Origin of the sequence: Synechococcus sp. PROS-9-1 (assembly GCF_014279775.1) — a bacterium.
Classification (GTDB): Bacteria; Cyanobacteriota; Cyanobacteriia; order PCC-6307; family Cyanobiaceae; genus Synechococcus_C.
In genome coordinates this window covers 1732507-1843581 of sequence record NZ_CP047961.1, presented here as the reverse complement: position 1 = coordinate 1843581, position 111075 = coordinate 1732507, and the positions used below count along the sequence as shown (strand labels likewise).

General features: G+C 54.1%; 121 protein-coding genes, 1 tRNA gene and 1 pseudogene (2 of these 123 cut by a window edge). 62 read left to right on the top strand and 61 right to left on the bottom strand.

Features of this window, described 5'->3' with window-relative positions:
- The 3 genes from SynPROS91_RS09970 to SynPROS91_RS09960 form a co-directional block, all read right to left on the bottom strand.
- Positions 1–1391, bottom strand: partial view of a hypothetical protein gene (locus SynPROS91_RS09970; RefSeq protein WP_186516462.1) — the 5' portion only. Its footprint begins 799 nt before the window's first position; 1391 of the gene's 2190 nt are visible here — the first part of the coding sequence; it begins with the start codon at positions 1389–1391; the stop codon falls past the left edge of the window.
- Positions 1392–2316: 925 nt separating this feature from the next.
- The gene (locus SynPROS91_RS09965; protein ID WP_186516461.1) at positions 2317–2529 is read right to left on the bottom strand and encodes a hypothetical protein; all 213 of its coding nucleotides are present in this window, start codon (positions 2527–2529) and stop codon (positions 2317–2319) included.
- 545 nt (positions 2530–3074) lie between these two features.
- Positions 3075–3245: a hypothetical protein gene (locus SynPROS91_RS09960; protein WP_186516459.1), complete on the bottom strand. Its 171-nt coding sequence runs from the start codon at positions 3243–3245 to the stop codon at positions 3075–3077.
- A 314-nt stretch (positions 3246–3559) separates the two neighbouring features.
- Here SynPROS91_RS09960 and SynPROS91_RS09955 point away from each other — a divergent pair, with 314 nt between their 5' ends.
- The 4 genes from SynPROS91_RS09955 (at position 3560) to SynPROS91_RS09940 (ending at position 5148) form a co-directional block, all read left to right on the top strand.
- On the top strand, positions 3560–3883 hold the full coding sequence (locus SynPROS91_RS09955; protein ID WP_186516457.1) for a hypothetical protein: 324 nt from the start codon (positions 3560–3562) through the stop codon (positions 3881–3883).
- Positions 3884–3986: 103 nt separating this feature from the next.
- Positions 3987–4496: a hypothetical protein gene (locus SynPROS91_RS09950; RefSeq protein WP_186516455.1), complete on the top strand. Its 510-nt coding sequence runs from the start codon at positions 3987–3989 to the stop codon at positions 4494–4496.
- Positions 4497–4543: 47 nt separating this feature from the next.
- Positions 4544–4921 carry a hypothetical protein gene (locus tag SynPROS91_RS09945; protein WP_222929391.1) on the top strand — a complete coding sequence of 126 codons (378 nt, stop codon included), beginning with the start codon at positions 4544–4546 and terminating at the stop codon, positions 4919–4921.
- Between the two features lie 5 nt (positions 4922–4926).
- Entirely contained in the window at positions 4927–5148 is a 222-nt protein-coding gene (locus SynPROS91_RS09940) for a hypothetical protein (protein WP_186516451.1), read from the top strand.
- A 261-nt stretch (positions 5149–5409) separates the two neighbouring features.
- On the opposite strand, the gene SynPROS91_RS09935 is transcribed toward SynPROS91_RS09940, so the two are convergent.
- Positions 5410–5796 carry a hypothetical protein gene (locus SynPROS91_RS09935; protein ID WP_186516449.1) on the bottom strand — a complete coding sequence of 129 codons (387 nt, stop codon included), beginning with the start codon at positions 5794–5796 and terminating at the stop codon, positions 5410–5412.
- A 91-nt stretch (positions 5797–5887) separates the two neighbouring features.
- On the opposite strand from SynPROS91_RS09935, the gene SynPROS91_RS12265 reads away from it, so the two are divergent.
- The 3 genes from SynPROS91_RS12265 (at position 5888) to SynPROS91_RS09920 (ending at position 6936) form a co-directional block, all read left to right on the top strand.
- Positions 5888–6154 (top strand): tyrosine-type recombinase/integrase, encoded by a 267-nt coding sequence (locus SynPROS91_RS12265; RefSeq protein ID WP_255439741.1) that lies wholly within the window; start codon positions 5888–5890, stop codon positions 6152–6154.
- The gene (locus SynPROS91_RS09925; RefSeq protein ID WP_255439739.1) at positions 6102–6353 is read left to right on the top strand and encodes a hypothetical protein; all 252 of its coding nucleotides are present in this window, start codon (positions 6102–6104) and stop codon (positions 6351–6353) included. Before SynPROS91_RS12265 ends, SynPROS91_RS09925 begins: the two co-directional genes overlap by 53 nt.
- Positions 6354–6759: 406 nt before the next feature.
- Complete coding sequence (locus tag SynPROS91_RS09920; protein WP_186516445.1) at positions 6760–6936, top strand: DUF4278 domain-containing protein; 177 nt, start codon at positions 6760–6762, stop codon at positions 6934–6936.
- Between the two features lie 223 nt (positions 6937–7159).
- Here the strand turns inward: SynPROS91_RS09920 and SynPROS91_RS09915 are convergent, their stop codons facing one another.
- Together SynPROS91_RS09915 and SynPROS91_RS09910 are read right to left on the bottom strand one after the other, a co-directional pair.
- Positions 7160–7588 (bottom strand): DUF3750 domain-containing protein, encoded by a 429-nt coding sequence (locus SynPROS91_RS09915; protein WP_186516443.1) that lies wholly within the window; start codon positions 7586–7588, stop codon positions 7160–7162.
- A gap of 503 nt (positions 7589–8091) precedes the next feature.
- Positions 8092–8346 carry a hypothetical protein gene (locus SynPROS91_RS09910; RefSeq protein WP_255439738.1) on the bottom strand — a complete coding sequence of 85 codons (255 nt, stop codon included), beginning with the start codon at positions 8344–8346 and terminating at the stop codon, positions 8092–8094.
- Between the two features lie 382 nt (positions 8347–8728).
- On the opposite strand from SynPROS91_RS09910, the gene SynPROS91_RS09905 reads away from it, so the two are divergent.
- Both SynPROS91_RS09905 and SynPROS91_RS09900 read left to right on the top strand, forming a co-directional pair.
- Positions 8729–9007 carry a hypothetical protein gene (locus tag SynPROS91_RS09905; RefSeq protein ID WP_186516439.1) on the top strand — a complete coding sequence of 93 codons (279 nt, stop codon included), beginning with the start codon at positions 8729–8731 and terminating at the stop codon, positions 9005–9007.
- Positions 9008–9338: 331 nt separating this feature from the next.
- Positions 9339–9593, top strand: a complete 255-nt coding sequence (locus SynPROS91_RS09900; protein WP_255439737.1) for a hypothetical protein — start codon at positions 9339–9341, stop codon at positions 9591–9593.
- Between the two features lie 254 nt (positions 9594–9847).
- On the opposite strand, the gene SynPROS91_RS12260 is transcribed toward SynPROS91_RS09900, so the two are convergent.
- From SynPROS91_RS12260 to SynPROS91_RS09890, 3 genes are all read right to left on the bottom strand, one after another.
- Positions 9848–9979 (bottom strand): hypothetical protein, encoded by a 132-nt coding sequence (locus SynPROS91_RS12260; RefSeq protein ID WP_255439736.1) that lies wholly within the window; start codon positions 9977–9979, stop codon positions 9848–9850.
- 476 nt (positions 9980–10455) lie between these two features.
- Positions 10456–10773 carry a DUF3303 domain-containing protein gene (locus SynPROS91_RS09895; RefSeq protein WP_186516437.1) on the bottom strand — a complete coding sequence of 106 codons (318 nt, stop codon included), beginning with the start codon at positions 10771–10773 and terminating at the stop codon, positions 10456–10458.
- A gap of 646 nt (positions 10774–11419) precedes the next feature.
- Positions 11420–11734 carry a hypothetical protein gene (locus SynPROS91_RS09890; RefSeq protein ID WP_186516435.1) on the bottom strand — a complete coding sequence of 105 codons (315 nt, stop codon included), beginning with the start codon at positions 11732–11734 and terminating at the stop codon, positions 11420–11422.
- Positions 11735–11788: 54 nt separating this feature from the next.
- On the opposite strand from SynPROS91_RS09890, the gene SynPROS91_RS09885 reads away from it, so the two are divergent.
- The 3 genes from SynPROS91_RS09885 (at position 11789) to SynPROS91_RS09875 (ending at position 13122) form a co-directional block, all read left to right on the top strand.
- Positions 11789–12217: a cupin domain-containing protein gene (locus tag SynPROS91_RS09885; RefSeq protein WP_186516433.1), complete on the top strand. Its 429-nt coding sequence runs from the start codon at positions 11789–11791 to the stop codon at positions 12215–12217.
- Positions 12218–12526: 309 nt separating this feature from the next.
- On the top strand, positions 12527–12769 hold the full coding sequence (locus SynPROS91_RS09880; RefSeq protein ID WP_186516430.1) for a hypothetical protein: 243 nt from the start codon (positions 12527–12529) through the stop codon (positions 12767–12769).
- Positions 12770–12876: 107 nt separating this feature from the next.
- Entirely contained in the window at positions 12877–13122 is a 246-nt protein-coding gene (locus tag SynPROS91_RS09875) for a sulfiredoxin (protein ID WP_370586764.1), read from the top strand.
- Positions 13123–13305: 183 nt separating this feature from the next.
- Here the strand turns inward: SynPROS91_RS09875 and SynPROS91_RS09870 are convergent, their stop codons facing one another.
- Positions 13306–13701 (bottom strand): hypothetical protein, encoded by a 396-nt coding sequence (locus SynPROS91_RS09870; RefSeq protein ID WP_186519702.1) that lies wholly within the window; start codon positions 13699–13701, stop codon positions 13306–13308.
- A gap of 201 nt (positions 13702–13902) precedes the next feature.
- Here SynPROS91_RS09870 and SynPROS91_RS09865 point away from each other — a divergent pair, with 201 nt between their 5' ends.
- On the top strand, positions 13903–14118 hold the full coding sequence (locus tag SynPROS91_RS09865; RefSeq protein ID WP_186519832.1) for a hypothetical protein: 216 nt from the start codon (positions 13903–13905) through the stop codon (positions 14116–14118).
- 436 nt (positions 14119–14554) lie between these two features.
- Here SynPROS91_RS09865 and SynPROS91_RS09860 read toward each other — a convergent pair whose 3' ends face one another.
- The gene (locus SynPROS91_RS09860; RefSeq protein ID WP_186516426.1) at positions 14555–14755 is read right to left on the bottom strand and encodes a hypothetical protein; all 201 of its coding nucleotides are present in this window, start codon (positions 14753–14755) and stop codon (positions 14555–14557) included.
- A 223-nt stretch (positions 14756–14978) separates the two neighbouring features.
- Between SynPROS91_RS09860 and SynPROS91_RS09855 the strand changes: the two genes are divergently transcribed.
- Positions 14979–15251 carry a DUF1651 domain-containing protein gene (locus tag SynPROS91_RS09855; RefSeq protein WP_186516424.1) on the top strand — a complete coding sequence of 91 codons (273 nt, stop codon included), beginning with the start codon at positions 14979–14981 and terminating at the stop codon, positions 15249–15251.
- 1001 nt (positions 15252–16252) lie between these two features.
- On the opposite strand, the gene SynPROS91_RS09850 is transcribed toward SynPROS91_RS09855, so the two are convergent.
- Both SynPROS91_RS09850 and SynPROS91_RS09845 read right to left on the bottom strand, forming a co-directional pair.
- Positions 16253–17899, bottom strand: a complete 1647-nt coding sequence (locus SynPROS91_RS09850; RefSeq protein WP_186516423.1) for a SulP family inorganic anion transporter — start codon at positions 17897–17899, stop codon at positions 16253–16255.
- 3 nt (positions 17900–17902) lie between these two features.
- Positions 17903–18271: a hypothetical protein gene (locus SynPROS91_RS09845; protein ID WP_186516421.1), complete on the bottom strand. Its 369-nt coding sequence runs from the start codon at positions 18269–18271 to the stop codon at positions 17903–17905.
- Between the two features lie 115 nt (positions 18272–18386).
- Between SynPROS91_RS09845 and SynPROS91_RS09840 the strand changes: the two genes are divergently transcribed.
- The 4 genes from SynPROS91_RS09840 to SynPROS91_RS09825 all read left to right on the top strand — a co-directional run bounded on the left by SynPROS91_RS09840 (position 18387) and on the right by SynPROS91_RS09825 (position 23337).
- Positions 18387–19367 (top strand): DnaJ C-terminal domain-containing protein, encoded by a 981-nt coding sequence (locus SynPROS91_RS09840; protein ID WP_186516419.1) that lies wholly within the window; start codon positions 18387–18389, stop codon positions 19365–19367.
- A gap of 42 nt (positions 19368–19409) precedes the next feature.
- The gene (gene hemB / locus SynPROS91_RS09835) at positions 19410–20411 is read left to right on the top strand and encodes a porphobilinogen synthase (protein ID WP_186516415.1); all 1002 of its coding nucleotides are present in this window, start codon (positions 19410–19412) and stop codon (positions 20409–20411) included.
- Positions 20412–20518: 107 nt separating this feature from the next.
- A complete protein-coding gene (locus SynPROS91_RS09830) occupies positions 20519–20920 on the top strand; it encodes a VOC family protein (protein ID WP_186516414.1) in 402 nt (133 codons plus the stop codon).
- Positions 20920–23337: an endonuclease MutS2 gene (locus SynPROS91_RS09825; RefSeq protein WP_186516413.1), complete on the top strand. Its 2418-nt coding sequence runs from the start codon at positions 20920–20922 to the stop codon at positions 23335–23337. The genes SynPROS91_RS09830 and SynPROS91_RS09825 overlap by 1 nt, the downstream gene beginning before the upstream one ends.
- A 9-nt stretch (positions 23338–23346) precedes the next feature.
- Here the strand turns inward: SynPROS91_RS09825 and SynPROS91_RS09820 are convergent, their stop codons facing one another.
- Complete coding sequence (locus SynPROS91_RS09820; RefSeq protein ID WP_186519700.1) at positions 23347–24579, bottom strand: ABC transporter ATP-binding protein; 1233 nt, start codon at positions 24577–24579, stop codon at positions 23347–23349.
- A 60-nt stretch (positions 24580–24639) separates the two neighbouring features.
- Between SynPROS91_RS09820 and cgtA the strand changes: the two genes are divergently transcribed.
- Positions 24640–25629 carry an Obg family GTPase CgtA gene (gene cgtA, locus SynPROS91_RS09815; protein ID WP_186516411.1) on the top strand — a complete coding sequence of 330 codons (990 nt, stop codon included), beginning with the start codon at positions 24640–24642 and terminating at the stop codon, positions 25627–25629.
- A gap of 77 nt (positions 25630–25706) precedes the next feature.
- Here the strand turns inward: cgtA and SynPROS91_RS09810 are convergent, their stop codons facing one another.
- From SynPROS91_RS09810 to SynPROS91_RS09795, 4 genes are all read right to left on the bottom strand, one after another.
- The gene (locus SynPROS91_RS09810) at positions 25707–25925 is read right to left on the bottom strand and encodes a CP12 domain-containing protein (protein ID WP_186516410.1); all 219 of its coding nucleotides are present in this window, start codon (positions 25923–25925) and stop codon (positions 25707–25709) included.
- Positions 25926–26081: 156 nt separating this feature from the next.
- Positions 26082–28001, bottom strand: a complete 1920-nt coding sequence (locus tag SynPROS91_RS09805; protein ID WP_186516409.1) for an ABC-F family ATP-binding cassette domain-containing protein — start codon at positions 27999–28001, stop codon at positions 26082–26084.
- Positions 27998–28660, bottom strand: coding sequence for a DUF2301 domain-containing membrane protein (locus tag SynPROS91_RS09800; protein WP_186516408.1), 663 nt, complete (start codon positions 28658–28660; stop codon positions 27998–28000). The genes SynPROS91_RS09805 and SynPROS91_RS09800 overlap by 4 nt, the downstream gene beginning before the upstream one ends.
- The gene (locus SynPROS91_RS09795; RefSeq protein WP_186516407.1) at positions 28657–29649 is read right to left on the bottom strand and encodes a glutathione S-transferase C-terminal domain-containing protein; all 993 of its coding nucleotides are present in this window, start codon (positions 29647–29649) and stop codon (positions 28657–28659) included. Before SynPROS91_RS09795 ends, SynPROS91_RS09800 begins: the two co-directional genes overlap by 4 nt.
- Positions 29650–29704: 55 nt before the next feature.
- Here SynPROS91_RS09795 and SynPROS91_RS09790 point away from each other — a divergent pair, with 55 nt between their 5' ends.
- Complete coding sequence (locus SynPROS91_RS09790) at positions 29705–30643, top strand: aspartoacylase (RefSeq protein ID WP_186516406.1); 939 nt, start codon at positions 29705–29707, stop codon at positions 30641–30643.
- Here SynPROS91_RS09790 and SynPROS91_RS09785 read toward each other — a convergent pair.
- From SynPROS91_RS09785 to SynPROS91_RS09770, 4 genes are all read right to left on the bottom strand, one after another.
- Positions 30632–31000 (bottom strand): hypothetical protein, encoded by a 369-nt coding sequence (locus tag SynPROS91_RS09785; RefSeq protein WP_186519698.1) that lies wholly within the window; start codon positions 30998–31000, stop codon positions 30632–30634. The two genes, SynPROS91_RS09790 and SynPROS91_RS09785, sit on opposite strands and share 12 nt — an antisense overlap.
- Positions 31001–31065: 65 nt before the next feature.
- Positions 31066–31434 (bottom strand): hypothetical protein, encoded by a 369-nt coding sequence (locus SynPROS91_RS09780; RefSeq protein WP_186516405.1) that lies wholly within the window; start codon positions 31432–31434, stop codon positions 31066–31068.
- Between the two features lie 89 nt (positions 31435–31523).
- Complete coding sequence (locus SynPROS91_RS09775; protein WP_186516404.1) at positions 31524–31874, bottom strand: hypothetical protein; 351 nt, start codon at positions 31872–31874, stop codon at positions 31524–31526.
- Positions 31875–31906: 32 nt separating this feature from the next.
- Positions 31907–32047: a hypothetical protein gene (locus SynPROS91_RS09770; RefSeq protein WP_186516402.1), complete on the bottom strand. Its 141-nt coding sequence runs from the start codon at positions 32045–32047 to the stop codon at positions 31907–31909.
- Between the two features lie 199 nt (positions 32048–32246).
- On the opposite strand from SynPROS91_RS09770, the gene psbA reads away from it, so the two are divergent.
- Together psbA and SynPROS91_RS09760 are read left to right on the top strand one after the other, a co-directional pair.
- Complete coding sequence (psbA, locus tag SynPROS91_RS09765; protein WP_006854385.1) at positions 32247–33326, top strand: photosystem II q(b) protein; 1080 nt, start codon at positions 32247–32249, stop codon at positions 33324–33326.
- A 154-nt stretch (positions 33327–33480) separates the two neighbouring features.
- Positions 33481–34002: an HIT family protein gene (locus SynPROS91_RS09760; RefSeq protein WP_255439731.1), complete on the top strand. Its 522-nt coding sequence runs from the start codon at positions 33481–33483 to the stop codon at positions 34000–34002.
- Here SynPROS91_RS09760 and SynPROS91_RS09755 read toward each other — a convergent pair.
- Together SynPROS91_RS09755 and SynPROS91_RS09750 are read right to left on the bottom strand one after the other, a co-directional pair.
- The gene (locus tag SynPROS91_RS09755; protein ID WP_186516400.1) at positions 33999–35246 is read right to left on the bottom strand and encodes a DUF389 domain-containing protein; all 1248 of its coding nucleotides are present in this window, start codon (positions 35244–35246) and stop codon (positions 33999–34001) included. The two genes, SynPROS91_RS09760 and SynPROS91_RS09755, sit on opposite strands and share 4 nt — an antisense overlap.
- Positions 35247–35481: 235 nt before the next feature.
- Positions 35482–35554: transfer RNA gene (locus SynPROS91_RS09750), tRNA-Thr, on the bottom strand.
- A gap of 41 nt (positions 35555–35595) precedes the next feature.
- Here SynPROS91_RS09750 and SynPROS91_RS09745 point away from each other — a divergent pair.
- Positions 35596–35853, top strand: coding sequence for a DUF3493 domain-containing protein (locus SynPROS91_RS09745; protein WP_370586763.1), 258 nt, complete (start codon positions 35596–35598; stop codon positions 35851–35853).
- Positions 35854–36039: 186 nt separating this feature from the next.
- Here SynPROS91_RS09745 and SynPROS91_RS12250 read toward each other — a convergent pair.
- From SynPROS91_RS12250 to SynPROS91_RS09720, 6 genes and pseudogenes are all read right to left on the bottom strand, one after another.
- A pseudogene (locus tag SynPROS91_RS12250) lies at positions 36040–36600 on the bottom strand (low-complexity tail membrane protein); the annotation flags it as partial.
- Positions 36600–40001: a translation initiation factor IF-2 gene (gene infB, locus SynPROS91_RS09740; protein ID WP_186516398.1), complete on the bottom strand. Its 3402-nt coding sequence runs from the start codon at positions 39999–40001 to the stop codon at positions 36600–36602. The gene infB and the pseudogene SynPROS91_RS12250, both read right to left, overlap by 1 nt.
- A 62-nt stretch (positions 40002–40063) precedes the next feature.
- On the bottom strand, positions 40064–40345 hold the full coding sequence (locus SynPROS91_RS09735; protein WP_186516396.1) for a YlxR family protein: 282 nt from the start codon (positions 40343–40345) through the stop codon (positions 40064–40066).
- Positions 40342–41835, bottom strand: a complete 1494-nt coding sequence (gene nusA / locus SynPROS91_RS09730) for a transcription termination factor NusA (RefSeq protein ID WP_186516394.1) — start codon at positions 41833–41835, stop codon at positions 40342–40344. The genes SynPROS91_RS09735 and nusA overlap by 4 nt, the downstream gene beginning before the upstream one ends.
- A gap of 56 nt (positions 41836–41891) precedes the next feature.
- Positions 41892–42359, bottom strand: a complete 468-nt coding sequence (gene rimP / locus SynPROS91_RS09725; RefSeq protein WP_186516392.1) for a ribosome maturation factor RimP — start codon at positions 42357–42359, stop codon at positions 41892–41894.
- Between the two features lie 243 nt (positions 42360–42602).
- Positions 42603–42875: a hypothetical protein gene (locus SynPROS91_RS09720; RefSeq protein ID WP_186516390.1), complete on the bottom strand. Its 273-nt coding sequence runs from the start codon at positions 42873–42875 to the stop codon at positions 42603–42605.
- Between the two features lie 141 nt (positions 42876–43016).
- Here SynPROS91_RS09720 and SynPROS91_RS09715 point away from each other — a divergent pair, with 141 nt between their 5' ends.
- Positions 43017–44147: a trypsin-like peptidase domain-containing protein gene (locus tag SynPROS91_RS09715; RefSeq protein WP_186519692.1), complete on the top strand. Its 1131-nt coding sequence runs from the start codon at positions 43017–43019 to the stop codon at positions 44145–44147.
- Between the two features lie 37 nt (positions 44148–44184).
- Entirely contained in the window at positions 44185–44901 is a 717-nt protein-coding gene (gene rpiA, locus SynPROS91_RS09710; protein ID WP_186516388.1) for a ribose-5-phosphate isomerase RpiA, read from the top strand.
- A 6-nt stretch (positions 44902–44907) separates the two neighbouring features.
- Here rpiA and hisD read toward each other — a convergent pair whose 3' ends face one another.
- The gene (gene hisD / locus SynPROS91_RS09705) at positions 44908–46230 is read right to left on the bottom strand and encodes a histidinol dehydrogenase (RefSeq protein ID WP_186519690.1); all 1323 of its coding nucleotides are present in this window, start codon (positions 46228–46230) and stop codon (positions 44908–44910) included.
- A gap of 108 nt (positions 46231–46338) precedes the next feature.
- Between hisD and rpsT the strand changes: the two genes are divergently transcribed.
- From rpsT to SynPROS91_RS09640, 14 genes are all read left to right on the top strand, one after another.
- The gene (rpsT, locus tag SynPROS91_RS09700) at positions 46339–46638 is read left to right on the top strand and encodes a 30S ribosomal protein S20 (RefSeq protein ID WP_186519688.1); all 300 of its coding nucleotides are present in this window, start codon (positions 46339–46341) and stop codon (positions 46636–46638) included.
- Positions 46639–46688: 50 nt separating this feature from the next.
- Positions 46689–47474: a TatD family hydrolase gene (locus SynPROS91_RS09695; protein ID WP_186516387.1), complete on the top strand. Its 786-nt coding sequence runs from the start codon at positions 46689–46691 to the stop codon at positions 47472–47474.
- Positions 47475–47747: 273 nt separating this feature from the next.
- Positions 47748–51041: a DNA-directed RNA polymerase subunit beta gene (rpoB, locus tag SynPROS91_RS09690; protein WP_186516386.1), complete on the top strand. Its 3294-nt coding sequence runs from the start codon at positions 47748–47750 to the stop codon at positions 51039–51041.
- Between the two features lie 47 nt (positions 51042–51088).
- The gene (locus tag SynPROS91_RS09685; protein ID WP_186516385.1) at positions 51089–52993 is read left to right on the top strand and encodes a DNA-directed RNA polymerase subunit gamma; all 1905 of its coding nucleotides are present in this window, start codon (positions 51089–51091) and stop codon (positions 52991–52993) included.
- A 47-nt stretch (positions 52994–53040) separates the two neighbouring features.
- A complete protein-coding gene (locus SynPROS91_RS09680; RefSeq protein WP_186516384.1) occupies positions 53041–57138 on the top strand; it encodes a DNA-directed RNA polymerase subunit beta' in 4098 nt (1365 codons plus the stop codon).
- A 67-nt stretch (positions 57139–57205) separates the two neighbouring features.
- Positions 57206–57358, top strand: a complete 153-nt coding sequence (locus tag SynPROS91_RS09675; protein WP_186516383.1) for a high light inducible protein — start codon at positions 57206–57208, stop codon at positions 57356–57358.
- On the top strand, positions 57355–58395 hold the full coding sequence (gene rlmN / locus SynPROS91_RS09670; RefSeq protein ID WP_186516382.1) for a 23S rRNA (adenine(2503)-C(2))-methyltransferase RlmN: 1041 nt from the start codon (positions 57355–57357) through the stop codon (positions 58393–58395). Before SynPROS91_RS09675 ends, rlmN begins: the two co-directional genes overlap by 4 nt.
- Positions 58396–58428: 33 nt before the next feature.
- Positions 58429–60192 (top strand): sodium:solute symporter family protein, encoded by a 1764-nt coding sequence (locus SynPROS91_RS09665; protein WP_186516381.1) that lies wholly within the window; start codon positions 58429–58431, stop codon positions 60190–60192.
- A gap of 32 nt (positions 60193–60224) precedes the next feature.
- On the top strand, positions 60225–60350 hold the full coding sequence (locus tag SynPROS91_RS12245; RefSeq protein WP_255321986.1) for a hypothetical protein: 126 nt from the start codon (positions 60225–60227) through the stop codon (positions 60348–60350).
- A 24-nt stretch (positions 60351–60374) separates the two neighbouring features.
- Positions 60375–61184 carry a HEAT repeat domain-containing protein gene (locus SynPROS91_RS09660; RefSeq protein WP_186516379.1) on the top strand — a complete coding sequence of 270 codons (810 nt, stop codon included), beginning with the start codon at positions 60375–60377 and terminating at the stop codon, positions 61182–61184.
- A 75-nt stretch (positions 61185–61259) separates the two neighbouring features.
- A complete protein-coding gene (locus SynPROS91_RS09655; RefSeq protein WP_186516377.1) occupies positions 61260–61463 on the top strand; it encodes a DUF2997 domain-containing protein in 204 nt (67 codons plus the stop codon).
- Positions 61463–61855, top strand: a complete 393-nt coding sequence (locus SynPROS91_RS09650) for a DUF1257 domain-containing protein (RefSeq protein WP_186516375.1) — start codon at positions 61463–61465, stop codon at positions 61853–61855. Before SynPROS91_RS09655 ends, SynPROS91_RS09650 begins: the two co-directional genes overlap by 1 nt.
- Entirely contained in the window at positions 61848–62285 is a 438-nt protein-coding gene (locus SynPROS91_RS09645) for a ferredoxin (protein ID WP_186516373.1), read from the top strand. The genes SynPROS91_RS09650 and SynPROS91_RS09645 overlap by 8 nt, the downstream gene beginning before the upstream one ends.
- Before the next feature lie 6 nt (positions 62286–62291).
- On the top strand, positions 62292–63509 hold the full coding sequence (locus SynPROS91_RS09640) for an aldo/keto reductase (protein WP_186516371.1): 1218 nt from the start codon (positions 62292–62294) through the stop codon (positions 63507–63509).
- Here SynPROS91_RS09640 and rsmG read toward each other — a convergent pair.
- Positions 63485–64249 carry a 16S rRNA (guanine(527)-N(7))-methyltransferase RsmG gene (gene rsmG, locus SynPROS91_RS09635; protein WP_186516366.1) on the bottom strand — a complete coding sequence of 255 codons (765 nt, stop codon included), beginning with the start codon at positions 64247–64249 and terminating at the stop codon, positions 63485–63487. The two genes, SynPROS91_RS09640 and rsmG, sit on opposite strands and share 25 nt — an antisense overlap.
- A 62-nt stretch (positions 64250–64311) precedes the next feature.
- On the opposite strand from rsmG, the gene SynPROS91_RS09630 reads away from it, so the two are divergent.
- Both SynPROS91_RS09630 and SynPROS91_RS09625 read left to right on the top strand, forming a co-directional pair.
- On the top strand, positions 64312–64842 hold the full coding sequence (locus SynPROS91_RS09630) for a J domain-containing protein (RefSeq protein WP_186516365.1): 531 nt from the start codon (positions 64312–64314) through the stop codon (positions 64840–64842).
- Positions 64814–65050, top strand: a complete 237-nt coding sequence (locus SynPROS91_RS09625; RefSeq protein ID WP_370586762.1) for a DUF3143 domain-containing protein — start codon at positions 64814–64816, stop codon at positions 65048–65050. Before SynPROS91_RS09630 ends, SynPROS91_RS09625 begins: the two co-directional genes overlap by 29 nt.
- 4 nt (positions 65051–65054) lie before the next feature.
- On the opposite strand, the gene bioA is transcribed toward SynPROS91_RS09625, so the two are convergent.
- Genes bioA through SynPROS91_RS09595 form a run of 6 tightly spaced genes read right to left on the bottom strand, consistent with a single transcriptional unit; the run spans position 65055 to position 69850 of the window.
- On the bottom strand, positions 65055–66347 hold the full coding sequence (gene bioA, locus SynPROS91_RS09620) for an adenosylmethionine--8-amino-7-oxononanoate transaminase (RefSeq protein WP_186516362.1): 1293 nt from the start codon (positions 66345–66347) through the stop codon (positions 65055–65057).
- A gap of 44 nt (positions 66348–66391) precedes the next feature.
- Positions 66392–66547 carry a hypothetical protein gene (locus SynPROS91_RS09615; protein ID WP_186516360.1) on the bottom strand — a complete coding sequence of 52 codons (156 nt, stop codon included), beginning with the start codon at positions 66545–66547 and terminating at the stop codon, positions 66392–66394.
- On the bottom strand, positions 66544–67209 hold the full coding sequence (gene bioD, locus SynPROS91_RS09610) for a dethiobiotin synthase (protein WP_186516358.1): 666 nt from the start codon (positions 67207–67209) through the stop codon (positions 66544–66546). The genes SynPROS91_RS09615 and bioD overlap by 4 nt, the downstream gene beginning before the upstream one ends.
- Positions 67206–67961 (bottom strand): methyltransferase domain-containing protein, encoded by a 756-nt coding sequence (locus tag SynPROS91_RS09605; RefSeq protein WP_186516356.1) that lies wholly within the window; start codon positions 67959–67961, stop codon positions 67206–67208. The genes bioD and SynPROS91_RS09605 overlap by 4 nt, the downstream gene beginning before the upstream one ends.
- Complete coding sequence (locus SynPROS91_RS09600; RefSeq protein ID WP_186516354.1) at positions 67958–68683, bottom strand: alpha/beta hydrolase; 726 nt, start codon at positions 68681–68683, stop codon at positions 67958–67960. The genes SynPROS91_RS09605 and SynPROS91_RS09600 overlap by 4 nt, the downstream gene beginning before the upstream one ends.
- A gap of 6 nt (positions 68684–68689) precedes the next feature.
- Positions 68690–69850, bottom strand: a complete 1161-nt coding sequence (locus tag SynPROS91_RS09595) for an aminotransferase class I/II-fold pyridoxal phosphate-dependent enzyme (protein ID WP_186516352.1) — start codon at positions 69848–69850, stop codon at positions 68690–68692.
- Positions 69851–69898: 48 nt separating this feature from the next.
- On the opposite strand from SynPROS91_RS09595, the gene SynPROS91_RS09590 reads away from it, so the two are divergent.
- Positions 69899–72634, top strand: coding sequence for an RNA helicase (locus SynPROS91_RS09590; RefSeq protein WP_186516347.1), 2736 nt, complete (start codon positions 69899–69901; stop codon positions 72632–72634).
- Between the two features lie 5 nt (positions 72635–72639).
- On the opposite strand, the gene fumC is transcribed toward SynPROS91_RS09590, so the two are convergent.
- From fumC to SynPROS91_RS09570, 4 genes are all read right to left on the bottom strand, one after another.
- On the bottom strand, positions 72640–74031 hold the full coding sequence (gene fumC, locus SynPROS91_RS09585) for a class II fumarate hydratase (RefSeq protein WP_186516342.1): 1392 nt from the start codon (positions 74029–74031) through the stop codon (positions 72640–72642).
- Entirely contained in the window at positions 74028–74129 is a 102-nt protein-coding gene (locus tag SynPROS91_RS09580; protein ID WP_186516340.1) for an adenylosuccinate lyase, read from the bottom strand. Before SynPROS91_RS09580 ends, fumC begins: the two co-directional genes overlap by 4 nt.
- Positions 74130–74133: 4 nt before the next feature.
- Positions 74134–75429 carry an adenylosuccinate lyase gene (gene purB / locus SynPROS91_RS09575; RefSeq protein ID WP_186516337.1) on the bottom strand — a complete coding sequence of 432 codons (1296 nt, stop codon included), beginning with the start codon at positions 75427–75429 and terminating at the stop codon, positions 74134–74136.
- A gap of 65 nt (positions 75430–75494) precedes the next feature.
- Entirely contained in the window at positions 75495–75758 is a 264-nt protein-coding gene (locus SynPROS91_RS09570; RefSeq protein ID WP_186519830.1) for a hypothetical protein, read from the bottom strand.
- Between the two features lie 97 nt (positions 75759–75855).
- Here SynPROS91_RS09570 and SynPROS91_RS09565 point away from each other — a divergent pair, with 97 nt between their 5' ends.
- Positions 75856–76674, top strand: a complete 819-nt coding sequence (locus tag SynPROS91_RS09565; RefSeq protein WP_186516335.1) for a TlyA family RNA methyltransferase — start codon at positions 75856–75858, stop codon at positions 76672–76674.
- Here the strand turns inward: SynPROS91_RS09565 and SynPROS91_RS09560 are convergent.
- Together SynPROS91_RS09560 and SynPROS91_RS09555 are read right to left on the bottom strand one after the other, a co-directional pair.
- On the bottom strand, positions 76663–77001 hold the full coding sequence (locus SynPROS91_RS09560; protein WP_186516333.1) for a P-II family nitrogen regulator: 339 nt from the start codon (positions 76999–77001) through the stop codon (positions 76663–76665). The genes SynPROS91_RS09565 and SynPROS91_RS09560 overlap by 12 nt on opposite strands.
- Positions 77002–77032: 31 nt before the next feature.
- Positions 77033–77260: a hypothetical protein gene (locus tag SynPROS91_RS09555; RefSeq protein WP_186516332.1), complete on the bottom strand. Its 228-nt coding sequence runs from the start codon at positions 77258–77260 to the stop codon at positions 77033–77035.
- Between the two features lie 150 nt (positions 77261–77410).
- Here SynPROS91_RS09555 and queF point away from each other — a divergent pair, with 150 nt between their 5' ends.
- Positions 77411–77821, top strand: a complete 411-nt coding sequence (queF, locus tag SynPROS91_RS09550; protein ID WP_186516331.1) for a preQ(1) synthase — start codon at positions 77411–77413, stop codon at positions 77819–77821.
- On the opposite strand, the gene SynPROS91_RS09545 is transcribed toward queF, so the two are convergent.
- From SynPROS91_RS09545 to SynPROS91_RS09515, 7 genes are all read right to left on the bottom strand, one after another.
- The gene (locus SynPROS91_RS09545) at positions 77793–79100 is read right to left on the bottom strand and encodes a cytochrome c biogenesis protein ResB (protein ID WP_186516330.1); all 1308 of its coding nucleotides are present in this window, start codon (positions 79098–79100) and stop codon (positions 77793–77795) included. The two genes, queF and SynPROS91_RS09545, sit on opposite strands and share 29 nt — an antisense overlap.
- A gap of 4 nt (positions 79101–79104) precedes the next feature.
- Positions 79105–79773: a cytochrome c biogenesis CcdA family protein gene (locus tag SynPROS91_RS09540; RefSeq protein ID WP_186519687.1), complete on the bottom strand. Its 669-nt coding sequence runs from the start codon at positions 79771–79773 to the stop codon at positions 79105–79107.
- Positions 79774–79862: 89 nt separating this feature from the next.
- A complete protein-coding gene (locus tag SynPROS91_RS09535) occupies positions 79863–81107 on the bottom strand; it encodes an FtsW/RodA/SpoVE family cell cycle protein (RefSeq protein ID WP_186516320.1) in 1245 nt (414 codons plus the stop codon).
- 121 nt (positions 81108–81228) lie between these two features.
- Positions 81229–81429, bottom strand: coding sequence for a phycobilisome linker polypeptide (locus tag SynPROS91_RS09530; protein ID WP_006854332.1), 201 nt, complete (start codon positions 81427–81429; stop codon positions 81229–81231).
- Positions 81429–81917 (bottom strand): allophycocyanin subunit beta, encoded by a 489-nt coding sequence (gene apcB / locus SynPROS91_RS09525; protein ID WP_011620232.1) that lies wholly within the window; start codon positions 81915–81917, stop codon positions 81429–81431. Before apcB ends, SynPROS91_RS09530 begins: the two co-directional genes overlap by 1 nt.
- Positions 81918–81959: 42 nt before the next feature.
- The gene (locus SynPROS91_RS09520; RefSeq protein WP_186516318.1) at positions 81960–82445 is read right to left on the bottom strand and encodes an allophycocyanin; all 486 of its coding nucleotides are present in this window, start codon (positions 82443–82445) and stop codon (positions 81960–81962) included.
- 603 nt (positions 82446–83048) lie between these two features.
- Positions 83049–86621 (bottom strand): phycobilisome rod-core linker polypeptide, encoded by a 3573-nt coding sequence (locus tag SynPROS91_RS09515; protein ID WP_370586761.1) that lies wholly within the window; start codon positions 86619–86621, stop codon positions 83049–83051.
- Between the two features lie 157 nt (positions 86622–86778).
- On the opposite strand from SynPROS91_RS09515, the gene SynPROS91_RS09510 reads away from it, so the two are divergent.
- The 14 genes from SynPROS91_RS09510 (at position 86779) to SynPROS91_RS09445 (ending at position 96595) form a co-directional block, all read left to right on the top strand.
- Complete coding sequence (locus tag SynPROS91_RS09510) at positions 86779–87999, top strand: bifunctional 2-polyprenyl-6-hydroxyphenol methylase/3-demethylubiquinol 3-O-methyltransferase UbiG (protein WP_186516316.1); 1221 nt, start codon at positions 86779–86781, stop codon at positions 87997–87999.
- A gap of 86 nt (positions 88000–88085) precedes the next feature.
- Positions 88086–88421 (top strand): hypothetical protein, encoded by a 336-nt coding sequence (locus SynPROS91_RS09505; RefSeq protein ID WP_186516313.1) that lies wholly within the window; start codon positions 88086–88088, stop codon positions 88419–88421.
- A gap of 25 nt (positions 88422–88446) precedes the next feature.
- Positions 88447–89172, top strand: coding sequence for a F0F1 ATP synthase subunit A (gene atpB / locus SynPROS91_RS09500; RefSeq protein WP_186516310.1), 726 nt, complete (start codon positions 88447–88449; stop codon positions 89170–89172).
- Between the two features lie 167 nt (positions 89173–89339).
- Complete coding sequence (atpE, locus tag SynPROS91_RS09495; RefSeq protein ID WP_006854325.1) at positions 89340–89585, top strand: ATP synthase F0 subunit C; 246 nt, start codon at positions 89340–89342, stop codon at positions 89583–89585.
- Between the two features lie 89 nt (positions 89586–89674).
- Entirely contained in the window at positions 89675–90139 is a 465-nt protein-coding gene (locus tag SynPROS91_RS09490; RefSeq protein WP_186516307.1) for a F0F1 ATP synthase subunit B', read from the top strand.
- Complete coding sequence (locus tag SynPROS91_RS09485; RefSeq protein ID WP_186516304.1) at positions 90139–90660, top strand: F0F1 ATP synthase subunit B; 522 nt, start codon at positions 90139–90141, stop codon at positions 90658–90660. Before SynPROS91_RS09490 ends, SynPROS91_RS09485 begins: the two co-directional genes overlap by 1 nt.
- On the top strand, positions 90660–91208 hold the full coding sequence (atpH, locus tag SynPROS91_RS09480) for an ATP synthase F1 subunit delta (RefSeq protein WP_186516301.1): 549 nt from the start codon (positions 90660–90662) through the stop codon (positions 91206–91208). Before SynPROS91_RS09485 ends, atpH begins: the two co-directional genes overlap by 1 nt.
- 59 nt (positions 91209–91267) lie before the next feature.
- The gene (atpA, locus tag SynPROS91_RS09475; protein ID WP_186516300.1) at positions 91268–92788 is read left to right on the top strand and encodes a F0F1 ATP synthase subunit alpha; all 1521 of its coding nucleotides are present in this window, start codon (positions 91268–91270) and stop codon (positions 92786–92788) included.
- Between the two features lie 11 nt (positions 92789–92799).
- A complete protein-coding gene (locus tag SynPROS91_RS09470; protein WP_186516297.1) occupies positions 92800–93753 on the top strand; it encodes a F0F1 ATP synthase subunit gamma in 954 nt (317 codons plus the stop codon).
- Positions 93754–93810: 57 nt separating this feature from the next.
- Positions 93811–94518, top strand: a complete 708-nt coding sequence (locus SynPROS91_RS09465; protein ID WP_186516294.1) for a putative 2OG-Fe(II) oxygenase — start codon at positions 93811–93813, stop codon at positions 94516–94518.
- A 46-nt stretch (positions 94519–94564) separates the two neighbouring features.
- Positions 94565–94906, top strand: a complete 342-nt coding sequence (locus SynPROS91_RS09460; protein WP_186516292.1) for a 2Fe-2S iron-sulfur cluster-binding protein — start codon at positions 94565–94567, stop codon at positions 94904–94906.
- The gene (locus SynPROS91_RS09455) at positions 94903–95091 is read left to right on the top strand and encodes a hypothetical protein (RefSeq protein ID WP_186516289.1); all 189 of its coding nucleotides are present in this window, start codon (positions 94903–94905) and stop codon (positions 95089–95091) included. Before SynPROS91_RS09460 ends, SynPROS91_RS09455 begins: the two co-directional genes overlap by 4 nt.
- A gap of 38 nt (positions 95092–95129) precedes the next feature.
- Positions 95130–96158 (top strand): DUF3326 domain-containing protein, encoded by a 1029-nt coding sequence (locus SynPROS91_RS09450; protein ID WP_186519685.1) that lies wholly within the window; start codon positions 95130–95132, stop codon positions 96156–96158.
- Positions 96158–96595, top strand: coding sequence for a YchJ family protein (locus SynPROS91_RS09445; protein ID WP_186516287.1), 438 nt, complete (start codon positions 96158–96160; stop codon positions 96593–96595). Before SynPROS91_RS09450 ends, SynPROS91_RS09445 begins: the two co-directional genes overlap by 1 nt.
- A 465-nt stretch (positions 96596–97060) precedes the next feature.
- Here the strand turns inward: SynPROS91_RS09445 and SynPROS91_RS09440 are convergent, their stop codons facing one another.
- The 7 genes from SynPROS91_RS09440 to SynPROS91_RS09410 form a co-directional block, all read right to left on the bottom strand.
- A complete protein-coding gene (locus SynPROS91_RS09440; protein ID WP_186516284.1) occupies positions 97061–97198 on the bottom strand; it encodes a high light inducible protein in 138 nt (45 codons plus the stop codon).
- A 388-nt stretch (positions 97199–97586) separates the two neighbouring features.
- Positions 97587–99050 (bottom strand): SagB family peptide dehydrogenase, encoded by a 1464-nt coding sequence (locus tag SynPROS91_RS09435; protein WP_186516281.1) that lies wholly within the window; start codon positions 99048–99050, stop codon positions 97587–97589.
- A gap of 160 nt (positions 99051–99210) precedes the next feature.
- Positions 99211–100350, bottom strand: a complete 1140-nt coding sequence (ald, locus tag SynPROS91_RS09430; RefSeq protein ID WP_186516271.1) for an alanine dehydrogenase — start codon at positions 100348–100350, stop codon at positions 99211–99213.
- Positions 100351–100420: 70 nt separating this feature from the next.
- Entirely contained in the window at positions 100421–102142 is a 1722-nt protein-coding gene (locus SynPROS91_RS09425; protein WP_186516269.1) for an NAD+ synthase, read from the bottom strand.
- Between the two features lie 6 nt (positions 102143–102148).
- Positions 102149–102727 (bottom strand): nicotinate-nucleotide adenylyltransferase, encoded by a 579-nt coding sequence (locus tag SynPROS91_RS09420; RefSeq protein ID WP_186516267.1) that lies wholly within the window; start codon positions 102725–102727, stop codon positions 102149–102151.
- The gene (locus SynPROS91_RS09415; protein WP_186516265.1) at positions 102724–104073 is read right to left on the bottom strand and encodes a GTP-binding protein; all 1350 of its coding nucleotides are present in this window, start codon (positions 104071–104073) and stop codon (positions 102724–102726) included. Before SynPROS91_RS09415 ends, SynPROS91_RS09420 begins: the two co-directional genes overlap by 4 nt.
- Positions 104070–105083: a CNNM domain-containing protein gene (locus tag SynPROS91_RS09410; RefSeq protein ID WP_186516263.1), complete on the bottom strand. Its 1014-nt coding sequence runs from the start codon at positions 105081–105083 to the stop codon at positions 104070–104072. The genes SynPROS91_RS09415 and SynPROS91_RS09410 overlap by 4 nt, the downstream gene beginning before the upstream one ends.
- Positions 105084–105136: 53 nt before the next feature.
- On the opposite strand from SynPROS91_RS09410, the gene SynPROS91_RS09405 reads away from it, so the two are divergent.
- Positions 105137–106474 carry an aminopeptidase P N-terminal domain-containing protein gene (locus SynPROS91_RS09405; protein WP_186516253.1) on the top strand — a complete coding sequence of 446 codons (1338 nt, stop codon included), beginning with the start codon at positions 105137–105139 and terminating at the stop codon, positions 106472–106474.
- Positions 106475–106572: 98 nt separating this feature from the next.
- Here the strand turns inward: SynPROS91_RS09405 and SynPROS91_RS09400 are convergent, their stop codons facing one another.
- On the bottom strand, positions 106573–107361 hold the full coding sequence (locus tag SynPROS91_RS09400) for a TIGR01548 family HAD-type hydrolase (RefSeq protein WP_370586803.1): 789 nt from the start codon (positions 107359–107361) through the stop codon (positions 106573–106575).
- A 96-nt stretch (positions 107362–107457) separates the two neighbouring features.
- Between SynPROS91_RS09400 and SynPROS91_RS09395 the strand changes: the two genes are divergently transcribed.
- Positions 107458–108018 (top strand): 30S ribosomal protein PSRP-3, encoded by a 561-nt coding sequence (locus tag SynPROS91_RS09395; RefSeq protein ID WP_186516247.1) that lies wholly within the window; start codon positions 107458–107460, stop codon positions 108016–108018.
- Positions 108019–108215: 197 nt separating this feature from the next.
- Here the strand turns inward: SynPROS91_RS09395 and atpC are convergent, their stop codons facing one another.
- Together atpC and atpD are read right to left on the bottom strand one after the other, a co-directional pair.
- Positions 108216–108623: an ATP synthase F1 subunit epsilon gene (atpC, locus tag SynPROS91_RS09390; RefSeq protein ID WP_186516244.1), complete on the bottom strand. Its 408-nt coding sequence runs from the start codon at positions 108621–108623 to the stop codon at positions 108216–108218.
- Between the two features lie 71 nt (positions 108624–108694).
- Positions 108695–110158, bottom strand: coding sequence for a F0F1 ATP synthase subunit beta (atpD, locus tag SynPROS91_RS09385; protein WP_186516242.1), 1464 nt, complete (start codon positions 110156–110158; stop codon positions 108695–108697).
- 221 nt (positions 110159–110379) lie between these two features.
- Between atpD and groES the strand changes: the two genes are divergently transcribed.
- Both groES and groL read left to right on the top strand, forming a co-directional pair.
- Complete coding sequence (gene groES, locus SynPROS91_RS09380; RefSeq protein WP_011620192.1) at positions 110380–110691, top strand: co-chaperone GroES; 312 nt, start codon at positions 110380–110382, stop codon at positions 110689–110691.
- Positions 110692–110761: 70 nt separating this feature from the next.
- A protein-coding gene (gene groL, locus SynPROS91_RS09375) for a chaperonin GroEL (RefSeq protein WP_186516239.1) crosses the window boundary here: on the top strand, positions 110762–111075 show its 5' portion. Its footprint extends 1318 nt past the window's final position; only the first 314 of its 1632 coding nucleotides appear in the window; its start codon is at positions 110762–110764; its stop codon lies off the right edge, out of view.

The following is a 111075-nucleotide window of genomic DNA, read 5'->3' as shown; positions in this document are numbered from 1 at the left end:
GTTGAAACCGAAAGACTTCCCCCTGCCTCGTAAGGGGTTTCAGTTTTTGGATCACTATCTGTATCACTATTCATAAGGTCCCCTTCACCATTCGAACTTCCATGAATTCCAATCGAGGAATCCATAGCAGTTTTAGCCTCTGCGGTTCCTCGATCACTATATGAAATTGAATTCAAGTCTGCTCCAGAGACTCCCCTAATATCAAGATCATCACCAGACAGTGCTGCGGAATCTTCAAGGCCACTTACTTTGCTCACTTCAACAATGGCTCTGGCTCTTCCCTCGGTACTCATGGCACCAGCATCAGCTCCAAGGCGCACATCAGCAGACATCTGTACATCACCGCCGCCAATCATATCCATGTTGGCAATACCAAAACCTCCATTCGCAGGATTTAGCAAAAGACCCTCTCCACCATCCATCGGCAGCTTGATGCCTACGCGAGTATGTGCATCCGCATCAACGAGTACTTCTGGCAAATCCGATTTTGTATCAGCAAACGATGAAAGAGCTGAAGAAACAGTTACAACAGCATTCAGATCAGAAGCAGCATTGAATGTAATGTTTTCAGACTCAGGAGCTTCAATATTGTTACCAAAAATACCGCCAAAGCTAGTGCCTTCTGTAATGGCAACACTATTATTTGTAACACCTGATGCTGCTGACGAAACGGCACCGTCTACAGGTGAATACACATTCAAGCTTCCCCCAACATCAACCTCAGTCTCACTAATGCCAACAGCTTGTCCAACGCCATAGGACTGCGCTGATGAGGTGTTAATCGTCAGGGCGATATCCTTAAGATTATCTGCGATAGATTGGGAAGAGCTAAGATTAAACCCAAAAAGATCGGCAGAGTTTTCATTAGTCTCAAAATATTCAGAGTCGGCTATGGTTTTGCCTTCTGCGCTGGGAGAGAACCTAAACTTTAAATCGTTCAATGGTGACAAATTATCTGCTTCACCTTCTCGGGTATCTTCGCCATCAAAACTCAGTTGCTTGGTATTTACGCTGTCAACAATATCGTAATTCCAATATGATGAGGAACCTCCAATCTGGATGGAATTACCTTGCTGAACATCACTCCATTCCGTATCAATACTATCCTCAATATTCCATTGCAAAAAACCATTCTCTGCAGGGACAAAACCAAGATATTCGCTATTTGTACCTTCCAGTAATTGCCCAGTTACAACGCTGGCATGCTCAAAATCCGAGAATGTTAATTCTTCAACATCTTTAAGATTTTGCTGATCGATAGAAGCAGCATCTAAAAGATCCGAAACCTGAAAAGTAGAAGAAATGGATATTTCTCTACTTTGGGTATTCGTAGTGGAGGAGGAGGAGCCCATGGTCATGCCATCTGCAACACAGATGTTGTTTGCATTCACTCCATTCTCTGCTCAGAATCCCTACGTGTCTATCGCTACCGGTATGGACAGCCCTGAACAGAGCAGCAATACACTCCTTCATTAATGGTCCCTAGCCCCCCAAATCAGCAATACGTATAGACGAAATTAAGCCCCTAGGGATATACAATTGACCTAGATTAAGCTTTTAATTGAATAGAACTAGAATAAACTAACCCAACACCACACAAGCGTGAGCAATACCGGTGGTCGGGTTGACCCTTAAATCAGCATTGCTAATGCCATTGAATCCATACCATGCTTCAGTCCAATTAATCCCTTTTGAGCCACAGCCAAGACGAATCCTGGAGCAGTAGTTGCTTGCATCAAACAACTCGATTGGATGACAGGGCTTGGGATCAACTCAACATCAGGAAGCAGCGCTCAGCGCAGACGTTGAAGCTGTATGAGTAGTCAGTGAATAGATGCGTTGTTGGGCCTTGTACACAAAAGCAATTCTCCCACTTTTTACTGTTGCGGGCATTTGTGGCTTAGCGCCAAATACGAGCAATAACCCAGGCAAACATGCCACAAGTGATAGCGAAGCCGATAATTGCAAACGTCCCCATCAATGGGGGTTCTGCCCAACTTGGAACTAAGTAAGACCGATCCCACAGCACATTGCGAAGAGCGCCGCTGCCTAGGCACCAAACAGGCAACCAGTACATGGCTGGAACAAAGATCGCCGAAAGGACTGTCGAAGTGACGATTCGCTGGGTTCTGTTCATGCAGTCATTTTGGGGCAATGTCCCACATGGCGAATTTCGTATTGAACCGCTTTTCGCAAGTGAGGTTGCGACTGATTAAGTAAAATTTCTGTAACCCCGGCTTACAGATGAAACCACTGTTCCTTATGTAGTTAGAAGATATAAAAAGAGCGATAGCTCATACCTGAACTTGTTTTGATTTATCCAATCCCCATCATTGGGGCCATCCATTCCGCATGAATTGCTGCAAGCATAGACATGTCAAAGGCGTGAACAGCTGGATTGGTTTTATCGGCAACCCACAAGACTCCAAACGGAGCATTTATAGCAAGTTGCAGCTTCCAGCGCCAAGTCACGATTTTCCAAATCTTGTGGAGCAACGGCTTTGTCTCAACAGATGGATCTTTCATCATCGTCACCAAATGGATTCCTAATATGGCGCACCTACAGCTGAGTTGTGTGTCCGCCAGATGAGAGGCGAGTTACAAACCACTTTCTACCTCGATGGGACCTTGATTTGTTCGGACGAACCCACAAAGAGATTCTCGTCGCTTAAATACCGATGAAGGGGAAGTGTTGTGAATCTTGGCTAATTCTGAGATCAAGCCCCGAGGCCATCGATGAGGATGGTGAATATTTGCTTCGAGGATTGCCTCATCAAGTTGCAGCTTTGATTTTGATAATTTTCTATTCATTATCGAAAATTCAAGAAAGCATTAAAAGTTTTCAACCTGATTCAAGAATTGCTGTGATCAGATGAGGTCTATTTCGCAAGTCTTCATTTGTTTCAATTGCTAAGTCCTGAGCATTCTTAGCATCGAGGGCATAGACCTTTGCCTCGTGTATTTCTCCTTTCAGGTCCTTAAACCTGACTTGGTAGTGATGACCAGAGGCAGACGTTTTCAAGTGTAAGTTGAATCGATGGAAGCCCCACAGCTGTAGGGCTTCGTGTAAGTGATTAGCCAGCTACAGCTGAAATGCTGTAGGGAGCTTCAGGGGAGCTTGTGGGCATAGGGTCGAGCTTGCCTAATGCCAACGCTTTGGCGCGGACATACATCTCACTTGATGTGGCACCAGCAGCTTCCATTGCTTTGGCGACGACATCCCAGTTGCGAATTTCAGTAGACATTTGAGTCTGTTTTGAAGATGAGACAATCATCGCTAGCCAAGTGGCTTGGTTGTGACGGTGAAATCCGCCTAGGAACCGAACACGCGAATCGAGTCGTTTCTCGATAAGCCCCGCCTGGGGCTGCATGTCTCATCAGGGATTCACCACCATCAAATGGTGTGGCGTTCTCTCTGATGGCTATCAGTCTTGGATGGCACGTGGCATTGAGCAGCTTTGAAGGGATGTAGCGGGTGAGGTCGAGACTGAGAGTTGCAGCTGCTCAACGAGATGGTGCAAGCTCTGACGTAGCGCTTAACGCAAGAAGGAGCAAAAAGATGAAGTTCGACCTGGAGCCATATCTGAAGAGCCATCGATTAAACGGCTTGGTCGAGATTGAAGATCTCGCTGCGTACTGCACCCATCACAAAATCCAGGTGGAATACATTTCCAAACAAGAGCTAGATGCATCCATCGACCCAGCGACCACAACTGCCCAATGTGTTCTGGAATCTGAAGGTGGGGTGTGCATCAGTTTCACCGCTCACACTGGAGAAGTCATAACCATTCGAATGTCGGAATATCTGGTAGACCTTTATCGCTCAAGAGCCGCTGCGAACCAAAAGCTCTCAGACCATTCAAAATCATTGCTTCTGGATTGATTCCCAGCCTCTCCGTCGGCTGAAAGATCTTCGCCAACAGTTGGAAGCACTTCACGTTGAAGATGCAGGGCGTCTTTGTGTATTGCGTAGGTAGCCTCGTCAGATGGCAGACCCGACCACTCTCGTCAGCACCCTCATCAATGAGCTGAAAGGTCAGCTTGCTCAGTCAGCGAGAGAGCTAAAGATGAGAGCTGGCTGGGACTTGGGATGTCCAGTGATGGTTATCGACACTCGGAAAGACCCAAAGCGAGTTATTGCTACGACTATTCGTGGAGTGACGGGAGTCATCACCACTTCACGTGTTGTCGACCATCCTTTGATGAGGGCGTTTATGGCAAGACGCAAGGATGTTGCGGCAGAGGAAGCGGTCACTGAGCTCATCAATGGTCCTGACGGTGAGGAGTTCGCTGAGGTGTGGGACTCCTACGTGAAAGAAAGAGACGAGACAGGACTGGCTTGTTGGTCCCATGACGACGCTGCAAAGTTCGCCAGTAAGTCGAGGGAAGCTTTTGAAGATGGTTGTTTGGCTTGTGTCGCCATCACAGAGGGAGATGAGGGAGACGACGTTGGGGTTTTGACGTTTCAGGTTAAGTCTGAGTGGCTTACGAAGTAAACAGAACCACTAGTTCTTCTGGGGGACCAGCAACGGCACCACACTGAATGATCGAACTGGTGCAACCAGATTTGACGCAATGCGTGTTGCGACGGTTGAGAGACAATGGCCCTAACCCTGGCTTCCAGATGAAACGACTTTCCCTTCTTGCTCTGCCAGCTCTGCTTGCGAGTACTCCAGCCTTGGCACAAGTAGATCCCATTGAAATAGAGTCGTTTGCAGTACAGCAAGCTCCGATACAGCAAGTTTATCTTTTACTTATGACGCAGTCTAATGTCCGCGGGGTGAAATCCTCGGCTCACTCAACCTTCCCAATGCCAGATATCAATCAATGCGAGAAGGAAGGTAAGCGATGGAAGGCAACAGCGATAGACGGAATCAATGACAACGATAAAAGCTACTATTGCGTCAAAGGTTCTAAGTAAAGGCAATGACTACCTACATAATCATCCTCAATAAAACAAATGGAGAGACACAAACCCAATGGTCTTCTGAATCTCAAGAGGAGATCATGAAACTATGGGAGGAGGAGAAGATCGAACAGGATAAGTTTAGCAAGATTGACATGGAGTTAGTTCTTTATAAGGATGATGAAGTGTTAGATGACTATGAGATAATAGATGCTCAACGGGAGTGGATAGTCATTGGCTAACATAGAAACCTACTATGTCGGCTATGAGGATGGTCAGGAAATGGTTATTGAGTATTATGACTATATCTTTGAAGCATTGGCGAGTTACTATGAAGCAATCAACGAAGGGCCAGAAGAGTTCAACTTGGTTGAAGTGGAGGTTGGTAGATGCGATTCAAGAATGTTGAACATGGAACCAATGGAATACTATTTATTCAGTGATTCGACTAGACACATAACAGCATAATGAATGCTTCTAGTATTGGCTAGAGACTTGTCGAGTCAGATGACACGGCAGTCATTCATGCTCAGAAACATTCCAAATGGAGCCCAGGAGATTTCGAGTTTTCCTCCTACTTGCACCCTGCTGTCTTCTCTTAGTTCAAGTATTTTATTCAGGTCTTGATCGCTATATTTACAGAATAGACGCCCAAGTTCACTATTCCCTTCAATAATTACATGTTCATTGTCGACCTTGTCGACTCTTCCAAATACAATTGCATTTTTATTGTGGTAGAGCTTTTTGGCTGCTAATTCGTTTTCACTATAAAGATCATGAATTGCATTTACGTTGTATATTCTGATCTGCGCGAGTGCTTTTGGGGCAAAAAGTCCTATCGCGAGTAGTAGCGGTAAGCCAGTTTTTTCAAGCATTCTGAACGATGCCATTTACCAGCAAGAACCTCGAATACTCATAGTACCGGTGTCTGCAGGAAAGAAATGGGGGAGATCCGCTGGATTCCATGTTCACTAAGATCAGTTGAGGCATACCCATGCAATGCAGGCGATTCGCTGCGGGGTGGATGTGTTCATGTTGCAGGTAACGCTCGGCCACTCATCAAGTGCAACTACGGGGCATTACGTGGCTGCTAACCCTCGGGAGAGCAGTTCTCTGAGTCTTGCTTATTGCACTGAACTCTTGACTGCTCTTGACAGCAACGCTTTATTAGGGCTGTTATTTCAGCTCTCTGATTGTGCTCAACGCTCTTGGTTCGTTGTTGAAGTGGCTGTTCTTCAAAAAGCCTGATCAGTCGAAGGAGCTAACGCTTAAAGAGCGGACTCATCAGACGGTTCAGGCCGATCAAGAGTCCGAGATTCATAGAGGCCCAAAAGGTGGCTTGTATCGAATCGATGCCAAGGGGAAGAAGGTTTACCTCAAGGCATCTGAGCAGCCAAAGCAAGGCAAGCCACGTAGAGCGAAACGGCGTGATTCCAAAGCGGCATAAACAGCATTACGTCGCTAGAAACCCTCGGGACAGCAGTTCTCTGCATCTTGGTTACTGCAGTTTGATCTGAAAAAGCAGTCTCGATCAGAAGTGCTTTTTTAGATCGGGACTGTCAACACAGCAAAGCCCTCGCCCCGTCTGAAGGCTAAAAAAATGACCCCTCCTAAATGCCCGTTTAGGGGGGGGGGGGGCTTGCATAGTTTTGTATAAAGGTTACACAAAACAAAGCATTCTTTGTATCAACATTGAACATGCTCTGTATCCATAGGAACCCCATATGTGTTGACGCTTTAGCTATAACGTTTAAGTAGATCTTTTCTACTCATAACGTTCACCTTGCATCACTTGTGCGAGGCGCATAAATAACTGGCCACGGAACGGGGACCAGTGTTTTTCGGAGAACATCATGACTACTCTTCTTTACAGAGGTCAGGCTTACGTAATGCGTAAGCCTTCTGAAGATCAGCCACGTATTCAATTAACTTATCGCAATCAGCACTACATCACATCCCGTGAGCTTGTTAGAGCTGAGATGCAAGAGCATCAGACATTGGTTTATCGTGGCGTTTCCTACGCCAAGTGAACTAGAGAGCTCATATCAAAGCCCTCGATTCGACGGGGGCTTTTTATTTGTTCAATCACTGCCTAATGACGCCTAAATGCCATCCGATACCTGGCGCTAATCAATCATTAGCCTCGTCATAAGCTGGTTTCCTCAAAGATTTTGATCATCTGTGATGAGCTAATTGGCAGGTGATGATGCCAGCCATTTCAGAGAAGCTGAAAATTAGAGGTTCATTGCATTGTTATCCGGACATTTCTGGCACAAGAAAGCTTTTGCCAATCGCTCGAACACCTAATTCTATTTTATCTCTAACGATCCATTGAGCAAAAGTGTTGCTGTTTGGGCCTGGCCAGTATCTGTATTTTCTAATGAATGGATAGGTGCTTGGGGATGATTCAATCTTTTCAACCATTAACAAAGCATCATTCCCCTCCCAGTGCTGTATTAATTGAGATTGTCCATTGCCCACTCCCTGATAGGGATCCAAAAGATTCTTATGGAGGTGCCCCCAGCAAGAACCATTCTGGTGAGGATGTTGCCATATTTCCCAACGGTCACAAGTCTGGTAGTGCCTTCCCTCGATACCACGAAGAACAAGCAGCCAATAATGATCTGCAACGATGCCGGTCAATCCAGGAATCTTGGCAGCCCGTAGCTCAACCTTGTGCATTATTCGCGTTATATAGAGCTAAAGGCGATGGCACAGAAATGTCTCTGATTGACGAATTGGTCTTCAATAAAAACCCGCTATGGGCTGAAGCTTAGATGTTCATCTAACTGGTTCAATGCCATCTGCATGATGCCTAGATCAACTAGCCATAGACGCAAGAGATGCCGGTATGGATCGCTTGACGCTTGAGATCAGAGAAAGAATGCCCCGATTAACAAGCCAATGATTAGACCCTTAGCCCATACAAGAGCTGCCATCTGATAGTTGCCTAGTCCAAGCTTACTTTGAATCCAATAGTAAGCATCTCTATCCGCGAAGATAGTGGCACGGATGGGCTTAATAATCCAGTTCTTTATATGCTTGTTCACTGAACCTCAATTGATATCAATAGGTGAATTATCCTCAATCCATAACCAATGTCAATGCAATTGAATCAAAGCTTCTTGCCTCTCATCCAAGTCCCTCAACCTGCAGATCACATTCCTTGACCCGCACCATGCATGTCACTCTTCTGATTCTTCATCACCGCTCACTAAGAAAGGCTCACTAGCGCCTGGCTGATCGTTATCCAGCACAAAAGCACGAGTTACATCATCGCTTTCAAAAGCCATAAGCCCTTGATCTGGATCAACGGACCTCATTTCGGGATGGTCGTTAACCAAGAGCTTGTTGTTTCTCCACCTTTTCCTAAAGCCGAGCACTTTTTCCGTTAAGTGGACGAGCAGTGCAATGTTGACGAGCGCAAGGGCTAGGAACATCAATGCCTGCATCGATAGCTAGATAACTATCTCTATCTTAGTAATGCTTCAGGGTCTTGCATGTATCAATGACGGCGATAACCCATTCAACCCCGCTCACTTAATGCTGCCCTCCTTTGCTCCTGTCTTCTGCTCCTGTTGTTTACGCTTCAACAAACAACACGCTTTGTGGCAGGGCTGGTTAATGTTTTACCGAGAAGCGGATCGCGACAGCAATGCGCTCTCTGGTAATTTCAATGGGGCTTTGTCTTCAGGGGTATTGAGCCCAGAAGTATGCTGCACTACCAATGCCGAGTCTTAGGCATATATACTGGCTGTTTTTGTAAAATCTCAAACAATTGACAATCGACAGCTCGCTTTAATAAGGGAAATTCATAAAACCATGTCCTCCTCGTATCCCGATGCGTATCGACGCGCTCTTGATCTGTTTACTGAATCAGTCATCAAACCAGACCATGAGTTAAGAACAAATGCAGCCTTTGGGAATTGTTATGCAGAGCTTATGGAGGTTCGTCAACACTGCCTTGCATACTTAAATACTCTTAAGGAGATTCATCAAATTGAGTTCGCAGACGAAAGCGATGAAATTGAAGTGAATAAAACATTGATCACTAAAAAACAATCGATGCGTATGGCTTTCTCTCATGGCGAAATGATGTAGCAAACCATTTGCAATCTAGGGTTAAGAGCTAAAATCTAGTCGGCATTATTTGCTTTACACATAGTTTATGCAGATGGCTATGTATTGATCCCGTTCCTGGCAGCAGGCATCTGAAAAAGCGTGTCCTCGGTCTAATGCCCTCAGGGCATCCCAGCGAATAGTTGATGGACTCCTTTGCGCCCTACCATTAGCGTCCCATTGTCATTATTAGCTCCAGATGCAGAGCTAACGTCATCTGAGTTTCGACGTTCAGGAATGCTGTGATGTTAAACATCGGAATTGACAGGGAAGATCAGGACGAAATGCTGGCATTCAGCGATGAGGAGGACTGATGCCTGAAGCAAAGGCCGACAAGCTTTGGTTGGAAACCACAGACGTGATGCTGCTGATGCGCCATGTTCATGCCCTTGGCTTCCATCCTGATGGCTGTACATGGCAGCTGACCAAACAGCGTGGTGATAGAGCGATCCGAGGCATGGGATCTAAAAAGTTTGCTGAGGCTGTTCAGGAGCTGGTTTCTCTCGGCTATGGGGAAGTGAAGATCGAAAAGCCCCTCACCTATCGCTCTCTGAAGGAGATGGCATAAAAAAGGTCTCCTTCCACAGAGACCTTGGTCTTGAAATAGAGCCTCTTCCCAGAGGATTTGATTCGCGGATCCCGTCCAAGGAACGCTTTGCATACCGTAACATTTCTGTAACGGCTTGTAAAGATCAGCGTTGTGGCTGTTGGTTCAATTTGTAGATGTTGAGAGCGAAGCAGGCGGTCCCGAAGCTCACGAGCAGAACGAGAAGATCTTGTGTGGTCATGGTTTGAACCGGTAAGAGTGTTTCTGGCTGAGACTCAGCTTTGAGCTGCTTTTGCTTTTTTTACGACTGGCAGGTCGGAAGGCTGGGCAAGGATGTAGACGACAGCAGCGGAGACAACTCCGGTGAAGGCGATCAAACCAAAGATGGCGGTGGAGTAGTCGGTCATCAGTAACGCTTGTGAACTTATGTAACAGACTCTAGGGGATCTAGTGACGGTTTGTAAAGCAGGCTGGGCGTGTGCCTGCTTCTGGCTTGAGTGACCAGGCATAAAAAAAGAAGGCGACGAAGCCTTCTTTGGGGGTGTGAGGAGCCAAACCTTGTGAGGAGTTGGCTAAGCACATGCTGAGCAGGTTGCGTAGGTCAGTCAACCAACTGATACGTCGGGACTTGCTCAGTGGGATTTCTGAGCCAAGATTCATTTGTGAGGAGGGCTTCTTCACGGAGTGGAAACAAGGCAACACGCCCAAAGAGAAGCCGAGAAACCCTGCCTTTGGCGGGGTTTTCTTTTGGCTTTTTGCCAGCAGCACTAAAAAGCCCCGCTCGGGGCTGGGCTAAACGCACTCACTCAAATGGATGGAAGCCGTGATCCTTTCGGTTAGCTGGGATCCTCCAGATGGAAACGTTGATTGACTCGTCAGAATGTCAGTCTGCGGCGGCGGCAGCTTGAACTCCAGGCCACATGGCTGCGAACTCTTTATCAGAGACAACCGGGGTGACTTCGAACTGGAGTCCAAAGCCCTTGATCCAAGGGGCGAGATGAGCCCACACCTTGCCGATGTCGCTGGCAACAGCAATCGCCATACCTGTTCCACCAATTGGCTCACAGACTCGATATTTCAGTTCAAAGCCTTCAAAACAATCTCCAGGCCCACCAGCATTGATGTATTCAGCAAATGGAGTGCAGGCTTCCCAAGACCCTTCAACGGTTGGGAAACTCCAGACAATCAGATAATGCTGCATGGAGGTTCAATAAAATCTAGTTCTACCAGATACTCAAATGACTGAATGTTGTTGATCAGACTGAAAGATCTAAAGGCTTCCCCCTAGTTGCCTAGCCATAAGCCTTTCCCTCTCCACTTCCAGCAAGAGGAGCACCATCGTTGTCTTGGTCAGCCAGGAAGTGTTTTTCGAAAAGCCTGAAATCCTGCCCGATGTAGCGGTTCTAGGGGGATCACGGTTTTTTGTATTCGGATTGGGACGTTCCTATCCGCCACGCCCAAAGTGTTGATATGCCAGCGCCAAATGCCATAAGGACCAAGACCAGCTGTTCGGTATCCATTGATCGCCTGTACGCCAATTGAGACCAGTGATAGCTACTGAGAGCCGAGTGGCGCTTGCGATACTTTTTGCGAAAAACAGTAGTTATTCGCACCATGGTTGGTTACCCCAGGCCAACCTCTAGTCCATGTGGAGAAATCTTGTCCTGATGGAAATCCACACAGCCGATGGCGAACCCATTGGCTCCATCAGAGAAATATGTTCGGGACTAACCGACAAAACACCTGAATTCCTCGAGAGTGCTACTAGCGGCTAAGAAAATGATGTCCAGAAGCACTTGGCTGAAAACGCCCACTCGGTGCTCGGCAGCCTCTACTTGGCGGTCCTCTCACCAGCCTGCCATAGAGGTGCTGACATCACCTTCTGAGATCGCTTCCACAGAGTCCTCATCTGTTCCCAGGGTTATCTCATCATCTCCGATGTAATTCAGTAGCAAGTTGTTGACAACCTTTGTACACCACATTGCGAAAGGGTCTGTGAACACTGACCACCAGTTCTCCCGCAATGTTTTTGGCTCATCAAGTCCAACCTGCTTACGGTAAAACACCTTCAATTTAGACGGAAATTTGCAAAGCCTGATCCAGATGTTGGCTGATACAGCTTTTAAGTGGTCATTATCAAAAAAGTCCGTCAGCCACCGCATCAAAACACCTCTTGCTCTATATCTAGGAGTGATTCACTCATTTGTAGAAAGATCATGGTCTCGAAGGCTTTTGCAATTGCCGCTGCGACCGTACTGCTTTGTTCTGGCCATGCACTGGCATCACCCAAGCCAGTTGTAGAAGAACTTTTCACGGCGAATCGAACCCTCGGAGGGAGAGTTGTTGTGTATCCCGAAGGAACCCCAGAGATGCGGGTTTATCGGATCACTCTTCCTGTTGGGGCCAAGATTCCATTGCATATCCATCCTTCGCCAGTTGTGGTGATGGTTGAGCAGGGAACGCTACGCAATGTAAGGATCGTCGATGGTGTTGAGGTGACTGACACTATTAAGGCAGGAGACGGCTTTCTTGAAGGTCACCCAGGTGAGCCGCACTATGTGATCAACACAGGAACTGAACCAGCCATAAGCTTTGTCACTTTTGCCAGTGTGGAGGGAATGCCAAACATGGTTCGTGTTGAGTGATCAAGTTTCGTGCTGACTCCCATAACTTGCATTACATGTCTATCGGCTCCCGGCCTATTCCACGCTGCATAGAGAGTACCGATGTTGAACGGTTTTAGGATGTTATTGATGGATCTAAGAGCGTCAATCTTGGGTTAGAGGCAATGATAAAGATCTGCAAAACAATTAATGTATAGCTTTCGGGAAATACCCCCTATTCAAACGATCTACTCCGCGGATAGGCGATTGAATTCGATCTAAAGAAGCGTCTCGAATACCTTGTCGCTCCATTGACGTTCTGGCAGAACGGAGTCAGATCAGGAGTAGAAAATGTCTTCCGCTCGCAACCGCTCTCAGTCAGAACACAGTCCTCAGGTCAAGCAGCGCATCCTTCAGCATGATCTGGAAGGTGCTGGGGAAGCCCTAACCGCCTTCGATGGGTTCAAATCCTCAGGACCAGTGCTGCAGGCCATGGTGTTGAAACGACCAAGGGGACCTCAACAGGACAGCCTTCTGCAGCAGTTGCTGAAACAGGCCCGCAACCTGTTCGTATCGGTTCGATCGTGGCGGTGATGGACGCTAAAGATGACGACTCCAGTCTCCTGGCTGGAGTCCTTTCCCAATGCGTCAAGGATCTCTTCATTCCAACAAAAGGCTGATTTATGAAAAGGCGAGTGCCTGTGCCGATTGAGTCCATTAATCGCCCTCACGAGAGCGTGATCGATCAAGGCAAAGTGGATGATCTGATGAAAAGTATCAGTGAGATTGGGCTTCAGGAACCTGTTGATCTCATTGAGTTTGAGGGTAAGTTCTATGGATTTAATGGCTGCCATCGATATACAGCACATAAACGTCTGGGTCGGAAAACGATTGAGGCCAATATCCGCCATGTTGATCGGGCTACGTTCCGTCTCCATTTGATGTGATCCACGGGTGTGGGAGGAGTGTTGGTGAGAAATCTCCCAAGACTGGTATGCCTTTATGAGTTAAATTCTTTATTGCTTCGAAAGAAATAAAACAACATTTGTATAGGTTCGATCTTTAATGGTTATCGCGTAAATCTAACCATACTCGTTCTAGGTAGAGAGTTGGTTTTGAATTGATATTTTTTACTTTGCTGCTCTGCATCTCGGGCACTCGGAGACGTTGTTTTTATGATCATTGGGAAGTGTTAGAAAATATGGGTCTACGTCGAATTCATAGCCACAATCGCAAACGACATGGTATCTAAGTTTCTTTGATTTTACGAGTCTTGTGAGCAGGGTGATCTTTCCATACTTCTGTCCTGACTTGAATCGTTCGAGTTTCTTCTCTCCAATAGAAGCTCGATTAACCCGTGCTTTGGCTAAGCAATTCCTTACCGAATTTTCGCTGCCTTTCCCAATGACTTTGGCGATTTGAGAAAAGGTTCTGCCTTCCTCAACATAAAGGCGCTTGATCTCTTCAAATTCGCTTTGAGTGAAGCCAGATTTTCCTGCCACTAGAGGGACTCCCGCCTTCAACACCAAGTATCTCAGGGCTCAGCTTGCGGTCCACAAATGTTGTGTGCTCCCTATGGACCTTGCCGCCGCTGCTTTTAATCCACGACGAGCTCCCTGGGGTGTGTTTTGGGGTTCCGAACCCTGTGTTGTGAAGATGGATCGGTTCTTACGCCATCGAATGTTCGGTTCATTACTTTCATATTCGCGTCTTGTCCCTTATATTCAATGCACGTTGGTCCCCAAAAGGGGACGCAGTTCGATCTCAAACAAGCAACGGGGTTTGAGGCGCTGTCGGTCGTTCCCATGAACACCCTCCTCCTGATCAAAGAGAAAGAGCTAAAGGCACAACGCCTACAAGATGCTCAGCGTTGTTTTGCTGCCCATTCAGAGGGCATTGATTACACCTCTGCACATCTTTCGCCAGCCAAGCTTGCTTCCTAAAGAAGTTTAGTTCGCTTCGATCGATGAGTTACACCCCGCTTTCAGTGGGGTTTTTTATTGTTGAACGGGTGAGGAGAATGCTTCGCAGGCTGAGCCCTTGAAAAAAACTCCGCTTCCTCGGGCTCGTAAACGTGATCTTTAGAGAACGAGGGCGTCGATGAGAAACCCTCTCGTTGTGCTTAAGGCGTTAGACCCTTTTTCCGTTATTGGCCGCTTATCTCTTTTTACCGATGCGGACAACGCGGGGATTCAGGGGGCAAGCTAAGGCGTGGAAGGGTGTATGCGTTCCGTCGTGGATCAGGCTTCCCATTGGATGGGCGTTTGCACTATCGAGCTTCATTGCGGGTGAAAGATCACCTCATTGTTCTAATGAGCCGAGTATCCCTTAGGCGATAGGCATAACTGCCCATTTTTGATCCATCAACAGCGATGCATGTCATTCAGCTGGCATGAGCCATACCAGGGGCATCCCTTGCAAATCTTCCTTCGTTGGTTTGTAGCTCTGCAGCTTCTTTGGGCTGTCAATTGAGATAAAAAGTCTAAAACTTTTCACCTGACTCAATGCATCTGGCCAAGACTCTTTTAAATGTGTTTTTGACGGCTTCTGTTGGCTGCATTGCCCAAGCTGCTGCTGCAAGTTAGGGCTTTATCAGAATGCTAAACACGGACGTGATTGAGGTCTTTGATCAGGTTGAGGTGGGCACTCCTGTTGTGATTCGATGTGGAGGTTTGCTACTCGGAATGCTTTGGTTTTGTGATGGCTTTAGCGGGGTACGGTTGGTTTGCTCCTGAATCAGTACACATATCTGCTGTTCATTATTAATTCTGCCGATTTTCGTTAAGGCTGTCATAATTAATGAATGCCACGTCTTCGTCCCGATTCACAGCGACTTCCAGACATCCCTGGTGGTGAGGGTTGGCTTTCCAACGAGCTTCAACAGCAACTGGTGCATTTTCAGTGTGCTGGCAATTCTGCTGATGGTGAATTGATCGCGTTAAGGACGTTTCAATGGAAACCGCCCTATCCACCAGTCCCACTTTCACGTCGTCGGATGCTTCGTCATCAGGCCGTCGATACCTGGGACACCATGCGTGAGGCCGGTTGGCAGCGCTGTTACCCCCCGGTTCGATAAAGGAAGAACTGATCTCTCTGGCAGCTGAATCAAGGTTCGCCTCATGATTGAAATCCAAGCTTTTTTGATGGTTTCCCTAAGACTCTTGATTTCACTCTGGTCGTAGTTGAACCAAAGTTCTACTGATTTTTGCTTGTCTAAAGACACCTTCGTTATCAGCAAGTGGACAAGGCATGTTGCGCCATGAAACGAATTGATGAGCTTCATCAATGAAGCCTGTTTTATTCTCTCTAGTGCTTCATAACTAATTTATAGATGTCGTTCTGGTCAATGGCTCAACGTTCCTCCCTCCCTAGTCGAAGCCCTTCTGCGACCCGTGCTGTTTACGATATCGCTATCACTAGTGGCATTTCCATTACCCTTCTCGGGATTGGTGTCACGATGTTCTTGGCATTCGCTGAGGCATCAACGAGGCCTTACGGCCATTGGCTTTCCGGACAGGCTTTCTTCTGATCTTTGCGGCAAAGCAAGGGCCCGATGTTTAGACGTTGGTGTCCTGATTGGCTATTAACTTGATCACTAGTATTGAGTACTCGCATCCAAGCGAAAGAATTAAAAAAGATAATACGTCGCATGATGGGGTTTAAATTTTCCTCAATGCTTCCGCTTACTCAACTAGTGATCCCAACAGAGTGGTTTGATTGATAGGCCAGAGATATCAATTGTCGGAACTGGGATTCAGAGATAAACGTGAATCGAGGTAATTGTTGATTTTAAGATATTGGAGATTAACAAGTTATGAAGACGAGGCGTAATGGAATTATTTTTGACCGGCTCATCGCTTTTTGCCCTTAGCGATTGTTTTGCTCTTCGAGCTCGGCTTCTCTAGCGCCGAGTACGAGTGCAGCCAGGAATGGTGCAATGGCCAGAGCAGTGAGGATTTCCATGGAGTCTTAATTCGTATAAATATTCTGTCGACAAACCCTGTCTGCCGCGTGCTCACGGCTACAGCGTCTGATTGTTGAGTATAAATACTGTCTCTTATTGTTGTCTTGATGTCGTTAGTTCGGGTCTAGTTCTTGCGCTGCATGGGCCAAGGCCTCTCTTCTGCTTCCAGTGAGCTGATGGATTCGGAATTGTTCCAGACGCGCTTTCACCTTCGCATTTGCGCCCGCGATCAAAACTTGGCGTTCGTGGTGTTCTGCTTCCTCCACCATTCTTTCGATCGCCAATGTGGCCGTGATTCCAAGATGTGGAACGTCTGTCACGTCGAGTAAAAGTATTTTGTACTGCCTGATTTGGGTCATGCGTTCGCTAATTCCTTTTGCGGCTCCAAAACTCAGTGGTCCTTGCAAGCGAAACAGCATGAGTGCATCTCCGCAACGATCAAAGAGATGTTGCTCTTCTTGATCGAGCTGAGAACTGTCTTCTGAATTCATGCTTTCCAACTGATGCGTTGTAATCGATTCAATGGTCAGAAGGTTGGCAATAAACATGCCAACAAGGACTGCGCCGATGAGATCCCAAAATACGGTCATCAGCAAAACGCCCCACATCACAAGAGCTGTCTTAATGGAGAGACGGTGGGCTCTTAAAAGGAATCCCCAGTCGATAATGTCTAGACCTACTTTGATTAATATCCCGGCTAATAATGCCTCTGGAATGCTTTCGGCCAGCGGCCCAGCGCCTAAAAGCAGCACAAGTAAAAAGACCGAATGCGCCATCCCTGAGATAGGAGTTCGGCCTCCAGACTTGATATTGATCACCGTGCGCATCGTTGCTCCGGCCCCTGGTAGGCCGTTGAACAGTCCAGCTACGCTGTTGGCAATGCCTTGCCCGATGAGCTCTCGGTTGGAGTGGTGACGACTTTGGCTGATGTTATCGGCCACAAGTGATGTGAGCAGTGAGTCAATCGCACCGAGCACCGCGAGCACAAGACCGGCGCGTAATAAGACCGGGAAGTGATTTTTGAGATTAGGCAGGCTGAAGTTTAATCCCCCTTCTGGAATGGTTCCGATTCGGGGGATGCCGTCTTGAAACAACAGCATGGAAAGAGGTGTAATCACCACCAATGCAATCAGTGGAGATGGCACCCAGGTGCTGAGTCTCTTGGGGGTTAGAAAAACCACTGCTAGCGTCAATGCGCCGACCAGTAACGCAGCTGTATTCGGAGTAAATTGACTAAAAACTGTTCCGAGCGAAGTGATTACTCCGCCCTGGCTTTTGATTCCTAATAAGGGTCCAATTTGTAGGCAAAGAATAATCACTCCGATGCCAGACATGAAACCCGACACCACGGAATAAGGGACCAGGGTGATATAGCGACCAAGGCGCAGAACCCCCATCAGGATCTGAATGAGCCCGCCGATCAACACGGCTCCCATCACGAGTGGGAGTAGCTCATTGCTCCCAAGCTCCCGAGAAATCCCAACGGCTGCGAGTGTTCCAATTACCCCAGCAACGGTGACGCTCATCGGTCCAGTAGGACCAGAGACTTGCGCAGGGGTACCGCCAAAAAGAGCGGCTAGAAAGCCCGTAATGATCGCTCCGTAGAGCCCGTATATGGCGCCGCCTGGCCCCAGTGCTGCGTTGCCGAATGCAAGGGCCAGGGGTAGGGCCACCACGGCTGCCGTGAGGCCGCCCAGTAAATCCCCTTTCCAGTGCCTCCAGCTGAAGCCGTGAACTAAGGCCAGGTTTGGACGCGCCATGGATTAAGGACGGGCTGGCATGGATGTCCACACCTTGAGTTGCTCGAGGCTTTGAACTCCTTCTCGGCGCTCGCCGTTTTCAAGAATCCAGGTGGGATAAGCCCGAATCTCGGCTGTTTTACAGGCTGCCGCTTGAATCGGAAGCTCCTTGGGTTTTGCGCATTCCACGTAGGGAAGTGTGTTGGCTGCATCGCCGAACAATCGGGTTTGCGTGATGCAGGCAGGACAGCGCCAAGAGCCGTAGTACAGCGCCTTGCTTGTACTGAGGTGGTTTGCCAGGTCTGCCGGATTGGGTGCCGCTGCCGCTGGGAATGGGAGCGCGAGCGCTGCCAGGGATGCCAACACAGGCAACAGTTTGCTGATTTCAACCATGTCCCAAATCTAAGAACGCTCTGCCGTTCGGGCATCCCGCCATTGCTCCGGTCCGCATCCACGGACGAAACTGTGCGTCGGATCTGATGCGCAGCCCTACGGGTTGATGAATTCCATGGCCGGCAGTGGCTACCGCGATTACTTCAAAGTGCTGGGTGTGGAACGCAGTGCAGACGCCGACACGGTGAAGCGTGCTTTTCGCAAGCTGGCCCGTCAGTATCACCCCGATGTGAATCCGGACGATCAGGACGCTGAAGCGCGTTTTAAAGAGGTGAGCGAAGCCTATGAGGTGCTTTCTGATCCTGAGAAGCGCCGTCGCTACGAGCAATTTGGCCAATACTGGAACCAGGCAGGAATGCCTGGTGGTGGCTCAGGTCCTGCAGGAGTTGATGTTGACTTTGGCCGCTACGGCAACTTTGACGATTTCATCAATGACCTTCTGGGCCGTTTCGGCGGTGCGGCTGGAGGCGGCTCAGGTCCCGCCGGGTACGGCGGAGGCTTCCCTGGAGGCGGCTTCCCCGGAGGTGGTTTTCCCCGCGGTGGATCGAGAGCACCAATCAACCTTGATGCTGAAGCAGTGGTCAAGGTGACCTTCTCGGAGGCGTTTCGCGGGGGGGAACGCACCTTGTCTGTCAACGATGAGCGGGTTCAGGTTCGGATCCCTCCTGGCGTGAAAAGTGGTTCGAAGCTTCGGCTTAAGGGCAAGGGAAATGTGCAACCAGGTACGGGTCGTCGAGGTGATCTTTATCTCGTGATTGAGGTTCAATCGCATCCGATCTGGACTCTGGATGGCGATCAGTTGCGGGCTGAATTGCCCGTTGCCTTCGACGAACTTGCTCTAGGTGGAATGGTCAAGGTGATGACGCCAGATGGTGAGGCAGATGTCACCATTCCCCCTGGCACAGCTCCAGGAAAGAGCCTGCGCCTAAGGGGAAAAGGCTGGCCTGGAAAGTCAGGCCGTGGAGATCTCTTACTCACCCTTGATCTTCAATGGCCGAAGCAGTGGTCAGACGAACAGCGTCAGCTGCTTGAACAGCTTCAGAGCAGCCGAGACGGAGATCCCCGTCAACAGTGGATTCAGAACGCCAGCCTCTGAGGTGGGATTTACGATCTCAGCATCTGTTGTCAGACCTTATTAATGGAGATCACCTATCGCCCCCGCCGTTTGCGTCGCTCTCCGGCCTTAAGGGCCATGGTGCGCGAAAACCAATTGCTTCCTGCTGATTTTATTTATCCGCTGTTTGTGCACGAGGGCGCTGAGGTTGAGCCGATTGGTGCCATGCCAGGCGCAAATCGCTGGAGTCTCGATCGCTTGAGTGCTGAGGTTCAACGAGCCTGGGATCTGGGAATTCGGTGTGTGGTGCTCTTCCCCAAGGTGTCTGAAGGCCTGAAAACTGAAGACGGTTCAGAAAGTTTCAATGCCAACGGTTTGATCCCCAGGGCGATTCGTCAGCTCAAAAGGGAAGTCCCCGATATGGCAATCATGACCGACGTTGCCCTCGACCCTTACTCCTGTGATGGCCACGACGGGATTGTGAGCCCAGAAGGCGTCGTGCTGAATGACGAAACGATTGATCAGCTGTGCAAGCAGGCTGTGATGCAGGCGGAGGCCGGGGCTGATCTGATAGGACCCAGCGACATGATGGACGGCCGCGTTGGCGCCATTCGTGAAGCCCTTGATGACGCCGGTTTCGAGCACGTCGGCATCATCAGCTACACCGCAAAATATTCCTCCGCTTATTACGGCCCGTTTCGCGAGGCGCTCGATTCCGCTCCTCGAGCAACCACTGAGAAGGTGATCCCGAAAAACAAAGACACCTATCAGATGGATCCGGCCAATGCGCGCGAGGCCATCACGGAGGCCCAGCTTGATGAACAAGAAGGTGCCGACATCATGATGGTGAAGCCAGGGTTGGCGTATCTGGACATCATCTGCCGCCTGCGCGATGAGTCAGAGCTTCCGATCGCTGCTTACAACGTGAGTGGCGAATACTCAATGGTGAAGGCGGCTGCCGAACGTGGATGGATTGATGAACGTGCGGTGGTCCTTGAGACCTTGCTGAGCTTCAAGCGGGCAGGTGCCGATTTAATCCTCACTTACCACGCTTGTGATGCTGCCGAGTGGCTACAGATGCGGTGAAAACGGCTAGGTCATAGGCCATATGGGTCGTGAAACGGTCTGGCTCGTGGAGTCACTCACAGATGGCGATTGACACACCAGAATGACCGTCTCCTTTCACAGCATCTATGCCAGCGGTTCAGCGCCTTGGCCACGTCGCCATCCGTGTGCAGGATCTGTCACGTGCGATCGCTTTTTACTGTGATCTCGGCATGCGCTTGGTTTGGAAGGCGGACGACTGGTGTTATCTCGAAGCGGGAGAGAGTCGCGATGGGTTAGCCCTCCTGGGACCCACCTACAAAGCGGCAGGCCCGCATTTTGCCTTTCACTTTCGTGATCGCGCCGAGGTTGATGTGGTCCACGATCACTTAAAAGCGTCTGGGGTCAGCGTTGGGGCCGTGCATGACCACAGAGATGGCACAGCCTCCTTTTACTTCCGGGATCCAGATGGGAACTGGCTCGAGATGCTGTATGAACCTCCCGGTGGAATCCCCTCCAACCAGATGGAGGCATCTGCGGGTCTCTCTTGATGACGTCTGAACCCCGCAAGACATCCGCGCCTCCCTCGGTTTCGATCCTGGAAGAGACCCTGGAGTTGCTGGAATGGCCCCGGTTGTGCCAGCACTTTTCCACATTTGCCAACACACCACAGGGGCGCCAGCACTGTTTGAAGGGGCAGCTGCCAGCTGACCTTGAAACCACGCTGACCCTTCAAGTAAGGAGTATGGAGCTCGCCAGCCTGGACGGTCTCCTTGATGGCGGATTGAGTTTTCAAGGGGTGTATGACCTCGAGATGGTTGTGCTTCGCTGCTCTAAAGGCGGAACGGCGTCAGGCGAGGAGTTGTTGTCTGTGGCGCACACACTCGCCGCAGCCCGACGCCTTCGCCGTCAGATCGATGACCCTGACTTAAGACCTGACTGTTCAGCTCTCTTGGAGAACGTGGCGACGCTTCCGGAGCTCGAGCAGCGTTTGAAATTTGCCCTGGAAGAGGGAGGGCGCGTTGCGAACCGAGCGAGTGAATCGTTGGAAGAGTTGCGTCTCCAATGGCAGGTTGCACGCCAGGAAAGGCGTGATCGTTTACAGGCGGTTGTGCGGCGCTGGGCGTCTCTGTTGCAAGACACCGTGATTGCCGAACGCCATGGTCGGCCGGTTTTAGCGGTGAAGGCTGGTGCCGCTTCTCAATGTCCAGGAATGGTTCACGACAGCTCTTCGTCTGGCAACACCGTGTTCGTTGAACCGAAGAGTGTGATCGGTCTCGGCAACCGTCTTGCCGCCCTCGATGGCCGAATCAGAGAAGAGGAACGTCGGGTTCTGGCGGAGCTCAGTGCTGCCGTTGCAGAGCAAAACGATGCGATCGCTCTCTTGATGGCCGTGTTGTTGAAGTTAGATCTGGCCTTGGCGAGGGGGCGTTATGGCCAGTGGCTTGGTGCCGTACCACCTCGGCTTGAAGCTCAAGCTGATGCTCCATTTCAAATTCTGGAGCTGCGCCATCCACTGTTGGTTTGGCAGCAGCGCAAGGAGGGTGGCGCCCCTGTGGTGCCCGTGAGCGTTGAGGTGTCGGAGCAGTTGCGGGTTGTTGCCATCACGGGACCCAACACTGGTGGCAAAACAGTGACCTTGAAGAGCATTGGCTTAGCGGCATTGATGGCTAGAGCCGGAATGTGGCTTCCGTGCAACGGCAGTCCCTCACTCCCTTGGTGTGCACAGGTTCTTGCGGACATCGGCGACGAACAGTCGCTTCAGCAGAGTTTGTCCACGTTTAGTGGTCACGTGAAAAGGATCGGAAGCATCCTTCAATCCATCGCCTCTGGACCGTCGCCGGCGTTGGTGCTGCTCGATGAGGTGGGCGCTGGTACAGATCCCAGTGAAGGCACAGCCCTGGCGATTGCTTTGCTGCGCAATTTGGCCAATTGCGCCCGACTCACCATTGCCACCACCCACTTTGGGGAGCTCAAAGCACTCAAGTACAGCGATTCACGCTTTGAAAACGCCTCTGTGGCCTTTGATAGCGACTCCCTTTCGCCGACGTATCAGCTGCTTTGGGGGATTCCAGGACGCAGCAATGCGTTGGCGATCGCGACGCGTCTTGGTTTTGACAGCGGCGTGATTGAACAAGCCAGGGAACTGCTGAAGCCCAGTGGAGATGGCGATGTCAACGCTGTGATTCGTGGCCTGGAAGAGCAGCGGCAACGCCAACAGGCCGCGGCTGAAGATGCGGCTGCACTCTTGGCTCGGACTGAATTGCTGCATGAGGAGCTCCTTCAGCGCTGGGAGCAGCAACGCAAAAACTCTGCGCAGCAGCAGGAGTTGGGACGTCAGCGTTTGGAGAGTTCGATTCGCGATGGTCAACAAGAGGTGCGTCGTTTGATTCGCAGGTTGCGGGATCAGAAGGCCGATGGTGAAACCGCTCGCCGCGCTGGTCAGCGGCTGCGCAAGCTTGAATCCAACCATCGCTCCGTTCCAGAGCGTCGCCTGCATCCGGAATGGCGTCCCTCTGTGGGCGAACGCATTCGCCTGCTTGCCTTAGACAAAGCGGCCGAGGTGCTTGAGGTATCGGACGATGGCCAGCAACTGAGTGTGCGCTGTGGAGTGATGCGCAGCATGGTGGATCTTCAATCGGTGGAAAGCCTGGATGGCCGCCGAGCTGCACCGCCTGAGCAACCTGTGGTTCAAGTGAAAGCGCGGCGAGGACTCGGCGGCTCCCAGGTGCGTACCGCTCGGAACACGGTGGATGTTCGCGGCCAGAGAGTGCATGAAGCTGAAGCCGCTGTGGAAGAGCTGCTTCGTGGTGCCAATGGTCCGGTTTGGGTGATCCACGGGATCGGTACTGGCCGCCTCAAGCGCGGCTTGCGTGAGTGGCTCGATTCACTCCCGTATGTGGAACGGGTTGGTGATGCCGATCAGGGAGATGGTGGTCCAGGTTGCAGCGTTGTTTGGTTGCGCTGATCGCTGAGTTCAGCTCAGCTGGGGAAGTTGAGGCTCAGCGGTATCGGCTGGAGGGGGCTCTGGTAAAGCAATGGCGTCCCCAGCCTCATCAAATAACCGCCAGCCATCTGGATCGGCTTCTAAGTGAATCGATCCTCCAATCGAAACGTTCAGGCTTGGATCGGCTCTCACCTGCACGAGGTGGTCCCCGTCCAGCAGGCGGCAGGTGAGCAGTTGTTCGTTCCCTAAAACCTCACTGTGACTCACTTCCGCTGGAAGATTTCGGTTGGTTGCTGGTGCAACATGCAGTTGCTCAGGACGGATCCCTCCGCTCAGCCGTTGGCCTTCGAGGGGCTGAAGTAGGGCCCTGGTGGGCTCCTCCACGTTGAGGCGTCTGTCGTTGAGCATCAACGTGGCACCAGGCCCGACATGCACGGGCAGCACGTTCATCGGTGGGCTGCCGATGAATTGGGCCACAAACAGATTGGACGGCCAGCGATACAACTCCATCGGAGTTCCCAGTTGCTGCAGGTGTCCTTGATTGAGCACGGCGATGCGGTGGCCCATGGTCATCGCTTCCACCTGGTCATGGGTGACGTAGATGGTGGTGGTCCCGAGTTGGCGCTGGAGGTCAACGATCCGCGCGCGAGTGCTCCCGCGCAATTTTGCGTCGAGATTGCTCAGCGGTTCATCCATAAGGAACACCTCTGGCTTGCGGGCCATGGCCCGACCAAGGGCCACCCGTTGTTTTTGTCCGCCAGATAGTTCCTTCGGTCGTCGATCGAGGAGCTGATCTAATTCGAGAGATTGCGCTACATCCTGGATGCGCTTCTCGAGCTGCTGCTCTCGATGCGAGGAGATCCTTAGCGCAGCAGGGAGATGACGTGTGTTGCGATGAAGTTGATCCTGGAGCTGTTGCAAACTCGTGCGCTGTTGGCTTCTCCTCAGGCCGAAGGCCAAGTTGTCACGAACGCTCAGATGCGGATAGAGCGCATAGCTTTGAAACACCATCGCCACATTGCGCTTCGCTGGCCTTAGGCCAGATACGGGTTGGTCTCCTACCAGGATCTCTCCAGAGCTGGGGGCTTCCAGGCCTGCCATCAGTCGCAGAAGCGTGCTTTTGCCGCAGCCAGAGGGACCAACGAGCACAAGAAATTCGCCGTCGGCGATGCTGAGCGAGAGATCACGAATCACCTCAACAGGCCTGCCCCCCCCACGGGACGGATAGTTCTTGCTGAGTGCCTCGAAGCGAACTCCGGCCAAGCTCTTGTCCTCGTACTCTTCGATCCTAGGGTTGGGAATTGGCCCCAACTGAGGCTTGCTGTGCAGTTCATCGACCAAGCGCGCATTTCCGTGCGGGGTGGCCGTGGTGGTGACGGCATCATGGCCTTCCGTCGAGAAAAATATGTTCCAGCGGGAGGACCTTCTGGTGGTGATGGAGGCCAGGGCGCGGATGTGGTGTTGGAGGCAGATTCCAACCTGCAAACCCTTTTGGATTTCAAATACAAACGGCTGTTCGCAGCGATTGATGGGCGCCGGGGAGGTCCGAATCGCTGCACTGGGGCATCAGGTCCGCCCTTGGTGATCAAGGTGCCATGTGGCACTGAGGTTCGTCATATGAGTACGGGAATCATGCTCGGTGACCTCACGACACCTGGAGAACGTCTCACCGTGGCGTTTGGGGGTCGGGGCGGGCTGGGCAATGCCCATTACCTGAGCAATCGAAATCGTGCTCCAGAAAAATTCACGGAGGGTCGTGACGGCGAAGAATGGCGATTGCAGCTGGAGCTCAAGCTGTTAGCCGAAGTGGGGATTATTGGGCTTCCAAATGCAGGGAAAAGCACGCTGATCAGTGTTTTATCTGCTGCTCGACCCAAAATTGCCGACTACCCGTTCACAACCCTGATTCCGAATCTTGGTGTGGTGCGCCGCCCGACAGGAGACGGCACCGTTTTCGCTGATATCCCAGGTTTAATTGCTGGTGCAGCCCAGGGCGCGGGGTTGGGCCACGATTTTCTCCGCCATATCGAACGCACCCGACTCCTCATTCACCTTGTGGATGGCGGCGCCGAAGATCCCTTGTTGGATCTGCGCGTTGTTGAAAAGGAGCTTGAAGCCTATGGACATGGGCTGGTTGAGCGCCCAAGAATTCTGGTCATTAACAAGCAGGAGCTCATTCAGCAAGAGGATCTGGACGCGATCGTTTCAGCTCTGACTGATGCCAGCGGACGCACTCCTCTCCTGATCTCGGCGGCGATGAGTCGTGGGTTGAATCAGATGTTGGATTGTGTCTGGAGCGAATTGGGGATCTAGGGCTGGCTGCAGGATCGAATGGGCATAAAAAAACCTGCCTTGGGAGACAGGCTCATCACCAAGAGTCCCGAGATCGCTCAGTCGTCGTAGACGCGGCACTCGTCGGCGTCTGGGTTTGCATCGCAATAAAGCTCGAGTGAGGTGGGGTCATGCTTGTCCTCAGGATTGTGCTCCTTGTATTCCTCAAGAGAATGAAGCTCACTAGTCAAGTGACGCACCTTTGCTTCATCGCCTGAAGCACGAGCCGCTTCAATCTCTGACTGATCTTTTTGGATGTGTTCGTCGATGGATTTCATGGAATCGGCGGCTCTTGAAAGCCAATTGCGATGGAAATATTTTACGGCTGCTTTCCTCTACTGCCACTGATCCTTCAGGCGAGATGGTTTCCGTAACAACATGGACGGCATCACTGACTGACGTGGATGGTGAGATCCATCCACGGGTGCAACGTCTTATGGCTCGAGTTCACTGAGCTCCAGCCAGCGCTCCTCACTGGTATGAAGCGAGTCCAATAAAGCGGCGAGTTCCAAACTCAGAGAGCTGAGATCTCCCCTACCGCTAGCAATGGTCTGTTCCAGCTCCTGTTTTCTCTGCTCCAGGGCGGGGAGATCGCTATCGAGGCGCTCCAGCTCCTTCGATTCTTTAAAGCTGCGCCGTTTTGGCTTGTTGGCTGGAGTTGAGAGCTGTTTGGAAGCTGATTTTGCCGAACGTTGGGCGCTTTCCTGTGCTGCCAGTGCTTCGCTTTGCACTTTCTCCAGATCACGACGGTGATCTAGAAATGCGCTGTAGTTCCCTTCAAAACGCTGCAGGCGTCCGTTCTCAAAACAAAAGAGACGGTCAACGGTGCGGTCTAGGAAATAGCGATCGTGGGACACGACCACAACACAGCCACGGAAGTCCTCGAGGAGGTCTTCCAGCACACTCAGGGTCTGGACATCCAAGTCATTGGTGGGCTCGTCGAGCAGCAACACATTGGGTGCCTGAATCAACATGCGGCACAGGCTTAAGCGCCGTCGTTCTCCACCAGAGAGTTTGCTGAGGGGGCTGTGTTGTTGTGCTGGTGGGAACAAAAAGCGTTCCAGCAGCTGAGATGCACTGAGTTGCTCATTCCCCAGGTCAATGGTTGATGCCGCTTCCTCGACAAAGTCGATCACTTTGCGATCTAACCCCTTCCCATCGCTGAGGACATCGGTGTGTTGGTCGAGATATCCGAGATGAACAGTTTCTCCAATCTGGAGGGACCCGCCAGTGGGCTGACGGCGTCCCGCGATCAGGTCCAGCAGGGTTGATTTGCCACTGCCGTTGGGGCCAATGATTCCGACACGATCTTCTGGGCTGAAGCTGTAACTGAAGTCTGAGAGCAACAAGGGGCCGTCCTTGTTGCCGTCAGCTGAGACGGAGAGATGCTCCGCCTCGATCGCTACCTTTCCAATGCGACGACTCACACTGGCCATCTCCAGCTGGGTGCGACTCTGTTTCGTTGGCGCACTCTGCATCTCGTCGATGCGTTGCAGCCGCGCTTTTTGTTTGGTGCTGCGTGCCTTTGGTCCTTGGCGTAACCAAGCCAATTCGCGTCGGAGCACGCTTTTGAATTTGGCAGCACCAGCGGCATCGGCGAGATTTTGTTCAGCTTTTCGCTGCAAATAAGCGCTGTAATTGCCGTCAATACTGCGCGCTTCCCCCAGCTCCACTTCCACGATCCTGCGGGTCACGCGATCCAGTACATAGCGGTCATGGGTAACGAGGACGACCGCTCCTGGATACCGATCCAGCCAGCTTTGCAACCACTCCACCGCTGCGGCATCGAGGTGGTTGGTGGGCTCATCGAGAAGAAGCACATCAGGACAAGCCACAAGGGCCGATGCCAGTCCTACCCGTTTGCGATATCCACCTGAAAGAGCTTCTACAGGGCTGTGCAGATCAGTGATGCCAAGCCTTTGCAGGACTTCCTGGCACTGTTGTTCGAGACTCCAAGCCTCGGATTCATCCATTCTTTGACTCAGCACTCCCAGCTCGGCTAGGAGCACTGCGTTATCCGGACTGTCGGCAACGGCTTCGCTGAGCTCACTGAAACGCAGCAGCAGGTCTCGTTTCTCTCCGCACCCTGCCAACACCTGTTCCAAGACGGTGAGGCCTGGGTCCACGCTGCTCTCCTGGCCCACAAGCTCGACCCTTAACCGCGATGAGCAGCGTCGTTCTCCTCCCCCAAGCGGCTCCTCCCCGGCAAGCACTTTCAGCAAGGTCGACTTCCCTGACCCATTGGGGCCAATTAATCCCAGGCGATCACCCTCACGAATGTGGAGGGTTAGGTCGGCAAACAGCGTGCGGATCCCGAAGTCTTTAGATGCATCGACAAGACTGATCAGGCTCACGTGCTCTTGGCCTTACGCAGGTCTTCCAGATAAGCAAATACGCTCTTATCGCCGACGTCAGCAGCGGCCTCCATCCCGAATTTGCGTAACGCAAGAATCACAAGAAGAGCCGAGGAAATCGCCATCATGCTGATTGCTGCTGGCCCTGCAATCAGGCCACTCAAATGACCGAGGAGTGCCACTGGCAGAAGCAGGGTGAGTCCGATTGCTTCTGGACGTCTGAAGCAAAAGAATTCCTTGAAGCCGATGCCTGCTAGGGCTGCAAACAGGGGACCAATCGCCAGGGTCCAAAGACGTTGGCTCTCGAGTGTGTTGAAAATGTCGGATGGACCGGCCTGGATGGCTAAGACCAGCCAGCCGATGCATCCCGCGGCCCAAAACAGTTGAAGGGCTTGATGGAGAGGGCGCAAATAGATGTGAATCCAGCGCAAGGCCAGGCCAAGTGATACAGAAAGGGGCATCAGCCATAGGGGCGCTAGCTGGGGTCCTACGAGGATCCATTGTCCGAGTCCGGCACTGAAGCTCAGCCCACAGATCAGCAAGCAGATTCTGTAGAGCTGAACCTCTCGCTGATCTTGAAGAGTGATGCAATAAAGGCCATACATGCCCTCAAAGCTGGGTTCTGATTGCTCTGCTCTTGCCATGCTGTTGGTCGTCATTCTGGTTTTGCCACTTCCGCTCCGATCAGTCTGCTCAGATCAGGGCTATCTGGAACAATTCCACTTGGGTTGAGGGGGAACAGTGCTCCGAAATAATCCTGTTTCCACTTTTGGCTGTCGCAACTCTCACTGACTCCAGGAAGCTCAAAAAATCGTTGACGCCAACTCCAAAGTGCTGGAAACATCCAAAGCGGCTTGGCGCTACAGCCAAATAGGGGGGCATAGACCATTTCCCAGCGGATCAAAGTGGGAAAAAGACGGACGTCCGCCAGCGTGAGTTGCTCGCCGCAGAGCCATGCTCCTTTGGTTTGCAAGCTTTCCTCCACTTGCTCCAAAGCTGAGAACAAGGCTTGGCTGGCTTGATCAAAGGCCCTTTGGTTCCGTGCAAATCCGCATCGATAGACGCCGTCGTTGATCGAGGGTTGGATCAACTCCTGCCATGAAGCAATCGAAGGTTTCAATGCGCTTGGGGCGAGATTGAGTGCCGTCGCCTCTGCTGGCCATGAACACAGTGCTGCGCTCAGGGGGGTGCTGTCATTTCCCAGCAATCGGGGTTGATCGGATGCGCTTGCACCCGGATCAACCATGACTGGCACCGTGGCTCGGTAGCTGGGAGGTGCCCCGCACAGCTTGTAAAGATCAAGGAGGCTGTCGCAGCCAAGCCAGGTCGGCTCCAGTCGCCATCGCCCTTCGTCGTGATCGGCATCGGCCATCAGCAGGTTGATGCTTGCGCTGAGTCCTCGCAGTTGAAACACCAGCCAGACACGATGCGCCCATGGGCAACTTCGGCCAACGATCAGGTGGGGTTTTGTCGTGCTTTCTCTTGCTTCAAGCTCCTTCGCCCCTAAGACGAGGGTTTGCATCGGCGTGCTGGTTGGGCGCCGATAGTGACCACCTTGATCGGCAGGGCCTAGTCCTCCCATCAAGCGGAGCCATTGCCAGCGCCATCCTTGACGAGCGCTGCGCACAATCAGTGGATGGATCGCCATCGTTGTTCCATTTCCACTTATCTTCCATCAGATTGTTTGAGGCTGCTGAGAGTTGATGCCGAGCCCTCGAGTGCTTGTGGTGGCTGGAACCCATGGGAATGAGATCAATGCTCCCTGGCTGTTGGAACAGTGGCAGCAGCAGCCGCATTTGATTCAGACCCACGGATGCGAGGCGCTCTCGGTGATTGGTAATCCCGATGCCTATGCCAAAGGTTGCCGTTATCTTGATCGAGATCTCAATCGTTCCTTCCAGCCTGGTCTTCTTCAGCAGGTTGGTTCAGAGCGGATTTCATCATCCAAGTTGGACCTCGAAGTTCAGCGTGCCTTCGACCTGGTGAGCCGTTATGGCCCGGAAGGCATCGAGGCCTGTGGGTTGGTGATCGATCTCCACAGCACTACGTCTTCGATGGGTAGCTCCCTTGTGGTCTATGGACGTCGGCCTGCTGATTTGGCCTTGGCGGCCCTTGTTCAGGGACGTCTTGGTTTACCGGTTTATCTCCATGAAGCCGATCAGGCTCAGCAGGGATTTCTGGTGGAAAGCTGGCCCTGTGGCCTGGTGATTGAAGTGGGGCCCGTCCCCCAGATGGTGCGTCACCACAAAATCCTGATGCAAACTCGCCTGGCTCTCGAGGCCGTCTTTGAAGCCTGCTCTGATGTGCTGGCGGGTCGAGCCCGCTACCCCAGGCAATTGGTGGTTCATCGCCATCTGGGGAGTCTTGATCTCCCGCGTTCTCCATCCGGTTCCCCCGACGCCTTTGTTCACCCTCAGCGTCAGGGTTCGGATTGGCAGCCCATGAGACGAGGTGATCCGCTCTTTCAGAAGGCAGATGGCAGCTGCGTTGCCCATGAGGGGGCTGATGGACAGGTCCCTCTTTTCATTAATGAAGCGGCCTATGCGGAGAAGGCCATTGCGTTGAGTCTCACTCTCAGAGAGAGCTGGCCTCTGTCTTTTGAATGGACAGAGGCACTTCAAGCGCAGCTCTTAGCGCGGTGATCCGTTGTAGAGGACCTCATTCACGGTTCGCCCATCTGGAGCAATCTGGATCTCTGTTTCTGTCGTTGGTGAACTGCCGTTTTCAGGCCAGCCTGGAGCTCCACCAAGAAATTGAAAGGTGTATCCGTTGTCGTCTTGGTTCACAAGGCAATCCCCTCCTCCATCGCTGGTCTGAAACATGCATGGCTGAGGGCGATAAACGCTAAGACCACCATTTTCTGCAACAGCAGTGTTGCGAGCCAAATTGATCGCTCTCACTGGGGACGCTGAGATGGTGTCTTGAGCGAGTCCAGGTGTTGCGCCCATCACGCTTGCACCAGTGATGACGGCCATCGCTGAAAGGGTACGGAGATTGATGCAGAACCAGAGATTGCTCCTTCATCGGAATCACGGTGGCGTGATCTGTCAACTGGATCTTGCATTTAACGGATCGTTCCGTTGTAAGAGACCTCCAGGATTCGGTCACCGTCTCTGGAGACAAGCACCGATGTCTCGATGGTTGGGTTGGGAGGGTTTTGCTGTTGCCAACCCGGAGCACCACCTTGGAACAGGAATTGGAACCCTTGATCGCTGATGGACTCGAGACAGGACCCTGCTCCGGTTTCGTACATGCAGCTTGCTGCTCTGTATTGACCTAAGCCTCCATTCAGCAACTCTGCACGCATGCGCGCGAGATTGGCTGCTTTTGGTTGGGTTAGTGGTAATGGCCTGGAGGCCTGTGCTGTTGCAGCATTTGGGGCTAATAGCCAAATTCCGCTGATGAGCGCCAACACTGTTTTGAACTGATTCATGCCGCAATTTTGACGCGATGAATCGCGTGTTCAACGGTCAAATCAAGCTGCAGGTGTAAACGGTTATGACTGGTTTCCCAGGCACAGCTCTACCCACAGGCCCAGGTGTTCTGTTCTTTGGTGCAGGGAAGGTCACTGCGTGTGCCATCAGCCCAGTAAATCCTCAACCTGTCATCAGCAGTACCAGTCCTCAATGTGATGGAACTGATAGGGCCGGTAGGAACCTTGTTGCTTCGGTCTGAAGGCGGTGGGATCTGTTCTCCGACTTGGCGTTCCAGCTGCTCGATGCGTTGTTCCAAGCGATTGATCGCTTTGCGCGCTGTCGTGTTGATAGGAACTGTTTCTGATCCGCAGGCGCTGAGAGCCATTGCCGCAGAACTGGTTAACGCAACAGTGATGACCCCTCGTCGGAAGCGGAATGCCCTTGAGCTGATTGTCATTGTTCCTGTTGCGATGAAACCAGTTTGGCTGGCTAGAAGGCGTTGCCTAGTCGTTCGCTCCAGTACACAACCGCTCCTTGAGCTTCAAGCTCATTCCGCCTATGGCGGGCCATGGCGACGGGAACGGTTTCCTCCGTGCGTTGGCCAGCCTGAAGCCATCGAATCAAAACCACGCGGCTCTCCTTGTGGGGGTCCGATGAAATCTTAAGCCTTCCTGAAGACGCCCTTGCTGAGGCTGCTCTTGGTCGGAGCAAAAAAGGAGTTTCGCTCTTAAGACTCGAACACAAACCGCAAACTTGCTTTACAATGCGTTTGGCGGGGCAACCTGCCCTTCCGTAACCGTCTCCTTGCGAGACCTTCTTTTCCGTTCTCATGACTACCACCATCCAGCAGCGCTCCGGCGCTAACGGCTGGCAGCAGTTCTGTGAGTGGGTCACCTCCACCAACAACCGTCTTTATGTCGGTTGGTTCGGTGTTCTGATGATCCCCACACTGCTTGCCGCTACCACTTGCTTCATCGTTGCTTTTATCGCCGCACCTCCGGTTGATATCGACGGCATCCGCGAGCCTGTTGCAGGTTCACTGATGTATGGCAACAACATCATCTCTGGTGCTGTTGTTCCTTCCAGCAACGCTATTGGCTTGCACTTCTACCCAATCTGGGAAGCTGCCTCACTCGACGAGTGGCTCTACAACGGCGGTCCTTTCCAACTGGTTGTTTTCCACTTCCTGATCGGCATCTACGCCTATATGGGACGTGAGTGGGAACTTTCCTACCGCTTGGGCATGCGCCCTTGGATCTGTGTTGCATACAGCGCACCTGTTGCTGCTGCATCTGCAGTGTTCCTGGTCTACCCCTTCGGTCAGGGTTCGTTCTCTGACGCCATGCCTTTGGGCATCTCTGGAACCTTCAACTACATGTTGGTCTTCCAGGCTGAGCACAACATCCTGATGCACCCCTTCCACATGCTTGGAGTGGCTGGTGTCTTCGGTGGTTCACTGTTCTCCGCCATGCACGGTTCATTGGTGACCTCCTCCTTGGTTCGTGAAACAACCGAGACCGAGTCCCAGAACTACGGCTATAAGTTCGGCCAAGAAGAAGAGACGTACAACATCGTGGCTGCTCACGGCTACTTCGGTCGCCTGATCTTCCAATACGCCTCCTTCAACAACAGCCGTAGCCTTCACTTCTTCCTTGCAGCCTGGCCTGTTGTCGGCATCTGGTTCACCGCTCTTGGCGTGTCAACCATGGCCTTCAACTTGAACGGCTTCAACTTCAACCAGTCGATCCTTGATGGTCAGGGCCGCGTCCTGAACACCTGGGCCGATGTTCTTAACAGAGCTGGACTTGGCATGGAAGTGATGCACGAGCGCAACGCTCATAACTTCCCTCTCGACCTGGCTGCTGCTGAGTCCACACCTGTGGCTCTTCAGGCACCTGCAATCGGTTGATCTGGAAATCATCCAAAGTTCAGATCAACTGAACTAGAAAGCTCCCGCCGAAAGGTGGGGGCTTTTTTGTGCATTCATTCGTCACTGAGAACATCAAGGAACTGCAACGCCTGGTCTTCGATCAGGATCATGAACTGATCGGAAGCCTTTAGCGATGGCAATCAATCCACACACGCCTCCTCCTGTTAATTCGATTGATTGTTCAGAGCACTGTGCGATTTGTGAGCTTCACTCCGATGTTCAACATCTTCGTGAAGTAGAGATCTGGCGCAATCGCCATTGGCTCTTGCGTCATCATCCCCATCCTTCTCCGCTGCTCGGTTGGTGTTTGCTCGATGCACGTCGCCATCTTGCTGGTGCGATCGACTTTCTGGGAGATGAAGCCGATGAATGGGGAACAGTCGTTCAGCAAGCTTCCAAACTCGTTAAGACGGTGAGTGGTTGCGACCGGGTCTACTTGATTGCCTTCGGTGAGGGTGCTCGTCATCTCCACCTGCATCTCATCCCTCGGTTTCAGGAGGATCAGCGCAGCGCGGCATGGAGTGTGGCTGATCTCTATCGCGATGTAGAAGCTGGTAGACAGCGCCTTGTTCAGACTGAAAATGTTCAAGAATTTCTTGTGACTGCTCGCCTTCTCGCTCAGAATGGTTTCATGAGTGGACCTAATAAGAGTTAATTCAAGGGTTTCACAGTTGTTTGATTGTCAAGAGGTACTTCTGGTGCCTTGATTTCTTCAAGCTCAGCCGTTGAGTCGAGGTGGTTTTTCTTTCTCTTCTCGGGGATTTGCATATTATCGAGAAAAGGTACGTCTTCAATTTGAGGCACTTCTTTGAATGGCCTCGTATTGTCAACGGGTTTTGTGTCATCAGCTGGCTCAATAGTTGAGTCGATTAGTTGTAGGGAGATTGGGCTTTGAACATTGGGCTTCTCTTTGGGGCCTACGATATCAATAGCTGTGCGTTCAACGACAAGTCGAAATCGCAGTCCTTGCCTTTTATTAATCTCTTCTTGAACAGCTGAAACTTGTTTGAAAGTTGGAAGTTCTGGGTCTAAAACACGCACGATAACTCGGACGACCGGTGGGTTTTGTCTCCAGTCGATATCAACTCTCTCGACATCAATTTTCTTCTTATCTCCAAAGGTTAAGGTCTCGCGCGTCAGAAATTGTTCAATGGTCTTTTCCACTGAATCGCGTGTATTTTCGTTTCTTGCTTGGCCAAGAAGATTGAAAAAACTAGTCCCTAGCGGAATCAGTAATAAACCGGTGAGTGCAAAGTTTGCGGCTCCTAAATGGCTTCGCTTGAGTTCTTGGCGAAAGTCAGAATCCATGCAGGCCATCAGGACTAATCCCCCGGTCAAAATTCCAAGAAGGTTGGTGGCAAATAGGAGACCCGCTCCCAATGCGTCCTCCCAGTAGGCATTGGATAGAAGTAGGCCCATCACGCAGACCGGCGGTACAAGCGCAACTGCAATCGCCGTTCCTGCGAGCGAGCTCACGGCATCACTGCGTAGCTTCGCGTAAGTGGCCAGTCCACCGGCCACAAGAGCGATCCCTAAGTCCAGAAGGTTTGGCGATGTACGCGCTGCGACTTCCGAGCCAAATTGAGGTAACCCGGCCAGCTTGCCAAGCAGAATTGACAAGACAGTGGTGGTGCACACGCCCACCAACAACGTCCGTAAGGAACGGGCGAGCAAGGGGATGTCACCAAAGAGCACGGCAAAAGCGGCGGCTCTTAGCGGCATGATCCATGGAGCCACAACCATCGCGCCAATCACGACGGCGGGGCTGTTGGCGAGCAAACCCAGGGTTGCGATCAGCCCTGCACCGATACTCAGCACGATGAACACTTCATCGAGTTCCGCATCGCTTCTAAAGCTGCGTTTCATGCGATCGAGCTTGCTGGGTTCGATGCTGGCCATGAACTCTGGTGTTGATGGTTTCAGTTTGATGACATGTCAACGCCAACCTGAACGCCAGATATCAGCAGATTCTGGATCCTCCGAGCAGGGTCGAGAGAGGCGCCATCTCTCGGATCAGTGGCACAAGTGATCACCTGACGCAGCTAGAGCAGTGAACTTGCTCACAGATTCTTCAAGGCAATGAAAAAACCCAGCTACAGCTCGGAGTCGTTGCTGTAAATGGGTTTGTGATTGAAGCCGATGACCTGACTTGAACAGGCGACCCACGCTTTACGAAAGCGTTGCTCTACCAGCTGAGCTACATCGGCAGCTTTAGGAAATTAACATTTGGCATTGCGCATTACAGGGTTTGAGCGACCGCGACTCTCAACGACAGTTGGATCCAGAACTGAAGGCGCGGCTCTTACAAGAAGCGCGCACTCCTTGGCGGTCGCTACGGCGCTTGCTCTGGCTCGCTCTCTTCGCTTCCGGAGGTCTTGGTCTGTTCGTCATGACCTTCAGAGTCACTGCTGGAAATGATGTTGTTCTCAGTGACCTGGTCATCCAGATCAGCGCTGTTGCTCTGTTCGGCAGCTTGCTCTGGTTCGATCGAACTCGCGAGCCCTGAATCAGCTGCTTCTGTGGGATTCAGTTCTTCTGGGTCGTGGGATGCGTTGGAGTCATGGTCGGAACCTTCCTGCGTTGAAATCTCAGTGGGTGGAGAAGTCTTAATGGTTGTTGGAGGTTTCTTGGGTTCATCAACTTCTGATGTGTTGAGATCTGCAGTGTGCCAATCCAAAGGTCCCAGGCGAAGAAGATTCAATCCGAGTGAAAACCTTGAGTCTTTTAGTTGTTGGTCACTCATCTCTATAGCCGCTTCAATGGCCATCGAAGGACGAGTGAGAAGCCAGATCGATTGAACGAGCTGATTCCATTGCCAAAAAATGATTGCAAGCAGTGGAGTTGCAATCAGCAGGCCTTGAAGGCGATGTCCGCTTCTTAAAGGAGACAGATCCGCGATCAGCAGCGAGGAGCGATCGATCCACCAGAACAACACAAGCAAAAGAACGGCCCCTGCTGCTCCAAGCAGTTTTAAGAGCAGGTTGTCCTGGCAGTGACTGATTTTCCGTTGCCAGGTTGTCCGCTCTTTTAAGGGTTGACGCACGAGGAGAAGGGAGCCCCAATCAACAGGCCGTTTCCAGAGCAAAACTGCAGGAGCAACAACGGCGATCCCCCAACAGAGAAGCCGTTCCACAGAGGGCACCGGACCAAGATCCGAGCCAGCCAGGATCAACCGAAGCAGCTGTAGCTCCAGTGGAATGGCTCCAATCGCCATCAACTGGAGCCAGAGAACCGGCTCGTTGCGTGCCGACATTAGGTGGCGAGCTTGCGGCGCTGGGTCACGAGCTTGTAGCCCTCAACGATGTCGCCGTCCTTCCAGTTCGCAAAGCGATCAGAGCCGATGCCGCATTCGAAGCCTGTGGCCACTTCTTTGACGTCGTCTTTGTTTCGGCGCAGGGAATCGAGATCTCCAGCGAAGACGATTTCTTTGCCGCGACGCACTCTCACCTTGCAGTTGCGTTGAAGTTTTCCGGTCGTGACATAACAACCAGCTACAGCGCTCTTGCCGATCGTGAAAACGGCTCGAACCTCTGCTTCTCCAAGAGACTCTTCTACAAGTTCTGGTTCCAGGAGGCCTTCCATAGCCAACTGGATGTCCTCCAGCAACTTGTAGATGACGTCATAGTCGCGAACGTCAACACTGTTGGCGTCTGCCGCTCGTTTTGCACCTGACGCCATTGAGGTGTTGAAGCCCACGATCACAGCGCCAGAGGCTGCGGCTAGATCGACGTCAGTTTCCGTGACTTCTCCAGGAGCGGACAGCAAGACACGGACCTGCACCTCGTCCTTCGGTAGCTGTTCGAGCGAGCCAAGGATCGCTTCCACACTGCCTTGAACATCGGCTTTGAGAATGAGATTGAGCTCTTTGAGTTCGCCCTCTTTGGCTTGGCCAGACATGGCCGTGAGTGACACGCGACGTGAGGCCATCTGTTGCGCCAGGCGACTCGCCCGGGCATCGGAAGCACGATCGCCGACGACAGCGCGTGCTGACTTCTCATCTGGGTAGACCTCAAACTCGTCGCCGGCCGTGGGCACTTCGCTGAAGCCAAGTGCTTCTACAGCGCAGGAAGGACCTGCTTCTTTCAAACGGCCGCCACCGTCATCCACCATGGCGCGCACTTTGCCCAGAACTGGGCCTGCAGCAAGCACGTCACCAGTGCGGAGTGTGCCGTTTTGAACCAGCAATGTGGCCACAGGGCCTTTGGCCTTGTCGAGATGGGCCTCGATCACAGTGCCTTTTGCGAGTCGATCGGGGTTGGCTTGTAGATCTTCTACCTCGGTCACGAGCAGGATCATTTCAAGCAACTTGTCGATGTTTTCTCCGCGGAGGGCACTGACGGGAACCATCACCACATCGCCTCCCCAATCTTCCGCCAGCAGGTTCTGTTCAGAGAGTTCCTGTTTGACGCGATCGGGTGAGGCTCCCTCTTTGTCGATCTTGTTGATCGCTACAACAACCGGCACTTCTGCCGCCCGTGCATGGCTGATCGCTTCAAGGGTCTGAGGACGCACCCCATCGTCTGCCGCAACCACCAAGACGGCAACGTCAGTGACTTTGGTGCCTCGAGCACGCATGGCGGTGAACGCCTCGTGCCCTGGGGTGTCCAGGAAGGTGAGCCTCTGAGGGGAATTGTTGTGCTGAATCTCTACTTGATACGCACCAATGTGTTGGGTGATTCCCCCTGCTTCTCCAGCGGCGACGCGGGCTTGGCGGATCGCATCGAGAAGGCTCGTCTTGCCGTGGTCGACGTGACCCATGACGGTGACGACGGGGGGACGGCGAATGAGATGGGCGAGGTCTTTCTCTTCGATCATCTCGACGGTCTTCTTGGCCGCCTCTTCGACATCATCCTGAAGGACAGGTACGCCGAATTCTTGAGCCACAGCTTCAATGGTTGGCATGTCCAAGGTCTGCGTGACCGTGGCAATGACCCCTTTGAAAAATAGGGATTTGATGATTTCAGAGCTCTCGATGCTGAGCATGTCAGCGAGCTCTTGCACCGTCAGGTTGTCCTCGGGGACCACGATCATCTCGGGCCGTACCTGTTTGGCTTCCCTTGCTGCACGAAGCTCCATCGCGCGGCGACGCTGACGCTGACGTGCGGTTTCCTTACGCCGCTTCCTGATGGCAGCAACTGGCTTGGGAGCTGGCTTGTGCTTCGTTCTCGGCTTGGAAGGACGGGCCAAGCTGGCGGAGAGAACCATCGCCTGGCGTTCACCAGCAAAGCCTCCGGTCTCAGCGGTTAGGGCATCATCGTTTTCGCCGATGATATGGACCTTTTGACGCTGTTTCTGAGGTGATTTACTGCGCAGCGCTTCCAGTTTTGCGCTGTCATCCCAGTCAGGCCGTCCAGGCCTGCGCTGACCACCAGCTCCTGGACCAGGCCTGAAGCCTGGACGCCTTGGTGCTGCTGGTGGAGTGGCTGTAGGTCGTGAAACAGGAGGATTGGCCTTGGCTCCTCCAGCGGCAGCTTCACCGCTTCGCGTGGCGACAGGCGTGCCGTCAACCCGTCTCGGCGGTGGCGCTGACGGTCGGTTATTCGGTTTTTGGAGCTGCATGAGCTCACCGGGGGCCACCGGCTTACGCATCCCTGGCATGCCACCAGGACGGGGGCTTCCAGGTCTTGCTGCACCAGGGGGACGTCCTTGTCCATCGCCACGGCCACTGGCGCCGTCATTGCTGCCATCTCTGCGGATGGGTTTGCCGACCAATTCCAGCGAACTCACGCCTGAGCGGGGTTGCCCTGGCTTAGACGGAGCATTCCCAGGACGTGTTGGCGCCCCTGGACGTTGAGCGCCTGCAGGGCGCTGCGGCATGTTGGAGCGCTGGCCTGGAGGCCCGCTTGGCCGAGGACTCACACCTGGGCGTTGTCCGATCTGACGGACGGGGGCACCAGGCGCAGCACGCTTGGGCTGTGGCCTGCCGACGAGTTCTGGTTTGGGTGCGGGTCGCTGAGGCGCCCCTCGGTTCACTGGGGCTTTCGGTTGCGGACGCGCTGGCGGGGCGGTAGGCCTGGGGCTGCTGGCTTCGCTGCCAGGACGCTTCACCGGTGAGGTGCCTGTTGGTCGAGCAGGAACAGGCGCAGGCTTGGCCGAGGTGGGCCTTGCAGGAGCTGATGGAGCAGAGGCGCTAGGAGCGGGAGCTGAAGCCTTTGGCGCTGAGGGCGCTGGAGCTGCCGCGGGCTTGGGCCGTGGTGTGGGCGCAGACGGTTTTGCTGCAGATGCTGCTGGCGCGGCCGGTGCGGGGGCGCTTGGTCGGCTCACAGGCTTTTGTGGTGCTGCTTGACGCGACACGGGCTGCTTCACGATGAGGGGCAGGGGTGCTCCTGGTCGTGAAGGTACAGAAGGTTTAGGCGATGGTTTTGCTGCCGCAGGAGCCACAGGTTTACTGGGCATAGACGGGGCTGCTGGACTGGATGCCTTTTGGACCGAAAGAATTGCTTTTCCAGGCGCTGGCTTGGCAGGAGCAGACGCAACTGGACTCCCACCTTGCTTTAAAAGGTTTCGGATTTTGCCGGCTTCTGTATCGCTGATGGAGCTGCTATGGCTCCTTGCCGCGATGGACAGCTTCTCGGCGGCATCCAGGACATCTTTGTTCTCCAAGCCAAGGTCCTTGGACAACTCATAAATTCTGACTTTGCCGCTGCTGGTCATTCAGGTCTCCGATCGGTCCGGGCACGGTGTGCCTCGGGGCTCCACACAAGTGGTGCCAATGTTCATCTTGCCTCAGCGGCTGCAACCCGAGGTTCGGTGAGCCGCTCTTTCAGCGCCGTCATTAAGCCTTCAGAAACCTGGCATCGCAGGGATTTCTGAAGCCTTTTGCGGCGGCGAGCCTCTTCAAAACAGGCCTCAGTCGGACAGAGGTAGGCCGATCGGCCCATTCCCTGATCGAGGAGGACCCCTTCCTGATGGTCACGAATCACTCGCAAAAGCATGCTTCGATCGAGCAGCTCTCGGCAGGCGACACAGCGACGGAGGACGGGGCGCGAAATGTTCACCGGGCTCCTTCCTCGTCATCGCTTGTGCTTGGGGCAACCTCAGAATCGAGCGCATCGTCCTGTTGTTCAGCCTGCTCTTCAGCATGTTGTTCAGTGTCAGCTGTTTCGACTGACTCCTCGACGGCTTCTGCCAATGGCTGTTCTGCTGAAGCTTCAGCGTCCTCGTAATACTCTCCGTCTTCCGTGTATCCCTCCTCGTCTTCGGGAAGGGGATAGAGCTCACGAAGTCGAGCATCTTCTTCGGCTCTGGCTGCCTGCTCAACGGCTATGCGCTCTTCCGCTTCACGTTGAAGGGCTTCTTCCTCTTCCCTCTGGGAGATGAGCTCAGCAACAACAGCATCTTCTGAGGTTTGGTCATATTCCGTTGAATTCTTGATATCAATTTTCCAACCCGTTAATCGAGCAGCAAGACGAACGTTTTGGCCTTCTCGCCCGATCGCAAGACTGAGTTGATCAGGTGGCACCAAAACATGGGCATGTTGCCCCTCGGGATCAACAAGACGCACCACCTCAACTCGAGCTGGACTCAGTGAGTTGGCGATGTACTGGCCGGGATCTTGGGACCAGCGGATGACATCAATTTTTTCGCCACGGAGTTCATTCACGACTTGTTGAATGCGTGAGCCCCGGGCTCCGATGCAGGCTCCAACAGGATCGACTTCTCTCTCGATGCTGTCGACGGCCACCTTTGTACGAGGTCCTACCGATCTGGATGGAGGATTGGCTTCACGGGCGACGGCAACGATACGTACGGAGCCCTCCTGAATTTCAGGAACTTCGTTTTCAAACAGATACACCACCAGCCCTGCATTGGCTCGACTCACAAAGAGTTGAGGACCTCGACGAGGCACCTCGCTGACCTCTTTAAGGAAGACCTTGAAGGTGGCGTTGGCGCGGTAGTTGTCGTTAGGGAGCTGATCACGTCTGGGCAATTCAGCTTCAACCTCGGGACGGCCGAGACCTGAACTCACGGCCATGATGATCGACTGACGCTCGAATCGAATCACGCGTGCTGTCAGGACTGGATCCTCAAGATCAGCGAATTCCTCTTGGATCATCTGTCGCTGCTGATCGCGCAGCTTTTGAGCCAAGACTTGTTTGGTCGTGGCAGCTGCCATGCGCCCGAAATCCTCTTTCTCGGGAGTGACGTCCAGGACGACGGTGTCGCCGGCCTGGGCGTCTTCAGCCACCTGCATCACCTCGGCCAAGGCAATCTGGTGGTCTTCACTTTCAACGTCATCAACAATGATTTTGCTAGCGAGCACCCGATAACCCTCTTCGTCTAGATCGAGGGCGACATCGAAATTGCTGAAGTATTCCTCTTCAAAAGGATCTTCACTGATCCCTAAATAAAGCGTGCGCCGATAGCGCTCATAGCCTTTTAAGAGTGCTTCCCGTAGGGCAGCCTCAACGACCTGAGGGGCGAGTTTCTTTTCCTCGCTGATGTCTTCGATCAGGTTGCTGAGGCCGGGGAGAAGGACGAGAGCCATCGAGGACGGGAGTGAAAGTCTGGGAGTGAGTGAGGTTGGAAAGAGGCTTAAAGGGGTCAGCCTGTGGGACTTGTGAGCTCAACAGAAATGACAGAGTCCCTCGAGATCTGTTTAATTCGCCCGTGAATACTGATCCTAATGAGATCTTCCGTTCGCTCTAAAAGAGTTCCGGAGTGCCTTTGTTGAATCCCTTCGGTGTCACGGTGAATCACGTCGACCGGATAGCGACGAAAAGTCTGGAAATCGCGATCCGATTGAAGCTGTTCTCCGATCCCTGGACTGCTGATCTCGAGGACATAAGCCTCGCTGAGAAAAGCAGAATTCTCCAGGGCTTCTCCCATCGGTGCACTGAAACCGGCGCAATCATCCAAGGTCACATCGTCTCCATTGGAGCGGCGAATTTGGATTTGCACCGTCATCGGTTGCATGTGGGCTAGGACCTGCAAATCAGCCAGCTCAAACCCGTGGTCTACGGCTGTGGCAGACGCCAAATCCTCTAGATCAGGGAGCAGTGGATGGGGCAAGAACAATCGGAGGGTTGTCGGGCGCCGGCCCGATGGTTGATGCTGCGATCACCCTCCCGGAGAGAGGAACTCACCAGGCCAATGAACAATGTAGTTGATTGACCATTCATGCATTAGCCGCAACCCTGCACCGATATGCGATAGCTGAATCCAGTTGCCCCAGGATGGTTGGTGGCTTCATGAATTCGTCGAAAACTTTTAAGTTGCTGCCGTCCGAAAACTTTAGGAAGGCTTCGATTGGGATCAGCTCTCGGTCTCTGCTTTTCCGACCTCAAAAGGGGCGATTTCTTCGTAGCGATCACCAGGCATTTCGACTCCTCTTTGGCTCAAATCTTGGTTGATACAAGCAGCCTTCTGTTCGTCTGTTTTTAGGTACTGACACACGCGAGCCCAAAGTTTGCTGCGGCTCCCGGTGGCACCGCGACTGAACAAAACCTCGTCGCTTTGATCAGCATTTTCATTGATCTCGATCTGACAGAGCTCGCATCGAAGTTGCATTGTTGACGACACGGTCATGGCTCTGCAGTGAAGAAAGAGTTGAACAAACTAATGCCGTGCTTCTTCTTCAAGTGAGTTGCATGATGAGTGTGCTCCGTTCACCAGAGCAGGGCCACTAGCGTGACGATCCTTGTGTATTCACGATCCTTGGCCGCCGGCATGAAGGTTTTGCAAATCATTCGCTGTTGTTGCCTGACAGCCTTTTTGGTCGTGTCTTGCTGCTTCAGCCTCCCCGTTCAGGCCGCTGATCTCTCATTTACAGCCAACGGGCACAGCTTTGTTGCCAATGCCGTCCGGGAGGTGGCGCCGTCGGTTGTACGGATTGACACCGAACGCTTGATTGAACGGCAGCCTTTTGATCCGAATTTGATTGATCCTCTACTGCGTGACCTCCTGGGAGAACCCGGCTATGGGATCGGCCCTGAGCGACAGAGGGGTCAGGGGTCAGGGGTTGTGATCGATGGGCGTGGTCTGGTGTTGACCAATGCCCACGTTGTTGATCAAGTCAGCACTGTCAATGTGACGTTGTCTGATGGGGAGCAGAGAGACGGGGAAGTGATTGGTCAAGATCCAGTCACCGATCTCGCGCTGGTCAAACTGTCTGGACGAGCCCTCCCCTCCCCAGCAACATTGGGGGACTCCGAGGCCTTGGAGGTTGGTGATTGGGCGATTGCGTTAGGTACTCCCTACGGCTTGGAGCGAACGGTCACGTTGGGAATTGTCAGCAGTCTTCATCGCAATATCAGCAGCCTCGGGTTTTCCGATAAGCGTCTTGATCTGATCCAGACTGATGCAGCCATTAATCCTGGTAATTCAGGCGGGCCGCTGGTGAATGCTTCCGGTGAAGTAATTGGGATCAACACGCTGGTTCGCTCTGGTCCAGGTGCCGGATTGGGTTTTGCGATTCCGATCAATTTGGCCTCCAGAGTTGCTGATCAACTTCAAAATGATGGCGAGGTTGTGCATCCCTACTTGGGAGTCCAACTTGTTCCTCTCACCGCTCGGATTGCGAGAGACCATAACCGTGATCCCAATGCACTCGTTGAATTGCCGGAACGCTCCGGTGCGTTGGTGCAATCGGTTCTTCCCGATAGCCCTGCTCAACGTGCTGGATTGAGGCGAGGTGATCTCATTGTTCAAGCTGGCGACGACACCATTCGAGATCCTCAGGATTTGTTGAAACAGGTGGACCAAGCTGAAATTGATCAGCCGTTGCTTTTGCAGGTACTTCGCAATGGGGGAGATCTGCAGCTTTCGGTGAAACCGGCTCCTTTGCCAGGAATGAGCTGATAGCTCTTGCTACGGTCTCGCCCTCAGCAGCTGATCGATGTCGGATCTCCAAACTCAAATGAAGCAAGCCGTCGCGGAGGCGGCTGTTGCGCAGATTCGTGACGGCATGGTGGTGGGCCTCGGTTCGGGGTCCACTGCCGCTCTGATGATTCAAGGCCTCGGGGCGCGACTGGCAGCAGGTCAGCTTCATGACATCGTCGGCGTGACCACGTCATTTCAAGGAGAGGTGCTTGCCGCTGAGTTGGGGATTCCTTTGCGTGCTTTGAACGCCATTGATCGCATTGATTTAGCGATCGATGGTGCTGATGAAGTGGATCCATCCTTTCAGTTGATCAAAGGTGGTGGCGCCTGTCATGTACAAGAAAAGCTTGTTGCTGACCGAGCAGAACGTTTCATCGTGGTGGTTGATTCCACGAAGCTTGTTCAGTGTTTAAATCTCGACTTCTTATTACCGGTTGAAGTGCTTCCAGGCGCTTGGGTGCAAGTTCAATCTCGTCTGAAATCAATGGGCGGAGTGGCAGAACTGCGAATGGCAACGCGTAAAGCAGGCCCTGTGGTGACCGACCAGGGCAATCTTGTTCTGGATGTGCGATTTGAGGCTGGAATTTCTGATCCGATTGCCCTGGAGCGTGACATCAACAATCTTCCAGGTGTTTTGGAGAACGGCCTCTTCGTCAACCTTGCTGACGAAGTCCTCGTTGGTGAAATCAACGATGGCGTTGCTGGAGTTCGCAGCCTGGAGCGAGTGGGTTAACGCCGCTCACTGAAGACGGATCCGCACCGAATTGGCATGACTGTGGAGACCTTCGCTCATGGCCAACGTCTCCACAGCCACTCCGGTTGCATCAAGGGCTTCCTTGTTGAACTCGATGAGTGAGGTATGACTCATGAACGTCTCAACGCTGAGTGCACCACTAAATCGTGCGGCGCCACAGGTTGGGAGTGTGTGATTGGGACCGGCTAAATAGTCTCCGACGGCTTCCGGGCTCCATGGGCCAATAAAAATGGCCCCTGCATGGTTGATGCGGTCAGCCATCATCCTTGGCCGCTCCACAAGGAGTTCTAAATGCTCAGGAGCGAAGCGATCGCTGAGACTTGCGCAATGTTCAAGACTGTCGCAAGTCACAATCAGCCCCCATTGCTTTAAAGATTGCCGGCAAATGCTTTCACGTGGATGGGACGCAAGCTGACGTTCAATCTCCACGGGAACGGATTGAGAGAGCTCCTCTTCCGTGGTGAGCAAGATGGCTGCTGCAAGTGGGTCATGTTCTGCCTGAGCTAAGAGGTCAGCCGCCACCTGCTCTGGCTTGGCTGTTTGATCGGCGATCACAAGGACTTCACTTGGGCCTGCCAGAGAATCGATCCCCACCTGGCCATAGACCGATTTTTTGGCCAAGGTCACGAAAAGATTGCCTGGACCACTGATCACATCAACCTTCTGGATCGTTTCTGTGCCGTAGGCAAGAGCTGCGATCGCTTGTGCACCGCCCACTCGATACACCTCGCGGATCCCAGCAATGTGAGCTGCTGCAAGAACAGTTGTGTTGATCAATCCGTTGGCCCCAGCAGGGGTGACCATCGCAATTCGCTTTACGCCCGCAGCTTTTGCAGGCACAGCATTCATCAAGACTGTGCTGGGGTATGCAGCTCTGCCCCCGGGGATGTAGAGGCCGGCTGCATGGACTGGGCGCCAACGCCGTCCGAGCTGCTCTCCGTGAACCCCGCAAACGCTGAGGTCAGAGGGACGTTGCCGCTGATGAAAATCTTGGATCCGTCTGTGCGCCAGATCTAAGGCATCACGAAGATTGGCAGGCGTGTCCTTCCAGGCTTGTTCCAGTAGGCCTGGATCGATCCGAAGGGGTTCAGGGCGAAAGCCATCAAATTGCTCTGTGAGGCTGATGAGAGCTTGATCTCCTTCCCCCCTGACCTGCTCCAAAATTTCTTGAACCCGTTGCTCCGCCTCGCGCTGGGCCGCTCCTGTGGTTCTGGTCGCAATCCGATCGAGTTCTTGTTCGGCTTGCGCTGCGGTGCTGATGCAGCGGATGAGACCGGCAGGCGGATTCTCATTGCTCAGCACTGTCATCACCCGATCGTCGTTGTTGCTCAAACTAAGTGCCCCTTGAACCATGTGCTCGATGATTTGCAAGGCGGTGGGTTATGGTCACGGATTGTTGAACTGAAATCCGGCTCTGTGGCCAATAACAAGTCATCGAAGAAGCGCGTCGAGATCGGCGAGCGCAATCGCTTACAAAACAAAGCGTATAAATCCGCGCTGCGTACCCTCATGAAGCGCTGTTTTACTGCATGCAGTACCTACAGCGAGGCCCCAGGTGATGAGGCTAAAACCACGCTGACATCCAGCCTGAACGCAGCATTCAGCAAAATTGATAAAGCGGTCAAGCGCGGTGTGATGCACCGCAATACTGGAGCTCATCAAAAGTCTCGTTTGAGCACTGCTGTCAAGCGCGCCATCGAGCCAAGCGTTAGCTGATCTCTTCCCGGCACAATGGGGCCTGAAGGCGCGTTTCAGGTCCTGATCTGATGTCCACTCCAACTCTGATCGACAGCCACTGTCACATCGTCTTTCGCACGTTTGAGGACGATCTTGATGAGGTTGCTTCCCGATGGCGAGAGGCCGGTGTTACGTCTTTGCTGCATGCCTGCGTCGAGCCTTCCGAGATTCCAGCGATTCGGGCGTTAGCCGATCGCTTCCCTGAAATGCGTTACTCCGTAGGAGTGCATCCGCTTGATACGGAGCATTGGGCCCCCGATACCGTTGATGTTTTACGCGCCGCTGCCAAAGACGATTCCCGTGTCGTGGCTATTGGGGAGCTCGGTCTCGATCTGTTTCGAGATAAGAATCTGGATCAGCAGCTGTCTGTGCTGAAGCCTCAACTGGATCTCGCTGTGGAGCTGGATCTGCCCGTGATTGTTCACTGCCGTGATGCCGCTGAACCGATGCTGGCTGAACTTCGTGAGAGACAACTTATTGGCACGTGCCCACGGGGCGTGATGCATTGCTGGGGCGGGACTCCCTCGGAAATGGCAGCGTTCCTCGAGTTTGGCTTCTACATCAGTTTCAGTGGCACGGTGACCTTCCCGAAAGCCGTTGACACCCATATCTGCGCCAAAGACGTACCTCAGGACCGATTTCTTGTGGAGACCGATTGCCCATTTCTGGCCCCAGTCCCTCGGCGCGGCAAGAGAAATGAACCTGCTTTTGTGGCATCAGTTGCCCAGCGTGTTGCGGAGCTGAGAGGACAGACCGTGTTGGAAGTGGCTGATGCCAGCACCGCCAATGCCAGAAGTTTGTTCGCGCTTCCCTGACAAAGGGTCCATTTAGGTTTGGATGAAAGTGTACGATGTTCAATCGGCCTGGCCAAGATGCAGTTTCTGTGTTTTCGGCCCTAGAAGCGTCCATTCCCTTCCGGTTCATTGACGACGTCATCTGTTCAGACCAAAAACCTCTAAAGCCATGAAGCACGGCAGTCGTTCCTTGATTGGGATGGCTGCCTCTTCTTGTGGCGACGAGATTTTGATTTTTGAATAGTTGACGATCCTTCAGGCCTTTGTTCCCACTTTTCAACTGCAGGTCTCCGCATGAGCAGCAGCGCGATTCAAGTCGCCAAGACCGTCACCTACCTGCCCGATCTGGTGGAGGTGCAGAGGGCAAGTTTTAAGTGGTTTCTGGATAAGGGCCTGATCGAGGAGCTGGAGAGTTTCTCACCCATTACGGATTACACCGGCAAGCTGGAGCTGCACTTCGTTGGCAGTGAGTATCGCCTGAAGCGTCCTCGCCATGATGTGGAAGAGGCAAAACGTCGTGATGCGACCTTCGCGTCTCAGATGTATGTAACTTGTCGTTTGGTTAATAAAGAAACCGGCGAGATCAAGGAGCAAGAAGTTTTTATTGGAGAACTTCCATTAATGACTGAACGTGGAACGTTCATCATTAATGGTGCTGAGCGGGTGATCGTTAACCAGATCGTTCGTAGCCCTGGAGTTTATTTCAAGGATGAGCAGGATAAGAACGGTCGTCGTACTTACAACGCAAGCGTGATTCCCAACCGTGGGGCTTGGTTGAAGTTTGAGACGGATAAAAATGATCTATTGCATGTTCGTGTCGACAAAACACGCAAAATCAACGCTCATGTTTTGATGCGTGCGATGGGACTTTCCGACAACGATGTTGTCGATAAGCTCAGGCACCCCGAGTTCTATAAAAAATCGATCGAGGCCGCTAACGACGAAGGCATTAGTTCCGAGGATCAAGCGCTCCTTGAGCTCTACAAAAAGTTGCGTCCAGGTGAACCACCCTCTGTGAGCGGTGGCCAGCAGCTATTGCAGACCCGCTTCTTTGACCCCAAGCGTTACGACCTTGGACGTGTGGGCCGTTACAAGATCAATAAAAAGCTGCGGCTCACGATTCCCGATTCGGTCCGCACCCTCACTCATGAGGATGTTCTTTCGACCCTCGACTACCTCATCAATCTCGAACTTGATGTGGGTGGCGCAAGCCTTGACGACATCGATCACCTGGGTAATCGTCGCGTTCGGTCTGTTGGTGATCTTCTTCAGAACCAGGTTCGCGTTGGCTTGAATCGTCTTGAGCGGATTATCAAGGAGCGGATGACTGTTGGTGAAACCGACTCACTCACCCCTGCTCAATTGGTGAATCCCAAGCCACTTGTCGCGGCGATCAAAGAGTTCTTCGGCTCCAGTCAGTTGAGCCAGTTCATGGATCAGACGAATCCTCTGGCTGAGCTCACGCACAAGCGCAGGATCTCGGCTCTTGGACCAGGTGGCCTTACCCGTGAACGCGCGGGCTTTGCTGTGCGAGACATTCACCCTTCTCATTACGGTCGTCTTTGCCCGATTGAGACTCCAGAAGGCCCGAACGCTGGTCTCATCAACTCTCTGGCTACCCATGCCCGAGTGAATGAATATGGCTTCATCGAAACTCCGTTCTGGAGGGTCGAGAACGGAGTCGTTCAAAAGAGCGGAGACCCCATCTACCTCTCTGCTGACCTTGAAGATGAGTGTCGCGTCGCTCCCGGTGACGTTGCAACCGATGCGGATGGCCAAATCTTGGCTGAGCTCATCCCCGTTCGTTACAGGCAGGACTTCGAAAAAGTTCCGCCTGAGCAAGTCGATTATGTGCAGCTGTCACCAGTTCAGGTGATTTCGGTGGCAACGTCACTGATTCCTTTCCTGGAGCATGACGACGCCAACCGTGCATTGATGGGCTCGAACATGCAGCGTCAGGCGGTGCCTTTGCTCCGTCCAGAGCGACCTCTTGTTGGCACTGGCCTGGAAACTCAGGTGGCCCGTGACTCGGGCATGGTCCCAATCTCCCGCGTGAATGGGTCCGTCACCTTTGTTGACGCCACGGCGATCGTGGTGCGTGATGAAGAGGGCTACGACCACACGCATTTTCTGCAGAAATATCAGCGCTCCAATCAAGACACCTGCCTGAACCAGCGCCCCATTGTCCGACAGGGTGATCCGGTCATTATCGGGCAAGTTCTTGCGGATGGTTCAGCCTGTGAAGGCGGAGAGATTGCTCTTGGCCAGAATGTCCTGATCGCTTACATGCCCTGGGAGGGATACAACTATGAGGATGCGATCCTTGTAAGTGAGCGTTTGGTTAATGATGATCTTTATACTTCCGTTCACATTGAGAAGTATGAGATTGAGGCTCGTCAGACCAAATTAGGTCCTGAAGAGATCACTCGTGAAATCCCCAATGTTGCCGAAGAAAGTCTCGGTAATCTCGATGAGATGGGGATTATTCGTATCGGTGCCTTCGTAGAGAGTGGAGACATCCTGGTCGGCAAAGTCACGCCGAAAGGTGAATCTGATCAACCCCCTGAAGAGAAACTGCTGCGTGCAATTTTTGGCGAGAAAGCACGTGACGTCCGCGACAACTCTCTGCGCGTCCCCAGCACTGAGCGTGGTCGTGTTGTTGACGTAAGGATCTACACCCGTGAACAGGGTGACGAATTACCCCCTGGCGCCAACATGGTGGTGAGGGTGTATGTCGCCCAGCGTCGCAAAATTCAGGTTGGCGATAAAATGGCTGGTCGCCACGGCAACAAGGGCATCATCAGCCGCATTCTTCCCCGTGAAGATATGCCCTACTTGCCTGATGGCACGCCAGTGGACATCGTCCTGAACCCCCTAGGGGTGCCGAGCCGCATGAACGTGGGGCAGGTGTTCGAGTTGCTAATGGGTTGGGCTGCTCACAACCTTGATTGCCGCGTCAAAATCGTTCCCTTCGACGAGATGTATGGCGCTGAGAAGTCTCAACAAACTGTTCAGGCTTATCTCAAGGAAGCGGCGAGTCAGCCAGGAAAAGATTGGATTTACAACCCGGAAGATCCAGGAAAACTCCTGCTGAGAGATGGCCGGACTGGTGAACCCTTTGACCAACCTGTGGCAGTTGGATATTCCCACTTCCTGAAGTTGGTCCACCTCGTGGACGACAAGATCCATGCCCGCTCCACCGGCCCTTACTCCTTGGTGACTCAGCAGCCATTGGGTGGTAAGGCCCAGCAAGGTGGCCAGCGTTTGGGTGAAATGGAGGTGTGGGCGCTCGAGGCCTACGGCGCCGCCTACACGTTGCAGGAACTGCTCACGGTCAAGTCAGACGACATGCAGGGACGCAACGAAGCTCTCAACGCCATCGTGAAAGGCAAGCCGATTCCACGTCCAGGAACACCCGAATCCTTCAAGGTGCTGATGCGCGAACTCCAGTCTCTTGGCTTGGATATCGCTGTCTTCACCGATGAGGGCAAGGAAGTGGATCTGATGCAAGACGTGAATCCACGCCGCAGTACCCCAAGCAGGCCCACGTATGAATCCCTAGGCGTCGCGGATTACGACGAGGACTGACGGATCAACGAACGAAACGACACAACCGCCTTCTTTCTTAAACGCCAATGACCAACAGCAATCTGCGTACAGAGAACCACTTCGACTACGTCAAGATCACACTCGCATCACCCGATCGGGTCATGGAGTGGGGTCAGCGCACCTTGCCGAATGGACAGGTGGTTGGAGAAGTGACCAAGCCTGAAACCATCAACTACCGCACGCTCAAGCCGGAGATGGACGGCTTGTTCTGCGAAAAGATCTTTGGTCCCTCCAAGGATTGGGAGTGCCATTGCGGTAAGTACAAGCGAGTCCGTCACCGCGGCATCGTTTGTGAGCGCTGTGGTGTTGAGGTCACAGAGAGTCGGGTGCGACGTCACCGCATGGGCTTTATCAAGTTGGCGGCGCCCGTCTCCCATGTTTGGTACCTGAAAGGAATTCCCAGTTATGTGGCCATCCTTTTGGATATGCCCCTGCGGGATGTTGAGCAGATTGTTTATTTCAACTGTTATGTGGTTCTGGATGCGGGTGATCACAAAGACCTGAAGTACAAGCAATTGCTCACGGAAGATGAGTGGCTTGAAATTGAAGACGAGATTTATGCAGAAGATTCAGAAATTGAAAATGAACCCGTCGTTGGAATTGGTGCTGAGGCGCTGAAGCAGCTGCTTGAGGATCTCCAACTCAATGCTGTTGCTGAACAATTACGTGAGGAGATTGCTGGTAGTAAGGGGCAGAAACGCGCCAAGTTGATTAAGCGCCTGCGTGTGATTGATAACTTCATAGCCACCAACGCCCGCCCTGAATGGATGGTGTTGGATGCCATCCCTGTCATTCCACCAGATCTGCGCCCAATGGTGCAGCTGGATGGTGGTCGTTTTGCGACCTCTGACCTTAACGACCTCTACCGACGGGTTATCAATCGCAATAACCGTCTCGCCCGCCTTCAGGAAATTCTTGCTCCTGAAATCATTGTTCGCAATGAAAAGCGGATGCTGCAAGAAGCGGTTGATGCCCTAATCGACAACGGCCGACGTGGTCGAACTGTTGTTGGAGCTAATAATCGTCCGCTTATGTCACTGAGCGACATTATTGAAGGCAAGCAGGGTCGTTTCCGCCAAAACTTGCTTGGCAAGCGTGTTGATTACTCCGGTCGTTCCGTCATCGTGGTGGGACCCAAGCTGAAGATGCACCAGTGCGGTTTGCCTAAGGAGATGGCAATCGAGCTCTTCCAGCCGTTTGTGATTCATCGCCTGATTCGTCAAAACATCGTTAACAACATCAAGGCAGCGAAAAAGCTGATTCAGCGCGCCGATGATGAAGTGATGCAGGTCTTGCAGGAGGTGATCGATGGTCACCCAATCATGCTGAATCGCGCCCCCACACTCCACCGTCTAGGGATTCAAGCTTTTGAACCCAAGCTGGTTGATGGCCGAGCGATCCAACTTCACCCCCTCGTTTGTCCAGCGTTCAACGCTGACTTTGACGGAGACCAGATGGCCGTTCACGTGCCACTCGCTATCGAGGCACAAACGGAAGCACGCATGTTGATGTTGGCGAGCAACAACATTCTGTCTCCAGCTACTGGTGATCCGATCATCACGCCATCCCAAGACATGGTGCTGGGTTCTTATTACCTAACGGCTTTGCAGCCCCACATGCATCCCATTGAATTTGGTGATCGCTCCCGCACATACTCCAGCCTGGAAGATGTGATTCATGCTTTTGAAGACAACCGAATCACCTTGCATGATTGGGTTTGGGTTCGTTTTAACGGTGAGGTTGAGGATGAAGATGAGCGTGAAGAGCCGATCAAAAGCGAGACCCTCAGCGACGGCACTCGTTTTGAACAATGGACCTATCGCCGTGACCGCTTTGACGAAGATGGCGCTCTGATTAGCCGTTACATCCTGACGACCGTTGGACGTGTGGTGATGAATCACACGATCATCGACGCGGTGGCAGCCACCTGAAGCCCCTCCCATAAAGCCTTCCCTTTCCTTCTGTTTCAAGCGCTGTCATGACCTCTACTCCCTCCAAATCCCGCAAGTCTGCTAAAGCCGCCAAGGCTGCTAAGGCAGCAGCAGCTGCTCATGCCAAATCTCGAGCACTAGCCAAAACTCCGCCTCCTTTCCGCAACCGAGTTGTTGATAAGAAGGCCCTGAAGGACCTTGTTGCATGGGCCTTTAAGAATCACGGAACGGCTGCTACCGCGTCGATGGCGGATCAACTTAAGGATCTGGGCTTCAAGTACGCCACCCAGGCTGCCGTTTCAATTTCGGTGAATGACCTCAAGGTTCCCGCTGCAAAGAAAGATCTGCTCGCTCAGGCTGAAGAGCTGATTACGGAGACGGAGGAGTCCTACCGGCTCGGTGTCATCACAGAGGTTGAGCGTCACACCAAGGTGATCGACACCTGGACTGAGACCAACGAGCGTTTAGTTGATGCTGTCAAAAAGAACTTCAACGACAACGATCCGCTCAACTCGGTTTGGATGATGGCCAACTCTGGGGCTCGGGGCAATATGTCCCAAGTCCGGCAGCTGGTGGGCATGCGCGGTCTGATGGCGAACCCTCAGGGGGAGATCATTGACCTTCCGATCCGCACCAATTTCCGAGAGGGACTCACGGTCACGGAGTACGTGATCTCCTCCTATGGAGCCCGTAAGGGATTGGTGGATACGGCGCTGCGTACGGCTGACTCCGGTTACCTCACCCGCCGTTTGGTGGACGTCGCCCAAGACGTGATTGTTCGTGAGGACGACTGCGGCACCATGCGTTCGATCATGGTTAAGGCAGAGGACGGTCGTTTTGGCAATCGCCTGGTCGGACGATTGACCGCTGATCAGGTGCTTGGAGCTGATGGTGAGGTCATCGCTGAGCGCAACAGCGAAATCGATCCACCTCTCTCAAAACGCTTTGAGGCTGCCGGTGTCTCTGCGCTGATGGTTCGTTCACCGCTCACCTGTGAAGCCAATCGTTCCGTATGCCGCAAGTGCTACGGCTGGGCTCTTGCCCATAATCACCTCGTTGATTTGGGCGAAGCGGTTGGAATCATCGCCGCTCAATCCATTGGCGAGCCTGGTACCCAGCTCACCATGAGAACGTTCCACACCGGTGGTGTGTCAACGGCTGAGAGTGGCGTGGTGCGCTCAAAATTGGAAGGCACCGTTGAATTTGGATCGAAAGCAAGAGTTCGTCCTTATCGCACACCCCATGGTGTGAATGCACAGCAGTCCGATGTGGACTTCTCGCTCACGATTAAGCCCAGCGGAAGTGGTAAGGCACAGAAGATCGAAATCACCAATGGTTCGCTTCTGTTTGTCGATGACGGTCAGAAGATCGCCTCTGACGTGACAGTTGCAACAATTGCGGCTGGTGCCGTACAGAAGAGCGTTGAGAAAGCAACTAAAGATGTGATTTGCGACCTGGCTGGTCAGGTCAGCTATGACCCCACCATTCAGCCCCGCGAGGTGACTGATAGGCAGGGCAACATCACTCACAAAGCCCAGCGGCTGGGCCGGATGTGGGTTCTTGCTGGTGATGTGTACAACTTGCCGCCAAACGCACGCCCTGTGGTCTCGTCTGGTAGCTCCGTCATCGAGGCTCAAGTGTTGGCTGAAGCCAGTCAGGCCAGTGAATATGGCGGTGCAATTCGCTTGCGCGAAGCCTTGGGTGATTCGCGTGAGGTGCAGATCGTTACTACGTCAATGACGCTTCGAGATTTCAAACTTCTCGGCGAATCAACCCACGCTGGTGAGATCTGGAATCTGGAAGCCAAGGATGGAACGCGTTATCGCCTCAACACCATTCCTGGAAGCAAAATAGGCAATGCAGAAGTTGTAGCCGAGCTTTCAGATGATCGCTTCCGGACACAAACCGGTGGATTGGTCAAATTTGCACCGGGACTTGCAATTAAGAAAGCTCGTTCTGCCAAAAATGGTTATGAGGTCAATAAGGGAGGCACCTTGTTGTGGATCCCTCAGGAAACGCATGAAATCAACAAAGATATTTCTTTGCTGATGATTACTGACGGTCAATGGATTGAAGCCGGCACCGAAGTGGTGAAGGACATTTTCAGCCAGACCGCAGGCATCGTGAGTGTGACTCAGAAGAACGATATTCTTCGCGAAATTATTGTTCGCAGCGGCAGTTTTCATCTCTGTACAGAGAAGAAAGCGCTCGAGCGTTTCCAGGGCGATGGCGTCATGGTGAATCCAGGCGAAGCGATCGCCAAGGGCATCAGTTCCGATGCCATGGTGTTTGTTCAGGCAGTTGAAACCCCTGAGGGCACTGGCCTATTGCTCCGTCCTGTGGAGGAATACACCATCCCCAATGAGGCCCAGCTTCCTGATTTGGGTCATGTCAAGCAGCCGAATGGACCCCATCTCGGGATCAAAGCGACGCAACGTTTGGCCTTTAAAGACAACGAGTTGGTTAAATCGGTTGAAGGGGTGGAGTTGCTGCGAACTCAATTGATTTTGGAAACGTTTGACACCACTCCACAGATGACTGTGGATGTGGAAGCGATTCCCGATAAGAGGGCCAAAACGCTTGAGCGTCTCCAGCTCGTGATTCTGGAAAGCATTTTGGTGCGTCGTGACACCATTTCCGACTCCAGCCATGGCTCCACTCACACTGAACTCCAGGTGGAAGACGGACAGTCCATTAAGGCGGGTGATTTGGTTGCAACCACGCAGATTCTTTGCAAGCAGCCTGGTGTCGCTGAGATGCCAGAAGCCACAGAAGAGGAGCCCGTCCGACGTTTGATCGTTGAAAGGCCTGAGGACACGATCACCATCAAGACCTCTGGGGCCCCAGTCGTCACCGTGGGACAGCGCTTGGTGGATGGTGAAGAGCTTGCGAAGGGGCAGCCCTCAGATTGCTGTGGCGAAGTGGAGCAGGTGAGTGCTAGTTCCGTCACCATGCGTTTGGGGCGTCCTTACATGATTTCGCCCGACTCGCTGTTGCATGTTGGCGATGGAGATCTTGTCCAGCGCGGTGATGGCTTGGCCCTTCTGGTCTTTGAACGTCAGAAAACCGGTGACATTGTTCAGGGTCTACCTCGTATTGAGGAGTTACTTGAGGCGAGGCGTCCCCGTGAGTCTTCGATCCTTTGCAAAAAGCCAGGAACCGTTGAAATCAAACAGGGAGAAGATGATGAGTTCACCACGGTGACCGTGATCGAATCCGACGATGCGATCGCTGAATACCCGATCCTTCTTGGTCGGAACGTGATGGTGAGTGATAGCCAGCAGGTGAACGCCGGCGAACTTCTGACTGACGGTCCAATCAACCCCCATGAGTTGCTTGAGTGCTTCTTTGAGGACCTGCGCAGCCGTAAGCCGTTAATGGACGCGGCTCAGGAAGCGATTGCCAAGCTTCAGCATCGTCTTGTGACCGAAGTCCAGAACGTCTACAAGTCGCAGGGAGTGTCGATTCACGACAAGCACATTGAGGTGATTGTTCGCCAGATGACCAGCAAAGTTCGGATCGAGGATGCTGGGGATACCACGCTTCTCCCCGGAGAGTTGATCGAACTCCGCCAGGTGGAAAATACCAATCAGGCGATGTCGATCACGGGTGGAGCGCCTGCCGAATTCACACCGGTTTTGCTTGGTATTACTAAGGCATCGCTCAATACCGATAGCTTCATCTCTGCGGCTTCCTTCCAAGAAACCACGCGTGTGCTTACTGAAGCAGCGATTGAGGGCAAGAGCGATTGGTTACGTGGTCTCAAGGAAAACGTGATCATCGGTCGCTTGATTCCTGCAGGTACAGGCTTCAGCGGTTTTGAAGAGGAGTTAAGAGCGGAAGCAGGTCCTCATCCCGATATCCTCTCGGAAGATCCTGCCGGTTATCGCCGTATGCAGAATCTTCGCCCTGATTACACCGTTGATATGCCGGCAGCTCCTGCCGCTAAATCAACGGCTTTGCTGGACGATCCCAGCGCCGCAGACCTAGAGGCCACCCGCAGCCGCCATGGCATTGAGGCTGAGGCCAGCAATTTTGCTGCCTTTGCCCGTCCAGATGCCGATAACGAGCTTGCAGAAGAGCAGGTTCTTGACCCAGCTGCTGTGGAGAATCTGCAGGAGCAAGGTCTCCTAAGCGATGAATGATTCTTCGCTTTCCTTCGCATGAGCGGTGCTTGCCGCTTCAAACTGTTGCTCCTTGCAGGTGTCGCTCATGATTGAGCCCTCCTTGATCCCAAAGCGGACACTTCCCCGTTTTGGGTTCCATACCCACACTGAAAAGCTCAACGGTCGTGCCGCCATGCTCGGCTTCATTGCCCTTTTGGTTGTGGAGTTCAAAATCGGTCACGGCTTGTTGATCTGGTGATCAGCGCGCTTCTCGGTCGAAGCCAGTCCGAACTGGAAGAGTGGGCTGTTGCTCAGGGCCAGCCCGCATTTCGAGGCCGGCAACTCCATGATTGGCTTTACGCCAAAGGGGCTCGGGATCTTCAAGCGATCACGGTGCTTCCCAAGGCTTGGCGTGCATCCCTTCAAGAGGAGGGGGTGTCGGTAGGGCGTTTGCATGAGCAAGAGCGACGGGTGGCAGCTGATGCCACCACCAAATTGCTGTTGGGCACCGAGGACGGCGAAACCTTGGAAACGGTTGGTATTCCTACCGATCAACGCCTCACGGTTTGTGTATCAAGCCAGGTCGGATGCCCGATGGCCTGTCGTTTTTGCGCCACTGGTAAAGGAGGGTTGCAACGCTCCCTAGCCGGCCATGAAATTGTTGCCCAGGTGCTCAGTATCCGAGAGGTGATGGAGCGTCGTCCCTCTCATGTGGTGTTTATGGGTATGGGTGAGCCTTTGCTCAACATTGAGGCTGTGCTCGAGTCCATTCGCTGCATCAATGACGATCTGGGCATTGGCCAACGTCGGATCACAGTGAGCACCGTTGGAGTGCCGCATACCCTTCCTCGGCTTGCTGACTTAGCCCTCAAACAGTTGGGGCGGGCTCAGTTCACCTTGGCTGTAAGCCTTCATGCGCCGAATCAAGCGTTGAGAGAGGAGTTGATTCCTACGGCGAAGACCTATCCCTACGACGCACTTCTGGATGATTGTCGTTACTACCTCCAAAAGACGGGTCGGCGGGTGAGTTTTGAGTACATCCTGCTGGGTGGGGTCAATGATCATCCGCACCACGCAGCCGAACTCGCTGATCGGGTGGGTGGCTTTCAGAGCCACGTGAATCTGATTGCCTACAACCCCATTGAGGAAGAGGAGTTTCAGCGACCTACAGCGCAGAGAATTGAGAGTTTTCGGCGCGTTCTGGAGCGTCGTGGTGTTGCTGTGAGTTTGCGAGCTAGCCGCGGCTTGGATCAGGATGCAGCTTGTGGACAATTGCGTCGCAATCGACGGTCTTAGAGGAGACTGCGAAAGCAGACTTGATTGGATCCGATGGCACCGATTGACTGGTTTTTGCTGGTCTTTTATTTAATCGGCACTTTGTTTCTCGGGCTTTGGCTAGCTCGACGCAATCAGGGGGAAGAGGATTATTTCGTTGCTGGACGCAGCCTGAGCGGTTGGTTGGCAGGCGCTTCGATGGCCGCCACCACCTTCTCCATCGATACACCCTTATATGTGGCGGGCTTGGTCGGCACCAGAGGCCTGGCAGCGAATTGGGAGTGGTGGGGGTTCGGTCTTGCTCATGTGGCGATGGCTGTGATATTTGCGCCCCTTTGGCGGCGCAGCGGCGTGATGACAGACGCTGCTTTTACAGAACTCCGCTACGGAGGAGCCACAGCGGCTTGGCTGCGAGGCACGAAAGCCTTTTTGCTGGCCCTTCCGATCAATTGCATCGGCATCGGCTATGCGTTCTTGGCCATGCGAAAGGTGGTGCAAGCGCTAGGGATTGTGTCCGATCAGCCCTTGCCAGCACTCGGCGGTCTTCCCGACACGGTGCTGTTGTTGGCGATTGTGGCTGTTTTGGTTCTTGTGTACACGGCGGCCGGTGGCCTTTGGGCCGTTGTGATCACTGATTTTGTGCAATTGATTTTGGCGATGGTGGGGGCTCTGGCTGTGGCTTGGGCTGCCATCCATGCCGCTGGCGGGATGGATGCTCTGCTTGCCAGCCTCAACGATTTGGGTCGTCCCGAGGTGTTGTCGCTTGTCCCTTGGCGCTGGACTGACTCTGGATTCGATTGGATTGGAGGAGCTGGCATCAGTGCTTCCACCTTCTTGGCCTACCTCACGGTGCAGTGGTGGAGTTTTCGGCGCAGTGATGGAGGGGGTGAATTCATTCAACGGATGCTTGCCACCCGTGATGAGCGTCAGGCGCGGTTGGCTGGCTGGGTGTTTCTTGTGGTGAATTACCTGCTGCGCAGCTGGTTGTGGGTTTTGGTGGCCCTAGCGGCTCTGGTGTTGTTGCCCGATCAGGCTGATTGGGAGTTGAGTTATCCGGCTCTGGCGGTGGCCTACCTCCCGCCTGTGGTTCTTGGTCTGGTGGTGGTTTCCTTAGTAGCTGCCTTTATGAGCACGGTCAGCACCTCTGTGAACTGGGGTGCGAGCTATCTCACCCATGACCTCTATCAGCGTTTTGTGAGGCCTGATGCTTCGCAGAAAGAGCTGCTTTTGGTTGGACAGGCCACCAGCGTTCTTTTGTTGGTGTTAGGGGTGTTAACGGCTTTGATTAGTGACAGCATCGGTACCGTGTTCCGACTTGTGATCGCGATCGGTACAGGGCCTGGTGTGGTCCTGGTCTTGCGTTGGTTCTGGTGGCGAATTAATGCGGCTGCAGAGCTGTCATCGATGGTGTGTGGATTTTTTGTTGGCTTGGCCACGTCTGTGATTCCCGTTCTTCAAATTTCGGACTACGGGCTCAGGTTGATGGTCACCACTGCCATCACGGCAGTGGTTTGGGTGGTGGTGATGTTGATAACTCCCCCGGAGTCAGCGGAGGTGCTTGAGCGGTTCGTGCAGCGCGTTCAGCCCCCAGGGCCTGGCTGGAGTCGTTGGCGGCGGCGCTGTGAGGTGGAGGCATCTGAATCGCTGCGAGATCTCCTTACTCGGTTTGTGCTGAGTAGTTGTGTTCTGTTTGGGGCGCTGCTTGGCTCGGGTGCATTCCTTCTGCACCAGCAAGCAGCAGGTTGGTCCGGTTTAATCCTTACGGTTGTGTCCCTCTCTCTCCTTTTGCGAGGGCGGCATTCGCGTCTTGCCGTTTAGTGACCCTTCACAATGGATTGAAAACTAGAACCGTGAGTTTTTTTCGCAGCACCATTCTTCCTGTTCTGATCGTGGCTTTATTTGGCCTCGCTCTGTTTGCGGTGAGTGCACGCATCTGGTTGCCTGGTGACATGCTTGCGCCAGCTCCGGTCAGTTGACCTGATGCTTCTACGATCAACGCCATGACCGATCGCCCGCCCCTGGATCGTGAATCACGTGTGGCCAATCTGGCCATCGATCCGGATGTGCTCGCCCGTGAGCTCGAAGCTGAACAGGTGGGTGATCCCCTCGAAGAAATCGATCTCGACGATCCTGAGCAGGATGCCCTTGGGGCCATTCGTCAGTGTGATGAGGCTCTGAATTGGCTGCAGCAAGGACATGACCAGCGGCTCCAAGGGTTGCGCGTGTTTTGTGAACATCGAGATCCCCGTTCGGTTCCGCTGCTGCTGCCTCTCTTGCACGAGGTGTGCCCCGTTGTGCGCATGAGCGCCGTCTACGCCCTCGGTCGGAATCCATCCCCCCCTGCTGTGGGACCCCTCCTTAAATTGCTGCAAGAGGACAGCAATGCCTATGTGCGGAAAGCCACGGCCTGGAGTCTTGGGAATTATCCCGATGCACCCGTGCTGAATCCCTTGATTCGCGCTTTGCAGACCGATGTGGCGGCTGTGCGCTTGTGGGCGTCGGTTTCTCTTGCTGAGGCTGGCGTGACCTCTGCGGCAAAGGCAGATCCGGCGGCTGGCCAGTTGCTGATTAGCTTGCGAATCGACAGTGAATCTGTGGTGCGAAGCAATTGCATCTGGGCTCTCGACCGCCTGCTTGAGCATCTTGTTGAACCCCGTCGCCTCGAGGTGATTGAGGTCTTTGTGCGTGCGCTTTTGCAAGATGGCGAGAGGTCTGTTCGCGATGAAGCCCGCACGGCTCTTGAGCAGATGGAATCCCCTGATGTTTTGGATCGACTCCAAACTTTGATGGATGAGGGATTGTTCAGCTGATAGGACGAACTAACACGAGCCTCCCTCGGATTCGCGTTCTCACCTTTAACATCTGTTCATTGTTGGGTGTGGTGCATGCCTGAGCGCACGCTTCGTTTCCGAATTCGTCCTGACGGCCGCGTCGAGGAACAAGTGGAAGGCGTTGAAGGTGACGCTTGTCTGCAATTGACGGAACGGTTGGAATCAGCCTTAGGCACGGTGGAACGCCGTCAGCCAACGTCTGATGCCTACGTCACAACCCAAACCCAGTCCCAGTCACAGTTCGTCGAGCCCTCCTGATGTCCCATTTCAGTACTGTCAAAACGGAACTTCGCCAGCGTGAGCACTTGGTCTCCGCCCTTGAGGACCTTGGTTACGAGCCCAAACAGGGAGGCCATCCTGTCCGTGGTTATCGCGGCCAAACCGTAGAAGCTGAATTGGCAGTCACCCTTCAGGACTCTGCTGATTTCGGTTTCGTTTGGAATGAAGCCAATGGTGCCTATGAGTTTGTGACCGACCTGGATTTGTGGCGCCAGTCCATGCCGATCGAACGATTCTTGTCCCGCCTGACGCAGCGCTACGCCCTCAACACGGTGTTGAAGGCTTCCCTCACTGAGGGCTTTGAGGTTGCCGAGCAGCGTGATTGCCAGGATGGATCGATTGAACTTGTCGTGACCCGTTGGGATGCCTGATTCGCAGCGGGCTAGGGATCAATTCGTGAACGACTCGCTCGGTAATCCCGCTGTTGCCTATAGCGCTTCCTCTCTTGAGGATTCTCAATCCACTGGCATGGAACCCGTTCTGGGTGGTGCCCTCTCTGAAAAAGCTGTCTGGGTTGATGAGGCTGTCTGTATTGGTTGCAGATACTGCGCTCATGTGGCCTGCAATACCTTCATTATCGAGCCCAATTTGGGGCGCTCCCGAGCGATTCGCCAGGACGGGGACAGTTCTGAGCGGATTCAAGAGGCGATAGAAACTTGCCCTGTGGATTGCATTCACTGGGTTGCCTTTGATGACCTCAAGGGACTACAAGATCAGCTTGATTCTCAGGAGCTTCTTCCACTCGGTTTGCCCTCACCTGCTCGCCCACGACGGATTCTTCCTCGGCAGCCGCAACACTGAACTGCGATGGCATCAATCGCTTCCCAGGCTTTGCCAACACGACGCTTTGGTCGCACAGAGCTGGCCATGCCTGTTCTTTCCCTAGGGGGAATGAGGTTTCAGCAAAGTTGGTCGGATCTTGAGGCTGACGTGATTACTCAGGAGGCTCAACACACGGTGGAAAACACTCTTCACCGTGCGGTGGAGCTTGGGTTTCACCATCTGGAAACAGCGCGTCATTACGGCAGCTCTGAGCGGCAACTTGGCTGGGCTCTCCCCCATTCGCCTGATCCAGATCGCATCCTTCAAACCAAGGTGCCCCCCCGGGATGACCCGGCGCTGTTTGAAGCCGAGCTCGAACTGAGTCTGGAGCGTTTAAACGTTCAGCGAATCGAGTTGCTGGCGATTCATGGGATCAACAGGTTGGATCATTTGGAGCAAACGCTGCGACCAGGCGGCTGTATGGAGGTGGTGCGCCGCTGGCAGCGAGAGGGCCGTATCGACCATGTGGGCTTCTCGACCCATGGTGAAACCAGTGTCATCGAAGCTGCGATCAACTCTGATGCCTTCGATTATGTGAATTTGCATTGGTACTACATCCGGCAAGACAACGAACCAGCGTTGGTCGCAGCCCAACGCCATGACATGGGTGTGTTCATCATTAGTCCCACCGATAAAGGTGGCCATCTGCATACCCCTTCGCTGCTGTTGGAACAGCTCTGCGCCCCCCTTCACCCGATCGTGTTTAACGATCTGTTTTGCCTGCGTGATCCACGCGTTCACACCATCAGTGTTGGTGCATCCAGGCCAAGTGACCTCGATCTTCATCTCGAAGCTGTGCGTCAACTCGATACAGCTGGCGCGCTCATCGCCCCGATTCAAGATCGGTTGCAGACGCAAGCTCTAAAGGCCCTTGGTGAGCCTTGGCTGATGACCTGGCGTGAAGGGTTGCCCCATTGGAAAGACACTCCTGGAGGTATCAATCTTCCCGTTTTGCTCTGGCTCCACAATTTGATTGAGGCTTGGGACCTCGAGGGGTATGCCAGGGCGCGTTATGGAATTCTTGGTCATGCAGGACATTGGGCCCCTGGTGCCAATGCCGATGCCCTGGATCAGGAGATCAGCGAGACAGACCTTCGCAATGTTTTGAACCAAAGTCCCTGGTCTGAAACGATCCCAGGCTTGCTGAGGGGTTTAAAGGAACGGGTAGGTGGCGTTCCTCAGGAACGTTTGTCGTCTGCCTGATCACCAAGGGGAAGACGGCTGGGTAGACCAACGGGTCGGGGATAGCTCTTGGGGCACGGTGCCAAGGGTTCAATGCGAACCAAGGTGCGCAACCCCCGGCCAGCCGGCAGGTTGATCTGCTTGCAGTCCGCAAGTTTGGCTTTAAGAGGAACCAAGGCTCGTTTCAGGTTGGCTTCGTCGTCGTGACTCCAGTGGCCGCGATAGAGCAGAGCCTGGCCTTGATCGGCCAGAAGGGGAACGAGATACTCCGCCACGACGGGGGGTGTGGCCACGGCTCTGGCCATCGCCAAATCGAACGTCCCACGACAGGACCGCTCCTGACCAGTGATCTCAATGCGCTCGGTGCGGACGTCCACGCGATTGCCTAGCCCAAGCGCGTTTGCCATGGCTTCCACTGCCGCAGTTTTGCGGCCGACTGAATCGACAAGGGTGAGAGTGGTACCGGGGAGGGCGATGGCGACTGCGAGACCAGGAAACCCGCCTCCAGTGCCTACATCGATGCAGCGACGCGTCAGATCTGGGGTGCGTAGCTCATGTTCGAGCGGCCAAAGACTGTCAAAGACCTGGGCGATCCAGAACTCTTCGTTTTCCACCAATCGGGTGAGATTGACCCTGCTGTTCCAATCGCGCAGCAAGACTTGCAGCTCTTTGAGTTGAGAGAGCTGGGTGTCATTGGGCTGCCAGCCCAGGCAGTGCCATAGGTCAGGCCCGGCATCAGAAAAGCTATTTGCTTCTGGCATGGCTGCCAGGGCAGCGACTCTTCCTACAATGCACCTTCGTGATTCGGTTCGAACAGGACGTGATGTCGGCCTCGACCCATTACGAACGGTTAGGAGTAGGCCGTGGAGTCGACCCCGAGACCTTGCGCCGCGCCTTTCGACGTCTCAGTAAGTCAGTTCATCCCGACACCACGACGTTGCCGGCCTCGGAAGCAGCTCGCCAATTCCAGCTGTTACGTGAGGCCTATGACCATTTGTCTGATCCCTCGTTGCGTCGGCTCTATGACGCTCAATTAATCCAGCAGGATCAGCTCTGGCAACAGCAGCATGCTCCGCTGCCTTCCCCTGCAATGTCTTCTCCAACGGCGATTGGTGAGCGACGACCACTCTCAGGAGGGGAGTGGTTATCGCTGTTGATGTTGCTCGGGGCCTTGCTTTTGTGTTTATTGCTGGGAGTCGGGGTGGCCTGGAGTCGGGGTATGGAGCTTCAGGTTCAGCCCAGTTGGCTGGTGGCCGAGCAGACTCCAGAGGAGCCGTTGATTAGGGATGTCCTTGATGGTGTCGATGCCTCCAGCAGAAACTCCTTTGAATCAGCATTCGCTGCAGGCTCTTGAGCTTTGGCTCCAGCAGCTTGGAGCGCAGCGACTAGACGATGATCCGTGTGGCTGGTCATGGCAGGAACAGGGATGGACGGCTGAGATCCGGCTGCAACAAACGGATCTCGCGGTGATCTGGAGCCCAAATGAAGCGCCTCGCCCCTGTGTGTTCCCCTACGGACTGTCTCGAGCTGACGTCGAGGCGGCCCTGCGGCTGGGTCCCTGAGGGCTCAGCTGGTTGCTTGTTTTTGCAGAAGGTCGAGCGCTTCTTGGAGAACGGAATAGCAGTGATCGAGCTGCTCATCGCTGATGCAAAGCGGTGGAAGCAGGTACACCACTTGGCCGAGAGGCCTTACCAGTACACCCCGTTCTCTCGCCAGCCGGCGCAATACTTTGCCTGCAGGGTTCAGGTAGCCCTCCTGGTCGGTGACCACGAGATCAAAGGCTGCGATGGTCCCCGTCAAGCGCACACGCCTGATTCCTGGGTGGCGTGCCAATACCTCTAAGCGCGATCGATGCCTCGCTTCGAACCCCAGGTACTTGTCAGGTTCTGCTTCGAGTAGATCCAGACTGGCGTTCGCTGCCGCGCAACCCAGGGGGTTGGCGGTGAAACTGTGGCCATGCCAAAGCGTCAAGCTCGGATCCTTGCCAACGAAGGCGTCGAATACGGCGCCGCTTGCCATGGTGATTCCCATCGGAAGGAATCCAGCGGTTAGTCCTTTGGATAGCGTGACGAGATCGGCTTTGACGCCTGCCCGTTGGCTCGCTAAAAAATCGCCGCAACGCCCAAAGCCAGTAAGGACTTCGTCGGCGATCAACAAGGTTTCAGCGTTGCGAACGCGCTTTTCCACTTCTTGAAGAAAGGTTGGACGCACCATGCTCATTCCGCCGGCGCCTTGAACAAGCGGCTCGAGGATCACAGCAGCGGTTGGTGTCTTGAGGGCTTCTTCGAGCTGGTTCAGTGCTGTTTGTTCATGCTGTTCGACGTGATCGTCGTCCCACCAAGTCGCTGGCCATGGGATGCGGGCGACCGGGAACAACAGTGGGTCAAAGGGTTCACTGAAAAGGCTGCGTGCTCCGACGGCCATCGCTCCAAACGTATCTCCGTGATAAGCGCCATCGAAAGCGATGATCTGCTGTCTTGGCTCTCCTTTGTTATGCCACCACTGAATGGCGATTTTGAGTGCCACCTCCACGGCGGTGGAGCCGTTGTCGGAGAAAAAGACTCGCTCCAATCCGGTTTTGGCTGCTAAGCGATCGGCGAGACGTTCTGCTTGAGGGTGGGTGAATTCAGCGAAAATGACCTGCTCAAGGGTCTCGGCCTGACGAGCGATTGCTTCTGCGACATGAGGGTGGGCGTGGCCATGCAAGGTGACCCACCAGCTGCTAATCGCATCGATTAATGGAGGCCCTTCATCGCGGTAAAGAAGAGCACCATCCCCTCGAAGCACCCTCTCTAACGGAGGCGTTGTCGAGACCTGGGTAAACGGAGGCCAGAGGTGGGGATGATGGTTCTGAGGCACGTCGTCGTCACAGCTGCCAGTGGATGAATTCGTCTCTGCTGAGCTCAGCGGCACACTTCACTGTTTTGTTCTGATTCCGTGGCGATCGGGCCACAGTTGACCCAACGCACAATCCCAACCTCAATATCAGTGAATAACACCAAAATTCCTGCGCAAAGGAGGGCAACAGCCACAGCGACTCCGGTTTGACGGCGATTCATCTCGAAGCCCATAAACGATTGATCTCGGTTTCGACCTTAGCTTTCACGTTCTGAACATGCCATTGCTTGGCAAGGGCCGCGGCATTCAGTTGCTCTAACGGTGGTAATTCGCAGAGCAAAGGGACGTCGCCGAGTTCGTTCAGGGTGCGGGGATTGTCGGCATGGGAAGGGCCATTCATCACTAGCCCAAGGATCGGAATATTCCGTCTTCTCAGTGCTTCCAGGCTGAGAAGCGTGTGGTTCAAGGTGCCCAGCTCACTGCGGGCTACCAGCACCACTGGAAGCTGCCAGCGTTCCAGCTGTTGGATTTGCAGCCAGTGGCGTGTGAGTGGCACCATCAAGCCTCCAGCGGTCTCTACCACCAAGGGTCCATCGATGGCTGGCAACTGGAGCTGCTCGGGATCAATGCATCGCCCCTCTCGTTCAGCAGCCCAGTGCGGTGAAACAGGAGCCTGAAATGCATAAGCTTCTGGTTGCCAGCGCTCCTTTGGAAGCTCCAGCAGATCGATCACCCGTTGACGATCACCACCGCCTTCCGTTCCGCTTTGGACTGGCTTCCAATAGGTGGCTTCTAAGCCTTGAACAAAGAGGGCGCTCACGATGGTTTTTCCGACATCCGTGTCAGTTCCGCAAATCACCAACCGAAGGGGAGGCGTGTTCATCGCTCGATCACCAGGAGTTGGATCAACCAGGTCAATCTGACTTGCCCTTCAGCAGATCGCTTAGGCCAGTGGGCGCTGAGCTGACGCCATTGCTTCACGCTGAGAGCTGAGCGGGTGCTGGTGCCGGCGCCAATGGTTTGCATCGGCCGCAAGAGAGCCGTGATGTGGCTGGCTTGTTCGCTGAAGTTGAGCTGCTGTTGTTGCCTGATCTGCTGTTTGGGAATCGAGGCCAGCAACGCTTTGGTTGTTGGGAAGGGCAGGGCCGAGCAGGGGACTGCCGCTTGGCGGGCCGCTGCGTGCCACTGCGGGAAGCAGCCTTCAACTGGCAGCGCCACGATTAACCAGCCACCTGGTGCCAGACACTCGAACCAGTGCTGCAGTCTTGTACCGGGATCGGACAACCAGTGCAGGCAGAAACTTGAGGCGATCAACGTCGGAGCGTCATCCCAGAATTGGAGGGGCTGATTTAAATCCAACAGCTGAGTGTGGTCTGGACGGGAGCTGCGGGCCAGCATGGATGGGCTTCCATCGATGCGTTCCACCACCCTGCCGGGGTTCCGTTGTTCGATGGCATCGGCAAGCAATCCCGTTCCACTCCCGAGATCCAGCCATCGACCTGCTGGAATGGGGAGTCTCTGGCAGTGCCCTGCTAGTCGCCAGGCCATGGCCGTTTGCAGATGGGCTGCCCGGTTGTATTGGGTTGCTGCGCCATCGAAGCTTTGTAGAACCTTTGCCCCCCAGGTGTTGCTCATCGCTTTCCAGGGAGCTGATCAAGCCATCGCTGGATGCGCATCAAGAGATCTGGCACCAACAGTGCATGCCCACTACCGGGCATTAACCAGAGCTCTGCTGGACGTTGCAGTCGGGTCTGAACTGCATCGCGCAGCTCTTGTCTGGCGGCTGGCACCACGATTGCGTCTTGTTCTGCCTCTACCACCAGCACTCTGCTTGTTGCTTGTAGCCCTAGCGGTAACTCTGCGCTTGCGATCAGTCGATCTAAGTCGTCGGCTAAGCGTTGACGGCCCTCGCTCGACAGTCCCTCATGGATGGGGCCGCGTGGGAGGCCGACTGGTGGCGATGGTGCTGCCGCTCGCGTCAAAAAGGTTGTGAGCATCTCGGCTTCAGCGTCGCTACCAAGGCAGCGGCGCATGCTCTTCAAGCCGGTATTGAGAGCACGACCTTTGGCTCCTTGCGGCACAAATCTGGAAAAACTTGCCAGCAACACCACATCAGTGGCGTTGGTGAACACGGCATCCGGGAGCAGATGCGGGCCTAGGGAGTGGGCAATCACCACGCGGCGTTGCACTTCTATTGGATCTTGATCGTCTTGCCAAAAGGGCATCTGCTCCTGGCGCTTGCCATAACCACGTTCACCGCTTTGCCAAGACCAATGGTGATGCGTGAAATGCCGGATCCAGGGCACCCATGAATGGCTGTCTCCGCTCCAGCCGTGCATAGCGATGACCTGTTTCATCAGGACCTAACAGCTCCGAGAGAGGGATTGAAGCAGCGCGTCCAATGTCCCATCGGGAAGGAGCCGACGCACCACCAGACGTAGTCGGGCTGTTCCTTCGGGAACGGTGGGGGGGCGGATGGCAATGCTCAATAACCCAGCGTCTTCAAGGTTTTGTTGGCGATCAAGAGCTGCTTGGTCTGAACCGATCACCAGGGGGAGAATCGGACCTGTTCCGCCTGGACGCGTCCATCCAGCGGCAGCGAGAGCGGAGCGCCAATGTTGGCTGGTTGCTATGAGCTCTTCCGACCAATAGGGATGGCGTTGCATCAGCGTTAATGCTGCGAGAGCCGCTGCGGCAAGGGATGGTGCTAATGCCGTGGTGTAGCGAAAGGCGCCACTGGTTTGGAGCAGGGTGTCGCCGAGGTCTGCATCGCAGGCGAGAAACGCTCCACCACTTCCAAAGGCCTTTCCAAAAGTGCCACTGAGCATGGTCACAGCCTTGTGCGGAAGGGCATGGCTAAGACCACGTCCCCCCTCTCCCAGGACGCCCAGGGCATGGGCTTCATCAACCAGGAGTCGGGCAGCGTGGCTGGAGCAGAGCTCTGCCATGGCGCTCAGGTTGGGACTGGTGCCCTCCATGCTGAACAGGCTTTCCGTGATCACCAGCGGTTGGTGTCCTGGGTGCCGATCCCTGCAGCGCTTCAGCTTGTCGTTGAGATCGATGAGGTCGTTGTGGGCAAAGCGCTGAAGCCGCGCACCACTGGCTTGGACTCCCGTGAGCAAGGAGTGATGGCAGAGCCGGTCCGCCAGGACTGGCGTATGGCGGTCGGCGAGTGCAAGAACGGCGGCAAGATTGGCTTGAAATCCGCTCGGGTAGAGCAGAACGCGATCTCGGTTTAACCACTGCGCTAGCTGGTGTTCGAGTTGGTCATGCACCGGGCGGCTACCGCTCACTAGCCGGGACCCACCGGCTCCCACACCGCTGCGCTTGATTTCTTCTGTTGCTGCCGCGATGAGCTCTGGGTGCTGAGCCAGATTGAGGTAATCATTGCTGGCTAAATCCACCAGACAACGCTGCGCTTCATCGCCTTGATCGGTCGCATTGACCGGAAGCAGCCCTGATCCATCAGGGTTGGGCCTCCATGTGCGGAGTTGACGTCGACGTGCTTGAGACGGGTTGCTCATGTTGTTCAGTTTGCTGCTCCCTGCTCGCGCAATCCCTAGGATCCAACGATGGTGTCACCGGATGTTTCCCAGCTGTTTCCATTCCCTTTGGATGGGTTCCAGTTGGAATCGATTGATGCCTTGAATCAAGGGCATTCCGTTGTGGTGAGTGCGCCCACGGGATCTGGCAAGACGCTGGTAGGCGAGTACGCCATTCATCGGGCGATTGCCCATGGCCAAAAGGTGTTTTACACAACGCCTCTTAAGGCCTTATCCAATCAAAAGTTGCGCGATTTTCGCGAACAGTTTGGAACAGAAAATGTTGGCTTGATGACGGGTGACCTGAGCGTTAACCGTGAGGCTCGAGTGGTGGTGATGACCACCGAGATCTTCCGCAACATGCTCTATGCCGAAGTGGATGAGCATGACGATCCGCTTGCCGATGTGGAGTCGGTCGTGCTCGATGAGTGCCACTACATGAATGATTCTCAGCGGGGCACCGTCTGGGAAGAATCGATCATCCACTGTCCACCTTCAGTCCAATTGGTGGCGTTATCCGCCACCGTTGCCAATGCGGGCCAACTCACCGATTGGATTGAGAAGGTGCACGGCCCGACGCGTTTGGTGCTTAGTGATTTTCGTCCGGTGCCCCTGCAGTTCAGTTTTTGTAGTGCCAAGGGGCTCCATCCACTTTTGAATGAAGAAGGGACTGGAATTCATCCCAATTGCAAGGTTTGGCGTGCTCCAAAAGGGCACAAACGCAAAGGTCGCTCGCCAAGGCCGCCTCAGCCGGAGGCACCTCCCATCAGCTTTGTTGTGGCCCAAATGGCGCAACGGGAGATGCTCCCCGCGATCTATTTCATCTTCAGTCGCCGTGGTTGTGACAAGGCTGTTCGCGACCTTGGGGTGCAGTGTTTAGTCACGGACGCCGAGCAAGTCATCATTCGCGAGCGGCTTGATGCTTATACAGCCGCAAATCCTGAGGCTGTGCGCGATGGCTTGCATGCGGATGCGTTGCTGCGCGGGATTGCATCCCATCACGCCGGAGTGCTGCCTGCTTGGAAAGAGCTGATCGAGGAGTTATTTCAGCAGGGGTTGGTGAAGGTGGTGTTTGCCACCGAAACGTTGGCGGCGGGGATCAATATGCCGGCGCGCAGCACTGTGATCGCATCGCTCTCGAAGCGCACGGAACGGGGTCATCGCCCCTTAATGGCCAGTGAATTCCTGCAAATGGCTGGTCGCGCGGGCCGTCGCGGCTTAGACACGCAGGGCTATGTGGTGACCGTTCAGAGTCGATTTGAGGGGGTGCGTGAGGCAGCTCAGTTGGCCACGAGCCCTTCTGATCCGTTGGTGAGTCAATTCACCCCCAGCTACGGCATGGTGCTCAACCTCTTGCAGCGTCATGACTTAGCGAAGGCAAGAGAGCTGGTGGAGCGCAGCTTTGGCCGATATCTCGCCAGTTTGGATTTGGTGGAGGAGGAAGAACATTTGGGTGAGTTGCGGATGCAGCTGGCCCAACTGCAAGGCACGGCCGGTGATGTGCCTTGGGAAGACTTTGAGGAATACGAAAAACAGCGTGGCCATCTTCGCGAGGAGAGGCGTCTGCTCAGGATTCTTCAGCAGCAGGCTGAAGAATCCCTGGCCCACGAACTGACGATTGCCCTCCAGTTCGCAAGCGTTGGAACGTTGGTAAGCCTTAAATCTCCTCGGCTGCGTGGAGGCGTAACACCTGCAGTGATCGTGGAGAAATGCGATGGCCCGGGGCAGTTCCCCTTGCTGCTTTGCTTAACGCTGGACAACGTCTGGATCCTGTTGCCCTGTCAGGGGGTCGTGAGTTTCCATGCGGAATTGAGCTGTTTGCAAGTTGATGGCGTGACGTCGCCTGATCTCAGCCGTTCCGGTGAGCTCCGTCACGGAGATCAGGACAGTGGCCCTTTGGCTTTGGCGGTGGCGCATATGGCACGTCGTCATGACATGACCACAGCTCAGTACGACTTGGCTGGCGAAGTGTTGTCTCAAGTTCGCCTAGTCCAGGAGTTGGAAGATCAACTTGAGGGGCATCCGGCGCATCGCTGGGGAGATCGCAAGCAACTCAAGAAGCACCGGCGTCGCATGGAAGATCTGGAGCATGAAATTCATGAGCGCCAGCAATTGCTCCATCACCGTTCGAACCGGCACTGGGAGACATTTTTGGCGCTCATTGAGATTCTGCGGCACTTTGGCTGCCTGGATGACTTGGAACCAACGGAGATCGGTCGCACCGTTGCCGCTCTTCGTGGCGATAACGAGCTCTGGCTAGGCCTGGCACTGATGAGCGGTCATCTCGATGAGTTGCCTCCGGCAGAACTGGCCGCAGTGTTTGAGGCGATCAGCACGGAGGTGAATCGCCCAGATCTTTGGAGCGCATTTCCGGTGCCTCCTCTTGCGGAAGAGGCCCTGCATGATTTGTCAGGGATCCGTCGGGAGCTTCTAAGGGCTCAGGAGCGCTTCAAGGTGGTGGTGCCAGCTTGGTGGGAGCCTGAATTGATGGGATTGGTGGAGGCTTGGGCCAAGGGGACAACCTGGAATGATCTGATTGCTAACACCTCTTTGGATGAAGGCGATGTGGTGCGGATCATGCGGCGCACGGTGGATCTACTGGCCCAGGTGCCCTACTGCGAGGCGATTAGTGAGCAGCTGCGCAAGAACGCCCGTTTGGCCTTAAACGCGATCAATCGTTTCCCGGTTGCCGAGGCTGACCAGCTGCTCAAGGCCGCGGCTGCCGAATCCAGCGGTCTTAATCCAGCGACTGAACGGGCTGCCTGAGCGGGTCAAGGGTTTGTCATGGCCGCAGGGTCAATAATTTGGTCGAACTCCGCTGCACTGACATAGCCCAGCTCTAGGGCCGCATCGCGCAGGCTTGATCCCTGCTCGTGGGCGTACTTAGCGATTGCACTGGCCTTGTCGTAACCGATCACAGGTGCCAGCGGAGTGACGAGCATCAGGGATTGCTCCACGTCGCGCTGGATGCGACTGCGATTGGGTTCGATGCCTTCCACCATGGCCACCCTGAAGGAGTGGCAGGCATCGGTGAGCAACTTGATCGTCTGCAGCAGGTTGAAGCCGATCAGTGGTTTGTAGACATTCATCTGCAGGTGGCCGCCGGCCCCGGCCATCGCAACGGCTGCATCGAGGCCGATCACCTGGGTGCAAACCATGGCCATCGCTTCGCACTGGGTTGGGTTTACCTTGCCAGGCATGATCGAACTGCCTGGTTCGTTTTCAGGCAAATGCAGTTCCGCTAAGCCGGCGCGGGGGCCACAGGCGAGCAGACGGAGATCGTTGGCGATCTTTAGCAAGCTCACCGCGAGGAGTCGCAGCTGGCCCATGGCATTCACCAGTCCGTCATGGCTTGCCATCACAGCAAATTTGTTCGGAGCCGAGACCAAGGGCAAGCCGCTCAGGCGCGCCAGTTCAGTCGCAGCTTGGTCGGCGAATCCTTCCGGGGCATTTAGGCCCGTTCCAACGGCGGTGCCGCCGAGAGGGAGCGGGAATAGCTCCTGCAGTGATGTTTCGATTCGGTTCCTGGCACTGCTGAGTTGATCGCGCCAGGCCGAAGCTTCTTGGCCAAGGGTGAGCGGCACCGCATCCTGCAGGTGGGTGCGGCCAATCTTCACGATGTCTTGCCAGGCCTCACTCTTGGAGGCAAAAGCCTCGCTGAGACGTTGGACTTCCGGCAACAGCCGGTGTTGGATGCCAGCGGCAGCAGCGATGTGGATCGCCGCTGGGAAGGCGTCGTTGGTCGACTGAGAGCGGTTGACGTGATCGTTGGGGTGTACAGGCTGATGGCTGCCTAATGGCTCCCCCTCGCTCTGCGACACGAGGTTGCTGATCACCTCATTGACATTCATGTTCGTTTGGGTGCCGCTACCGGTTTGCCAAACCCTCAGAGGGAACTGGTCGTCGTGACGCCCCTCGGCAATGTCAGCCGCCACTTTCACGATCAGATCGCGTCGGTTGTCATCCAACACCCCCAGGCGAGCGTTCACGATCGCTGCCGCCTGTTTGATTTGCGCTAGAGCATGGATCAGATCAACAGGAATGCGGTCATCACTGATGGCGAAGTTCTGGAGAGATCGCTGAGTCTGTGCCCCCCAAAGGGCCTCAGCCGGCACCTCGACGGCCCCCATGCTGTCGTGTTCGGTCCTAGTTGTTTGGGTCATGGCTTTGCTTCAGGGCGTAGCACCAGCACGATGATGAGCAGCATCCCGCTCACGCTAACCACCACGTAAATCCAGTCGGCATAGGGAGTCCAGAACATTGACTCAGAGGCCGAGTCGCTCCCAGACCACCCCTAGGTTGGCTTGGTGCAGCTGGGTACTGAAACACTCAGCCAGTTGGTCTGCATTGAGCTTGTTGCTCACCTCGGGATCGCTTTGAAGGTTGGCGCGGAAGTCACCACCATTGGTGTTCCAAGCGCTGTGGGCGTTGCGCTGCACAACTTCGTAGGCATTCTCCCGGCTCATACCGCCATCCACGAGGGCGAGCAGGACCCGTTGGCTGAAAACCACGCCTCCGTAGACATTCATGTTGCGGATCATGTTCTCTGGGTAAACCCCGAGGCCAGAGATGACGGCGGTCATCTCGCGCAGCATGAAGTGCAGGGTCACCGAGCAGTCCGGCAGCATCATCCGTTCTGTTGAGCTGTGGCTGATGTCACGTTCGTGCCAGAGAGCCACGTTTTCCAGGGCTGCCACCACGTAGCTGCGCAGCACTCGCGCTAAACCGCTGATCCGTTCGCTGCGAATCGGATTGCGTTTATGGGGCATGGCCGAGCTGCCTTTCTGTCCCTTGGCGAAGCTTTCTTCGACCTCCAGAACATCGGTGCGCTGCAGGTTGCGAATCTCTGTGGCGAAGCGATCGAGCGAGGCGCCAACCAGGGCGAGGATCTGCACGTAATCGGCATGGCGATCGCGGGAGATCACCTGGGTGCTCGCCGTGTCGGGAGTGAGGCCAAGAATCTCGCAGGTGAGTTTTTCCACCTCTGGATCTGTATTGGCGTAGGTGCCCATCGCTCCGCTCACCTGGCCTATGGCTACATCACCCTCTAGCCGAGCTAGGCGCTCACGATTGCGGCGGGTTTCGGCCAGCCAGCCAGCCAGCTTGAATCCAAAGGTGATCGGTTCGCCATGGATCGCGTGAGAACGGCCGATCATCACGGTGGCTTTGTGTTCACTCGCCAGTTTGGTAATCGCGGCGTCCAAGCTCGCCAACTCCTGGCGTAGGAGCGCGACGGAGGCTTTCAACTGCAGCGCCAGGCCTGTATCAAGGACGTCGCTACTCGTCATGCCGACGTGGATGTAACGCCCAGCATCGCCAACGTGCTCATTCACATTCGTCAAGAAGGCGATGACGTCGTGGCGGACCTCGGCCTCGATCTCAAGGATCCGCTCGGGTTCAAACGCCGACTGTTCGCGGATCGTTTGCATCGCGTCCTTTGGAACACGACCAAGCCTGCAGTTGGCCTCACAGGCCGCAACCTCAACATCCAGCCAACTTTGGTATTTGGCCCGGTCTGTCCAGATCTCGCCCATCTCGGGCAGGGTGTATCTCTCGATCAAGGGCCAGCGCGTGGCGACAACTCAACCAATGTATGGCGCTGAAGGCTTGGACATTGCGCGTGGCGCTAAGCGGAGGTGAGACGGCGATGCTCAACTTCCCACTGAACGTTCTGTCCCCAAGCTTGCTGACGCACCCAGCACAGGCCGCCCCGACATTCGATCACTTGAAAGGGAGGAAGATCTGTGGGGTGGTTATCGAGGGTGACGAATGAGCCTGGAGCGAGCAGTTCGAGGACGCGGTTCGACGCCTCGCTGGACTTGCGACAAAACGTGGCACGAAGGGATGGGCGGCGTCCGCTTTTGATGTTGAAGACGTTGTTGGCTGACACGGACTGCGTGCGGCTTGCGAAGATCTTCAGGGAGGTCTGTGGAACTCCGGGTGGAACTCCGGTATTTGTTTCGGTTTCACGGTGCTTTTATGTCGAAATGGCTCGTAAACAGCGTTTAGATCTCCACATGCTGACGTTGGGCTTGGCGGCATCCCGTCAGCAAGCACAACAGCTCATTCGTGCTGGCAAGGTCAGAGACCGTCGGGGCCAGCTGCTCGACAAGCCAGGTCACACGGTTTTGCCCGATCTCGAATTGATCGTGGAGCAGCCTCCTCGGTTTGTTTCAAGAGGGGGTGAAAAGTTGCTGGCAGCGCTGGAGGCATTTCCTGTCTCGGTGGAGGGGCGCACCTGCCTTGATGGTGGAATTTCGACGGGTGGCTTCACCGATTGTTTGCTGCAACACGGGGCCGGTCGGGTTTATGGCATTGACGTTGGCTATGGCCAGACGGCCTGGAGTTTGCGCATTGATGAACGCGTTGTTCTTAGAGAGCGCACCAACTTGCGTCGACTGAGCGCAGCTGAGCTTTATGGGCCTGATGACGTCCTCCCCACACTGGCTGTCGCAGACGTGTCGTTTATCTCCCTTGCACTCGTCCTTCCAGCGATTCGTGCCTTGCTGCAACCGCAGGGGAGCGAAGCATTGGTGTTGGTGAAGCCTCAGTTTGAGGTAGGACGCGATCGGGTGGGTAAAGGGGGTGTGGTCAGAGATGGTTTGGCTCACAGGGATGCGATTGCATCAGTGATCTCTGCTGCACATTCCCTGGGCTGGAATGCCCAGGGAATTGTGGGGTCTCCGATTACCGGTCCTGCTGGCAACCACGAATACATGTTGTGGTTAAGCGAGCTTGCGCCACAACAGATCTCTGATGAAAAGGTTCAGCAGGTGGTTCAGGACACGCTGAAATCAGAGAGCTGAGCTGTCACGATCTCCGGTGCGAATGCGCACGACGGTGTCGACAGATGAGACAAAAATCTTGCCGTCGCCGATCTCGCCTGTTTTCGCTGCTTCCGCAATGGCGTTAATCACATCGTCGACGCGGTCGTCGTCGATCACAACGTCCACTTTCAGCTTCTGCAGAAATTCAACAGTGAATTCTGAACCGCGATATCGCTCTACTTGCCCCTTCTGCCGACCGAAGCCGCGCACTTCGCTCACTGTCATGCCAACGATTCCGGCATTAACTAAAGCCAATTTGACGTCCTCAAGCTTGAAGGGACGGATGACGGCTTCGACCTTTTTCATGAGTTGTTGAGTAATCGCTCCCCTGAGTGTGTCAGGAATTGAGCTGAGATGACAGGACCGGAAGAGGAGAAAGGTTCAATCCGGCGTTCGAGGCATCCTCAATGAGCTCATCGGCATTGGAATGACTCACCGTGGCAAGGCCCTCAGCGAGAAGCTCCCAATGGGACTCCTCAAAATGAGTCTGGAGCCACAGCATGCCGTGAACGCTCTCAGGCTGTAGTCGGAAAGCTTGTCCTTCGGTAATCAGACTGAGATCCATTGCTAGCGCTCCCAACTTTTATCCATTAGGCCTGTATTCCGGCCGATGAGTTGTACGCGTTGATACCAAATAAAGCAGTTCTGGGCCCCACTCAACATTTGTGGAGGACTGGCTTTAGGGTCGTGCGCTGGAGTTTTCCGCACTCGTTTTATGAGCAACCCCGGCACTGAGCTCACCAAAACTCCGCTATATGGCGAAAGGGCTATTGCAGATGCGGAGTTGATCTGTTTCGACAACCCAAGGCCCGCACGCCCCTATGAGGTATCGATCGAATTGCCGGAATTTACGTGCCTCTGCCCGTTTTCGGGGTATCCGGATTTCGCGGTGTTGCGCTTGATTTATCAGCCAGGACCTCGAGTGGTCGAGCTGAAAGCGATCAAGTTGTACATCAATCATTTTCGCAACACTTCGATTTCCCATGAAGAGGTGGCGAACAAAATTCTTGATGATTTGGTGACGGCCTGTGCTCCTGTTTGGATGCAGCTAGAAGCTGATTTCAACCCTCGTGGAAACGTTCACACGGTCGTGAGAGTCAGTCACGGGACCCGTCAACCCTGCTGATCAGGATTGGCAATTCAGCAGCCAAGCCAGCGAGATTTCGATTGCAAAGCCCGCCGATGTGCAGCTTTCTGTTAGATGGCTGAAACGGTGGCGGGTCGAGTACGGCCCATAGTTGTCGGGTTGCGATCAAGCTGAGGCCTCCGCCAAGCAATGTGATCGCGAAACCTGCATAAACGAGTGGCACGCCAGGGTCACGTTTGAGGAGGAGTCCGCTGGCAGGCATGATCTCGGCCACCCTTAGAGGAAGTCCTTTGATTTCAGCGGATGCTCCGCCAGGTCGCAGGTTGCCAAGTAGCGATCCGTCTGCATCGAACACCTGAACAGGGCCTTGTTCACTGCTCGTGCTCATCAGCACTGGTTCGGATCCATCCGGGCGTGTGGGAAGCACAAGACCCCAAATTTGTTCGCCGAGTTCGGGAAAACTACGGAGGGGTAATTGCAGTTGAGGACTCTTGCCGATCTGCACGGTGATCGCAGCCAGCGACCAATCCGCTTGATAAACAGTCATGCCTCGATATCGGAGCGGATGATTCACGCTGATCATGCGCTGCTCTGAAGGCCCTCCTGGTGGATCAAGCCTCAGCGTTGATCGGAATTGTTCGGTGCGTCCCGCTGGATCACGCTCAATCGCGAAGCGCTCGAGGGTGAGCGAGAGCCGGTTGTTGCCAGAGGGGTCAAGCAGATCAAGGGCTCGGCCAGGTGCAAGGAAGCGTTCCAAGCGGTTTCCAGACAATGCTCCCCATGCAGCCCCGATGAGCAGCAGCACCAAGCCGGTGTGAACCAATAAGGGGCCAACCTTGCCAATCACGCCGCGCCGGGCTGCCAGGCGATCCTCATGCCTCTGAACCTGCCAGCCTTGCTTCTGGAGCTGCGAAGTCAGCGTGTTTAAGGCCGACTCACCGTCGGAACAGCGAATCGATTCGGCTAACGCCAACTTGCTGAGTTGCCTGGGTTGGCGATAGTCAATCCAGCGCGTGGTGGCGATCAGTGCTGGCCATTGACGACGCCAGCTGCACAAGATCAAGGCCAATCCCAGCCAAGCCAAAAGGCTTAAAAACCACACGCTGGAATAGATGCTGTCCAGCTGCAGTTGCAACATCTGTTCGCCATTGATCAATCCGAGCCATGGGTCGGCATTGAAACGCTCGAGATACAAATCAGGCGCTTCGTTTTGCGGAAGAATGGTTCCAAGGGCGCTTGCTCCTGCAATCAGCAGCAGCAGCAGGATCGCCAAACGAAGATCCGAGATCAGGGCGAAGAGTCGGCGAAGGGCAGCCATCGGATCAGGTCAGTCTCGCTAATAAGGTGAGACTGCCTGTGGCCAGCAGGATTACGCCACTGATCGGTGGAACCCACCGGCCGATAGGCCGCAACGCCAGCAAGCGCGGCAGAGAGGCTGCCAAGTTGCCTGCGAGCAGCAAAGGCAGCACTTGACCCATGCCGAAGCTTGTCAGCATGAGCACGCCGAGGAGCGGGCGTCCTGTGCTGGCAATCCAGCCCAGTAGAACGGCCAGTACGGGTGTTGTGCAGGGTGAAGCAGCGAGCCCAAATGCCAACCCTGCTGCGACCGGGGCTAGCGGAGCGGGCACCTTGCTGGTCCAACGCATCGGGTCTGGCCCGGCGGGGAGGGGGATGCGAACCACCCCGAGCAGATTGAGTCCCATCACCACTGCCAAGACCGCAACAACGGTTGGGACCAAACCAGGCACTTGACCGTAAATGCGGCCCAGCAAGCCACTCAGGCTTCCCAGCACAACCAGGGCGCCAACGATTCCAGCGCAAAACGACAGGCTGCGTTGCCAAGGCTTCTGCTTGCTCTCAAATCCGGCTAGGTAGGCGAGCGTGACCGGCAGCAAAGACAGGGAACAGGGCCCCAGGCTGGTTAAGGCTCCTCCTGCAAAGACAAGAGCCACAGTGATTGGACCAGGCTGCTGCAGCGCATGGTTGAGCAGTTGCTCGCTGCTGCGGGCAAGGTCTGACAGTGCCAGCTCGAAAGAGGAAATGGTTGTACCGGTGAGGCCGGGCTCAATTCAAGGTCACCTTATCCACGACGCTGTTGCTCGCGGAGGCTGCGACCACCGATTAAGCCAGTGGACTCGAGTGAGCATCGGATCAATAAGCCAATAATCACCATGCTGGAGAGCAACGAATTTCCTCCATAGCTGACCAGTGGGAGGGGGAGGCCTGTTGTGGGCATGGCCCCGGAGGCCACTGCAATATTTATTAGTGATTGTCCAACGAGAAGGGTTGAACAGCCAATGGCAGTCAGCCTTGCCTGGTTGCTTCGGCAGCGCAAAGCAACACGCAGTCCCAAGAATCCCATCAGCATCAGAAACACCAGCAACATCACAGACCCCACGAACCCAAACTCTTCGGCGTAGACAGCGAAGATGAAATCTGTGCTTTGGATGGGCAGATATTGCAGTTTCTGGGTTGATAGGCCGAATCCTTGGCCAAAAATCCCCCCTGATCCAATCGCCAGCAGGCTTTGAATAAGTTGATAACCATCACCCTGGGGATCGTTCCAAGGATTCAGAAACGAGATCACCCTGATGCGTTGATATTCATTGATCAAAATGCTGCTGACCCCGAGCATGCCTCCGGCTAGTGCGGTCCCAAACAGTTGAAGCAAGGGAAGCCCTGCTGAAAAGGCCATCAACCAGATCAACAGACCGATCAGTGCCGCGGTACTCAGATTCGGCTGTTTGAGGATCAGCAGAACGAGGATGGCGAAGCTTGCTAGCCAGAGCAGTTTTTGATCGAGTGCGTTCCGCTTCCAATGGGAGAAGAGATTGGCAGCCTGAAGAACGACAAATGGTTTCACCAACTCTGATGGTTGGATCTGGATGGGACCGATCACCAGCCAGCGACTTGCTCCATTCACCGTGGTGCCCATCACCAAGGTGGCTCCCACCATCAGGCAGCCGATCCATAGGCCAGGGCCAGCGATTTTGAGCCAACGTCTAAGCGTTGTGGAAGCAACGAATGCCATCAGGCTCCAGCTAGCCACCATCCAGACCAGTTGGCGCTTGAGGTAGTAAGCCCCTTCTCCCTGTTCGCGGGCGGCAACCCACCAGCTGGCGGATGCCAAGACCAATAATCCAGCAACGCACCAGATGGCTGTGAGACTCAGGAGGAGCCTCGCCTCTGTTGGCCAAAGGGACCAATCGAGAGGTAACAACCGTTGCCAGAGTCCCCGCGGATTGGATGCTGAGTCCTTAGGGCCTTTCACAGCCCCCTTCCGCGTGGGTCGGCTCCTTCTGGAGGTCACGCTGGTGTCGCTCAAGAGGTGAAGAGATGAAGAGTCCGGCTTCTATTGAGCCGCCCTCTGAACGTTTTGCCAAGCCAACACAACAAAAAACCCGACCTAGGCCGGGTTGGAGTGATGCAATGAAACGCGTTGGGAATTAATTTCCAACGTTGACCTGACGGCCACCGGTACAAAGTTCAACTTTGATGATGCGGCCACCTTGCTTCTGGATGCGCTGTTGTTCAGCAAACCAGCTCTCGTAGGGAACCCACTTGGTGAAAAAGGTGTTCTGCAACTCACGCTGCGAACGGACCTTCTCAGGTGAGGGGATGCAGGCTGTGACCTTGAAGAGACGCATCAGTTGCCAAGACCAGAACAGATGTAGTCGAAGTAGACACCCATCTCCTTGCCAGCATCAGGGCCGACCAGGGAAGCAGTGACTTCCTTCATGGCTTGGATGGCCTGGACGGTTGCGCCAATCGGCACTCCCAAGGAGTTGTAGGTCTCCTTAAGACCGTTCAGAACACGCTCATCAAGGATGGAGGTGTCACCAGCGAGCATCGCGTAGGTGGAATAGCGCAGGTAATAATCCAGGTCGCGGATGCAAGCTGCATAGCGACGCGTGGTGTACATGTTGCCGCCTGGACGGGTGATGTCCGAGTACAGCAGGGATTTGGCTACAGCTTCTTTAATGATTGAAGAAGCGTTGGCACTAATCGTTGCTGCAGCTTTGACTCTCAGTTCACCACTGGTGAAATACTGCTCAAGGCTGGTCATGGACGTGGTGTCCAAATACAGGCCTTGAACGTCAGACTTGTTGATAACGTTGGTGATCGCGTCTTGCATGGATCAGTTGAAGTGGCGTGGAAGATTGGTGATTCCGATGATTCAGGCGAGAGCGCCGATCACGTAATCGAAATAGAAGCCAGCCTCTTCGGCATCTGCGCCGGTGAGGATACTCATGGCAACTGATTTCATTTCGCGCACGGACTCGGCCATGGCTTCAAGAGGTGTGCCAAGCGAGCGGTAGAGCTCACGGGCACCAATCACGCCAATCTCTTCGATCGGTGTGACATCGCCAGCAACGACGCCGTAGGTGACAAGACGGAGGTAGTAATCCATGTCTCGCAAACAGGTTGCGGTCATTTCTTGGCCGTAGGCATTTCCACCAGGGGAAATGACATCGGGACGTTTCTGGAACAGCTGACCACCTGCTGTTTTGACGATGCGCTCACGGCTCTCGCTGAGAACCTGAGCGACACGCAAACGGCGTTGTCCGCCACTGACAAAGGACTTGATCTGGTCCAATTCGCCAGGATTGAGATAGCGGGCTTCGGCGTCCGCGTTGATGATCGAGTTGGAGACGATGCTCATGCAGTTCTACCTCGAAACAAGCGGCCGCCCGAAGGAGGCCGATATGCCGGTGAATGTGGGGTGAATATGGTGATCTCAAAGAGATCAGTAAGCAGCTTAAGGGCTGCTTGGGGGTTGGACGTTGAATCCAGGCCGAAAAGGGTGCAGATGTTGTATCTGTTGACCTTTTTCGAAGAAGTTAGAAGTGGCAAGAGCCGTATCCAACTTTCGCCTCTTTATTCTCCTTCAACAGCGAGAATCGCTTCTGAGTCGGTAACAGATCTTCATTGCTGGCGAACTGGTTGCGGGGCTCCTGGCGTTAAGAAATTTATGGACGGTATTTCTCTATTCAGAAATATGAAATGTAAAAGGTTTTTCTGAGTTGTTCAAGGCCTTTCGCCGTCCCGTTTGGAGATCCGCCAGCGTATTGATTTATAAGTCTTCCTTTAAAAGGAATAAAGCTTGTATCTTTCCTTGCGGTGAGGTTATATGTGCGTCATGCGATTGGTTCGCAAAGAGTTAAATGTTTATTTCTTCAGCCTAAGCAATCAATTCATCTAAAAGGGATAATAGGTGGATCGTTATTATTTAGTTATGGCTTTGATCTTTGAATGAAGCCCGCACTTACAGGGGTGAATCCATGGGTGGGTTAAGACCTGCATTCCCTCTGTAAAGCATTGAGGTGCGAATGATTGTGGCTTGGTCTTGTCCTGACGAAGTAGTCATGCCCTTGATTTGTGGAACATCATTTGCTTCTTCTTGTTTCCGTTTGTTGAGGAAATAAAGGGTTGCTTGTTGTTGACCATCGCGTGCGCGGGTAATTAAAAACTCTGAGACTTCTGCTGGTGTGCTTGCGCGACCGAGTAAAGCAAGTCCGGCTGCCGCTGCTGCGCGGAGAGGAGACATGCTGAATAAGCGGTTTTGAAAGGCTTCACTCATGGCTATGGATTGCACAAACCCTGAGAGGTCCACATCCATGTTGCGTAATTGTGATTCGGCTGTGTCTAAGCGCTCATTATCGAGAGGGATGCGATTCAGGAGTTGTCTGTAAGTTTCGGTAATCGCAATTTGTAGTTCGTCTTCGGTGAATGGAGCTTTAAGTTGAATGGATGGGGAGATTCCAGCCCTACGCGAGAAACCACTTGCATCTTTCGTCTGAAGAGCATTTACTAGGCCAGACTTTTGTCCTTCCTGTATAGGAACTACAAACGTTTGCTTGCTGGTGGGTTGACTTCTCTTTGAGTTGAATTTGGAGCGTGAGCTTTCTGTAGAGGAGGGGAAAACTAACGCTTCAAGTTGCGAACCAGTGGTGAGCTGGGTGGGGGCAAGTATTTGTTCTCCCCTCATCTTTTTCAAACTGCTGAAGGGCGTCCTTCCGGAGAAAGAGCTGAGCTTGACCTGGAGAAGCCGATTGCAATCTGAAGGGTTGCGACGTTTCATCAGGTTGGTGATGGCCTGACGTTGACCTTCTTCAGCTCGTGTTTTCAGAAATTCTGCGACCTCTGATGGGATAGCCGTTCGCCCAAGGAGAGCAAGACTTGCGGCAGGTGCAACCCGTAGGGGGGCGATTCGAGAGAGCCTTTGTTGGAATGTATCGCTCATTGCGACGGCTTCTATGAATTCCGACAAATTAATATCTAGGTTGCGTAGTTTTGACTCAGCACTTGTAAGCCTCTCCCCTTCAAAGGGGATGAAATTAAGTAGTTGTCGGTAGGTCTCTTCGACAGCATATTTTAATTCGTCTTCAGTAAAAGGAGGTTTGAGCTCGACCCAAGACGTGATCCCTATTTTGCTGGCAAAGCCTGCTCCGGCCTGACTATCAAGAGCGCGACTCAGTCGTGCACCTGGCACCTCTGGAGATGCTGAGCCTTTGAAACTAACTTTGGCTGCCCAAGTGGGTTGCTTTTGATTGTCTGTAGTGCTGCCAGGTTTGGTCAGTGCAATGGACGATTCACGTGAATCAGATTTGCGCAGTGGCTCCGATCGCACCCAGTTCTCAATCGAGCTGTTCGCTTTGGATTGAAGATTCCTTGGGGTTATGTCACCAGGAGTCTTAAAGCTGTTCCCTGATTTGAGTTCAGGGCGTGTTCTTAGGTTGAACTCTATCTGGGCTTCAAGATTGAGTTGCTCTTTCCATGTCGGCGCACGTCGACTGGTGAGATCCTTTGGAGTGATGAAGCGTTCATAGGGAACGGTGTCATCACCGAAGCATTCTGAAAACTCTGGACTATTGATAAGAGCATCGACCAGGCCATAGAAACCCTGACGCGCCGCGGTGTCGAATAGAGCATCGATTTCCCAGCGGCCAAATGTGGGGCGGCCAAGCAGACGCCGGTGCATGACTTCGATGGCCTTGGTGATGTAGAGACCTTCCCAGTAGCGACGGCGGAATGGACTCGACCGTGCAACTAGGCGAATGAATTCACGCAGATTGATATCACCGTTCTCAAGTCTGTTTTCGGCGCTTTCAACTCTCTTGGTGGCGTAACCGGTATTTCCAAGAACTTGAACATAAACAGCTTTAATCACCGCTTGTGTACTCGACTCAGTCCCTCGGATGCTGGGTTGTCCAGCTCGGCGTGGGATCGAGTTCCCTCCAGTTGCGATCTGTTGGAGACGCACAATCTTGGGTCCAAGTCGGCGAGGACGGCTACTGCGGAATTGGGGGCTGTCCATTTGACCCGGTTGGGTCAGGCCATTGCTCACCAGTAGCCGTCGGGTGTCGTATCCGAAGGGGGCTGGGCGTGTAGATACGGATGCAGTGGCTGACGGGAAAATCGCTCCGTATTGATTACCGATTGGATCATTCCCACCGCCGTAGACGTGCTGGTCTCCTAAAGGTTGGCGATAGGCCGCATAAAGGGTGATGTATTGAGGTGCCGATTCAAAAGGAGCGCTAAATCGAAATAGGCGGCGATTTGAACCCCATCCGGCACTTTCCTGCGCCTCTTCGCCGAGATCACGTAGGTAAGGAACAGTTTCTTCTCCAAAGGTTTGGGCGTACTCCGCACCATTAATCAAGACATCGACAAGACCATTGAGGCCTTGATTGCTAACGATCGAGAAGGCCTTTCGAAATTCTTCGAGGGAACTGATTCCGCGGCCAAGAAAATGTCTATAAGCAAGTTCTACGACTCTGCTGTTGACGAATCGGCCATAAAACTGGGTCCTGTACTCCTTGCTTTTCCCCAGTGCGCGAATGAATTCGCGCATGGATAATTTGCCCTGCACGAGCTGGCTGGCTTCCACCTCACAAGGGGTTTGCGAGTAACCCTTAGCGATGTCCCGTTCGAACACTTGCCTATAGGCAGCGCGAACAATCTCCGCTTTTTCAGCGCCGGAAAGTCCGGAACGCATTTCAAAACGCTGAGCTGTTTCGGACGCCAACGCATAGATCGCAGGGAGTTGAAGACCCTGGCGTACGGAACTTCCTAACTTCTGACGTGTCGAAGGTGTTGGAACCGCAAGCTCTTTGAGCAGAACGTCAAAGCATTCAATGGTGAGACGACGGGCCTCAGGGCGATCTCCTAGTAAGGCGGCAGAAGCTGCACGCATTTCTTGGAGGGCCACGTTCGTTGCCAGAAGGGAGCAACCCTTTTCAAGCAGGTCCCTTAAGCCGCGTGTATTGACAGCAAGAATGCTTGGGTCTCCGGCTACTAAGGCGTAGCCCACGTAGCGAAGGAACCAGCCAAGATCGCGCACGGATTTGCGCATGTTCCCTGGGCCGTATTTCGCCACACTGATGGCTGTAAACCCTGTGGGCAAAACGATGCGTACATCACCATCGTCGTTGCCCTGGAGCAGTCTGCTGAGAAAATTGCCCTTGCTACCGCTGGATTCAGTGCCGGTAAAGGTGCGAACTGAATCTTGGAATGCAACCTGATCAGCGGCTAATGGAGTGGCGTCCTTGGCTGACACCTCTCCCGTGCTGAGGGGCTCCTCCAAAAACGAGAGAGGTGTGCCGCCTACAAAAATTCGATTGGCGGCACGCGCAACGATTGATTCCGCATTGCTTGCTAGGAGGCGCGCTGCCTCAAGTCGATCATTCCCACTCCGGAAAAACGTGATCAGAGTGTCGAGCTCACCACCGTCTGGAAAGCGGTCTTGCTGCTCAGCCTGACGGACACTGGAGAGCGGCAGGGTGTCGTACAGCTGAGGGGAAACCCTTGGGCTGCCGCTACTAGCGGTCACTGTCATGAACGAGAGCAAGCCGGATTCCGTCAGGTTACGGCCCATCTCTGGGGGTTCTGGCCAGCCATGAACAAATGTTTGCAGCTCTGATGAGGTTTTGGGTGCAAGGGCGAGCTCCCGTGAAATGCTCCCTTGAACGACTCCTTCCAGCATTGGCGGCTTTATGAACACTTCCCCCTCGGATGTCGCTACCCCAGTGGTGAGCGCTTTTTATGACCGCTTCCCCTATCCAGGCGACCCCCTTCAAGACGGCCCTCCCCCTGGATACAACTGGCGCTGGTGCCACGACAGCGTCCTCGCTGTTGTGCGAGGAGGACTTCAATCGCAGGACTCAAGCCTGGGTTCGATTCGGATTCTTGATGCGGGCTGTGGCACAGGTGTCAGTACGGACTATCTCTGCCATCTCAATCCAGGGGCCGAGGTTTTGGCCGTGGACATCAGTGCCGGAGCACTCGACGTGGCACGGGAGCGCTTGCGTCGCTCAGGCGGTGCTGAACAGGTCCGATCCCTACGTCAGGAACAACGAAGCCTGTTGGATCTTGAGGATGAAGGTTGTTTTGATTACATCAACTCCGTGGGTGTATTGCATCACCTGCGCGACCCGCTGGCTGGATTGAAAGCGCTTGGACAGCGTTTAGCCCCTCAAGGACTTTTGCATCTGTTTCTGTATGCCGATGCTGGCCGCTGGGAGATTCATCGCACCCAGCAAGCCCTGAAGCTTTTGGAAGCGGGCATAGGTGCGGATGGCTTGAGGTTGGGACGTGAGCTGTTGTCAGACTTGCCTGAGACCAATCGTTTGCGCCGCACCCACGAACAACGTTGGGCGCTTGACACCCATGCGGATGCCAACTTTGCCGACATGTATTTGCATCCTCAAGAAACCAGTTATGACCTCGAAAGGTTGATGGCCTTAATCAAGTCATCAGGCCTTTACTTCGCTGGGTTTTCGAACCCGTCTGTCTGGGATCCAGCGCGATTGCTCAAGGGTGAATTGCTATCAAGAGCTCAATCCTTACCGCCATCGGACCAATGGGCACTGGTAGAGCAGCTCGATCCTGATATCAGTCACTTTGAGTTTTTTGTGAGCGCTCAACCTGTTCACCCTTTGCGCTGGGAGAACGACGAAACGCTTCTCCAAGCGTGTGGTCGACGCCAGTCATGTCTGTGGGGATGGCCATCTAAAAGCATGTTGGGGCCAGATCTCGAACCCATCTCTATTTCAGATGAGGAATTGAGCCTGCTCCGCCTCGTGGATGAAAAACCAGGCGTTCCACTCGGAACCCTTAGTGGAGACAACACAATTGCTTCTCTGGCCAGAGAGCTGATGAGCAAAAAATTGCTTTTGCTCGAGGCCGATCATGCGTTGTTTAGCGGAATCGCGTGATAGATTCCGGCCGCTTTCTCAGGCGCAATTTGCAAGCCTTGCCCTCCACAGATTCAGCTGCGGTGTCAAACCCGGCTGGAAATGGAATGGAGTCTTTCGCTCGGCTTCAAGTTCGCCTGATGCTGGCCACAGTGATCGTGTCTGTCGTTGCGGTTTTATTCGCATCGTTTTACTTCGATCTTTTTGTGGCCAGAAGCCTGCTTGTTGGAGCTGTCGCTGGTCTTTTTTACCTGCGTCTACTCGCCCGCAGCGTGGCCCGGCTCGGTGGAACTTCCCGTCAAGTTGGTCGTTTTCAGCTCGTTGTTCCGATCCTTCTCATCGTTTCGGCAGCTCGATTCCCCCAACTCGACCTCTTACCTGCATTCGTAGGTTTTCTTCTGTACAAGCCCGCCTTGATTCTTCAGACCGTTCTCGACGGCTGATCTCGCGCATCCCTCTTCTGCATTCATGGCTTTGCTGCCTTTCACACTGCCGTTCGCCGAACTGGAGGTTGGCCACCATCTGTATTGGCAGATCGGTAACCTCAATCTTCACGGCCAGGTTTTCCTCAGCTCCTGGATTTTGATCGGTGTCCTGCTTGCCTTTGTGCTTGTAGGTACTAAAAATCTTAGTCGCGATCCAAAAGGTACGCAGAATCTTCTTGAGTTCCTGTGGGATTACATTCGTGATCTATCCCGTGATCAGATTGGAGAGAAGTATTACCGCGAATGGCTTCCCTTCATTGGCACCCTCTTTCTGTTCATCTTTGTCAGTAACTGGGGTGGCGCACTGATCCCTTGGAAGGTGATCGAACTCCCCGAAGGAGAACTCGGTGCTCCAACTGCAGACATCAACACCACGGTGGCGATGGCTCTGCTTGTGACACTGGCCTATTTCTACGCCGGTTTAAGCAAGAAGGGTTGGAGATTCTTCGAGCTTTACGTGGAGCCGACCCCGATCATGCTCCCGTTCAAGATCATCGAGGAATTTACTAAGCCGCTGTCTCTTTCTTTCCGACTTTTCGGAAACATCCTTGCGGATGAATTGGCGGTAGGTGTGCTGGTTTATCTGGTGCCCCTGATTGTTCCTCTTCCGGTGATGTTGCTTGGCCTCTTCACCAGTGCTATTCAGGCTCTTATTTTTGCGACTCTTGCGGCCTTCTACATTGGCGAAGGTCTCCACGAAGCGCACTAGTTGATTCACGGCCTTTTCGAAGGCTCGTCTGCTAGAAACTTCTGCGCGCAGGTCCGACCATTAGTTTTCGGGCCCACTTTCTTTTAAGACGGTGTCCCTGCGCAGGGTGATCTAACTCCCACTTCATACTCTCAGCGCCTCCCGGCGCGCCCCCAAACGCACTCAACATGGATTCCATCACTTCTGCAGCCTCCGTCGTTGCTGCTGGTCTGGCCGTAGGTCTGGCTGCCATCGGTCCTGGTATCGGTCAGGGCAGCGCTTCCCAAGGTGCTGTTGAAGGCATTGCTCGTCAGCCTGAAGCTGAGGGCAAGATCCGCGGCACCCTGCTGCTTTCACTTGCATTCATGGAGTCTCTGACGATTTATGGCCTTGTGGTGGCACTGGTGCTTCTGTTCGCCAACCCATTCGCATGATGCAGAGTTGGGGAGTGTCCCTTTTTGTAGGGTCTCTCTCTCTTTAACTCTCCACGCAATTTCTCGCTCCTCTCCAGCTCAACTCTTCCATGACCTGGCTTCTGTTCGCTGAAGCGGCGGTTCCGGAGGGAGGTCTCTTTGACCTCGATGCCACGTTGCCTTTAATGGCGCTTCAGGTGGTTCTCCTAACCTTTCTGCTTAATTCTCTGTTCTTCCGGCCAGTTGGCAAGGTCGTGGAAGATCGTGAGGGATATATCAATACGAGTCGTGCTGATGCCAAGCAGAAGCTTGAGCAAATCAAGCGGCTCGAGGCTGATCTTCAAGATCAACTCCGCGGAGCCCGACAAGCTGCCCAGTCAGCGATTGTCGAAGCTGAATCGGAAGTTGATGCTCTTTACCGAGAAGCATTGGCTGAAGCGGAAGCTGAGGCTAATCGCACTCGCGAGACAGCCCGCAGAGAGATCGAATCTCAGCGAGATGCTGCTCAATCCAGCTTGATGAGTAAGGTCGATCAGCTCAGCTCCCAGATCATCAAACGACTGACGGCTGCCTGATGACTGTTTTCTTTCCTTTAATTGCTTCTGAGGGTGGTTTTGGAATCAACCTCAATCTTTTTGAAACCAATCTGATCAATCTGGTCATTGTGATCGGAGTTCTCTATTGGTTCCTAAAAGGATTTCTTGGCGGCATGCTTCAGAGCCGACGCGAGACCATTCTTCGTGATCTCAACGATGCCGAGAGTCGTCTTAAGACTGCTACTGCTGAGCTAGCTAAAGCACAACAAGAGCTTTCCGTGGCTCAGCAAAAAGCGGACAAGATTCGCGTTGACGGCACTGCTCGTGCTCAAGCCATTCGATTGGATGGTGAGAAGCGCACGATTTCTGCTATGGCTGCTCTCAAACAAGACGCTCTGGCCGACCTCAATGCTGAAGGTGCGCGTTTGACAGAACAGCTTCGTCGTCAAGCAGCTTTAGCTGCTATTGACCAGGCGATGACTGAACTGCCGAAACGACTCGATAGCAAGGCGCAAGAAAGGCTTATTAATTCCTCTATTAAAAATCTGGGGGATTCCTGATGCCTCTCCTCAATTCTCTGGCCACTCCTTACGCCGATGCCCTGCTTCAGGTCACCGATAGTCGCAAAGAGTCGGAAGAAGTCGCAGCTCAATGCAAAACTCTTCTTACTGCTTGGGAGAGTTCGGAGCCGCTTCGGAACTCGATGACCTCTCCTGTTCTGGAGCCTGAAGCAAAGAAGAAAGCTTTGACAAGCCTCCTTGCTGAGCAAATCACTCCTTCGTTATTGAATTTGCTCAAGGTTTTGGCTGACCGCCAGCGCCTTCCTGCGCTTGAAGCCGTTCTTTTGCGCTATCTCGAACTCTATAGAGAGTCACGAAATATTGCTTTGGCCCATGTTCGCTCTGCGCAACCTCTCTCAGACGAGCAGCAGGCTGCATTGACTACCAAAGTCCAGTCAATGGCTGGAACCAATGACGTCGAAATCGATCTAGAGGTCGATCCTTCGTTGATTGGTGGTTTCGTCATCAATCTCGGTTCACAGGTGATCGATGCCAGCCTCTCTGGTCAGGTTCGACGCCTAGGTCTTGCGCTCGCTAAGTCGAGCTGAGCTAAGCCCCACCTTTATCTCGCCCCTCCACTCACCACCCGCCCCTGGGTTTTCCCGCCATGGTTTCCATCAGACCCGACGAGATCAGCGCCATCCTTAAGCAGCAGATCGAGGACTATGACAAGTCCGTATCGGTCAGCAACGTCGGCTCCGTCCTGCAAGTAGGCGATGGAATCGCCCGCGTTTATGGCCTACAGCAGGTGATGGCTGGAGAGCTGGTTGAGTTCGAAGACGGTACCGAAGGCATTGCTCTCAACCTCGAAGACGACAACGTTGGCATTGTGCTGATGGGTCAGGGCCTTGGTATTCAGGAAGGGAGCACTGTGCGTGCGACCGGCAAGATTGCCTCAGTCCCTGTTGGTGATGCACTGCTTGGACGGGTGGTGAACCCTCTTGGTGAAGCCATTGATGGCAAGGGTGAGCTCCCTTCCAATGAAACACGTCTGATTGAGTCACCAGCTCCAGGAATTATTCAGCGAAAGTCTGTGCATGAACCCATGCAGACGGGAATTACCGCTATCGACGCGATGATCCCAATCGGCCGTGGCCAGCGCGAGCTGATCATTGGTGACCGTCAGACTGGCAAAACAGCTATCTGCATCGACACGATCCTGAACCAGGCGGATCAGGACGTCGTCTGTGTTTACGTGGCAATCGGACAGAAAGCGGCCTCTGTCGCTCAAGTCACGGAAGTCTTGCGCGAGCGTGGAGCTCTTGATTACACCGTGGTGGTGGCTGCAAACGCATCTGATCCAGCTGCGCTTCAGTATTTGGCTCCCTACACCGGAGCGTCGATTGCTGAGTACTTCATGTACAAAGGCAAGGCCACTTTGGTGATTTACGACGATCTGACCAAGCAGGCTCAGGCTTATCGCCAAATGTCTCTGCTTCTCCGCCGCCCTCCCGGTCGTGAGGCTTATCCCGGTGACGTGTTCTATTGCCACAGCCGCTTGCTTGAGCGCGCCGCAAAACTTTCTGATGCCATGGGCAAGGGTTCAATGACCGCCCTGCCGATCATTGAGACCCAAGCAGGTGACGTTTCTGCCTATATCCCAACAAACGTGATTTCGATCACAGACGGTCAGGTCTTCCTCAGCTCTGACCTGTTCAATTCCGGCCTACGTCCTGCGATCAACGTGGGTATCTCTGTGAGTCGTGTTGGTGGTGCAGCCCAGACCAAGGCGATTAAGAAGATTGCTGGAACTCTGAAGCTTGAATTGGCGCAGTTTGACGAACTGGCTGCTTTCTCGCAGTTTGCTTCTGATCTTGATGCCGCTACTCAGCAGCAGCTGAGCCGGGGCAAGCGTCTTCGTGAGCTTCTTAAGCAGTCTCAGTTCAGCCCTCTGATTTTGGCTGAGCAGGTGGCGATCGTTTATGCAGGCGTGAAAGGTCTGATCGACGATGTGCCTGTTGAACAGGTTGTTCAGTTCTCTCGCGAATTGCGAGAGTATCTCAAGAGCAATAAGCCTGAGTTCATCAGCAAAATCCAAACAGAGAAGGTCTTGAGCCCTGAAGCCGAGACCACTTTGAAAGAGGCGATTGCTGAAGTTGTGTCCACCATGACGGCCTCCGCCAACTGAGGGCTTAAGCCATGGCAAATCTCAAAGCGATCCGTGACCGAATTAAATCGGTCAAGAACACCCGCAAGATCACAGAGGCCATGCGCCTCGTGGCTGCGGCCAAAGTCCGTCGAGCCCAAGAACAAGTTCTGCGAAGTCGGCCGTTTGCGGACCGACTAGCGCGACTTCTAGAAAATCTTCAATCACGCATGCGTTTTGAAGATGCACAAGCTCCTTTGCTAGAGCAACGTCCCGTTGAAACGATCACATTGATGGCCGTCACGGGCGATCGCGGTCTTTGCGGTGGTTACAACTCCAACATCATTAGGCGCACTGAGAAGCGTTTCGCTGAGCTTCAAGGCCAGGGTTACAAGGTGATGCTCGTTCTGATTGGACGAAAAGCGATTGGTTATTTCACCAATCGGAATTATCCGATTCAAGCCACCTTTACTGGTTTGGAGCAAGTCCCTACGGCTGATGAAGCCGGTTCGATCGCCAGCGAAATTTTTGCTGAGTTTCTTTCGGGCGCATCAGATCGTGTCGAGATCATCTATACCAAATTCATTAATTTGGTGAGCTGCAAGCCTGTGGTTCAGACACTTTTGCCCCTTGATCCCCAAGGGATTGCAGAGGCAGAAGATGAAATCTTCCGTCTCACAACTAAGGAAGGTCGTCTCACTGTTGAATCAGGTAATGCTCCGGCTAATTCACAGCCAAAGTTGCCTTCGGATATCGTTTTCGATCAAAGTCCTGATCAACTTTTGAATGCTTTGTTGCCTTTGTATTTGCAGAATCAACTTTTGCGTTCATTGCAAGAGTCGGCGGCATCTGAGTTGGCAAGTCGCATGACTGCGATGAACAATGCCAGTGACAACGCCAAGGAGTTAGCAAAAACTCTCACTCTTGATTACAACAAGGCTCGTCAAGCAGCGATTACCCAGGAAATCCTGGAAGTTGTTGGTGGTTCGGCGGCTGCAGGGGGCTAGCTCTCCTTTGCTCATCAATTGTGGCCGGCCCTGGGGGCCGGCTTTTTTAATGGAGTGATGACTTTCACTCTTCACCAGCTGTTCCCAACGGTTGTGGCCACAACCAAGCTGGTTATCGATCCGCTGGATCTTGCTGGACATTTGCAGACGCTGCTGGCTCTTAGGGGTGGGGATGTTGGCAACCCCAGCGCGGGATGCGCTTGGACGGGGGATATCAACGGAGTTTGGCAGTTGCATCACCTGGCCGAATTTGCTCCCTTGGTGCGCAGGGTGACAGAGCAGGCCATGGGGTATCTGGAGGCCGTTGGCTTTGATCGCAGCCAAGTGGCTTTGCATCTTCAGCGCTGCTGGCCTGTGCTGAGCGAGTGGGATCAGCTCGTTGGCCGCCATCACCATCCCAATGCCCATCTAAGTGCCGTGCTTTATCTCACCGGAGATGGTTCAGGGGAGGAGGGTGTGCTTCGCGTGCATTCCCCTCAGCAAAGCAATGAGCTCGTGCCAGGACTCGTTACTGGTCATGGCGGGCCAATTGCTTCTGATCACCCTTTGAATTCTGAACGTTGGGATTTAGCTCCTGAGGTTGGCTTACTCGTGCTGTTTCCTTCCAGGCTTGATCACAGCGTGTTGGCGAATGGCGATCCTGAATCGCTGCGCTGCTCGATCAGTTTCGATTTTGTGATCACGGCTCCTGAGCAGGGCAATCCACCGGAATACCTAGCGCCCCATCCCTCGCAATGGAGTCCCTGCTCAGATCTGTCGTCATAAGGCCTGTTGCCCTGAGAAGATGATTGACCAAGGCTTCTCTTTAAGGATGAGCGATAACGCCATTGCTGCCGCTACTTTCAACGTCAGCATCGAAGTGGATTCTGTTGAACACAGCTTTCCCTGTCGTTCAGATCAAACCGTTTTGGAGGCTGCGGAAGCCGCAGGGGTGATGCTTCCCAGCTCTTGCTGTTCTGGGGTTTGCACCACCTGTGCAGCCCGTCTCAAAAGTGGATCGGTGGAGCAATCTGATGCGATGGGGGTAAGAGAAGACCTACGCGCTGATGGTTTTACTTTGCTCTGCGTTGCGCTTCCTTGTTCCGATCTACAGCTTCTAGCCGGTCAAGAGGATGCGCTCTATGAGGCTCAGTTTGGTCAGTACCAGAAATGAGGTTGACCTCGAAAACGTTGACGTTGCCTTGGCCGAAAGATCTAAGGGCGTCTGATTTGCGTGGTTGGCTGAAAGATCAATTGTGCATTCATGGTGACCCCCTGCGTTGGGCCATCACCGCTGTCCATCATTCAGCGCAAGATCATGGTGCTGTCTTGCAGGTTGAAGCGGTGTTGATCGAGTGAGGGAGGGGCTGGCTTTGGGATCTCCCCTGCCCACGTTGATGGTGGTCCCAACGGGGATTGGTTGTGCGATCGGCGGGTATGCAGGCGATGCGCTTCCGAGTGCAAGGCTGCTGGCGGCGGCCTCCGGGTGTTTGATCACCCATCCCAACGTGATGAATGGGGCTTCCTTGTATTGGAAAGACCCTCGCATTCACTACGTGGAGGGCTACGGTCTTGACCGTTTTGCCGCCGGCGACTGGGCTCTGCGATGTGTACGTCAGCAGCGGATTGGTTTGCTTTTGGATGCTGATCTCGAACCGGAGCTGCGTCAGCGCCACCTGCAGGTGGCCGATGGTTGCAGGGCAACGCTGGGCATTGAAATCGGCCCTGTGGTGACTAGTGATGTGCCCTTAGGAGTTCATTTGGGCCTGGGCCAGAGTGGTGCGAGTTGGGGCACTCTTGAGCGCCCCGATGCCTTATTGCGGGCGGGTGAACGCTTAAAAGCCAACGGTGCAACGGCGATTGCGGTGGTTGGCCGCTTCCCCGACGATCAGGGAAGTGAGGCTTTGGAGGCCTACCGCCACGGCAGCGGTGTGGATGCCATGGCGGGAGCCGAAGCAGTGATCAGCCATCTACTGGTGCGCCACTTGCAGATTCCCTGCGCCCATGCACCGGCCTTGTCGGCGTTGCCGCTGGATCCGCAGTTGGATCCTCGTGCTGCAGGGGAAGAGTTGGGTTACACCTTTTTGGCTTGCGTGTTGGTGGGTTTAAGCCAGGCTCCAACGTTGGTTCAGCGCTCAGCGGCCAACTCTGGTGATCTTGTGGCCGCTGATTTGGGAGTGTTGGTTGTTCCAGAGGGCTCTTTGGGGGGAGAAGCCGCGTTGGCTTGCCTGGAGCGCAGGGTGCCTGTGATCAGTGTGGCCAATCCTTCCGTGCTGGAGGTCACATCAATAGCTCTTGGTGTGGGCTCGGAGGTGTTGCAAGCAGGCTCTTATGCCGAGGCGGCTGGATTGGTGCTGGCCTTACGAGAAGGTGTTGCTTTATCTGCATTGATGCGACCCATATCTGCTTTGAAGGAGCTGGAGTAATGGCAAGCGCTGCTGGTTTTGGATCATCAAAAAGCAGTGAACCATGCCCTTGTTTGAGCGGAATGAGCTACGAAAGCTGTTGCGAACCTCTGCATCGTGAGAAGCAAAGGGCGGCTACTGCTGAGCAGTTGATGCGATCGCGTTATTCGGCTTTTGCGCTTGCAGAAGTTGATTACTTAATTGCAACTCATCCGGATTCATTGACACCTTTGCTGCAACGCCGCAAAGAGCTACGTAAGAATTGTCGTGAGGTGCGTTGGTTGGGACTGAAGATCAAGGCCGTGGAGGCTGGGGGAGTAGATGATCTTGAAGGCACAGTGACATTTGAAGCAACATTTGGGGCAGGTGGTCAACGCAATGTGATGACCGAAACGTCGCTCTTCCAACGGAGGGATGGGGATCTGAAGGGGCACTGGTTGTATATCAAGCCTCTGTAATTCATGATTGCTTAGGGCGAGCTCTGTATTTTCAACTTTCTGCGTGCACTCCGTGGATTGCTTCCATCCGGTTTTCTCAACAGAAAGGCGTTGGCTAGAAGTGATTTTGAACTCTTGAAGAGGTTGTTGACGTGAAAAGGAAATCCCATTCCCTCGAGAGGATTATTAGACCTTTCTTCAGCTTGAATTCATAAAAACGACGCTTTTATAAAGCCAAAGAGATCATTCTAAATAATGAGTCATCGCTCAATTATTTACCTTTATTATATCCATTGGGTCCTAATCTTTTGAGACGCTCTTGAAATCAAAGCCAATACTCCTCAATGAATGCAAGAAGTGGCTTTGCAGAAAAAATGACCAAGTAAAAGTCTGTACTCTCAAGCCAATTTCAGCGGTATACATAAAAAAAGAGCCGGCGATGGCCAGCTCTTTTTATCCCAAAGTTCTGGGATGAATTAGTCGGCTTCAGCCAAGACCAATTTGGGAAAGAATTCCTTGACCAGTTAGAAGTTCTGTGCCGAGGCCGATCACGAAGCCCATCATTGCAAGTCGGCCGTTCCACTGCTCGGCGAAGGATGAAAAGCCAAATTTGGTGTCGTTCATCTGTTGTTAAGAAAGTTAAACACACTGTAACAGACTGTTGCGCGACCTGGCGGGGTTGGCGCGATGGCTTCTGGTTTGCGGCTGATTAAAGGCAAAGCCGGGCCTGTCGCGGCGCTTCTCGCAACAGGCCAGCGCCAAGCAATCGCCAATCAAGTAGTGCTTTCCCCATCCGCTGACAAGCGGTACACAGTGAAGAGGAGCTTAATAGACATGCTCGGATTGAGTCCTTTTGGCTGACAACACTCTTGGCCTAAAGCTTCATCAGGGTTCTTGTTCCATGCCCTTTCATTCGCTTTCCTGAGTATTTTTTGTGATGTATGTCGATGTTCTCTTAAATACAAGGGGTAGGTCTTTGCCTAATCGATTTTGGTTTGAAAACGATGGATATTTACTTGGGATTGCCAATCATGAATTCGCCTACAGAACATTCGACCTTGCCGGATATGCCGGAAACCTGTTCAAATAATTCACTGCTCCCAAAACTCAACCCGCATGGTGCGAGCCCGAGAGCTGTAGCAACAAGATAAAGTTGCTGATAAATCGATCCTGCATCTTTTAGGATCAGTGCATAGGCAAGACCGGTTTCAGAATGAAGGTTTGCATTCCTTTCGTAGCGCGTGGCCATTACGATCAAGACATCAGGCTGCTGACCTTGACTAGGTGATACTGAAGCCGCTTGAGGTGCTCGGCATGTTGTATTCACTGCCATCTCCAGCATGCTTTGGCATGGTTTGTTGAGATCGCTCATCTTCCCGAGCGTGTGATCAAAAGAGTCGTAATGATAAAAGCCAGGGCTAATGCCGATGCACTGTTTAATGCATAGATAAAGCTCAATGGAATGGAGGCCTCCAGCACTTGCGACAGGTCTCAGTAGGCCTTCGTAGGATCGCGGTAAGGTTGGATCGCAAGTGATCTCTTCTCGGGTATGCATTGAATACCAGAGCAGACTTCCTAATCCTTTAGCCGTCACAGGTTCGGAGTTGTAGGCGCGTATGGTTTGCCGTGTTTGAATGATCTGGTAGAAATTTGAGTTTTGATTGTTGATCGATGGTTTGGGTAGTGACACTGTGCTGAGAATGATTCTTTGATGCTTAGCTGGTGCAGACTTTCTGTCGATTGCTCTTGGCAACAACTCTTCTTTATGTCGATCAACAAAATGGCCGCGCGTACGCTCATGGAAGCTCAGGTCTTGCCTATTCCAGCCAGCATTGATGGCGTCTTGATCGATCTCTGCGTTGTTATTGGCGTTGCAGATTCCGACCGCGCCAGATGATAGTAAGAGTGAAATGATGTTTCGATATTGAATGCATAGATCTTCAGGTAGGAAGGCCCTTATGCTTTCTGTTGTGCAAGGCGATACGAGCTTCTGGATCAGTGGGTAAAGCCGATGATCTTGCAGGCGTAATGTTGTAGGTGACAACGGTGTTGTGATATCAAGTCCGTCTAGGCAGGGCTCAATGCTTGCAAATATTGAGAGTTTGAATTCTTTTTGAGCTTCTGGATAGGCTTGTTGTTTGAGTCCGGGATTGATCGGTAGGAGGCGCATGGCAATGCCATTGCATCCATCGATTTCGTGAATCAGTAATCCGTTCTTGTAGAGCGTCTTGAGTTGGATCTCTGGTTCTGAATCCGTAGTTTTGCGTTCTGTTCCTTCTGGCACTGCTAAATATTGATGGCTTTCTACTCCTGCTTGAGAAAGCTCTTTGAGAAGTTTTTTTATGGGCACCTTTACTTCTTTGAGGCGCAATGTCTGCCGACTGGGATCTGATCGTGTGGCATAAGGGGTTGTGATAATAATGTCGTTGCCATCTGCGCTGATGTCTACTCCTTCTCGAAATAAGTATCTAGGCATGTCTGTGACCTTTTGACCTTGATTTGAAGCCTTCTGCTGGAATCTATACCTTAGAAGCTATGAGTTAGAGGCTATTTGTTTCGGATCTCTTTGTCTGCTCGATGGGAACCTTGCATTGATTCCTGAAGCTAGTTTTCGTTCAGCAAGAAGCAGGTCTTGATCAGCGCAAGCAGGCCATGGGATGACGAGGTGGCACATCCAGTGCTTTGGCAACGCCTGGATGACAAACAGAGCCCTGCACCGTATTGAGACCAGAAAGCAATTCAGGCCGTTCTGTGACCGCTTCCTCCAGGCCCCGTCCTGCGATGCCAACGATGTAGGGCAAGGTCACACTGACGAGGGCTTCGGTAGAGGTGAACGGCACGGCGCCAGGCATGTTGCCTACGGCGTAATGCTGAACACCGTGGATGGTCACGGTGGGGTTGGTATGCGTTGTCTCGCGGCTGGTGGCGATGCAGCCGCCTTGATCGATGGCGACATCAACGATCGCTGAACCTGGCTTCATCCCTTTCACCATGGCTTCATCCACGAGGGTTGGTGCCCTGCCTCCAGGGGTTAAAACGGCTCCAATTAGAAGATCAGCGGTGGGTATCAGTCTCTCGAGGAGTCCGCGGCTGCTCACAACGCTCATCAGGCGTCCGCTCCGATAGGCCTCCAGGCTGCGCAATCGTTCGGGAGAGCGATCCAGCAGCATCACTTCCGCATCCATGGCAGCCACAAGACGCGCCGCATTCCAACCCACGGTGCCTGCACCCAAAACCACAACGCGGGCTGGCTGCACACCAGTGCAACCTCCAATCAGTACCCCTCGGCCTCCTTGCGGGCGCTCGAGTAATCGTGCCCCGACTTGTGCTGCAAGCCTCCCAGCGATTTCGCTCATTGGCGCCAGCAGTGGCAGGGTTCCGTTTTCCAGTTGCACTGTTTCGTAGGCAACGCCCGTGGTGCCAGCTGCGAGAAGGGCTTCCCCAACCTCTGGGTAAGCCGCTAAGTGCAGGTAGGTGAACAGCACCATGTCATCACGCAAAAAGCGGAACTCTTCAGGCTGTGGTTCCTTCACCTTCACGACCAAGTGAGCGCCCCAAGCTTGTTCTTGATCCACGATCTCAGCGCCTGCAGCGGCGAAGGCCTCGTCATCAATTCCTGCGCCGGAACCGGCACCGCTCTGGATCCGTACCTCCAGTCCATGGGTCACGAGCTCTTTGACGGCATCTGGTGTGAGCGCGACGCGTTGCTCATCCACCTTGATTTCTGTGGGGACTCCGATGGTGGCCATTGGAGCCGTCAGTACAGATTGGGCCATGGCTGCCGAAGACGATCCTTCAATCTGACCCTGGTCAGCTGGATTGGCCACTGGTCTAAGCGTCTTGAAATCAGCGGGCGGCGATTGGGAGTCTCCAACCGGTCCCAAAGGCCTGTCGGCTTACTTTCAAGACAGGAGGAGCTTGGCGGCGTTTGAATTCTGCGCGTCGAAAGAGTTGCTCAATCCGTTTCACGTCAGCCGGGTGATGCCCAGCTGCGATCAATTGAGCGCCAGAGCTGTGCTTTTCGATCAGGTCATTCAGAAGTGGGTCGAGCGTTGCGTAGTCGGGAAGGGAGTCACTGTCCTGTTGATCAGGACGTAGCTCCGCGCTAGGCGGTTTGTTCAGGATCTCCGGTCCGATCAAGTTGTTGTGCTCTGGAAGTCCAAGCTCTTTGCGACAGGCCATGGCATCAGGGCTGTCTAACCAGCGGCAGAGGGAAAACACCGTTGATTTGTAAAGATCACCGATCACCGCCAGCCCTCCATTCATGTCGCCGTAAAGGGTGCAGTACCCCACGGCAAGTTCTGATTTGTTGCCCGTCGAGAGCAAGAGCTGCCCTTGCTGATTGGCAACGGCCATGAGCAAGGTGCCGCGAATGCGCGACTGCAGATTTTCCGCCGTAACGCCCGATGGGGCTTGATCCAGTGCTGGGGTAAGGGTGGCCTCAAAGCCCTGCATCAAGTCTTGAATTGGCACTGTTGTGGTGGAAATTCCTAAGCGTTTTGCAAGTGCTTCTGCATCATCAATGGACCCAATGGAGCTCCAGGGAGAGGGCATCAGTAACGCCTGCACGCGGTCTGCTCCGAGTGCTGCTGCCGCAATCACGGCCACAAGCGCTGAGTCGATGCCGCCACTAAGACCCAGAAGGGCGCGATGAAAACCACATTTATCGGCGTAGTCACGCACGCCGAGCACAAGGGCTTGGAACAGTCGCTCGAGATCTGTGCTTTCCGAGGAGTCCATCGTGCCTGCTGTTGCTGCAGCACTCCTGTCGGTACTGTCCCAGCAGGCGATGGCTTCACGGCAGGTAGGAAGTTGCAACTCCACCTCACCGGTGGCTGCCATCACGAAACTGCCGCCATCGAACACCAACTCGTCGTTGCCGCCGACTTGGTTCACATAAATCACGGGGCAATTAAGACGGTTGGCGGCGCGGGCGGCCAGCTGATGGCGGATCGATGCTTTGGTTCTGCCGAAGGGGGACGCGGAGAGGTTCAACAACACATCCACTTTCTCTGGGATGAGGTTGGCGATCGGATCCGGTCCCACCAGGCGTTGGGCTTGAAGTGCGTCCTCAACCCAGAGGTCTTCGCAGATGGTGAGCCCTAGACGCCAATCCTGTCCTTCGGCTTCAAAGCTCAGAACACTCGGTTGATTAGCAGGTCTGAAATACCGCGATTCATCAAAGACGTCGTAGGTAGGTAAGAGCTGTTTGCGGGCTACAACGCGCCAACCCTTTGCTTCCACCAGGGCAGCCGCATTGAAGAGTCGTGGGTGTTGCTGGTCTGGGGCAGGCTCAACCACCCCTACCAGCAGGGCCGTTTGCGGCAGGGCATGGCTGAGTCCCTGTTGCAGCAGATTGAGGGCCTCGTTTTGCTGCTGAAGATGCTCAGGACTTAACAGCAGGTCTCGAGGTGGATAGCCCCAAAGGGATAGTTCCGGGCTCACCACTAAGGCGGGGGGGGTGCCCTGCGCCTGATGGCTGAGTTTGAGGCAAGCCTCTAGGAGCCGTTTGGCGTTCCCGGACAGATCGCCCACCAGAGGATTGGTCTGGGCCAGGGCGATGCGCATGGCAGTTCAGAAGGGAGCGTCTTGGAGTCCGTAAAGATTGTGCTCCAAGAGGAGGGGCCAGAGCGGTTTTGGGATTTGATCCGCGGCACTCGTCTTGCGAATGCTTGAGCTGGCTGTTTCCGGAATCTGCAAGGGAAGGATGGTGATCTGTGCGCCGAGATGGCGGAGTCGATCGAGGTATTCGGGCTCCAGCGGCCAACCCTTTCGCGGCACGACTCCCAGCCGGCAGCGCTTGAGCCAAAGCTCGCTTTGCTTCCAATGGGGGATCTGAGTGGCCAGATCACTGCCCACAACAAAGCAGAGCTCGTCATCGGGCCACAGACGTGCTGCTCGTTCAAGTGTGGTGATGGTGTACGGGCTGCTGAGCGTTTGGTCAATGCTCACCCGAGGGTTGTCGATGGCCATGACCAAGGCCTGGAGTAGCTCGCTGCGGAGCTCTAGGCAGGCATCGTGGCGTTTCATTGGGTTGTCGCTAGCCCAAGTCGCGACACGTTGAAAGTGATTCAAAAGGCCCTCGAGGAGAGCCTGATGCCCGAGCGTTGGTGGATCGGCGCTGGTGCCTAGCAGGGCGATGGTTGCGGTCATGGCAAGAGCCCGTCGCGCCGGGGCCGGTTTGGCGGCTGTGGCCACTCTGCAAGCAGGCGTTGCATGTTGGTATCGCTGCGGATAAGACTTCGCATGAGGGTCGTCGGGGCTGGATTGCTCCGCCGCCCTCGACCGCGTTGATCGACCAGCCAGCGTGCTGTGAGCCGGCCAGTCCTTCGCGTTGTGTGCACAGCGAGAGCCGCCTGGGCGACGGCGACGGGAGCCGCTGGACCAAGGCTTAAGCCTCCAGAAAAGGGGGCGGCGATGAGCAACAGCTGTCGAAGTCCCGAGAGCGCCAGCTGAAGTCCCAGTTGGACGCCTCCCAACATGGCGTTATGCCCCGATAGTCGTTGCATGAGCCGTCGTGCTGCTGGTCCTCCCATCGGCAGGTCATAGAGCTTGCAGAGCTGCACCACTAGGGCGGTATCGCAGGCCAAGCCCCCGGCCAGATCGAGTAACACCAGAGGATTGGCCGCAACCCCTGTGGCCTTGAGAGCGGCGTAGCGGCCGATGAGGCCTTGCGCATCTTGTCGTCGGCGCTCCAGTCGCCCTTGCTCCATTTGTTGTTGGAGCCGTTCTGCTTGGCGGAGCGCATTTAAGGCCAAGAGGGCTTGGCCTTGCTCTCGCAGCAGATTGGTCACAGCAGTGCGTAGCGGGTTCACGACCGCTGGTTGGCGTTCGCTGCGAACCTTGCCATCGGATCGTTGGCAGGCTTTGCGAGGGGCTGCTGAAACGGCAATCGGTTGAGGAATCTTTGCGCGATGGTTGCGATAACACCGCTCCTGGATCCTTTGGCTGATGCTTAGCCGGAGGCTGTCGAGTTGCTCTGGGGGACAACAATCACTGCGGTTAAGCACGGGAAGGACCGGTTTACCACTGCTCATCAACGTCTCCAAGGCATCGAGCTCAACCCTGCTGATGTCGGCATCCAACACAAGCAGCACAAGATCGGACTGCAGGGCCACCCGCGCTGCCAGTCGCGCACGCGCCGCTGCTGCCACCTCATCGATTCCTGGCGTGTCGACGAGTTCGATCGTGTTCAGACCGGGAATGGAGATCGTCCAAGGCAACGCCTTTTGCTGTCTGGTGCAGCCGTGAGCTACATCAGTGGCCAGGAGCTCTTGGCCGATCAGGGCATTAACGAGGCTTGATTTCCCCACTCCCACGCGGCCGAACACTGCGACGCGCAGGTTGCGATTCGACAAGCGGTCCAATTGCAGGTCCAAGCTCCTGAGCGAACCCGCCAACACGGTTTGTTCTCGGCGATTGAGCTGGAGCTGAGATCGCCAGGTTTGCAGCAGTGAGAGGCACCGCTCCGTGGTGGATGGAGGCGAGGACGCCGTCATGACGACCCATTGGCTCCAGCTGACTTGCGCCACCAGCCAGCGAGCACGGCTAGAACCGCATCAGGGCCAATGACACCAACAAACCCTCCGAATTCATCCACCACAACCCGGACCCCGCTGTTGTCGCGCCGGAAGGCTGTTAGCAGTCGATCGGCACGAATCATTTCAGGCACAAATTCGACGGGCTCGCTTAGATCTGCTGGGGTGAGTTGACCTTGATTTTGGACGAGTGCCGCCAGCAATCGATCCCGACTTGCGACACCCAAAACCTTGTCCACGGCATCACCTAGGACCACCCACCATTGGGCCTCGTTTTCAAGGAGGGCGGCCCTCAATTGCGTCAATGTGCTCGCGCCATCCAGGCTCGGAGCAGTAACCCTTGGTGTCATCAAATCCCTCGCGGTGAGGTCGTTGAGCTGAAACACCTTGGCGATCATTGCCGCTTCATCCGCTTCGATTTGGCCGGTTTGGGATCCCATCCGTGCCAGCATTCGAATCTCCTCTTCGTCGGTGTTGAGTTCGCTTTCCTGAGTAATGGCAGGCAGCAGTCTCTCCAGCAGAAGGACGAGTGGACGCATCAGAACGCCAAGCAGGTGCAAGACCGGTGCACTAGCGAGGGAGACAGGCAGCGCCAGTCGGGTGCCGATCGCCTTGGGGAGGATCTCCCCCAAAAGAATCACCAGCACGGTGAGACCAATGGAGAAGAGGGGGAGAGCCACAGCGCTGATCCCCATGTCTTCGACCAGCCAAGCGGCGTAGCCACCGAGCATCAAACTGCCGAAAATATTGAAGCCGTTATTCGCAATCACCAGCACCGACAGGGTTCGGCCGAGTCGCTGACGGAGTTGGGCCAATCTCCGCGCACCGGCAACTGGTTTGGATTGACCCGCGAGTTCGAGAACGCGAACAGGGTTGACGGAGAGCAGAGCCGCCTCAACGCCAGAACACAAGGCGGATCCGGTGAGGACCACGACCACCAGCAGAATCAGAATCAGCAGGTCGTGAGTCATGCCTAGATGCTTTCCCTGCCATCCTGACGTTTATCTGGTGCACTGTCTCCGTCGTGGTTCATAGTTCGCTCCCAATTGATGCTCAGGGTTACGCAGAGCGACGTCAGCGCTTCATGGCCCATCTTGGCGGTGCGGCTGCTGTGATCCCAGCGGCAACCTTGGTGACACACCATGCCGACTGTGAGTGGCCCTTTCGTCAGAACAGCGACTTTTGGTATCTCACAGGGTTTGATGAGCCGGATGCCGTCGCTCTGTTTTTGCCGCACAGACCGAAGGGAGAGCAATACGTGTTGTTTGTGAACCCACGCGAGCCAGCGGCCGAGGTTTGGACAGGACGGCGGTGGGGCACGGAAGGTGCTGTTGAGAAGTTCGGTGCAGATGTGGCCCATCCACGTTCTGAATTGGCCACACATCTGCGTGGCTACCTGAAAGATGCTGAGGGCATTGCCTTCCGCACCGGACATCACCCGGCGGTCGAGTCTGTGGTGCTTGAGGTTTGGTCTGAACAGTTGGATCGCGCCTCGCGACGGGGAGCAGCGGCGCTTGGTTTGGTCGCGCCCTGCCCGGTGTTGCATGAACTTCGCTTGCGCAAAGATCCGGCGGAGCTCGATCGGATGCGTGAAGCGTGTCGCATCTCAGCCGAGGCCCATGAGTTGGCGCGTGCCGCTGTGAAGCCGGGGATGAGTGAGCGGCAGGTGCAGGCCCTCATCGAGTTTCACTTTCTCGATCAAGGGACCCGGGGCCCGGCCTATGGCTCAATCGTTGCAGGAGGTGATAACGCTTGCGTCTTGCATTACATCGATAATCAAGACCTTCTCAAGGACGGTGATTTGCTGCTGATTGACGCCGGTTGCTCAATCGGTGATTACTACAACGGTGATATCACCCGCACCTTTCCAGTGAATGGCAGCTTCAGTGGAGAACAGCGAGCTCTCTATGAACTTGTTCTGAGTGCTCAGGAGTCGGCCATTGCCACCGTCAGGCCTGGAGGCACTGCGGAGGAGGTGCATCAAACCGCGTTACGACGGCTTGTCGATGGTTTGCTGGATCTCGGGCTTTTGGCTGGAGAAGCCGATGGAATCATCGAGCAGGGTGCCTATCGCCATCTTTATATGCACCGCACCGGGCATTGGCTTGGTTTGGATGTGCACGATGTTGGCGCCTACAGACTTGGTGAGCACCACGTGGAGCTTGATCCAGGCATGGTGCTCACAGTGGAACCTGGTCTGTATGTCAGCGACCGGCTATCGGTTCCGGATGGTCAGCCTGAAATCGATGAACGCTGGAAAGGAATTGGTATTCGCATTGAAGATGATGTGGCCGTTCTCAAGGATGGCTACGAGGTCTTAACGGCTACGGCTTTGAAGGACGTTGCCTCGATGGAGCGTTGAAGACGTTCAGCTCACCACTTGCAGGGAGATCCAGACCAAATCGACGGACAAGATCATCAGGACCATCGCTCTAAGAAGCAAGGGCCAGTCTTTGCGGATCAAATTTGATTGGGATCCCAGTTGAGTGCCGCCTTGGTATCGCTGAAGATCACCTCTGCTCCTGCGGCTCGTAAGTTCTTTTCGTAGTGCGCTCGCGCCACAGATTGCCCTGGGCTCTGTAGGTGGGGCGGAACCACAGCCAAGCTCATCCAACGTTGCTGTGGGACCTGCTCCCGGGCACGCATCACTGTGTTGACGTCCGCCACGGTGTCACCGAGATAGGCAATCAGTGGTGCATCGGAACCGAGGCTGTAACCCAGAAGAGTGCTTGCCAGCCTGATCAGTCCTTCGGGATCGGGTTTGTCTGGTGCATCCCCCATCGCAATCAGGGGAGGGTTCTGCAAGCCGAGACGTTGCTCGAGAAGAAAGCGCGCGGACGGTGGCTCTGCACCGCTTACAAACCCCCAAAGGATGTCTCGATTCGTCAGGTCTGCAAAAAAGTTTGGATCAACGAGGAGGGGTTCATCGCAAATGAAACCATCCCAAGCGAAGGGATCTCCCTCTGGATCGGATCCGAAGTAAAAACGGCTGAAAACATCGATCAGATCAGCGCGACTTGGCAGGGCAGCTGAATTTGAGGAACGGGCGGTTGGGGGATCGGTCAGAGAGTGCCGACGGAGAAGTTCAAGGCTCGCGTCCCAGTCATTGTTCCAGCGTCCCTCTCCTTTCAATGCATCAACGGTCTCGTGACCAGGCTCCCACCCGCAGTAGTGATGCACGGTGGCCTGGAGAGCACGGCGATAACTGCCTGCTACATCCCGAATGACGCCATCAATGTCAAAAAGCAGGATTGCTTGTGGCTTTGATCCTGAGGATTGCAGGGGGATTTGGCGTCAGCAACTGGTAAGTTAGTTCTTTGTCCTTCATCCTTGAGCCCTGACACCATGACGGTTTCCGAAGGCGCTGCCGTCGACCAGGAGGTCGCAACAGAGGCAGCAGCAGCTGATGTAGCACCCAAGGTCGACGCAACACCCGCGGGTGATGCCGCTGCCAAGGGTGAAGATGCAACGCCAAAGGTTGAAGTCTCTGAGCAGCAGCAAGAGCCAAAAGAAGGCCGCCCAGTGATGCGCGGCGGCAGTGCCGCACTGGCTTCTGCCACCATCGATGCGGATGGAGTCCCCTCTGGCTACACCCCAAAAGCCGATGAGGGACGCTTCTTGCTGAAGATCCTTTGGCTTCCTGACAACGTGGCTTTGGCCGTTGATCAGATTGTTGGCGGTGGCCCAAGTCCTCTCACGGCCTATTTCTTCTGGCCTCGTGAAGATGCTTGGGAGACCCTCAAGGGAGAGTTAGAAGGCAAAAGTTGGATTACTGATAACGAGCGTGTTGAAGTCTTGAATAAGGCCACTGAAGTCATTAACTATTGGCAGGAAGAAGGCAAAGGCAAGAGCCTTGATGACGCGAAGCTCAAGTTCCCTGACGTTACTTTCTGCGGTACCGCCTGATCGATCGAAGGTTTTCGTTGTTCATTGATCAAGTTTTTAGCCCCGTTTCGACGGGGCTTTTTAATGCTTTTGAGGATGTTCTTTTGAGGATCTTGCACGTTGCAGTTGAGGTTGTTCAGCTTCGGAAGCAAAATTCAATCCATAAAAAAGCACCCTTACAGGGTGCTTGCTTGAAATCGATTGTTGCCATTTACGACCTAGGTTGATTTGCTTGCCTGAGCACGAGCCCTTGCACGCTCGAAAAGCTGCTGTGCTTTCACTTTTTCAGGAGTAGAAGGCTGACCCTCTAGCTTGGTGACGGCAGTGCGAGCAGCTGAAAGATCGTTTTCAGCGGATGTGGAATCAATATTGACGCCGAGTTCAGCTGAATTCACCAAAACGGTGACGTCATCGGATTCGATCTCTGCGAAGCCACCCATCAAGGCAATGGATTGCCAATCGCTATTGGTACGCACTCTGAGAACCCCAACGTCTAGCGCAGCAAGCAGAGAGACGTGACCTGGAAGAATGCCGACTTGGCCGGTTGTGCTGGGGAGGATTACCTCATCGGCCGAGCCATCGAACACACTCTGGTCTGGTGCCAGAACGCGGAGGGTGAGTGACATGAAAAGAAGGCTGCGGAGAATGGGAAAGCGAATTGCTGGTCATGATCGGAGCGCAAGCGCTCCGAAAATAATCAGTTGGCTTCAGCCGCGATCTTCTCGGCTTTGGCTTTGACTTCGTCGATATTACCGACCAGATAGAAAGACTGCTCTGGAAGGCTGTCAAGTTCACCGGCGAGGATTTGATTGAAGCCACTGATGGTCTCCTCAAGCTTCACATACTTGCCAGGCATGCCGGTGAAAATTTGAGCTACGAAGAAGGGCTGAGAGAGGAACTTCTCGATTTTGCGAGCACGATCCACTGTTTGGCGATCATCTTCAGACAGTTCATCCAAGCCAAGAATGGCAATGATGTCCTGAAGTTCTTTGTAACGCTGAAGCGTTGATTGAACAGCACGGGCTGTGCGGTAATGCTCGTCGCCAACCACGGCTGGCTGAAGCATGGTGCTCGTTGAATCGAGTGGATCCACGGCGGGGTAGATGCCCTTGGAAGCCAGTGCACGGTTCAACACCGTTGTGGCGTCGAGGTGAGCAAAGGTCGTCGCTGGAGCTGGGTCAGTTAGGTCGTCAGCAGGGACATAAACGGCCTGAATCGATGTGATCGACCCTTCCAGTGTGGAGGCAACTCTTTCTTGGAGAGTTCCCACGTCAGTACCAAGAGTGGGTTGATAGCCCACAGCTGAAGGCATACGACCCAACAGAGCGGAAACCTCAGATCCCGCTTGAACGAATCGGAAAATGTTGTCGACAAACAGAAGCACGTCCTGCTTGTTGACGTCGCGGAAGTGCTCAGCCATGGTCAGAGCGGAAAGCCCCACGCGCATACGTGCACCAGGAGGCTCATTCATCTGGCCGTAGCAGAGGGCCACTTTTGACTTTGAGAGATCGTCAGCGTTGATCACGCCGGATTCCTTGAATTCTTCGTAGAGGTCGTTTCCTTCACGCGTGCGCTCGCCCAAACCGCCGAACACAGACACACCACCATGCTCTTTAGCGATGTTGTTAATCAGCTCCTGAATCAACACCGTTTTGCCGACTCCAGCACCGCCGAAGAGGCCGATCTTTCCTCCTTCGCGATAAGGGGCTAGGAGATCGATCACTTTGATTCCGGTCTCAAACACCTTGGGCTTGGTTTCAAGCTCAGTGAGTTTTGGAGCTTCTCGGTGAATAGGAGAAGTGACGTTTGTTGTGACAGGACCTTGCTCGTCAACTGGTTCACCGAGCACGTTGAAAATCCGACCCAAGGTGGCTTCGCCAACTGGGACCGAAATTGGTGAGCCTGTATCCAAGGCTTCCATTCCACGAACCAAGCCGTCGGTGCCACTCATGGCCACCGCACGGACTCTGTGATCACCAAGCAATTGCTGGACTTCCGCTGTTAGGCCAATCGATTCTCCAGCAGGATTTTTGCCTTCGATTCGCAATGCGTTCAGAATTTTTGGAAGTTTGCCGGCTGGAAATTCCACGTCCAGAACCGGTCCGATTACTTGACGGACAACGCCCTTGGAACCGGTAGAGGCAGGAGCAGCAGCGGCCATAAGTAAGGAGAAGTGAGAGGGACGCGCAACAGGACGATCCCTTCCTGAGCGGCAGAACCTTAACACCGTCGGGATGTCGCTTCGCCTGTTCGGTCACCCGCACAGGTCACCGCTGGTGCAGGACCCACTAGCGGCTCTAGCTTTGGCACTCAACGACCTCGAGTGCTAACTCGCATCGTTTGAGTGGCGCCAAGCGCCCTGTCCCTGCTCCTCAATTACTCATGGCAGCTGTTTCCCTCAGCGTCTCCACCGTTAAGCCTCTTGGAGACCGCGTCTTCGTAAAAATCTCTGAATCCGAGGAGAAGACTGCAGGCGGCATCCTTCTTCCTGATACAGCCAAAGAAAAGCCTCAAGTGGGCGAAGTTGTCCAGGTCGGTCCTGGCAAGTCGAATGACGATGGCAGTCGTCAGGCGCCTGAAGTCGGTATCGGCGACAAGGTTCTGTACAGCAAGTACGCCGGTACGGACATCAAGCTTGGTAGCGACGAGTACGTGCTCCTGTCTGAAAAAGACATCCTCGCTGTTGTGGGCTGACCGCAATCCCTCTGAGATTTATCTCAGAAACGACTGAATTTTCCTCTTACATCTTTTTTAATTGCCTCCTATGGCTAAGCGAATTATTTATAGCGAGAATGCACGCCGTGCTCTCGAAAAAGGCATCGACATTCTCACCGAAGCTGTTGCAGTAACCCTCGGCCCTAAAGGTCGCAATGTGGTTCTTGAAAAGAAATTTGGCGCTCCTCAGATTATTAATGATGGAGTCACGATCGCCAAGGAGATCGAGCTTGAGGATCACATCGAAAACACCGGTGTTGCTCTCATTCGTCAGGCTGCATCTAAGACCAATGACGCTGCCGGTGACGGCACCACAACGGCTACCGTTTTGGCTCACGCCATGGTGAAAGCAGGCCTTCGCAA

Coding starts and splice junctions, on each gene's coding strand:
- rpiA (WP_186516388.1), top strand. CDS start 44,185: ATGTCGGATCTCCAAACTCAAATGAAGCAAGCCGTCGCGGAGGCGGCT.
- SynPROS91_RS09895 (WP_186516437.1), bottom strand. CDS start 10,773: ATGCAGCATTATCTGATTGTCTGGAGTTTCCCAACCGTTGAAGGGTCT.
- SynPROS91_RS09695 (WP_186516387.1), top strand. CDS start 46,689: ATGTCCACTCCAACTCTGATCGACAGCCACTGTCACATCGTCTTTCGC.
- groES (WP_011620192.1), top strand. CDS start 110,380: ATGGCAGCTGTTTCCCTCAGCGTCTCCACCGTTAAGCCTCTTGGAGAC.
- infB (WP_186516398.1), bottom strand. CDS start 40,001: ATGACCAGCAGCGGCAAAGTCAGAATTTATGAGTTGTCCAAGGACCTT.
- nusA (WP_186516394.1), bottom strand. CDS start 41,835: ATGGCTCTCGTCCTTCTCCCCGGCCTCAGCAACCTGATCGAAGACATC.
- SynPROS91_RS09485 (WP_186516304.1), top strand. CDS start 90,139: ATGACTGTTTTCTTTCCTTTAATTGCTTCTGAGGGTGGTTTTGGAATC.
- SynPROS91_RS09950 (WP_186516455.1), top strand. CDS start 3,987: ATGGCAGACCCGACCACTCTCGTCAGCACCCTCATCAATGAGCTGAAA.
- SynPROS91_RS09595 (WP_186516352.1), bottom strand. CDS start 69,850: ATGAGCAACCCGTCTCAAGCACGTCGACGTCAACTCCGCACATGGAGG.
- SynPROS91_RS09420 (WP_186516267.1), bottom strand. CDS start 102,727: ATGACCGCAACCATCGCCCTGCTAGGCACCAGCGCCGATCCACCAACG.
- SynPROS91_RS09960 (WP_186516459.1), bottom strand. CDS start 3,245: ATGTCTACTGAAATTCGCAACTGGGATGTCGTCGCCAAAGCAATGGAA.
- fumC (WP_186516342.1), bottom strand. CDS start 74,031: ATGACCCAAACAACTAGGACCGAACACGACAGCATGGGGGCCGTCGAG.
- SynPROS91_RS09600 (WP_186516354.1), bottom strand. CDS start 68,683: ATGAAACAGGTCATCGCTATGCACGGCTGGAGCGGAGACAGCCATTCA.
- atpH (WP_186516301.1), top strand. CDS start 90,660: ATGCCTCTCCTCAATTCTCTGGCCACTCCTTACGCCGATGCCCTGCTT.
- SynPROS91_RS09415 (WP_186516265.1), bottom strand. CDS start 104,073: ATGACGGCGTCCTCGCCTCCATCCACCACGGAGCGGTGCCTCTCACTG.
- SynPROS91_RS09435 (WP_186516281.1), bottom strand. CDS start 99,050: ATGCCTAGATACTTATTTCGAGAAGGAGTAGACATCAGCGCAGATGGC.
- SynPROS91_RS09530 (WP_006854332.1), bottom strand. CDS start 81,429: ATGCGTCTCTTCAAGGTCACAGCCTGCATCCCCTCACCTGAGAAGGTC.
- SynPROS91_RS12260 (WP_255439736.1), bottom strand. CDS start 9,979: ATGACCGACTACTCCACCGCCATCTTTGGTTTGATCGCCTTCACCGGA.
- SynPROS91_RS09630 (WP_186516365.1), top strand. CDS start 64,312: ATGTCGGCCTCGACCCATTACGAACGGTTAGGAGTAGGCCGTGGAGTC.
- atpA (WP_186516300.1), top strand. CDS start 91,268: ATGGTTTCCATCAGACCCGACGAGATCAGCGCCATCCTTAAGCAGCAG.
- SynPROS91_RS09545 (WP_186516330.1), bottom strand. CDS start 79,100: ATGGCTGCCCTTCGCCGACTCTTCGCCCTGATCTCGGATCTTCGTTTG.
- SynPROS91_RS09590 (WP_186516347.1), top strand. CDS start 69,899: ATGGTGTCACCGGATGTTTCCCAGCTGTTTCCATTCCCTTTGGATGGG.
- SynPROS91_RS09900 (WP_255439737.1), top strand. CDS start 9,339: ATGCCTGAAGCAAAGGCCGACAAGCTTTGGTTGGAAACCACAGACGTG.
- SynPROS91_RS09880 (WP_186516430.1), top strand. CDS start 12,527: ATGTCTTCCGCTCGCAACCGCTCTCAGTCAGAACACAGTCCTCAGGTC.
- SynPROS91_RS09775 (WP_186516404.1), bottom strand. CDS start 31,874: ATGACAATCAGCTCAAGGGCATTCCGCTTCCGACGAGGGGTCATCACT.
- SynPROS91_RS09660 (WP_186516379.1), top strand. CDS start 60,375: ATGACCGATCGCCCGCCCCTGGATCGTGAATCACGTGTGGCCAATCTG.
- hisD (WP_186519690.1), bottom strand. CDS start 46,230: ATGACAGTGCTGAGCAATGAGAATCCGCCTGCCGGTCTCATCCGCTGC.
- SynPROS91_RS09440 (WP_186516284.1), bottom strand. CDS start 97,198: ATGAACGACACCAAATTTGGCTTTTCATCCTTCGCCGAGCAGTGGAAC.
- SynPROS91_RS09755 (WP_186516400.1), bottom strand. CDS start 35,246: ATGGCCAGCATCGAACCCAGCAAGCTCGATCGCATGAAACGCAGCTTT.
- SynPROS91_RS09675 (WP_186516383.1), top strand. CDS start 57,206: ATGATTGAGCCCTCCTTGATCCCAAAGCGGACACTTCCCCGTTTTGGG.
- SynPROS91_RS09425 (WP_186516269.1), bottom strand. CDS start 102,142: ATGCGCATCGCCCTGGCCCAGACCAATCCTCTGGTGGGCGATCTGTCC.
- SynPROS91_RS09450 (WP_186519685.1), top strand. CDS start 95,130: ATGGTGGTCCCAACGGGGATTGGTTGTGCGATCGGCGGGTATGCAGGC.
- SynPROS91_RS09845 (WP_186516421.1), bottom strand. CDS start 18,271: ATGGTTGAAATCAGCAAACTGTTGCCTGTGTTGGCATCCCTGGCAGCG.
- SynPROS91_RS09920 (WP_186516445.1), top strand. CDS start 6,760: ATGACTACTCTTCTTTACAGAGGTCAGGCTTACGTAATGCGTAAGCCT.
- SynPROS91_RS09885 (WP_186516433.1), top strand. CDS start 11,789: ATGGTCTCGAAGGCTTTTGCAATTGCCGCTGCGACCGTACTGCTTTGT.
- SynPROS91_RS09720 (WP_186516390.1), bottom strand. CDS start 42,875: ATGACCGTGTCGTCAACAATGCAACTTCGATGCGAGCTCTGTCAGATC.
- SynPROS91_RS09510 (WP_186516316.1), top strand. CDS start 86,779: ATGAACACTTCCCCCTCGGATGTCGCTACCCCAGTGGTGAGCGCTTTT.
- SynPROS91_RS09905 (WP_186516439.1), top strand. CDS start 8,729: ATGTCCTCCTCGTATCCCGATGCGTATCGACGCGCTCTTGATCTGTTT.
- SynPROS91_RS09515 (WP_370586761.1), bottom strand. CDS start 86,621: ATGACAGTGACCGCTAGTAGCGGCAGCCCAAGGGTTTCCCCTCAGCTG.
- SynPROS91_RS09665 (WP_186516381.1), top strand. CDS start 58,429: ATGGCACCGATTGACTGGTTTTTGCTGGTCTTTTATTTAATCGGCACT.
- apcB (WP_011620232.1), bottom strand. CDS start 81,917: ATGCAAGACGCGATCACCAACGTTATCAACAAGTCTGACGTTCAAGGC.
- SynPROS91_RS09810 (WP_186516410.1), bottom strand. CDS start 25,925: ATGAAATCCATCGACGAACACATCCAAAAAGATCAGTCAGAGATTGAA.
- SynPROS91_RS09560 (WP_186516333.1), bottom strand. CDS start 77,001: ATGAAAAAGGTCGAAGCCGTCATCCGTCCCTTCAAGCTTGAGGACGTC.
- SynPROS91_RS09855 (WP_186516424.1), top strand. CDS start 14,979: ATGCCACGTCTTCGTCCCGATTCACAGCGACTTCCAGACATCCCTGGT.
- SynPROS91_RS09910 (WP_255439738.1), bottom strand. CDS start 8,346: ATGTTCCTAGCCCTTGCGCTCGTCAACATTGCACTGCTCGTCCACTTA.
- SynPROS91_RS09840 (WP_186516419.1), top strand. CDS start 18,387: ATGGCCGGCAGTGGCTACCGCGATTACTTCAAAGTGCTGGGTGTGGAA.
- SynPROS91_RS09460 (WP_186516292.1), top strand. CDS start 94,565: ATGAGCGATAACGCCATTGCTGCCGCTACTTTCAACGTCAGCATCGAA.
- SynPROS91_RS09825 (WP_186516413.1), top strand. CDS start 20,920: ATGACGTCTGAACCCCGCAAGACATCCGCGCCTCCCTCGGTTTCGATC.
- SynPROS91_RS09650 (WP_186516375.1), top strand. CDS start 61,463: ATGTCCCATTTCAGTACTGTCAAAACGGAACTTCGCCAGCGTGAGCAC.
- SynPROS91_RS09565 (WP_186516335.1), top strand. CDS start 75,856: ATGGCTCGTAAACAGCGTTTAGATCTCCACATGCTGACGTTGGGCTTG.
- SynPROS91_RS09865 (WP_186519832.1), top strand. CDS start 13,903: ATGCACGTTGGTCCCCAAAAGGGGACGCAGTTCGATCTCAAACAAGCA.
- SynPROS91_RS09685 (WP_186516385.1), top strand. CDS start 51,089: ATGACCAACAGCAATCTGCGTACAGAGAACCACTTCGACTACGTCAAG.
- SynPROS91_RS09800 (WP_186516408.1), bottom strand. CDS start 28,660: ATGACGACCAACAGCATGGCAAGAGCAGAGCAATCAGAACCCAGCTTT.
- SynPROS91_RS09645 (WP_186516373.1), top strand. CDS start 61,848: ATGCCTGATTCGCAGCGGGCTAGGGATCAATTCGTGAACGACTCGCTC.
- rpoB (WP_186516386.1), top strand. CDS start 47,748: ATGAGCAGCAGCGCGATTCAAGTCGCCAAGACCGTCACCTACCTGCCC.
- SynPROS91_RS09795 (WP_186516407.1), bottom strand. CDS start 29,649: ATGGCGATCCATCCACTGATTGTGCGCAGCGCTCGTCAAGGATGGCGC.
- SynPROS91_RS09580 (WP_186516340.1), bottom strand. CDS start 74,129: ATGTTCTGGACTCCCTATGCCGACTGGATTTACGTGGTGGTTAGCGTG.
- SynPROS91_RS09955 (WP_186516457.1), top strand. CDS start 3,560: ATGAAGTTCGACCTGGAGCCATATCTGAAGAGCCATCGATTAAACGGC.
- atpD (WP_186516242.1), bottom strand. CDS start 110,158: ATGGCCGCTGCTGCTCCTGCCTCTACCGGTTCCAAGGGCGTTGTCCGT.
- SynPROS91_RS09655 (WP_186516377.1), top strand. CDS start 61,260: ATGCCTGAGCGCACGCTTCGTTTCCGAATTCGTCCTGACGGCCGCGTC.
- SynPROS91_RS09455 (WP_186516289.1), top strand. CDS start 94,903: ATGAGGTTGACCTCGAAAACGTTGACGTTGCCTTGGCCGAAAGATCTA.
- SynPROS91_RS09935 (WP_186516449.1), bottom strand. CDS start 5,796: ATGGCATCGTTCAGAATGCTTGAAAAAACTGGCTTACCGCTACTACTC.
- SynPROS91_RS09490 (WP_186516307.1), top strand. CDS start 89,675: ATGACCTGGCTTCTGTTCGCTGAAGCGGCGGTTCCGGAGGGAGGTCTC.
- atpE (WP_006854325.1), top strand. CDS start 89,340: ATGGATTCCATCACTTCTGCAGCCTCCGTCGTTGCTGCTGGTCTGGCC.
- SynPROS91_RS09940 (WP_186516451.1), top strand. CDS start 4,927: ATGACTACCTACATAATCATCCTCAATAAAACAAATGGAGAGACACAA.
- queF (WP_186516331.1), top strand. CDS start 77,411: ATGAGCAACCCCGGCACTGAGCTCACCAAAACTCCGCTATATGGCGAA.
- SynPROS91_RS09410 (WP_186516263.1), bottom strand. CDS start 105,083: ATGACTCACGACCTGCTGATTCTGATTCTGCTGGTGGTCGTGGTCCTC.
- bioD (WP_186516358.1), bottom strand. CDS start 67,209: ATGAACACGCCTCCCCTTCGGTTGGTGATTTGCGGAACTGACACGGAT.
- psbA (WP_006854385.1), top strand. CDS start 32,247: ATGACTACCACCATCCAGCAGCGCTCCGGCGCTAACGGCTGGCAGCAG.
- SynPROS91_RS09890 (WP_186516435.1), bottom strand. CDS start 11,734: ATGCGGTGGCTGACGGACTTTTTTGATAATGACCACTTAAAAGCTGTA.
- SynPROS91_RS09945 (WP_222929391.1), top strand. CDS start 4,544: ATGATCGAACTGGTGCAACCAGATTTGACGCAATGCGTGTTGCGACGG.
- SynPROS91_RS09445 (WP_186516287.1), top strand. CDS start 96,158: ATGGCAAGCGCTGCTGGTTTTGGATCATCAAAAAGCAGTGAACCATGC.
- SynPROS91_RS09470 (WP_186516297.1), top strand. CDS start 92,800: ATGGCAAATCTCAAAGCGATCCGTGACCGAATTAAATCGGTCAAGAAC.
- SynPROS91_RS09965 (WP_186516461.1), bottom strand. CDS start 2,529: ATGATGAAAGATCCATCTGTTGAGACAAAGCCGTTGCTCCACAAGATT.
- SynPROS91_RS09780 (WP_186516405.1), bottom strand. CDS start 31,434: ATGAATCAGTTCAAAACAGTGTTGGCGCTCATCAGCGGAATTTGGCTA.
- SynPROS91_RS09680 (WP_186516384.1), top strand. CDS start 53,041: ATGACCTCTACTCCCTCCAAATCCCGCAAGTCTGCTAAAGCCGCCAAG.
- hemB (WP_186516415.1), top strand. CDS start 19,410: ATGGAGATCACCTATCGCCCCCGCCGTTTGCGTCGCTCTCCGGCCTTA.
- SynPROS91_RS09555 (WP_186516332.1), bottom strand. CDS start 77,260: ATGGATCTCAGTCTGATTACCGAAGGACAAGCTTTCCGACTACAGCCT.
- SynPROS91_RS09520 (WP_186516318.1), bottom strand. CDS start 82,445: ATGAGCATCGTCTCCAACTCGATCATCAACGCGGACGCCGAAGCCCGC.
- SynPROS91_RS09790 (WP_186516406.1), top strand. CDS start 29,705: ATGCCGAGCCCTCGAGTGCTTGTGGTGGCTGGAACCCATGGGAATGAG.
- SynPROS91_RS09505 (WP_186516313.1), top strand. CDS start 88,086: ATGGAGTCTTTCGCTCGGCTTCAAGTTCGCCTGATGCTGGCCACAGTG.
- rsmG (WP_186516366.1), bottom strand. CDS start 64,249: ATGCCAGAAGCAAATAGCTTTTCTGATGCCGGGCCTGACCTATGGCAC.
- atpB (WP_186516310.1), top strand. CDS start 88,447: ATGGCTTTGCTGCCTTTCACACTGCCGTTCGCCGAACTGGAGGTTGGC.
- SynPROS91_RS09760 (WP_255439731.1), top strand. CDS start 33,481: ATGGCAATCAATCCACACACGCCTCCTCCTGTTAATTCGATTGATTGT.
- SynPROS91_RS09715 (WP_186519692.1), top strand. CDS start 43,017: ATGAAGGTTTTGCAAATCATTCGCTGTTGTTGCCTGACAGCCTTTTTG.
- SynPROS91_RS09640 (WP_186516371.1), top strand. CDS start 62,292: ATGGCATCAATCGCTTCCCAGGCTTTGCCAACACGACGCTTTGGTCGC.
- SynPROS91_RS09850 (WP_186516423.1), bottom strand. CDS start 17,899: ATGGCGCGTCCAAACCTGGCCTTAGTTCACGGCTTCAGCTGGAGGCAC.
- SynPROS91_RS09915 (WP_186516443.1), bottom strand. CDS start 7,588: ATGCACAAGGTTGAGCTACGGGCTGCCAAGATTCCTGGATTGACCGGC.
- SynPROS91_RS09830 (WP_186516414.1), top strand. CDS start 20,519: ATGCCAGCGGTTCAGCGCCTTGGCCACGTCGCCATCCGTGTGCAGGAT.
- atpC (WP_186516244.1), bottom strand. CDS start 108,623: ATGTCACTCACCCTCCGCGTTCTGGCACCAGACCAGAGTGTGTTCGAT.
- SynPROS91_RS09615 (WP_186516360.1), bottom strand. CDS start 66,547: ATGAATCGCCGTCAAACCGGAGTCGCTGTGGCTGTTGCCCTCCTTTGC.
- SynPROS91_RS09395 (WP_186516247.1), top strand. CDS start 107,458: ATGACGGTTTCCGAAGGCGCTGCCGTCGACCAGGAGGTCGCAACAGAG.
- SynPROS91_RS09605 (WP_186516356.1), bottom strand. CDS start 67,961: ATGAGCAACACCTGGGGGGCAAAGGTTCTACAAAGCTTCGATGGCGCA.
- ald (WP_186516271.1), bottom strand. CDS start 100,350: ATGGCCCAATCTGTACTGACGGCTCCAATGGCCACCATCGGAGTCCCC.
- SynPROS91_RS09465 (WP_186516294.1), top strand. CDS start 93,811: ATGACTTTCACTCTTCACCAGCTGTTCCCAACGGTTGTGGCCACAACC.